Consider the following 115,343-nt stretch of genomic DNA (forward strand, 5'->3'; position numbering starts at 1 on the left):
CGCGCGCCTGACTGACCGGTTAATCTTTTTTGATGCGGACGCCGTCCGACTTTTTCCTGCCTCACTGGCGGTGGCGGGGCTTTTCAGGCTCTGAAAGGTTTTTGTGCAGGTTCTGCCCTGCGGTTAAGCTCATCCAGCGTGGCTTTAGCCTGCTGAACGTCGTGCTCTAGCGCCACCGCGCGGTCTGCAACTGAGCCACCGCCTGGCTGTTGGTGTTTTCGTTATCACGGAGCTGATTGATCGCGCTCTTCAGGCTGTCCTGCTGTTCACGGGTTGACTGAACTGCGCCAGGCAGGTCAGCAAGCGCGGCGGCCTGCTGTTCAAGCGTTTTAAGCCGATTTTCCATTGCCGAAACATTTGAGGTCAGCTGGCCAATCTGTCCGCTGCGAAAGCGGCATCGAGCGTGTTAAAACGAATGGTGAGGTCAGATACCTGACTGCCCATAACAACCAGCGCAATGAGTGATCCGGCCAGACTGACAGTCAGTAAAATTGCACTGCCGGTCAGGAGAATTTTTCGGGGGCTAAACGGCAGTCGCTGACGCGGCTTGACTGCAGCAGAGGGCTGCACCTCTGGCCCACAGAGCTGAGACTCAGGCGCATCCGGAAGTAGTTCCTCGGGTGAGGCATGACTGGGTGACATACAGGGTTTCCTTATGGCTGCACAGCAGAACGGCCATAAGGTGCAAAAATGCGCGAAGAATAACGATGATTAACTCATTAGCCGTTTGTAAAAATTTCAGGAAGACGCCAGCAAGTGGATATCAATGAACTGAGTACGGGTATGGAAGATCTGCTCTGCAGATACCTGGAGGAGCAGTGCAGTAAAACTCAACACATAAGGTGTAATGGATAAAAAAAACCGCATACCAATAAATGGCATGCGGTATCAATATGTCATTAGAGGTTTGCTTTCGTTGGTACTACTTAATTTTCATAAAAAATCATTTCGGCAGTCAATCTGCGGAAAACTGAATTCCTTAGTTACAAAAGGGTTTATCAGGACCCTTCCGGGGTCACGGACGTTAATTTCCCCAGGAGGCGGGAGTCTCTTGCCCGCTCGCGCGGCGATCGCCTGAATGCGCAGGAGACTTGACGCTGCTAAGAAGACTGCCTCTTCACGCGTTGCTGCTGTTATGACCGTATGATCGAGATCTGTGAAGCGGCAGAAGGTATTGCCCTTCTTTTTCCTCAATCTCTGCCGGATAAGGTATGAAAATAGTCGCCAGTTTTTGCGCCTGACGACGCCGCGCATCCAGCTTGCTCACCAGTTGTGTCGCGCGCAGATGGGTATATCGCTTTAGCATATTCATACTCTTATGACCGGAAATAGCCGCAACCTCCATGACATTCAGAGTGCCCAGCTCAAACAGCCGGCTGACCGCCTCGTGGCGAAGGTCATGAAAGTGAAGGTCCTTAATTCCTGTTTCACACAGAAGGGCACGCCAGGCGCTCTTGAATCCATTTGATGTGTAGCTGAAAACGGGCCCTGAAACCGCACCTGCGAACTCTTTCAGCACCTGCCGCGCCTTCCAGGACAAAGGTACGTCCCGGGCTGTACCATTTTTTGTTAAAGGCAGATGCGCCACTCCCATATGAAGATCGACGTACTCCCACCTCAGAGACAGGATTTCGCCCTGACGCATGGCTGTTTCTAACGCCAGTTGAAAAATAGCAAGGAGCTGCGGATTTTTACTTTGAAGAGCACGTTTAATGCGGCGTTCTTCAACTGAAGTGAGACGACGGGTCCGCCCCGGAGACGCAGCAGGTTTACGTACGTGTTCAACCGGATTATGAGAGCAGGTTCCCCATTCAATGCGTGCAAGGTTATAAAGTGCGGAAAGTAATGCCAGTTTCCAGCCTGACAGTATTTGCACTGACATTGTGACCTGTACGGGTACTAATTGTGCTGAGCCTTGAATCCCGATAATCAGCGATATCCACGGATGAAATCTCATCCATAAATTTGCCAGCCAGTGCCGATCGTTTTAACACATTTATTCGGTAAAACTCCTGCAGGTGGCCGCGCTTATGCACAGAGACACTACTAAAATATTTATCCAGCGCCTTAACCAGCGTCATTTTTTTTATGCGATTCCGCAGTGCCATCCTATTCCCCTGAAAAATCAGGAAAGATAACACAATCTTGAATGACATAACTGTCAATCCGGTGTGTGAGTGAGAAGTCTGGAATAGACACATGCGGAGCATTATTCAGTTATGGTGGCAGCTCACTTCACTACCACTGGATGTGAAGCTCAGCTAGATGGCTAAGCATTGTGCACCTGGATGGAACAGTAATGGTTGGTCTGCTGCAATCAGGGCGGAGACATTGACCTTGTATAGTCAGTCTCGGCTGTAGCTAACACCTGGCGACATGAGTGCCTTACTGCATAGGTATAGCAGCTCTGCATCCGGTAACAATAATCCTGGTGAGCACCCTTGGACTATGCAGCGGGTTTGAATCGATGCTGAATAGCCGGTATTGGTCAGGCACGCTGCAATGAAATCGTCCCGGCTGATTTACCCAGGCTGGATATACCTTGTCGATGCAGACCGCTGGCTCACTACGCGCACCTGCAGAAGCACTCAGCGCCAGGTGTTAGTACAGCCCTGACCATCACCGAGATCCTTGTACAGCGATTGCAATGTCCGCCTACTGGCATACACCAGTCGATCAGGGCAATTAGCTGAGTATCATCCGTTCACATCATGGTAGGAAGCTGTCCAACCTACTGGTATATACGTCCAGCTGTCGATCCAGCCTTCCACACACCGGATTGACAGGCTAGTAAACAAAACATTTTTTCTTAACCAGTCCCTCAAATACTCAAGCAGTTACAAAGTACAAAAATGAGTCTCGAAAAAAGTATCCCAAGCTTTATAAAGATTGGACTGCCCAGTCATATAAGCTGTATCTAAGGTGCCCGCCGGGCAGTTACATCCTCCAGTTGCTGGATTTGGCTGACAAAGTAATTGGTTTTCTGGCACCAATTCACCACTTGGCCAATATTTTCGAAAGAACATATTGCCCCCCCTTTGATGAAGGGTTTTTCCACACACCGGATTGACAGGAAAGTATGGCGCCAGCACCGTCGCGGCTTACCAGCCCGTTTGGCGAGCAACCTGCGCCGGCCGAGTTGACACCATCAAGCTGTAAAACCTCTCCCGTAGACAGGCGCCCGTCTGCCCGAACGCTTCCGCCGCGAACCTGACCGCCGGTGTAAATATTTTTGTTATTGATGGCACGCACCCAGTCGTTATCAGACATATAAAAACCGCCGCCATACGTCTCATTCAGCCAGCCCTTGCTCCCACGCGTTATAAACCAGCCATTATTTGAACGGATATCATTATTTGCCGTCATGGCATTACCCGCGGTCACATTCGAGCCGGCTGTCACATTCTGCCCGGTCACAGTTCCACTGGCGGTGATATTACCGCCCGCAGTGACATTACTGGTGAAGGCACCGTTTGCTGCGTTGACGGTGGCCGTGTTATTGAGATTGTTTCCTCCCATGTCAATGCTGGTATGCATCGTATTAAGGTCGGGCTTGCCGGTAACGGAAAAACGATACAGGCGATCACTTTCACCGCGCGCAACGCCCAGTTCATCTGTTGTCAGCAGCACGGCAATATGCCCCTGCGTGGTACTGACACCAAATTGTGACAACGGTAAGCTCCAGCTGCTCATCGCACCGGTGGCGATGCCTGACGTCCAGATATACCCACCCATGCCTGACGTGATATCCATGGATATCTGACGCAGCGCCAGAAAAGGAAGCGCGGAGCCGTTCTGCGTGTACACCAGAGCCTGCAGCTGATCGGTATTCGTCCCATTGCGGACCAGCGCAGCACGATATCCCTGACCATCTATCGTATTTTCACTGAACCCCTGCTCCAGAAAACCGGTATTTTTTAACATGACCGGGGTCACGATGACCGGGGCCGTTGTTGTGGCACTCGAGAGCAATGTGTCGTAATAACGCCCCGTGTAACTCTTCACGGCCTGGGTAAAGCGTGATACCTGTGCGGACGTGTTCATCCAGGTGCGCTTTTGCATCCATTCACTGATCAGTGAATAGCCCCATACGCTGACCAGCAGAAGGATAATCAGTGCAGCGCCGGTGCTGAGGATGGCCCATCCCCGGTCCATTGAGTTGTTTTGATTTCACGGGCTTCACCATGTAATGAGTGGTTGATAAAGTCGGGTTAAAGTGACAAGAATCGCGCCAGTGCACAGCCAGGGCCCCATCGGTCCCCCTTCACTGACTCGGCGAACCAGCAACTGCCAGATCACAAAAAATATGACGCCGGCAAGCAAAGCAGAAAGTCCTTCAGGTCCGCCCAGCCAGGCAGACACGGCGCCCGCCAGCCAGACATCCCCCAGACCCAGACATTCTCGGCCATGCATTCTGAACGTGGCATATCGCCATACGGCAAATACAGCCAGCGCGGTCACAGCTGAGAAGAAGTGTTCCCAGAAAGCGGGAAAGGCAAGAGCAGAGACCAGTCCGGCGATTAGACAGCTAACCGTCATTTCCCGGGGAAGAAAGCCGGTAATGGCATCACTCAGCGTCATTTTGAAGAGAAAAAGGCTGAATAATACCGCCAGTAGTCGTTCCAGGGCGGGCGCCGGAGACATAATCATAAAGGCTGTTGCGGCTGCGAAAAGCCAGGTGATACCTGCCGGTGCGGGTGTGGAAAAGACCTTTACCCACTCCCGACCATCATTCGAGGTCATCAGATAAAGGCGCACAAGGCTCGCCATTGCACTGAAGATGCAGATGCACAGTGGGAAAATAATGATAAGCGTGGGCCACGGCATGCTCAGGGTCAGCAGGGTCACAGTTTAACTCCCCGTTCTTTCTGCAAAAGCTGGCGGTAAATGGCATAAATCCGGTTGGCGTAGGACTCACGGGTTTCATGACGATCTTTTCTGAAGCCGGCGTTATAAGAGCCCAGGCAGTTCCAACTGATGCCACAGACCTGAAAATGCTTCGCCAGTATCCAGGTGCCGATTTGCACGTTCAGACAAGGGCGCGTCAGGAGTTCCTGAGGGCTGTGGATAACGCCCTGAGCCATCAACGAAGGAATGTGTGTTGAGTTGACCTGCATAAGTCCGTAGTCGGTGCTCAGCGCCCGACCCGTAGTTTTATCGCGGGTTGATACTGGTAATCCCCGGACGGAGGCTGCTTTCGCCCGTTGCTATGGCTTTTAGCAACAGTGGGTCAATGTGATATTTCGCGCCCGCCGCATCAAAGCAGAAGGCCCCCGCACGGGGGCACAGCATGATCAGAAGCAGAAACGTGAAAATACGCAGCATGTCATCAGCCATTGTGCGTGAAGACGAGGGTATTGTTACCGGTCATACCGCTGTCAGCAGAGCAGGATTTTCCCGCCTCTTCTGCACTCACAACACCATCGCTGTAGTCCGTACTGTTGATGGTAATAGCGCTGAACGCACCACCGGAGCCCAGTTGGGTAGCGAGAGAGATGCAGTCTGCCTGCGGTACTTTCTGAGTCGTCACGGAAAATCCGTTGTTAAACCCGTTAGTCGCCACCGGCGCCATCACGACCTGCCCGCCGTAACTGTTCCACATGGTGGCGGAGCCTGAGCTCGCCGTCCCCTGAATGGTCCAGCCGGCTTTCGGTGCGCCCCCCTGCTGAATGAGCGTACCGGTCATCGTGGTGCCACTAGTGAAGTTATATCCCCCCTGTGTCTGCTTGAGCTGCTGAGCATTGGTCACGATGGTCTGGAGATTTGACACCTCCACGCCAACGGACTTTTTCCCCCACAGGCTCCATACCCATGCACCAACAATACAGATAACAATGACGGTACCCAGCGCAATGGCACCGTGTTCCAGAATGCCCCCAGCCGCGGTCGGGATGGCGCTGATGCTGCGGGAAAGCCTTTGATGACATGATTTTTCCTTAATGATTGCTGAACGTGTTCATGTCCTGAATCTGCATCACCATCAGCAGAATGAGTAAGAAGAAACTCATAATCAGAACGAGAGAAAAGAGTTTGGTGACGTTCGCGCGCCGGGCAACGCGCGCCAGGGCCTGCTCCAGCCAGCGGTCGCATACCGGGTAATCAGCGACGCAGCGCTGCTGCCTTTATCCAGCAGCGAGAGGTAGTTCACCGCCTCACGGCTGGGGAAGTCATAACCGCTGTTGCGCATTGCACGGCCCAGAGAATCCCCTTCGCTCATGCACTCCATCGCCCCCTCAATCCGCTCCTGCAGCCAGGGCGGTGCAAATCCGTTCAGGATCTGCAGAGATTTGAGTTCCTGCACGCCGGCACCGAGCAGCGCCCCAATATTCATCAGAAAAACGGCGCCCTGCAGGTCTTTGTAAACCGACCAGGGCATGAGGTAATCAGCGAAACGACGCAGTCGCCCCCGCCACCGCGGCAGAGACCAGAATGCAAGAACCACCAGACCGGCGGCTACAGCCGCCGCGGTCAGCCCCCACTGGCCTGTCCAGAGTGCGACGCCGTTCATCAGGCCGAGTGCCCCGGTCCAGCCCGCAGGATCGGACATTTTGCTCATCGTTGGCACCAGCGCCAGATTGTTGGCCAGCAGCAGTCCTGTTCCCAGCAAGACCAACACGACAGGGAACACCGAGGCGAAAAGAACCTGACCGAGGATGCGCCGGCGGGCGAGAATGAGCTTGTCGGCCTGCATCAGGGCGCCAGGAATATTGCCGGTTTCCATCCCGGCGCTGATCAGCGCGGCCTCCTCATAGGGTGCCCAGACGGCGAGGACATCCTGCAGTGCGCGCCCGGGGCGGTTATCGTTTACCCCTTCAAGGCAGTCCTGGACCAGCTCATGGTAGGGATGCCAGCGCTGGCCAAAATCGGTATGCACTTCACCGATCATGATCAGCGCCTCTTTAAGTTGTTTGCGGTTCTCCAGCAGAAAGCGCAGCGTCTCGTAAAAGGGCTGGCGATACTGGCCGGTAAAGGTCGCTCTGACAAGGCGATAGCGCAGTTTTTCTGCGACCGACATGTCCCTGTCTGGCGTAAAGCGATTAACGGATGCCATCGGGGACCTCACAATGCATGACCTCATCTTCATCCAGTGGACAGATAAGGTCGCCTTCAAGCGGGTCGACACGCCCCTCTGCCAGATATCGCATCAGGTGCATACGCCGGGTGATCCCCCGTTGTTCACCCAGTACTGGCGGGCCACCGCTGGCCCGTGTGACAGCCAGAGCTGCATCTGGCGCGCATCCGTCCTGACCACCTCGGCCACGGCTGTTCGCCCCGTCACCCCACGGCTGATAATGCGCCCCGTCAGCGGCACCGTTTTCTGACAGTGCGGGCAACCTTCGTGATTGCGGAAGTAAAGTTTGCTGGTATCGCAGAGCCCCTCAATGGTGCAGTACTGTTCTAGACGGGCACGCGTATCGGCGTCCAGATCAGGGGATTTAACCTTCCAGGGGACACGGCAGCGTTCGCACAGCAGTGGCACCAGACGCTGGCCTATCAGGCCGGTGATGAGTGCCGCATCCGCCAGAAGATGACGGTCCACACCAAAGTGCTCCATACGGCGAAGTGCGCCAATTGCACTTTGTGTGTGTGTGGTAGAAAGAAGAAGATGACCCGTTTCACTGGCATAAATGGCCGCAATCAGTGAATGAAGGTCCCTCATCTCACCGTTCAGGATGGCATCCGGATCAAGGCGCAGCGCGGAGGCGTTGGCATTATCCCATGCACGGCTGACAGCCTCCGGGGAGTTATCGGCGGGCATAACGGGTGTCTGAATCGCGCCCGGAATACGACCCTCGGGTGGATTTTCCAGCGTCAGCAGGCGCTTTTTCCCACCGGTAAGTTTCAGCCAGATATCGCTGAAGACGCGCAGCGTGGCGCTTTTACCTGACCCCGTTGGTCCGGTCAGCAGCACCATCCCTTCCGGTAGCTTCAGGATCTGCATGATAAGCTTTATCTGCTCCGGCAAAAAACCCAGCTGCGGCAGCGTCGGAACCCTGTCGCCGTCGTCCGGGATAAGACGCATGACCACAATCAGCCCGTCAGGTGTGGGGCGATGCTCGTAGCGTGCGCCATAGAGACCGGCCCGGCGGGCAAACTTTGCGTCGACGCGCCCGGACTGCTCACGGCCGGCAAAGAAGGACTGCTCACGGACATCGCACATAGAGAGGTAGGAAGTCGATGCCAGCGTCATGCCCTCCACATCTTTCACCTCATCAACCACTTCGAGCTCGCCATGGATCCGCAGCTGTACGATCGTCAGTTTACGGTCTGCACTGATTTCAAAATGGATGTCAGAAGCACTGAACTCATGGCCCAGCTTCATGTAACTGATGACCTTGTCCTGCGAGACGCTGACGTCCCGTTTATCCATGTCAGCTTCGCTGATCCCCTGATTCAGTCCCATTCCCTGACGGTCAGCCACTTCCCGACGACGGTTCAGCTCGCTCAGGGTCACAAACTCGGTTGTCGCGGCCGGATAATGGCGTGTAACGTCCATTACCCAGCGCTGAATCGCCGCTTCTTTTCGCCGGTTACCATCAATCAGCAGCGTCACGCCACCGGCTGGCTGCCGTTCAGCGTATACAAAATCCATAATCTCTTTATCAGGTGTCATCATGGCCTCAGAAGGAGAGTTCAGAATCGTCGTTGAGGCGCACAAGCGTGGACGTCACCTCAGTGACACGCTTTGTGGTGCCCGGGATTTGATCCCCTTTCACCACCTCTGTCACACCCCCGTCGGGGAGCACAATACGGGCACGTAGCTGATTACCACGTCCGTAAATCTCCTGAAGCCGCACGCTGCCGGCGCGCTTCTCCGCGCCAGCTGACACGGTCTGCTGTGAGGGGGCAGGCTGCGCCATCAGTGGCATGGCAGGCTGAGCGGCAGTGGCCAGATAATTCCTGTCGGTACTCTGCCCGGACTGGCTTTCACGCAGCTGCTGCTCGAGACGGGCTGTCTGAACTTTCTGCTCAAGGATGAGGTTTCGCGCCTGTGCAGCTTCAAGCTCACCCAGCGTGACGTTGGGCGGCAGTGAGTCGCTGGCCAGGGCCGGCAGTGTCGTTCCGCAGAGCAGAACGGCCAGCAGCAAGTTCATGCCGGCGGGATTAATTCTGCGCATAAACGCTCCCCTTCATCGTGTAGTCAAACTGCCCCTGCGGGCTCATGGTGATGGACAGGCTGGTCAGGCGGAGCCCTGTGGCATCAAAATCCTGGAGCAGCCGCTCAGGCTGCAGCCGAGAGCTGACGGAGAACGAGAATTCCCGCCAGTCCTGCGGGGGCGTGTTTTTTTCCTGACCCGGCGTGACAGCCGGCGGCTTCACCTCGGTAAACTTCACGTCGAGATTCCGTCGCTGCAGATGGGAAATAAATCGCATGAGCTGAGCGTCAGCACCGGGGAGCGCTTCGTCCGTGAGTCCGGCGGGTGAGGTGCGTTTGAAGGGAATGAAAACGTCGCCGCTTTTGCCGCCCTCCTGCAGGTTGAAGACGGCTGAGTGACCCAGCAGCTCGCGTGCGCGGCGGGAAAAGTCCTCCACGGTTGCGCCGGGGGTGGCAATAAACCGCAAACGCAGCCCTTCCGGCACGCATTCGCCATCCGTAAATCGCCAGCCGGCCACGGAGGCAAAAACAGGTTCACGGGTGAGCCAGCAGTTGCTGAGCAGCACAGAAACGGGAAGCTGCGAAGCCCACGGATGTGGTGCGCGTGCGGGCACGGCCGGTTTTTCAGGCTTAAGGGCCATGCGGGCGCGAAACGCCGCCATCGCAGCCGCCTGTTCGGCTTTCTCAGAGGCGGTCTCGTACCAGTAAATCCCCGAGGCCACTGCAAGGGTGACGAGGGCCGCCGGCAGGATAACTGACATCGCATTGACGCGCTTACGCAGCCGGCAGCGCTTAAGCTGAGTGCGGCTGAGTCTGTCAGTCAGCGTACTGGCGTGGCGATCGTCGTCCACCGTCGCGGCACACCTTAATCCTGGCGCATCGGCGTCGTTGAACCGCAGGAAATTTTTTGCAGCCAGTTCAATGGTGGCGCGCGAGCCGGTCACGTCGCCCATCACCGAGAGCTGCCCGCCGATGGCGGCAAAGAACACCCACATATCCTCTTCGTGACTCAGACGGTAGATCCCCCAGGCTTTCCCGCCCTCGGTGAGCAGAAACGCCACGGCAAGGGAATGAATATGACGGCGCGCGCGGCCCGGAGAAACCAGCCCCTGCATCGATGCATTCCCGCGCCCGGCAGCAACAAAGTGCGTATCGGGAGAGGACTGGCTGCGAAACCGGGTGGCCAAAGCGTTTCGCTGCGGCTCCCAGTGCATTCCGGCCATCCAGTCGCGACGCTGATGCATAATCCGGACGCCGGTACGAAGGCTCAATTTTTTCATTGCTGGCATGTTTACCTCAGCAGAACAGGAGTGATCATGATGACAAGCGTGGTACGGCCGCGGGAGCCGGTCTGACCGCCGCCCAGAATGAAGTTACCTGGCGTAAAGGTGCCCTGTTTGTCTGCGGAGACGTTCTGTTGTTCCGAACCGGTCAGCACCAGCGTCTGCCCGGAACGGAGGTTCACCTTGCGTGCCAGGCCTTCGGTAGAGGTTGTAGGCAGGTCATTACGGGTATTGCCGTCGGCGCTGATAAACTTCTCAATCTGCGGCGGGCTGGTATAGCTGAAAGCAAACTGCAGCTGCACGTCACCGTTTTCCTGAATAAACGGCAGCATGGTCATGAACAGCCCGGTGGTAATGGTCGTCGTAGTCATTGATGAGGTGACGCCAACGTTCGCCGTGGCCGTCGAGCTGGAACTGGACAGGATGCCTTTCTGGCTGGAAAGCTGGTAGGCCACCGGAGTCAGGTTGGCGGTCGGGTCAGTCTGATTCAGCGCCATGCTGACGTTACCCTGCTCAGACAACGCTTTGATAAGCAGGCTGGAGCCGGAGAATTTCGCAGCGTTACCTGAGGCGGTATCGAGAATTGAAATGCCCGCGCTGGCAGCAGATGTGGATGCATTGGCCATGGAGCCGGTCAGACTGGCGCCAAAGTTATTGAGGGATTTATAAATCAGCCCCCAGTCCAGTCCCAGCTGCTCATTACGCGTCTGGCTGACGCTGACTATCTGAATATTTAGCTGAACCTGACGACTCAGGACTTTGTTCTGGTATTCGATGTATCGTCCGATACGGTCAAGCACATCCGGCGTGTCCGTCACGCTGAGCGTACCCGTGGCGGCAGACAGCCAGAATCTGCCTGATTTTGGTGTCAGCATTTGATCGATTGTTTTACGGATATCATCATACAGGTCACTGTTCATACCGTAATCGGTCTTCTGGTTCGAGCTGATGTCACCGGTCGTGCCACCGGTAGTTCCCCCTCCGCTGCCCAGCTGATTACCGGAGCCAGAGTTGATTGAGGCGCTACTGTTGACTTTGGTATTGAGAATGACGAGCTGGAATGTGCGGGTATCCTGCTGGTAGAAATACACGCCGCTGCGGTCACTACGCCAGGACAGACCGTATCCGCTGGCTTCAACATCCAGCAGATCCCGTACATCGCCCTGGAATTTGATACCGCGGACAAGGGCAGTGCTTTGCTGAACAGGTGCAGCCTGCCCTGATGCGGAGCCGATCTGTGATAGTGGTACGCGACCATTATCATCAGGCGCAGGGAGCTGACCATTCATCTGCGAGGTTGTCACGCTACCGGTTGAAACGTTGCTGAGTGCCGCAAAGGCATCCGGCGTGATGGAAACCCTGATGCCGCAAAGCGCGGTAATGCGTTGTCCAAGCTCAGGCAGTGATATACCGTCTGGACGGTTTATCGTTATCTGGCAGGCAGGCAGATTTTTTTCGTCCGGCGTGGATACGACGGGCGCAACCGGCTGCAGGTTAACCCAGGGTTTGTCGGACCAGACGACGGTAGGTTGGGTCATTGCCTGTCGGCTCTGCAACACCCGCTGAGCAGTGTCAGCCTGTCCTGAAGCTTCTTTATCCATTTTGCTGATTTCTGTCAGCGAACAGGATGACAGCACGAACGCGGTGGCCAGCGCTGTCAGGCAGAAAGGTATACGCGGCATCCGCAGCTCCCTGAGGTGGTTAATTGAGGTAAACAATGCTGCCCTCCGTTATTCCGGAGGGCAGGGAAAGATTCATATCGGTACCGTCAGCCATGCGCAGGCGACCGCCGCTGACGGTCAGCGCTAGCGCTGAGGTCACTGACTGGCTTCGCAGGGCGGCAAAAACGCCATCGGTAGCAGGGACCCATATCCAGAGCCGGTTGCTCAGAATGACGGAGTGAATACGGCTGTCAGGTGCAGGGATGATGCCTGTCTGAGCGGGGGTAACGGGACCATCAGCGACCGCCCGACCATGGCGCCAGTTATTGACCGCATCGGCTGTGCGCAGCATGTCTGCGGCCAGCTGGTCCGGCAGCGTTTGCTGGACAGCCGCACGGACGTGCTCTGACGAATGACGCTGCGCATCACCCGCCATCAATGCAATGACCAGACAAAACACCAGGACCGGCAGCGCGAATCCCATCTCAGTGCCCCCCGCCCGCAGGGGTGTCGCTGACGGAAATCAGGCATTGAATGCGGTTTGCCTCAGCAAACAGCGGTTTTTCGGCCTTGCGATAGAGGTCAAATACCTGAACCATCACCGACTCAAAGTTGCCGTGGAAAATGAGAGGGGCATCAATGCGGTAATCAAGCGATACCGGCCAGATAACGACCCAGTTACCGCCGTTACTGCACGGCGCCTTCGAAGCCCAGCCGGTGAGTGTCTCTTTCAGGGTTGAACCCGGTTCTGCCCGCCATGTCTGACCCACCGGGGCGACGGTAACAGGTGTGCCCGGAATGGGAGAGGCTGCCGTCTGGCTGCTCACAGGCGGCGCGGGAGGGAGCGTTGTGACAGGACGCACAGAGGACGCTTTCGGTGTGGCATTCACTGTAGTCTGTGTGACTACCGGCGGACGAACTGCCACAGCCTGAGAACCGGTCTGCTGAGCCACTTTAGCAACCGGTGCCTTAGCTAATAGCGGCGGATTGTTAACCGGAGGGTTGTTCGCTGATTTCTGCGCTTTCCGGGGGCCACTGGTTGTCAGCACGGGTGACGGCACGGCCAGATTCTGTGGAGTCAACGCTGTTTTTTGGACGGCAGCCGGCAGGGTTTCACCAGTGAAAGGGTTACGGGGTAAAGCATTTTCAGGAACGGCTGGGCCCGCTGACTGAAAGGGTTTCGGCTGAACCGGGTTAATTGCCGACAGGCTTTTTGCCGGGGGGAGCGTTGCAGCCGCTGCGTCAAACTGGCGATACTGATCACGCAGCGCAAAACAAATTTCACGGTTAACTTCATCCACTTTCAGCCGCCAGGCGGGGCCGGCAAGAATTTGCAGCGCCTCGCTCAGCTTAACCGGGCCAATATCGCGCTGAACAGCGGGAAGCGGACGGCTGAGAAGTTCCGAAAATGCAGAAGTCGTGGCTGAGCACAGTGAATAACCTGATTCCAGCAGGAGATAGCGAAATCCTTCTCCTACTGTGTTAACCAGCTGTGCAGGCATCGTGATATCAATAATCTGATTGAGCGGATCGCGCTGTGCATCATCCGGGCGCGTACTGACGAGCGTATAGCGATCGTAGCGCACCACTTCGGGGGCACGATTGCGGTAAATGTCATCGAAACGTGCAGGCTGCTGATAACGCCCATGAGTTAATAGCGCAGGGTCAGAAGCCGGGTTGCTGCAGCTGGCTAACATGACAGAGCAGGCGAGCAGGCCGGCTCCCGTTGCCGCGCGTCTTGAAGGTACTGCCATCAGGATTCACCCCAGGGATAGTCTTAGTCAGGAGTGCTATTCTGGCGGTGATGAAAAAGCGGGCAATGCGAAACTCTTACTGTCTACTGAAGGAAAAAAATCCACAGCCGATAGTTAATTCAGGTGTGGCAATGGCAGATATGCATGGAATACTGGAAAAGTACTTACGACATCAGTGAGGTGTCTTCAATATTTGGTGGAATGCTGACTCTGCTCAGTAGCCTTCTCCTTCTGTGGGTGCTAATCAGTTACGTCTGGTATAAGTTTAAAAACAAACCCTCTGAAAAAGCAGTTTACCATTTCACCTCCGCAGCGAATCTCGGGAAAATCGAGGCAGCACAATCATTGCGAGCCGCAAGAGATGGGATTATATACGCAACCCGAAATCCAAAGCTTTCACGCGTCGGCTCATCCAAAACAAAAAAGTCATCGAGCACTCCCCCTGTTGTGGTATTTCGCGGCGAAGCGTTAAAGATTTTCAGTAATAAAAACCATTTCCTCAAAGCCCTTGTTCATGGCCACCATTTTTATGGCGTCATCTTTTGTGAGGCTATAACTAATGAAAAGGGCGATGTTCTTATCCTGAAAAGTCACAGGTTGCTCAACGCTCTTATCATTGATAAAGCCGTAGTTAAAATGCCTTCTGGTCGACGGGGTAACATAATTCGCTACCTTTCATGGGTGACGGGCTTTCATAAGTTCTTACTTCCTGCTGTACACCTGGGTTCGCTTACCTGGATTGTCAGCGTGGCAGTGAACGAGCCTGTACCGATAGCCTGGAGTGGGCTGTATTTAATCCTCCTGGTTACCATGCTGGTATTGATCCTTGTATGTTCTCCGCTGATCATGAGATCCCTTAAAAAAAGAGATGAAAAAGCGGAAGCAAGGTCACTATGAGATACCCCAACGCAACCACAATACCGACATCGTCATTTTTAAAGACGCGAGAGATAATTTGGTTCAGCGTGTAAACCCCAAGGTTAACGGCAATAATTGCAGGCCAGCCAACATGCGGTTTTAGCATCAGGTATGAGCTTCCCGCAGCCAGCATGTAAACAAGCAGGTAGATGACCAGAGCGTCAGCGGTGCCAAAGTAAAGCAGGTCGAGCACAGTGTAGAAAGCTCTCTTCTTTTCGTTCAACTTCGGTCTACTCACTATATCCCTCCTGATTTAAGGGCACTGCGTCTTTAAAAGGATTACTTCTGTCATGCAGAAAGAGTGAACAGTCGGTTATACCAACCTTCGCAATCGTGTTGTCTGGAGGAAATACCATCAGGATTCACCACAGATATGGCCTAATCAGGAGAGCTATTCTGGCGGTGATGAAAAAGCGGGCAATGTGAAACTCTGAGTTCAGATTGAAGAATAAAGTACTGACGGCCGATAGAAGAAAAGTGACAGTTCGTCACGTTAAGGATTACTCATCAAGAGGGTGTTATGAAAAGAAAATTATCAGCCATCTGTTTCGCCGCAGTTTTCATTACCAGCTCAGCAGCTTTGGCCGCGACCAGCAACAAAGTTGCGGTAAGTGACCTGCACTTCCAGAAAACGCAAAACGGTCTGCAGAACATTCAAGGGCTGGGACAAAATACCAGTGGTAAAACGCTCGGCAATATTATCGTTAAATTTAATTTGCTGAAAAATGACGTCGTCATCGGGCAGGCTGTAGATATGGCCAGTAATATCGAACCTGGTCAGAAGTTTACTATTAACGCTATTTACAACAGTATCCAGCTGCAGCCCGATTCGTTCAAACTGACCGAAGTGCTGGCAACTGAAAAATAACTCCCCTTCGGGGCAACCCGTCCACGCCATAAAAGCAAGTTTCATGTCATGGACGGGTTTCCGATAACTGACTAAATACCAGGGAATTCAGGACAAAAAAAAGCGCCACAATGGCGCTTAATCTTAATACAGGCTGACAAAATTAATTCGGGTAGTATTCCTGAGACAAGATCTGTCCCATTTCCCAGATGCAATCTTCAGGAAAAACATCAAGCTGTGTCTCCTGAGCTGCAGAAGAGACTGCATCTGCCCATACTGCAGCAATCCAGTCACTATCGGTAAGAGCCGTTTTTAAGCTCGGAGTGCCTTTTATATGTAATGCCAGTGCTTTTCTTTGCTCTTTGATGGTTCGCTGCCAGCTTGACCCACGACGGCCTGGCTGAAACTTCCATTTGAGAAGATGCGCCAGCAGAACGGCCATACGACTGGCCAGCTCCCGCTTTTCGCTTTTACCCACGTCTTCGATCTCCTCGGCGATATTAGCAATATCAATCTCAGAGAACCGACCGGCACGGAGTAAAGCTGCCTGCTCCTGAGCCCAGGCAACAACGTCAGCTTCGTAGCGTGTGTTCATGGTAGATCTCCAGTGACATTCCTGATTAATGAACATCATTATAGAAGAAAAAAGCGCCAGACTGAACTGGCGCATAAGAGGGTATATTTATCTGAATCCATTATGAAATTGCGTAAATGGCTTTTTTACAGATGCCATAACCGTGTCCGAGGAACGGTATGTCATCATCAAAATCCATCGGTGGCTCATTCTGTGGATTTCTTGGCGCTGACGGAGTCTGCTGTGGCTGCTGAGGTTGACCCCAGCCACCCTGCTGACCTGACTGCGCATTGTTTCCACTGGTACTGGAGCTGTTATTGCGACCCCCGCCCAGCATCTGCATCGTTCCGTTAACACCCACAACGACTTCAGTTGTCCAGCGATCGGTACCGTTGTTATCAGTCCATTTGCGGGTGCGTAACTGGCCTTCAATGTACACCTGTGAACCCTTTCGCAGGTATTCACCGGCAACCTCAGCCAGCTTGCCAAACAGCACGACACGATGCCATTCGGTATTTTCACGGTTTTCACCGGTCTGTTTATCACGCCAGTTTTCTGAAGTCGCCAGGTTTAAACCGGTTACTGCATTGCCATTTGGCATGTAACGTACTTCAGGATCCTGGCCGAGATGACCAACCAGTATGACTTTGTTGACGCCGCGTGCGGACATAATGATTTCCTCTTATGAATTGGGTTGAGAGGAGCACATCCACCGGGATGTGTTCCGGTGGTGTGTCCGTGACGCTTAGAATGAGTTCGGATCGTACTCTTTCGGAGCAGATGAACCGGATTCCGGCGTCTGGGAAGCATTGGGTGCTTGGTAAACCACGTCCTGGCCTTTCTTGATGAACTCCACCTTTATCAGGCGGGCCTTCAGAGAAGGGCGACTTTCACCAGCGTGATCACCCGACTGGAGGGTAAACACATCGGCTTTCAGTCCGCTCAGTACAAATCCGAGCAGCACCTTTTCTTCTTCATCAACGGCTTTCTGGCAGCGATTGATCAGTTTGGTTGCTTCCGGGCCCGCGATGGTGACATCAAATCGGGTATAGGAAGCATTGTCAGTCGGACCGGTCAGAGCGTTAATAACAGCGCAGGTGAACTCACCGTTAGGGCCCTGAAGGCGACGTATCGAGTTCAGATAACCGATGCCGCTGACATTAAGGTTGAAAAACTCTTTTTTCTGATTTCCAGAAGCAGAGCCATTTGAAGCAGGGGTTTGATTAGTTGCAGTCATGATGTTTTCTCCGGAGTAAAACTGAACAGGTAGCGGAGAAACATTTGTCCCGTACGGGAAATGTTTCCCGCAGGGAGGTCAGCATAATTTGCCGACTGGCTGAATTGGTGAAGTGGACCTTTACCTGACTAACAGGTCCCTGTTTGCAAAGGTTAACAGGTTTAGAACCGCCCGAAAGCGCCATCTCTCAGGTTGTGATGGCATTGGCATGTGATTACCCGAAGGCGTCCCTCTCAAATCACCGGAACATTGGCAGTTGTCGGGAAGACAACGATAAGCCCCTTAATCATTCATTCAGTCGCAACGGTTGTCAACGTTGAACCGCGCAAAAAATCATCACTGCCTGAAAATAAAAAAGCGGCGCCATGTGGCACCGCCTTCTGAGGTCTGCACCTTCGACCAAAGGTTAAGCTGCATATTGCAGTGGCTCCGGGGCTGAAAGGGCCCGACACGGTTTTCACGGAGTTTTCGTGCCTTACCGGCTCCCGTTCAGGTGTGGACGAGGCCGGTCAGACTGTATTCCGTCAGCACATGCATTAGATGATGACGGAACCCGCAGTCACGGGGTGCGGCTTCAGAGCCGGTGTCACAATAGCAAAGCCCCTGATGGCCCGCAATCGGAGACAACGGATTAATTCTTCTTTGATTCAGGAGACTTAGCCTTACGGGAACGTTTATTTTTACTGCCGCTGACATTAATGACGCCCTTACATACCGGATAGCGCTGACAGCTCCAGAATTCACCTTTTTCTCCCTTTCGCAGTCGGGTTTTACTTCCGCACAGTGGGCAGGGAGGGGAGGGAGGCACGCGAATATTCACCCGCTGCTGCGCGCCCTGACTGACCAGATTGCGCGTCCAGCCAGCCTGCCGTTGCAGAAAGTCGTCAAGTGACATGCGACCTGCAGCGACCTCATCCAGCGCCTGCTCCCAGAGCGCGGTCATGCCGGGTTCAGTCAGTTGTGGGGGAAGAGCATCAATGACGTCACTACCCAGTTCTGTGGCCATCAGCTTACTGCCTTTACGCACAATAAATCGGCGGTTCAGCAACTGTTCAATTATACCTGCACGGGTAGCCTCAGTGCCCAGACCCGTATTGTCTTTCAGTACCTTACGCAGCGCGATATCGGTAACGAAAGCGGAGGCGTTCATCATCGCACCAATCAGGGTGGCAAAGGTGTAGTGCGCCGGCGGCCGGGTCATCAGCTGCGCTACCTCAGCACCTGTCACGGCGCAGGGGGCATTCTGAGAGAGCGGTGGCAGCGCCATCGCTGCATCGTCATCCGCCTGCGCATCTTCATCTCCGGCTTTGTCAAAGAGAGCCTTCCAGCCCTTTACTGCCTCGGTGCGCCCCGTGGTACGGAACAGCTGCCCGCCGATGTCGAACTGGAGCCGGGTGATATCGGATTCATACAGGGGCAGGAACTGGGCGAGGTAATTGCGACGGATAAGAAGATAAACCTTACGCTCAGACTCCGTCAGGGCCGAGAGCTGAAAGGCGGTTCGGGTGGGAATAATGCCATGGTGTGCCGTAATTTTCCTGTCATTCCAGATGCGAGACACAAATGTCCGGTCAAGACGAGTCAGTAATGGCACACATTCCGGATCAGTACGGCCGATGGCATCGAGGACATCGGAGATCTCTTCCTGCATGGATTCAGGCAGATAACCGCAGTCGGTCCGGGGATAGCTTGTCGCCTTATGCTTTTCATACAGGCTTTGAGCGGTATCCAGCACCTGCTGGGGAGACATATCCCAGAGTCTGCCGCAGGCCTGTTGAAGGGAACCAAGCGAAAACGCCAGAGGGGCCGCAACTTTTTCACGCTTCGTCTCACACCCGGTGACGACAGCACGTCCTGTCTGCCGGCAGAGTTGCGCCACCTGCTGCGCGATATTCTGGTGGATACAGCGCTTTTCATCGTCAGTATAGATTTTCGCCGGCACCCACTGCGCGGGGAAGGTAAGGCCGCCAGCCGAAAGAAGCGCTTTGACCTGCCAGTAGGGTTTTGGCACAAAAGACGCGACTTCGCGGTCCCGGCGGACAACCAGCGCCAGCGTGGGGGTCTGCACTCGCCCGACGGAGATCACGCCGTCAAAGCCCGCTTCGGCGGCTCGCAGGGTGTAAAGCCGCGAGAGATTCATCCCTATCAGCCAGTCAGCACGGGCACGTCCCAGCCCGGCATGATACATACCCAGCGTGGCCTGACCGGGGCGGAGGTCCTGAAGTGCCGCACGGATGCTGGGTTCATCCAGCGCAGAGAGCCAGAGACGCTGCACCGGGCCTTCCCACCGACAGTAGTCCAGCAGCTCTCGCGCAATAACTTCACCCTCACGGTCAGCATCGGTGGCAATCACCACCTCATCAACCTGGCGAAGCAACCGCTCAATGACCTTGAACTGATCCTGCGTGTCCTTTTTAACAACGACCTGCCAGGGAGCTGGCAGGATCGGCAGCGCTGAAAGCGACCAGGGTTTACCGTACTGCTGACCGTAGGCTTCAGGAGAAGCCGTTTCAAGGAGGTGACCCACCGCCCATGTCACGGTCACACCGCTGCCCGACAGAAATCCTTCACCGCGACGCGTTGCACCCAGCACGCCAGCAAGATCTCGCCCCTGAGAGGGCTTTTCACAAATATAAAGCCGCATGGCTGCCCCCGGCGTTTCAGACAGCCTGATAACGCAGGCGAAGGAGGTTCACGCTTGCTTCATTAACCGGTGGAGAGAAGGCAGAACGCTTCTGTCCCAGCAGGACGGCACGATCAGGCTCACCGACTTCTTCACAGGCTCTCTGCCAGATATCATTGTTTTCAACGGCATCAAAACGTGTTGCACCTGTTTTACGATAGCGCATGACACAGCCATAAATTTCACGTAACAGCCGGCTGCCATCACCCAGTAACTCATAACGCTGCTTGCGCGATACAACGCCATAATGCGCAGCCTGCAGAACTTTTTTGGCAAACTGATCAAATCCCATCAACAGGAAAACACAGCGATAGCCAAGCGGTGTGCCACTGAATACCGTCAGGTCGAGTGTTTCGGCGGCATGGGCATCACTTATCGTGACGCCTGCGGGGACAAAGCTCATTTGCTTTTCCAGGGTTTCAATCAAAGTGTTCATTTCTTTACTGGCGTATTCAATTTTCTCTTCCAGTTCCAGCATTGCTGCATCCGCCCAGGGGTCGTTCATTAATGAATCTCTGTTAATCAGAGTTGCACGATGAAGGAACTGAGGCATCCCCATAATAGGTTGTTTGCCTTTTTTACCATCTTCAGGCTTTTCTCTCTTACGCCCCTCCCATAATCCGATTGCATAATTTGTATGGAGCTCAATATGGAGTTCGGACTGAAGCGCTCCTGCCCGCTTTTGTTTCTCTGCCATCGTTGTCGCCACCTGTATTCAGTTAAGATGAGCAGGCATAGTCGTGAAACCTGAGCACTTACAACATGTGAAATTCATAATTAAGAGAAGTAAATTGTTCGTCGCATGCTTATTGGTGTTTAACGACGAGCAAAGGCACTCACCTTTCATCCTTTTTAGAATTACGTTCACTTTTTAACCGCTGTTGCGCCCCGCAACACTGCTCACTTTTTGACCGCTGTTGCGCCCCGCAACACTGATCACTTTTTAATCTTTTTTTTTTCAGGTAATTATTTTGTTTCGTATGGCACTGATCATTGCCCGTACATCCTCCGGTGACGGGCGACTGGTTGGCATCACTGGCAGATTCGCTGGCGGGACTTTTCGCGTCTCCGTCATACGCAAAGGCTCACCAGCGGCATCGCGCTTCGTCGTCTCTTCGGACAGTTTCAGTTCACCGTTTCGCGCCCGGCGCAGCATGGAAAACAGCCAGCCAGCAGGGTTGGCCAGTTTGCCCCGGTTAAGTTGTTCCTGCAGCATGCCAGCAAGGGCCTTTGCGACAACCTCAGGCAGCGAGGCCATCTGCGAGGTCAGCATGTGACGGTCTTCGCTGTTCAGCCCGTTCAGAAAATCGTCAGGCAGATAGTGATTTTCACAGGGTACGTACGTTTTTTTATTCACACTCTGTGTGAAAGAACGTACGTTACAGTCCGGATTTCGGACTCCGGTATAACATGTTGATTTATCACTGAGTCCTGAATCAGGACCCGGTATTTTATCTGTTGGAGGTGTACTGAGTCCGTTTTCCGGACTCAGTGAATTCTGGCTGTTTTTTATGCTATTTTTACTGAGTCCGTTTTTCGGACTCAGCTGTTCAGTGTGCCGCTGATGGACCATCTGAGCAGGCGTTTCCGGTGCGCTCAGTCGACTCTCAATCAGCGCAAGGCGGCTGTGGCGATGCCGCATCCCCTTATCCTGGAGGATGTCATTTACTACGGCCAGCGCCGTCATCCGGACGGCTTTGTTCCGGCTGAGGCAGCTGTCTTCGACCAGCTTCAGCCAGCCCGGGTCAAAGGTTTCTGCATCACGGTAACCCAGCGGCTCATCATGCTGTGCATAAATGTTCCCCCTTACCCGGCCGCGGTCATCGCGTACGCGTTTGCACAGGCTGAGCCAGCCGGTGAGGCGCAGCATCAGCAGAACGCGACTGACCGTGTCCCTGGATGCCTTATCTGAATGGGCTGATGCGAGCTGAGCCTGTAGTTCATCATAGGTAGGAAAAATGGCACCCTCATTCTGCTGCGCATAAAGCCGGATCATCACCCAGGCGGTTTTATCGAGCGGTGAAAGGCGCGTGTCCAGGAACAGCCTGCGCGGAAAAGCGTCGTGCACATTGCCCATAAACAGCAGGCCGCTGCGCTCCTGGCTGACATCGCCGATATCTGACCGCCGCTCAAGATTTTTCTGCATTCTGGACAGCGTGTGAGCCACAATGCTATCGGCTGGAATGGTCATTTAATCATCTCCTCTTCTGCCTGAGACAGCACAGTGCCGGGCTAGACCCGGCACTGTGTGGTCATCAGCGGTCGTCCTTTACCGGCGAATTTCACGGTTGTAGGTCTCATGATCCATCAGCCACCACTGCCGTCCGCCATCTTTACTCAGGATGCGCCAGAACGGACCCACATCTATCTTGAGATAACCGTTCATGGTCAGCCGGCGAAACACCTTGTGTCCGCAGCATGCCGCCCGGAACAGCGTCTGTGCGCGGCGCCTGACAGCCGGCGACACCTGCTGACGGGGAGAGAAATCACCCAGCTGCATCACGCCTCCTTACGTACGGTAGATTCAGACCGGCGTGCTGCAGCACCTGCCTCGCGGCACCACTGACTGACCCGGCTCCACACGGCAGTCAGTGACAGACCGTGTTGTTCAGAAGCCAGCATCATTGCCTCCAGCGCCTGATGAGAGTCGGGAGAGGACAGTCCGGCCGCTTTCCACTCGGTCCAGAGCGCCGCATCCTGCGGTTCCGTCAGGGACTGTGTACGTCCCTGCCGCGACTCAATTCCCATCAGTCGGCGACGGGCGCTTACCTCAGCTGGAGAAAGGCCAAAGTACTTGTCAATCAGCTCCATGGACCCGCCAAGCTCAAGTGCACGATCAATCATCAGCATGCGCTTAAGTTCGTTGCGAGCCTGGTTCAGCATCAGCCAGAAATTTTCATGATTCAGGCTGATATCCAGAACGGAAACGTGCGACTGGCTGAGATAATGCAACTCATCAAGACTCAACTGACTGAGTGCCCTTATCTCCTCAACTGACATCCCCAGCGACTCACATCGGCGGATGTTACCGCTCTTAACGTCCATAAGAAGTGAAGAGAGAATGGCCGTGGTGGCCTGAGAAAGATTATGCTGGCTCACAGGCCACCTCCTGAAATTGTCTGGTCAGCGACGAGCAGAACATCAAAAAACCAGCCTGACAGGCAGGCAATCCATAAAAGAAAGTCAGTCATGTACATTCTCCTGCGCTGTAATCTGTCGCGGAGCCTGAGCGCCGCCGATTCCCTGATGTAATTCCGTTTCACGGCCGGTCAGAAAACCCTTTTCCCGGGCCAGTCTGTCACCGCGGCACCTTCCGGCATTACGCACGTTGAGTTCCCGCAGCGTTTCACCGGAATGACGCTGGCCAAGCCAGCGTTTGAGGACGACATTTTCACCGTCTGTCGGGGCGAACGACTGCAGCACCTGCCAGACGCCGGCGACCCAGCCCTCCCTGAACTGGTCGGCCCGACGCCTCAGCGTACCGATGAGGATGCGGCGCTTGCGATACCCTGCCATGTGCGCGTCTGTAGCAACCTTAAGCTGCCGCTGCAGAACGGCGAAGATGTAGTTCGCCACCTCGGGACGCTCATTAAAACCGTAAAAGTGAAGTGCCCTGCGCACGCTGTTCACACCCTGAAGGCTGGTATGGATATACCAGCCAAACCAACAACGACTGCCCGTGGCCATGCAGACGACGGTCGCCAGCGAGCTCAGCCAAGCCGGGACTTTGTCGGCATTACTGCTAAGCCCCTGACACACGGACTCGCTGACCTCACTGAGTGAAAGCATGTCTGCTGTCAGGCCGTGGCGCTGCATCAGCCGCTGAGCCAGCCTGACTGCCCGTGCGGCTTCGTGGGGATTACTATTGCGGGTTCCCAGCGCCATCAGGCGCCGTATGCGTTCGAGAACTTTTGCCTGCTCAGACATACCCGTTCCCTCTGCCGCCAGCCGAACGATGACGCATCTGCTTTTCCTTCACGTCCTTACAGCCGGCACAGAACTCCACACCCGGAACGGCACGTTGCCGTTCAGGGGGAATATCGGCACCGCAGCATTCGCAGATTTCTTTTGAGGGCCGCAGACACTGCACCTTTGCACGGATTGCATCAATACCGCGCTGAGTAAAAAGGGCAGTGCTGGCCTGCGCCATTTCATCATTGAGATCGTCAGACATTGTCCCCTCCCTGAGCAGCCAGGCGTTGCAGTTCACGCAGGCGACGGATAACCCGGATAAGGCGCATTGTTTTCACTACCGTAATATCATCAAAAACGGCCGTATCCGAAGGAACCTGCGATCCGAAGAAATTCAGGCAAAACATAAACATATTGAACTGAGAATTGGGAACTGAACCGGAAAGACCCGCCAGAAACAGCGTAAACTCGCGGGTGCTGTCGGATACGGCAAAGCCGGCAGACAAAGGATTTTTATCTTCCCGCACACAGTCCGCGCAGCCCATGGCCTCAGCAATCTCAAACACAAGGCGATATGCCATATCCTGCAGATGTTCCGTATCATCCTGCAGCGCGGAGATGTGCCAGATATCGCTGACCGGTTCCAGCCCGGTTTCCGCAAAAGCAACAGAACTGATTACCTCATCAGAGGAGGCCTCTTCAGGATCTGTGAACGCCGAGACAAGCGAGCCGGCACTGAACTCAGGCGAGGATAAGGACGCATTCTCATCCGTGATAATTTCACTTTCGCCGCTGATGACAGGACACCCGCCAAACAAATCGTTCTGCACCTCGCGACGCGGTTCACTGCCGGCAGTGACTGACGCTGCGTCAGGCAGTGACGTGTTCAAAGTCAGGTCCGGCGCTGGTTCAGGGCGGCCGGTAGACGTTAACGTACCGCTCCGGAGACCCGTAGGCTGGAGGGCTGATGAAGTATCCGACGGCAGAATGGTCACACCCGGCTCAGCGCGTTCACGACCAGCAGACCGCCCGGGCGGCGGCGTGAGCGAGGGTAGCGGTGGCGGCTCACCAAACTGCTCACGGCGTTTTTGTTCGCGCGGGTCCAGTTCAATCAGCCAGCGATCGTAATTGAGGCTCGGGTGAGGCAGCGCCTTTACTAACTGTCCTATCAGTTCGTCTCGCAGGTGATCAAACGAGTAACTGTCAGGATCATTGAAACTCTGGCATACGCCTCCAAACACCTGCTGGAACGCCTCAGCCGAATTTTCGGAAATGTCATATTTCAACCATACCTTTTCTGCAAGCGACCTGACATTCAGTAGTGGAAGGATTTGGCCTCTGCTCAAGCCCTCCTCAAGAAGAGAAGGCATATACGGGTGAAGGTATTTGAGAGTGTCTTCCATACGGCTGATGCTTGAAGAATGTATTGGGTAGCCTTCAAGATTAAGCAGGTCAGATAACTCACGTAGAGAAACCGGCCTTCCCACAAGTTCCTCCTGAATTGACCTTGCATTGTGGATGCCGAAAGCTTTGTCTAAATAAGTTAAATCACCCCTCACCTCATTCTCAGCCAGATGTCCTACGAGGCATTTGAGCCTGCCCGGCCAGGGCTTGAAAATGGTGTGAACACGATAAAACCGTTCATCACCGGTCTCCTGCCAGAGCTCACAGAGGATCTGATATCGCGTGTTTCCCCCGTCACTGAAGATGTAAACATCTTCACCATCAGGGTCACGCGTGACCTTAGGTATGGAATCCAGACCGCGTGCACGCACCGAAGATTTGATCTCTTCATAGCGTGGGTTACGGCCTTTACGAGGGTTATCGGGGTTGGGGCGCAACTGATCAAGGGTCAGTACCATCGCCATCTCACTGACCGGCAGTGGAGTTGTATCAGTACCGGCATTAACCTTAGCGGGCGATCTGCCCCGCTGTAACATCGCTGAGCCCAGGTTCAGTTTGCTGACGTTGCTCATTCTGACCTCCCCGCCGGGCTGTTTAGGGCATTAAAGCGGGTAAACCGGCCTTCATACTGCAGGCGGATGGTCCCTGTGGGTCCCTGACGCTGTTTACTGATGATGATTTCAGCAACACCTTTATCTTCGGTATTCTCGTGATAGACCTCATCACGGTAGATGAAGACGATAACGTCAGCATCCTGTTCCAGCGCGCCAGAATCACGCAGGTCACCATTGTTTGGCCGTTTATCTGCTCGGCTTTCCAGCTGTCGGTTGAGTTGAGAAAGTGCAACAACTGGACACCCCATCTCTTTGGCCAGCGCTTTCAGGGAACGGGATATCTCGGCGATTTCCTGCGTGCGGTTCTCCTGATCCGGACAGCCCATTAGCTGCAGATAATCAAGCCCGATAATTGACGGATGACCATAACGGCGCGCATTTCGGCGAGCGCGGATACGCAGCATCGCCGGCGTGAGTGAGCCCGTATCATCAATAATGAGGCGATCGTTGAAATCTTCTGTCATCATAGAATAGGCACCGGATACCTTGGCCCAGTCTTCGTCATCCATCAGCCCGCTTTTGAGGTGCGTAAGATCAACACTGCCAAGAGAAGCAACCATGCGCATCAGAATTTGTTCAACAGGTTGCTCAAGACTGTAAAACTGCCCCACTGAACCGGCTTTTTTAAGCAGTGAATTGAGCAGCAGATTGATTAGAAAAGCCGTTTTCCCCATTGATGGGCGGGCCGCGATGAGCACCAGATCACCGGATTGCAGGCCGCTGGTCATAGCGTCAAAATCATCAAATCCTGTAGGCGTGCCGGTAATACCATCAGGCACATTGCATCGACGCTCCAGCTCCGTCAGTAGCTTTTCCATGCCATCAATCAGCGTCACGGCCTGTTCAGGCTCAGCACGTTCCGCCAGGCGTGTTATTTTGTGCTCGGCGGTTTCCATGAGCTTTTCAATATTCGTGCCGGGCATTTTGACTGATTCGGTGATCTCAGCACCAATGGCCGCCAGCTGCCGCCCACGGCTGTTTCTGGCAACAATTTCACTGTAAGCGACGATGTTTGCTGCACTTGGCGTATTTTTAGCCAGCTCGGCCAGGTAAGCGAATCCCCCCAGTTGCTCAAGAGCGTCTTTACCGCGACGTTCAATGCTTTCAGAAAGCGTAATCAGATCTAGTGGTTTACCGGCTGATACCAGCCGGGACATTTCCTGAAAGATGGCCTTATGCACCTTGAGAAAGAAATCATCAGCGCTCAGATGGAGAGCAACGTCATCCCAGCGATCGTTATCCAGCATCAGGCCACCGATAACAGACTGCTCGGCATCAGGTGAATAAATACCTGGAATATTTCTGCGGTTGTCAGACATACGCGCCTCCCTTGAGAGAGGCCATTGCCGAGGGCCGCTTGATAACACCTATACTCAGCTGCCGTCCGGCATTGATTTTATTAACTGTCATGGTGAGGGCTGCTGAAAAAACAGGGGAAAGGATCATTTTGATCCCCCTTCTTCCGCAAGCACGTCGAACTTATGCTTCCATTCAGGGAACAGTTCGCAGGCAAGTTTGTGCATTGAGTCGAATGCTGAATCGCTCTTACGGGACGTTTTTTTCTCCAGGCGGTGAACAGGCTGACCGGCCGCATGCCCCTGCTTATAAACATCAAGATCATAAATGCGCGTCTGTAGCATGTTGATGACGATCTTGTCTGAATGCTGACTGTAATCGCCACCCAGTATGATGCTCTCGGCCTGTTCAACCGTGGTTTTCGCAAGCAGCGTATAGTCCATGCAGTTAACCAGCATGCGTATACTCGGAAGACTGATCCCAAAAGCCATGTAAGGGAGCAGTTCTTCCATCAGAGCAACTGTGCCGCGCATAAATTCACGCACATCAGGCAGCACAGGCTTGACCATTCCAATCATCTCGCCAGTTGCGGCCAGAATAATCAGTTCTGACATCACTGAACGTGACCCCTGCGAATCAATCAGGATGACGTCATACTGGCTAAATACCGAGTTTGACAATGCATTGCGCAGACGCACGCGCCCATCTGCAACATTGAGCATGTAGGTAGGTAAAAGATTGCGCGGATCGTTTGAGACAATGACATCAAGGTTCGTGAACGCGGTGCGGGAAATGATGTTTTCGGCCTGGGATAGGTCGACGGTTTGCATAAGCAACTCGTAGAGGCCGCAAGGTGCTTCATATTCTAAGGGATAGATACTGCTGGCAGTAGGCTGGGCGTGGTCGCCGTCAATAATGAGGGTTTTTATGCCTGCATCGGCAAGGAATCCCCCCAGATTAGCGGCTTGAGTTGATTTCCCCTCTCCACCTTTGGTAGAAACTACGGGGATAACTTTCGTTTTTGAATGCATTTCGTCACCTGAATAATATTTTTCAGATGAGAACGACAGCTCACTTCACTGCTTTCCAAAAACACGGGGATTGAAAATCCCCGTGTCCGTGGTTCGATTCCGCGTCCGGGCACCAACATTCTGAAAACCCAGCTTATGGCTGGGTTTTTGCTTTTCTGCGTTTGTCATTTCTAAACCGGATCCAATTTTCAAATCCCCCTCTCGACTTGATTATGTCCCATTTTATGGACTTAAATCCCCTTAGAGTCACATAAAGTGCAATATAAGGGACTTTATAAAGCATCCGCTTGTCATGACAATAATCCGATAGAGTTCTATAATTAGGACATTAAACGCTTAACAGACGATAAAGTGTCTTTATTGGGACTTTAAAGATATGACTACTCCTTCCGCATCCGCTCTGGCAGAGGACATCGGCCAGAGACTCAAGCAGGCCCGTCTTAATCGTGACTTAACGCAAACTGAGGTTGCTGAGCGCGCAGGTATTGCACGAAAGTCTGTGCTCAATGCTGAAAAAGGAAAAGCGCAGTTCGATGTCTTTATCGCCATCATGATAGCGTTGGAGCTCACAGAAAAGCTGGAGCTGTTTCTGCCACGTCAGGAAATATCCCCGATTCAACTTGCAAAGTTGCAGGGTAAACAAAGGCGTAGAGCTTCAGGGCAACGTAAAGATAAACCGCTCAGGGAGGGAACGTCAGAATGGTAATGGAAGTTATCAATGTTACCTATGCACAACAAGAGGTGGGCGCAGTTAGTTTCGATTTAGAAAAAGGATCGGGGGCATTTGAATATGCACCCAACTTTATCAAACAAGGAATAGAACTTTCTCCTCTCAAAATGCCGCTGGCAACACAAATCTACAGTTTCCCTGAGCTTGCGTTTACGACCTTTAAAGGACTACCCGGTTTGATTGCCGACTCATTACCAGATGATTTTGGTAACGCAGTGCTCAATGCCTGGGTAGCGGGCCAGGGTAAACAACCTGGCGACATTACACCATTGCAACGGCTGCAATACACGGGCAAGCGCGGTATGGGTGCGTTGGAGTACACCCCAGCGACAAAACTTCGCAGTCTCAATGCCTCAAACCCGATTGAAATAGCCTCCCTTATCGTTATCGCACAGGAAATCCTTGATGCCCGAGGAGCCTTCTCAGCAACGCTTCATCGAGACGGAGAGGAGGATCGTGAAGCCATGCTTTCGCTGTTATCAGTGGGCATGAGTGCGGGTGGAGCAAGGCCTAAAGCTGTTCTCGCATTTAATAAAGATTTCACCCAAGTGCGGTCTGGTCAGGCCATGGTCCCGGATGATTACACACACTACTTGATGAAATTTGATGGCGTGAGTGAACATAATCGCAGTCAGGAAACCTTTGGTGATCCATTGGGATTTGGGGCCATGGAGTACGTTTATTATCAAATGGCAACAGCCTGTGGTATCGAGATGATGCATTCGCAATTATTGTCGGAAGGTCATCGGCGCCATTTCATAACTCAGCGCTTTGACCGTATTGGAAATCACAAAATCCATGTACAGACTCTGAATGGACTGGCCCATGTCGATTATAAAAAGCCCGGCTCATTTTCTTATGCAGAGCTGTTCAGCGTAGCGCGACAGCTCAAGCTTCCCGCGCGTGATGCAGAACAGCTAATAAAAAGGATGGTCTTTAATATTGTGGCACGCAACCATGACGATCATGCCAAGAACTTTGCTTTCATGCTGAAGGACAACAAATGGCAATTGGCTCCAGCTTACGATCTGGCCTACAGCTATAAACCCGGTAGTAAGTGGGTTAACAGCCATTGGATGACATTGAATGGTAAACGCGATGATTTCACCCGCAATGACTTCTACGCATTAGAAAAAATAAGCCCACTCTTCAACAAACGCAATCTGGATCGGGTCATTGATGAAACAGTCGAAACTGTGGCGCAGTGGCCTCTTCTCGCTCGTGATCAGGAAGTGCCCAATTCATTGATTGCCGAGGTCAGCAATAACCTGCGTTTGTCACTCTGAGTCATCGGCTGTTTCAGCTTAATGATTAAACAGCATTGTACCGGGATTGATAACCCATGAGCAGCATTCATAAGCTCATGCCAATTGCCCCTACAGTCATCAGAGGCCTTCCCCGCTATGCTTGCCGCATCACTCATTACTCAAGGCGGGAGACACAATGAAAGAGATGATGGTGGTTATCGGGGCAGGTGCGATTGGACAAGCTATCGCGCGTCGCGTGAGCCAGGGTAAAACCGTGCTGCTGGCAGACCTCAACACGGAAAACTGCGCAGCCGCCGCACAAACCTTACGTGATGCAGGCTTTACAGTAGAAACCAGCCAGGTCGATGTCAGTTCGCGTCAATCGATTCAACATCTGGTGCAGCAGGCCACTGCACTGGGCGCCATCAAAGGTGTGATTCATTCGGCGGGTGTCTCGCCTTCTCAGGCTAGTCCCGCCACCATTTTGCAGGTCGATCTCTACGGTACGGCCGTGGTGCTGGAAGAGTTCGGTCCGCACATCGCGTCAGGCGGTTGCGGAATCGTGATTGCTTCGCAATCCGGGCATCGACTGCCTGCGCTCACGGTAGAACAAAACGAAGCGTTAGCCATCACGCCAACTGAGGATTTGCTCAGCCTGCCATTTTTGCAGAACACCGCATTCAGCGATCCTTTGCTGGCCTATCAATATGCCAAACGCGGCAACGCTCTGCGTGTGATGGCCGAAGCGGCGAAATGGGGCCAGCGTGGCGCGCGCGTCAACAGCATCAGCCCCGGCATCATCTTTACGCCCCTGGCGAATGATGAACTGAATGGCCCACGCGGTGCGGGCTATCGCAATATGCTGGCAAAATCACCGGTCGGCCGAGGCGGAACCGCCGACGAAGTTGCCGCGCTGGCCGCCCTCATCATGGGGCCTGAAGGCGGCTATATCAGCGGCAGTGATTTTCTGATGGATGGTGGCGTGACGGCATCTTATTGGTACGGTGATTTGAAACCCTGATTCACTTCCCCGCCGAATATCTTCTTCGGCGGGCTAAATAAATAATATGCAATACGCTCAGCCATACTTTAAAAGTATTTAGCCATAACAATATCCAATAAAATTATTAATCAGCGATTTAAATAAGGTGGGAATATTATTTCGTGATCCTGATTTTATTCGCTGTAACACCGTATTCGTAACACACCGTTAATCCCTTACACTCTCCTGAATTCAGTGAATTATCCATTCCCTGATCATCTGAAAATAAAACTCAGTTTATTAGCCGGCAAGATTCGCTGGTCATCATTTATCGATTACAAGTTAATAACCCTGACAGGAGAAATAAAATGACCGCAGGAAATCGTATTTATTTACGCCGCCCTTCCGATGCCGAGCCCTTACTGGAAGCGTTCCGCCGTTTACCCGCTGCGGTAGTGGCAGACTGCATGAGTCGCTTGCCTGCACTATCCGCAGAGATCAGCCTGAAAACTGCGCCTAAAGCCCCCATCATGTGCGGCCTGGCAGTTACCGTGAAGGCACGCTCTGGCGATAACCTGATGTTGCATAAAGCGCTGGATATGGCCGGGCCGAACGATGTGATTATCCTGTCGAATGAGGGTGACCGCAGCCAATCATTGATGGGTGAAGTGATGGCCACTTACGCCAGACAGCGCGGTATGGCAGGCATCGTTCTGGATGGTCCGGTGCGCGATATTGAGGGCTTATCCCGCATGGATTTTCCGATTTATGCCGCCGGACACACGCCTGGTGGCCCTTTCAAAGATGGTCCAGGCGAAATCAATGTGCCGATTGCCTGCGGTAAAATTCACGTTTCACCGGGTGATATCGTTTTGGGCGATGCCGATGGGGTGATCGTCATTCCACGCCAGGATGCCGCGCGCATTCTCGAAGCGGCACAAGCTTACTTGATCGTCGATGAACATAACTTTGAGCTGGCGAAAACCGGTTCTCTGGAACGCGGTTGGCTGGCGGAAGCACTGCAAAACAAGCAGGTGGAAATTATCGATGATGTCTATCGGTAACGTGCCAACATGACAGCGAAGAATTGCAAAGGTCATCATCCATGGTGGCCTGTCTTTCGCTGAGCGCGCAGCTAAACAACCCGCAATTGCACCGCATCACGGCGTACTGCTCACCATCGCCAACTTGCGCTGACGGTTTTCCCGCCATACCGCAAAGATTCCTGCCAGTGCCACAATCGATGCGCCGAAGAGGGTTGTCGTGCCTGGCAGGCTATTGAGGAACAGATAGCCAATCAGCATCGACCACACCAGCGTAGTGTAATCAAACGGTGCCAGCAGCGAGGCATCAGCATAGCGCAGGCTGAGCGTCACCAGAATCTGGGCCAGACCGCCAAATAAACCACAGCCCACCAACAGCAGCCACTGCAAGCCGGTGGGTTTTGCCCAGCCAAAGAAAGCCGTTGCCAAGCCAATAAGGGTGGTCATCAATGAGAAATAAAACACAATCGCACCCGGCTTTTCGATACCGTTCAGAAAGCGGATTTGTACATTAGATGTCGCAGAACAGAGCGCGGCAATCAATGCAAACGCCACGCCGAGACTGGCCGTAGCACTGCTGGCACTGCCAGCAAGTACGCCACCGCTGGATGCAAGACTGGAAGAGAGCATAATCAGAATGCCCGAGAGTCCCACCACGACTGCCACCCAGCGGGACACGCGCACGCGCTCCTTTAACAGCATTGCCGCCATTATCACCGTGAATAAAGGGGCGGCGTAACTGAGTGCGGTGGCATCTGCCAGAGAGATATACACCAGCGCCAGATAGTTGAAATACATGCCGCCAGTACCCGAAAATCCCCGAATGAAATGGCCGAACAGATTGCGTGTTTTGAGGTTGTCCAACACGTTCCCCTGTATTTTAAGCCAGATTAACAGAGGAAACAGGGCGACAAAGCTGCGGAAAAAAATCACTTCGCCAGTGGGGATTGCACCGTTAAGCCCTTTTACACAGGCCAGCATTAATGTGGCGCAGAGTGCGGCAAAGATTTTCAGCAATACGCCTAATCGGGGGTTCATACTTTCTCTTCTCTCTACTTCGAGCAATCAGGAAATTGCCAGAGGACAATGCGAAAGACACTAGGGAGAAAAATGTGCGCTGGATAACACTTTTTCGCTCTGCCTGAATAGAAATAACTTATCGCCATCGGTCATATCATTTCCCTATTGCATAACACGCTTTCCCTCTTTTTCGCCGCAAAACAAAGCCGATATAGTCCAGAAAAGCGAGATTTTGCGCTCCTAAGCAGTATCCACCCTTGAGGGAATGCACATGACCATGAAAAAACTGACCACCCTTGGCCTGGCAATGCTGCCGTTGCTGGCTGTTTCGGCGGCGCAGGCAGATATGATGGCGAACATTAAATCGAGCGGTGAACTGAAATGCGCCGTTTACTCCGACGTACCGCCCTTCTCTTCGCCAGATCCACAAACGCGTCAGCTGGCAGGCATGGATATCGACCTGTGCAACGCTCTGGCCAGGCAGATGAACGTCAAACTGACTTTGGTGCCGACCTCTGTGGAAGCGCGTATCGCGGTGATCGCCACCGGCCGTGCCGATGTGTTGATTGCTAACCTGGCCTACACCAAAACGCGTGGCAATCAGATCCAGTTCAGCGATCCTTACTACGTGGCGAAAGAGATGCTGCTGGTGAAAGCGCCGCTGGCAGATAAACCACTGGACTATTTCAAAGGCAAACGCATCAGCGCCACCAAGGGCACCACGTCCGAGCAATCGATCCACATCAAAGGCGGTAAAGCCGTCACCTTCCAGGATTCTGCCTCCGCCTTCCTGGCGCTGGAGCAGAACAAATCCGTGGGCTTTGTCACTAACACCATGACCGGGATGAAAACCATCGCCCAGGCGAAAAAAGACGGCATCAATCTGGCGATGGTGAAAGAGCCGATGGCGCTGGAACCGATTGGTGTCGGCATGAAAAAGGATGAACCTGCCCTGCTGGCCAGCGTTAACAGCAGCCTGAAAGCGATGGACGACGATGGCACCATCGACAAAATCTGGAACACCTGGATTGGGCCAAATACCGAATACAAAATGGTGCGCGAAGAGCGCGTACAGCCGCTCTCCAGCCTGAAATTTGAACCACTGGAATAATCATGCCCGTGATGTCGCAACCGGATATCCAGCCCGCCAGCGCCTCTGCGCTGGCTTGTTCCTCTTCGATTACGCTCTCCACCATCGGTGCCCGCGCGTGGCTGGTGGAAGCACCGGGCGGATTCGATCTCTCCGCTCAACGCCGCATCTGGTCACTGGCACGTTTGCTGCAGGCGGATGAGGCGGTTGAAGCCTTGATCCCCGGCGTCACCAATCTGCTGGTGCTGTTCCGACACATCCCCCAGGACGAAGCGGCCATACGTGCCTCGCTGCATGCCGCCTGGGATCAAGCGCAGGCGATCAGTCCGCAGGGTAAACTGATTGAAATCCCGGTCTATTACGGCGGCGAGCACGCCACCGATTTGGATGCGGTTTGTCGTCACACCGGATTCAGCGCACGCGAAGTGGTGCGCCGTCACCATCAGAGCGAATATATCGTGTTTGCTCTCGGCAGCGCGCCGGGCTTTGGTTACTTGCATGGACTCGATCCGCAATTAGCCACGCCACGCAAGAAAGTCCCATCGCTCAGCATGTTGAAAGGCACCGTCACCATTGGCGGCGCCCAGGCGGGTGTCTCTGCACTGACTGGCCCCAACGGCTGGAACGCCATCGGCTTTGCCGAGCTGGAAGTGTTTGATCCTCTGGCTGAGTCCCCCGCGCTGATGGCACCGGGCGATCGTATCCGTTTTCTGCCGCAGAGGATTGAACTGTGATCGAAATTGAACAGAGCGGCGCCCTGAACACCGTTCAGGATCTGGGGCGTTTCAACTTCCGCCATATGGGTGTCTCGGTCAGCGGCGTAATGGACCCGCTGGCACTGCGCGCCGGAAATCTGCTGCTCGGCAATGAAGAAAATGCCGCCGCCATTGAAGTTCAGTTGTTCCCATTCCGTGTGCGTTTTTTGCAGGACAGCAGCATCGCGGTAACAGGTGCGGATTGTCGCGCCACTTTAGACGGTGCGCCGTTGCTGCCCTGGTGGGGCTGCGGCGTGCGTGCCGGACAGGTGCTGGAAATGCGTTACCCGCGCAGTGGCGCACGCGGTTATCTCTGTATAGCAGGCGGCATTGATGTGCCAATGGTGCTGGGATCGCGCAGCACGGCACTGCGCGGCGGCTTTGGTGGTTTGGAAGGCCGCCCACTGCAGCGTGGCGACCGCCTGGCGCTGGGTGAAACACAGGCTTCCCCATTGCCCACCAGCGGTATCGGCATTGAGCCGCCCGACAGCGCCCTGCGTGCACATTTCCCGCGTAACAGCGCAGGTGAGATTCAGTTGCGCGCCATTCCATCCGGCGAATATCCCTTGTTTGCTGCCGATGCCGGTCGCTTCTGGCAGCAATCATGGCAGGTCTCCAATCAAAGCAATCGCACCGGATATCGACTGGCGGGCGATCCGATTTTCCCGTCACAAACCATTGAGATGCGTTCTTACGGGCTCATACCTGGCATTGTGCAGGTGCCGCCCGGCGGCGAGCCGATCATTCAGCTCAGCGATGCTAACACTGCGGGCGGTTATCCCAAGATCGCCGGGGTGATCGAGCAGGATCTGTGGCGTTTAGGACAGGTATTACCCGGCCAATCGATCCAGCTGATCCAGAGCGATACGCGTGAGGCCATCGCCATCGAGCAACAGGTCGCAGGCTGGCTGAGCCGCTTACGTGTGAGCTGCCCACCGCTGCGTAAAGCGTTAACCGCATAATTTTCCGAAGGAACCCAAACCATGAAGATTGATGTGAACTCCGATATGGGCGAAGGCTTCGGCGTTTATCAACTGTGCGATGACGCCGCGCTGATGAAAGTGGTCTCCTCAGCCAATATCGCCTGTGGATTCCACGCCGGCGATCCGGCGATCATGACCCGAATGGTGCGACTGGCGAAAGAGAATGGTGTCGGCATTGGTGCGCATCCTGGCTTGCCCGATCGTCAGGGCTTTGGGCGTCGCGAGCTGCCGTTCAGTGTCGAAGAGATCTGCCAGCAGGTCGCTTATCAACTCGGCGCGCTGACAGCGATTGCTCACGCAGAAGGCACGAAGGTGTCGCACTTTAGCTTCCACGCTGCGATGGGCAATATCGTCAATCGCGACGAGGCATTAGCGCAGCAGGTCATGACGCTCGTTGCCCGTATCAATGCGGATCTGATTGTGTTCGCACAACCCGATACCATTATTGAGCGAGCGGCACAGGCAGCGGGCTTGAAAACCCTGACGCTGTTTCTCGCCGACCGCGCCTACGATGCTCAAGGGCGCTTAGTGCCGCGCGGCATTGCTGGCTCGGTGATCAAAGAGGAAACGGCGCTGCGTGCCCGCGTGCGGCAGTTCCTGCAGCATGGCACTGTCACCACCTTCGAAGGGGAAGTGATAGCTGTCCGCGCGCGTTCGATCCTGGTGCACAGCGATACGCCGGGTTCATTGGCCCTCGCCAGCATCGTACGCAGTGAAATCGAAGCCAGCGGCCATCAGGTGGCACCGGCGGCAGAAGTGCTTGCTCAGTAACGTTTTTTCATCGCCCAAATAAAAATGGCTGCCCTTCGGCAGCCATTTTCTCGTTTTCCGCTTAACGGCAGCCAGCGCAGAACGCCGCGATGCGATCGCAGCCGGTCTCTAAGCGTTCCATGCTGGTGGCATAGGACAAACGGAAGTACGGGCTCATACCATAAGCCGCACCCTGTACGGTGACGACGTGCTGCTCTTCAATCAGCGCCAGCACAAAATCGGCATCGTTGCTGATGAAGCGCCCCCCCGCACTGGTCTTGCCGATCAATCCTTCAATATTCACAAACAGATAAAACGCGCCTTCTGGCTTATGGCAGCGCAGACCATCAATCGAGGTCAGACGCTCCAGCACGTAATCACGGCGTTCACGGTAAATGCGTGCACGCTCCTGCAACAGATCCTGTGGGCCTTCCAGCACCGCTACCGCCGCCGCCTGCGTCAGGGTACAGACGCCACCGCTGTTCTGGGTGTTCACGTTGCTCATGGCTTTAATCAGCGGTGCAGGACCGCCGCAGAAGCCCAAACGCCAGCCGGTCATCGAATAAGCTTTCGACACACCGTTCACCGTCAGCACGCGGTCATACAAGCGTGGCTCAACCTGCGCGAGGGTATAAAAACGCACATCGTCGTAGATCAGATGCTCATAGATATCATCCGTCATAATCCACACCTGCGGATGACGCAACAGCACATCGCCCAGCGCCAGTAGCTCGGCTTTGCTGGCCACTGAACCGGTTGGGTTGCTCGGATAGTTCATCAGCAGCCATTTGGTTTTGTCAGTGATCGCCGCATCCAGATCCGCTGGCAGCGGTTTAAAGCCGTTCTCCTGCGCACACGGCAGCGGTACTGGAACGCCACCAGCAAATTTCACGATATCGGCATAGCTGATCCATGACGGCGTGGGGATCACCACTTCGTCGCCCGGATTGATGGTCGCCATGATGGCGTTAAAGATGATCTGCTTCGCGCCACCCGCCGTGAGAATCTGGCTCACGTCATACTCCAGCTGGTTGTCCCGCTTGAATTTCAGCTGGATGGCTTTGCGCAGCGCAGGCGTACCGTCGGTCGGTGGATAGCGCGTATCGCCCGCGCGTGCAGCAGCGTAGGCGGCTTCAATCGCATGTTCCGGCGTGGGGAAATCCGGTTCGCCGGTAGAAAGTGCTACCACATCAACGCCCTGCGCCGCGAGATCGCGCGCTTTTTGGGTCATGGCAACGGAGGCGGAAACGGTCACATTCTTTAATCGATCGGCTATCTCGGGCATGGTCAATCCTGGGTTCGGGGGGTGTCAGTTTTCCCTGAGCATAGGATTAGGGCCGAAGCCACGGATAATAGTGCTTTGTTGTGGTGATATAACACAAAGCGATGACTGGACCGACTGCACACTTCTGCCATAAAGGCAGCAGATTGACTCAGAATTGCGCGACAGGTCACGCCCGCACGCCTGACGGGATGTTAATAAAGTGTTACTTTCTTTCCCGAGTCACATCTCGAACCCACGATTTTCCTTGCCCGTCATTGGCAATGCTGATGGGTCAACTGCACTCATTCGGTGCAGCGCTGCATTTTTCAACACCCGCCATGCCGGCGGCTCACTAGCTCAGCACCAGCCTCAGGAGGCCCGGTAGCCGTAACCTCCTGTCTGAGTTCAATAACGAAAGCTTATCCTGGCATCAACTTTGCTTGAGGAGGATATGCGTTCTGTTTGAGGGAAGTGCCCATGAATCTTCGTCGCCTGAAGTACTTTGTTAAAATTGTTGACGTCGGTAGCCTGACGCAAGCTGCCGATATCCTGCATATTGCCCAACCTGCGTTAAGCCAACAGCTGGCCACGCTGGAAGGTGAAGTGAATCAACAACTGTTGATTCGCACCAAACGCGGCGTCACGCCCACCGAAGCCGGGAAAACACTCTATTCCCATGCACAGTCCATTTTGCGCCAGTGCGAACAGGCGCAAAGTGCGATTGATCTGGTTGGTGCAGCGCTAAGCGGCAGCGTCTCGGTCGGGCTGGCACCGGGCACTGCGGCGCAAAACCTGGCGCTGCCGCTGATGATGGAAGTGCAGCAACAACATCCTGGCATCGTGCTCTATTTTAACGAAAACTTCGGCACCACCCTGAGCGAGCTGATCATGAACGGCCGCATGGATATGGCGGTGATTTACGATCATCGCACCATCCATGGCCTGCGCTTCATGCCGCTGATGAAAGAGGATTTGTGCTTCGTTTGCCCGTTCAGCCTGGCGAAACCAGTGAAAGAGATCCCACTGTCGCAGGTCGCGCAATATGATCTTTTCCTGCCACGTATCTACAACATCATGCGCAAAGTGCTGGATGACGCCTTCGTGCAGAACAATCTGCAGTACCGCGTGAAGTGCGAAATTGAGTCGCAAACCACCCTGAATGCGGCACTGAGTGCCGGCCTGGGTACCACCATCATGCCGGAATCTGCCGCACGCGCGATGCTGAAAAATGGCGATACCTGGATGGCGAAGATCATCGAGCCGGATGTGCAGGCCTCACTGTCGTTCTGCATGTCAGATCATCTGCCGCTGTCCCAGCCTGCTGAAGCAGTGAAATCGATTCTGCTGTCGCTGATGTCGCGCCGCAACGTGGAGAATCATCCACTGACCCTCGTGGGATAAGACCCGCTTATCACCGCAAAGCGAAACCCTCTTACTGCCCGTCTGACGAACGCGCTAGATTGATTCGGTCTGTTGCCCGCTGCGGCGGGCGTGTTTCGCTTTGACGGGAACCCCATGGAAAAAACTGCGATACCGCTGCCGACGCTGCGTGCGTTGGCGCGCAAGATGCAACGATCCGGCCTCAATAGTCTGGTGTTAGAGGGCAAACAGTGGTCGGTGCGTCTGACGTTTGCCCCGCCCTCTTTCACATCCCCCACGATGATCCCTACGGAGGCGTGTCCGCCCGTGACGCATCGCATTGGCGCGCCGCTACCCGGCACGTTGCTGCGTCGCCATCCACACAGCCAGCAAGATTTTGTCCAGCCGGGGCAGCAAGTTGAACCTCAGGATCTGCTGGCGATGGTGCAGGTTGGCCCACTGTACGTGCCGGTGCTCAGCCCCTGCAAAGGGCGGGTGCAGCCATTATCTCCTGAAACACGTTCCGTGGTTGAATACGACGAAGAAATCCTTATTATTCAATCGGATAATTAATTATCGATCCGGTTATAAGGGGCTCTTATCGCCTCAAAGTTTTTATGTCTTATGCCCTTGCGGCATAACTGCATAAAGTCAAAAAAGACCCAATACGCCGGAGACACCCCTGGCGAAACGAGGAAACACAAATGCCATTTTCAGATTACAAAACCGCGCTGGTGACCGGCGCATCAGCTGGCATGGGCGAAGCGATTGTTGAGCGCCTGTGCAAAGAAGGGATCACCGTGCACGCGGTGGCGCGTCGCAAGGAACAGCTGGCCGCGCTGGCCGATCGCACCGGCTGCATCCCGCATGCCGTGGATGTCAGCGACGTTAATGCGCTGACTGCGCTGTGCAAAGATCTGGAGATCGATATCCTGGTCAACAATGCAGGTCTCTCTCATCCTGGTTCGATTCTTGAGGCAGACGAAAACGTGGTGGAGACACAAGTGGATGTCAACCTGCGTGCTGTGCTGCACCTGTGCCGCTTGCTGGTACCGGGCATGATGGCGCGTGATCGTGGCCACGTATTCAACATCACCTCGATTGCCGCCATCTACAACTTCAACGGCAACTCGGTGTATCACGCCACCAAAGCCGGGGTACATGCCCTGTCACGCCAGCTGCGCGTGGACTGCTATGGCAAACGTGTGCGCATCACCGAAATCTGCCCAGGTCGTGTGGCCACCGACATCTTTGGCAACGTTTCAGGCGATCACGAGGACGCACGCCGCCGCTTTATCGATGGCTTCGAACTGCCGCAGGCCAAAGATATTGCAGACTGCGTGGCCTTTGCGCTGTCGGCTCCGGTCGCCGTCAACATCGGTAACATCGAAATTACCCCGACGCTGCAGGTGCCGGGCGGTCTTTCCACTATGCGACCGGGCGACCGCACCGCGTAATACCGTACGATGAGGTAACTGTATGGCACTTGATTTCAGCAGTGTGATAACCGGCCATTACGGCCAGATGATCGTTGACGGAACGGTGGTCACCCTTGAACTGGCGTTGGGTGCCTGGCTGCTGGCGATGGTTCTCGCCCTGCTATTGGTGGTGGTGCGCCTGACGGAGAATCGACTTGCCGTTGGGCTGGTCAAGGCGTACGTCTCCTATCACCGCAATGTGCCAACACTGATTCAGTTGATGATGTGGTACTTCGCGATCCCCACACTGCTGCCGGAATCGCTGCAGATGATGATCGTTGACTACAACGCCGAGTTTTTATTTTCTCTTATCGCGCTCGGGCTGTGTCAGGCCGCCTACTTCTCTGAAGATATCCGCAGCGGCCTGCGCGCTATTCCCGATGGGCAAAACGAAGCCGCCCGCGCGCTTGGCATGAGCTATGTACGCGCCATGCGCTCGGTGATATTGCCGCAGGGTGTGCGCAATGCGCTGCCATCTGTGGTCAATCACACCGTGCTGCTGTTCAAAAACACCAGTCTGGCGATGGTGATTGGCGTGGCAGACCTCACCTATGTGACGCGTGATATCGAGAACCAAACCTTCCGTACCTTCGAATCCTACTTAGTGGCTACCGTGGGTTACCTGTTCTTCTCCCTGCTGCTGATGGGCTTGGGCGCGCTGCTGGCCCGCCGCTTCCAGCGCGTTTACGCGAGGTAATGGCGATGTTAGAGATCTTCACCATTTTGCATGACAACGGCATGCTGCTGTTAATGGGCCAGTACCCTAACGGTCCGCTGGGCGGCGTCCTCTGTACGCTTTTGATCTCCGTGCTGGCCGTGTTGCTGGCTTTCCCCATCGGCGTGTTGCTTGGGCTGGCACGTTTGTCGCCGTGGCGCTGGCTGAGCTGGCCCGCCACCTGTTGGGTGTATCTGCTGCGCGGCATTCCGCTGATGATGGTGGTGTTCTGGACCTACTTCTGCGTCCCGTTGCTGATTGGCCACAACATCAGCGGCTTCGCCACCATGCTGTGTACGCTGGTGATTTATGAGAGCGCCTACATCGCTGAGATCGTGCGTGGCGGCATTCAGGCGCTGCCGCACGGCCAGTATGAAGCGTCACGTGCGCTGGGGATGAGCCACCTGAAAACCCTGCGTTTAGTGATTCTGCCGCAGGCGCTGTTCAACACCTTGCCGAGCCTGGTGAGCCAGTTGGTTTCCATCATCAAAGACTCCACGCTGGGCTACGTGATCAACGTGCCGGAGCTGACCTTTGCCGCTAATCAGGTCAGCAATCAACTGCTGACCAAACCGTTCCAGGTGTTCGCTATTGTGGCGCTGAGTTACTACATCATCTGCTTCAGCCTCACCTGGCTCGCTAACAAACTTGAAGCGCATATTGCGCAGAAACGTCGCCAACCGCCGCAGGCTAATCCCAGCGTTGCACCCGCGGTGATGCTGACTAAAACCTCTTCGCAATAAGGAACCACAATGACCCCGATGATCATGTTTAACCAGGTCAACAAATGGTACGGCGCGTATCAGGCACTGACCGACCTGAGTGCCGAAATCAATACCGGCGAAGTGGTGGTGGTGTGCGGTCCGTCTGGATCGGGAAAATCCACTTTGATCCGCACCGTTAATCGTCTGGAACCCATTGATAATGGCCAGATCGTATTTGATGGCACCGACATTCATGGCAGCAGTACACGCCTCAACCATCTACGTACTCGCATTGGGTTCGTGTTTCAGAGCTTCAACCTGTTCCCCCACGTCTCGGTGGCAGAGAACATCATGATGTCACCGATGAAAGTATTGGGCGTGAAGCGTGCCGAAGCGCGTAAACAGGCGGGTGAGTTGCTGGAGCGCGTTGGCCTATCACACAAAGCGGACGCCTATCCGGCGCAGTTGTCTGGCGGCCAGCAGCAGCGCGTGGCGATTGCCCGTGCGCTGGCAATGAAGCCGCCGGTGATGCTGTTTGATGAACCGACCTCGGCACTCGATCCTGAAATGGTCGGTGAAGTATTATCGGTGATGCGCAGCCTGGCGCAGGAAGGGATGACGATGATGTGCGTGACGCACGAGATGAATTTCGCGCGTGAAGTGGCGGACACCATCTGGTTTATGGATCAGGGGCAAATTCTGGAGAAATCGACGCCAGAGAAGTTCTTCACCCAACCACAGCACCCGCGCGCCCAGCGCTTCCTGAGCGATTTACGCTCGCATTGATATCAAAGGGCAGGATACCCGAGGCGGCGCAATGTCATGCGCCGCCGTCAGCATCGAGGTCGTTTCAGGTTAGCAATCCACCCACACCGCACCGGCATCCGCTGACTTCACGCACTGCTCAACCCAACGCACGCCCATCAATCCGGCATGCACATCGGGATACCAGAAGTCGGCGAGAAATGCCTCATCACCGCGATCGGTGGCATCCATCGCCAGCGCAAAACGACGATAGAGATTTGACCAGGCTTCAAACAGCCCTTCCGGGTGACCACCGCCAATACGGTCATCGGCCAGCGCACTTTTATGCAGATAGCCCATACCGCGTTCCAGAATCTGCACCGGCTCGCCCTGCACTTCATAACGCAACTGGTTCGGCTGCTCGTCCCACCACTCCAGACTGGCCTTTTCACCAATCACCCGTACTTTTTGGCCGTGCATCGAGCCGCAGTTTACCGCCGAGGCCCACATGGTCCCGACGGCGCCGTTGTCGTACTCCATCATCACAAAAGCATTATCTTCCAGCGGCGCACGGGTTTTCACGAAACTCTGGCGGCTGCACAGCAGACGTTTCACCTGCAGTTTCGGCACCATGGTTTCCGCGATAAACAATGGATGGGTCGCCAGATCGCCCAGTACATAGCTGGGGCCGACAAAGCGTGGATCGACGCGCCACTTGGTGCTTTCGTTCTGCAACTCCACCGCTTCGTTATGGAAGCCGTGCGCGAACTGCATATTGATAATGCGAATCTCGCCAAGCAACCCCTCCGCGATCATCTCGCGCGCCTGATGAATCAGCTGATGGCCGGCATAACCGTAAGTCACGCCGATGATCTTCTTCTTCTCGACACAGAGTTTTTCCAGCTCGTCCGCTTCTTCGGTGGTGAAGCACAGTGGCTTCTCACACACCACATGCAGACCGGCATTCAGCGCCGCACGACAGATGGTGAAGTGGGTATTGTTCGGTGTGGCGATGGAAACGGCTTCGATGCCGTCTGCACGCGCCGCTTCCGCCGCAAACATCGTTTCGTAATCCGGATAGCAGCGATCCGCATCGACGCCCAGCGATACGCCAAACGCACGACCTCGTTCAGCGTTAAGATCAAATGCGCCCGCCTGCAACACGAAATTGCCATCACGCAGTGCCGCAGAACGATGGATATAGCCAATCTGGCTGGTACCGCCGCCGCCCACCATGCCCCAGCGCAGTGAACGATCCAGAGCTTTAATGCCGTTAATCATGATGTTCTCCTCAGAATCCGACCGATTGCAGGTAGTGAAGGCTGGCGGTAACGTCGCGCAGGCTGGTGTCGGCGTTGCGCGGATCGCGCTCCTGCTCGATAGTGATCCAGCCCTGATAATTGCGCTCAGCGAGGAACGCCCGCACCGCCGGATAATCAATCGCGCCTTTGCCAATCGGGCACATTACCCCTTCGGCACAGGCAGCAAAGAAGTCCACGCCACGCGCAATCACATCGCGCCAGACCGCGTCATTCACATCTTTGAAGTGCAGGTAATCGATGCGATCCCAGTAACGGCTCAGATAGGGGATCGGATCCATACCGGAGTAGTAGAGATGCCCGGTGTCGAGGCACAAACCGGCCACCCCGTGCGGAATGTCCTGCACTAACTGCTCCAGTTCGTCGGCAAACTCAATGCAGCCGCCCGCATGCGGGTGGATCACCGCACGCACGCCATATTCATCGCGAGCAATCTGGCTCAGCGTGGTGATGTGCTGCATCATGCGCTGCCACTCTTCGCCAGAGAGTCGCGGCGCTTTGTCAGACTGCCCGGCAAATCTGGCACGCTCAGGATTACCGAAATCAATGATCACCAGGTAAGGCGCGGGAAAATTGTCCGCGTGGGTTTTCTCTGCGGTAGGGACCTGCGACAGGTTGCGACAGATGTTGTGTGTCAGTTCTACCATCGCCGGGAAGTTGGCCTCACTGACCAGATCGTCAAAGATCGTGCCCGCCACTAGCGAAAGCTGATGTGCTTCCAGCTGATGGCGCAATTCGGCCGCGTTGGTTGGAAGATAAGTCCATGGACCCAGCTCAATACTTTTGTAGCCCGCCTGAGCCGCTTCCGACAGGACTTTCTGCCAGGGTGGCAGGAAAGGGTTTTTAGGATCGTCGACACCCCAGCTGCAGGGCGCATTAGCAATGTGAATCGTCATGATCGTTCCTTGCGGTGTTGGATAGCGCAAGTATCAAATAAACATTTCACTCACAGCAATCATGAAACATTCATTTTTTGATAGCGATCATGTTATTTTTCATCATTAAAATGATAGATAATTTATCAAAACCATAACTGGCGCCACTTTCAGGCCAACCACTTAAGTGCTGCCGACGTATTGCCGGTCAGCCAGCCCGAGAGCGAATCAGTCTGCCGCTTCTCATCGCGTCGCCAGATTTCGGTGCTTTGAGGCTAAAGATTCTCACGCGTGATGATCTCAAACGGCAGCGTGACCTGAGAGAAATGCGCACCTGATTCGACAGTTTGTTGAGTCGTGCGGACAAATTGCCGCACCATTTCCTCAATTTCATGGCGAATCATCACGGTGATCGTGCCGTCAATCAGTGCCAGCTCGCCCTCTTTCACCGGACCGTGGCAAATTAACGCCACCTTGCGCTGCGGCTGCTGGCGTAAGGCATGAATCACGCCTTCAATACCGCCGCAGGGCGCGTAGATTAAGGCGAGATCGGCATGCTCTTCCAGCAACTGACGTGTCGCGTGATAGCCGCCATCAATCGACTCATGAGTTTTCAGCGGCTCTAATACGCGTCGAGTGCTGTCCTGCTCGCGCAGATAGGAGCGGAAGCTGATTTCGCAACTCTCCTGACAGGTAAAACGATGGTCGCCCACCAGCACGCCCACCGATCCCGGCTGATGCAACAGATGCGAGGCCACCCAGCCAGCAGTGCGTCCGGCCTTCTGATTATCCAGCCCGAAATAGCCCGCATGTCCACAGGGCGAGAAGTTGGAGAACAGTGCATAAACCCGCACGCCCTGGCGTGAGATCTGTTCGATGGCGTGGCGGATCAGTGGGTGATCCAGCGCGACTAAGCCAATCACGTCCACCTCTTGCGCCAGCTTATGCAGCGAGGCCACCACAGCCGCAACATCATCAATGTCATGCCAGTAAAACCGTGGTTCACTGCCTGCGGGATGCAACGGCTGTGTCTGTTGCCGCAGGGCATCCGTCAGCGAGTGATAGAACGAATACGATTTTGATAGCAGCACAAACCCCATGCGAAGCGCCACGCGCGCGGAGTGCGCCTCAGCACTGAACGGGGCAACCGGCGCCATGCGATAACCCAGTCGGTTGGCGGCTTCCAATACTTTCTGCTCGGTGGCCGCACGCACCGGTGCCCGGCGATTCAATACCCGATCCACCGTGGCGACACCGACGCCAGCCGCATCCGCGATGGCGTTCATGGTGATTTTGCTCATCAACACATTCCAGTTTGATAGTTAGTTATCAAAAATAATGCCCGAATCAGAATGGAAATGCGAAATCATTGCGGAAGAAATCGTCATCAAATCGCAAGGCCTGATAGAGAATCTCTCAGTAATTTGATCGCCCTCGCAAAAATGAAATGATCCATTTCATTAAATTACCTGGCGGAATAAATGTTTGATATTTTTCTGTTCGATGACTGAGGTGAAGAGTGATGGATTTGCATCAGTAAATAAATAGAGGCGGCGGTCGCGCCTTTCTATAGTGAAAGCGATCTGCCTTATCGGCTCCCGGCACATGAACGACTCAATAATAACGGAGATGATATGTTCCCTCAGACCCTACCTGCACCTCGCCGTCACCCTGAAAACCAGATTCCCGCGCTGCGCTGGGGCATTGTTGGACCCGGTTGGATCGCCGACCACTTTGCCAACGCGCTGCGTCATCACACTCAGCAGCAGTTGGTCGCCGTGTCGTCACGCAGCCTGGAGAAAGCGCAAGCCTTTGCCAGCAAATGGGATATCCCGCACGCCGTTGAAGGCCTCGACGCCCTGCTCAGCCGCCAGGACATTGATGTGGTGTATATCGCCACACCGCACAATCATCACTTTCCCGACGGGCTGCGCACGCTGCAAGCGGGCAAGCATGTGTTGATTGAAAAACCGTTAGCGCTCAATGCACAGCAGGCGTTGCAGCTACAGCAGGAAGCGCACAAACAACAACGTTTGTGCGTAGAGGCGATGTGGTGCGATTTTGCGCCGAAGTACGATGTGATCCGTCAATTGCTGGCCGATGGCGCATTAGGTGAGGTTCATACTCTCATCGCCGATCATGGCGAATACTTCACGCAGGATCACCGCATTTTCAATCTGGATCTGGCGGGTGGTCCGATGCTGGATCTTGGCAGCTATTTGATCGGCTTCAGCGTGTTGGTCGGCGGTGCGCCAGGCAGCATTGTGGCGAAAGGCCAGCCGGCACCGGTCGGCGTGAATGGGCAAACGTCGATGCTGCTCACTCACGGCAACGGCATGCACTCGGTGCTCAACACCACGCTGTTCAGCAACACACCGGGCACCGCCGTCATCGCCGGCAGTGATGCCACGCTCTATCTCGACGGCCAGTTCTACGCGCCGGGCAATTTCCGTCTTACCTCCAGCGATGGCCGCCATACGCTGCGCTGGGAAGAACCGAACAACCGCTATATTCAGCTCTGTCATGAAATCGAACATACCGCCTGGTGTATTCATCAGGGGCTGTCTGACTCACCTGTCCGTCCGCTGGCCACCTCACTGGCCACGCTGCAAGCCATGGATGAAGTCAGAAAGCAGATCGGTGTGGTGTTTAATGAAGAGCGCACCGCTTAACGATCAGGAGAACAATATGAAAATCGCTTTTGATGTGGATGTCATCAGAGATATGGGCATCACGCGCATGGTGCATCAGGTGGCGGAATGGGGCTACAAGTACATCGAACAATCGCCCCATCCACAGATCAATCCGTTCTATAAACACCCGAAGGCCAGCCGGGAAATCATGCGTGAGTACAAAAATGCGCTGAATGCGACGGGCGTAGAAATCTCTTCGTTTATCACGGTTTATCGCTGGTCTGGCCCGGACGAGTTGCGTCGCCAGGCGGCGGTAAAGAACTGGAAACGCATGATTGAAATCGCTGTTGAGATGGGGGTGCAGGTGATCAATACCGAACTCTCAGGCAATCCTAACGAGCCGGAAATCTGTGAAGAGATGTTCTATCGCTCAATGGATGAGTTATTACCGATTATCGAACGTGAAGGCATCCGCGTCGAAATTCAGGCACATCCCTGGGATTTCTGCGAACAAAGCAACGAAACGGCGGATATCGTGAAATCGTTCCGCAGCGATAACGTTAAATACATCTATAGCGCGCCGCACACCTTCTATTACGACAAAGGCGTGGGCGATGTGAAAAACATGCTGCATTACGCGGGCGACGATCTGTCGCATATGTTGATTGCCGATACCATGAACCACACCAAGCACTGCCGCTATATCGTCAACCCACCGGGTGTCGATGCGACCATTCATCAGCACGTTGCCGTGGGTGAAGGTGAAGTGAACTTCGATGCGCTGTTTGAAGCGCTGCGTGAGATGGATTTCGCCAACCGCACCTACAAAGTCGGCGGTGAGTCGATTATCTCGGCGGCGCTGTTTGGCTATCCGGAAAAGATGAAGTATCAGGCAGTGGAAACGCGTGAATTGATTGAGCGTGAACTGCTGAAATAGACCCGCCCCACGGCTCCTTCCCCCTCTCTCATCGCGAGAGGGGGAATAAATCGTGCCCGCGCTCAACCCATGAGCTGAATGGAAGACTCTCTCCACCGACAAGCACTCCCGCCTGCGGGAGTGCGTTGGGGTAGCGGCATTAGATTGCCACTTTCTCCACTTCTGTAAATTCACCCCGCGTCAGCGATAACTGTGCCGCCTCGGCAATCGCCTGCGCGCGCAGACCGTCGATCAATCCCGGCAGCCCTTCGATCTTTTCTCCGCCGATATGGCGCACAAATGCATCCAGATGGGTGTAGTACGTCTCTTTGACCCGGCTAAACCAGTCGGGATACAAGCCGGGCTGAGTGATCCCTTTCCCCTGATACAGCGTGGCACCGCGCGCTGACTGGCTCTCTGAAGCCAGCATCCCTTCACTGCCCATCACGCTGATGCGTTCGTCGTAGCCGTAAGCCGTGCGGCGCGTGTTATCCAATTGCGCCAGCGCGCCCTGCTGCATGCGCATGATCAGCACCGAAGTATCGACATCAAAATCACGGATCTCCGGCATCGCCAGTGCGGCACCAAGTGCGCCAACAGTGCTGACTTCATCTTCTGTCAGCCAGCGCAACAGGTCGAAAAAGTGGATCGCCTGATCGCGCATCTGACCGCCGGAAGCTTGCAGATAGCTGATCGGTGGCAATTCTGACGCGCGGCAGACCATCTGAATCAGTTCAGTGCGGCCAATCAGCCCTTGTTTGAGCTGTGATTTAAGTTGCTGATGGCTCAGATCAAAACGGCGGTTAAAGCCAACGGTAACAGGAACCTGCACCGGAGAGATCTTCTCCACCACCTCACGCGCACGCTGCAACGACAAATCAATCGGTTTCTCGCAATACACCGCTTTGCCCGCCAGCACCGCCTGCTCCAGCAGTTCAGCATGGGTTGGTGTGGCGCTGGCGATCAGCACCGCGTCGATGGCATCACTGTTTAACGCTTGCTGCACGCTGGCCGCTTTTGCGCCATAGCGCTGTGCCACCGCTTCGGCACGAGCCGCATCAATGTCACACACCAGCGCCAACTCCACACCAGGATGCGCCGCCAGGTTTGCGGCGTGCACCTGGCCGATAAATCCATTGCCAATCAAGGCAAAACGTTGCGGGGTCCGCATTTTAACGCTCCTTTTGTTCACACTTCGGAATTGCCGATGTTGTCAAAATAGCGCTTTCTGGCAGGCTAGCTGAACGCGGTTTTTGATGGAATTACCTCAGATGAAAGCACTGACGCTGGCGGAGTTGGCGAAGCAAGTAGGCGTGGGCGTGGCCACGGTTGATCGGGTATTAAACGATCGCGGTGGTGTGTCCCCGGCGATGACTAAAAAAATCCTGCAGGCGGCGCGGGATGCGGGTTTGAAGCGTATTTTGCCAGAGGAGCATCGCCATAGCTGGCAGATTGAAGTCCTGCTTAGCGGCAACGGTTCGTTCTTCTTTCAGCAACTGGCACAGGACTTCGCCCGACTGGCTGATGAACTGGGCTATCGTCGCCTGCGCCTGCATCGCACGCTGATCCCGGAAAACGCCCCCGAGAAGTTGGCCGCGCACATTGCTGCCAGCAGTAAAAAGATGGATGCACTCATTGTTTTCGCCCACGAAAATCCGCTGATTTATGATGCCTTAGCGGCGTGTCAGGCGCGCGGCGTACCGGTGATCACTATGGTGACGGACCTGCCCAATGCGGCACGCCTGTGTCATGTCGGTATCGATCAATATAAAGCCGGACGCACCGCTGGATTGATGCTCGGCAGCATGATCAATGCACCGGGCGATGTGGTGCTGGTGAGTGGCCGCGCCGATTACTCAGCGCATCGTCAGCGCATTGAAGGTTTTCAAGCCGTGCTGGCGGAGCGTTTTCCGCAGCTGCGTCTGCGGGAAATTCTTGCCGGGCAGGATGAACGCGATCGCATCAGCCGTCTGCTGGAGAAAACCCTGGCCGGATCGCAAAACATCGTCGGACTCTACAACACCGGGCTCGGCAACACGCAGATCCACGAAGCGCTGGCGCGCCATCGGCTCGGCGGCAAAGTGGTGTACGTCACTCACGAGCTGTATGCCACCACCCGCCAGCTTTTCGAGAAGCGCGTGCTGACGCTGACACTCGATCAAAACACCCTGCGCCATGCTCAGTTGGCGTTGACCTTGTTGCTAAAACATCTTGAAGAGGGTGAACAGCCTGACACCTACCAGTCCGGCAAAGTGGACTTTATGCTGTTTACGCAAGAGAACTTCTCATAATCACACTTTGCATCTCACCGCCAGCGCGGTTAAATCGCCTTCATCTGTCGCTGCTACACTCAGTAGCAGCAAAAAACGCAATCACAACAAGGCGAAATCACTATGTCGGAAAATCAGTATCAGCCCGCGAAAGTCTGGACCTGGGACCCGGAAGCCAAAGGTAACGGCGCGAAAACTAACCGTCCGTTCGCCGGGCCGACGCATGAGAAGACCCTGCCGGTGGGCAAACATCCGCTGCAGCTCTATTCCCTCGGTACACCAAACGGCCAGAAGGTCACCATCCTGCTGGAAGAATTGCTGGCCGTCGGGGCTAAAGAAGCCGAATACGATGCCTGGCTGATTCGCATCGGTGATGGCGATCAGTTCTCCAGCGGTTTCGTTGACGTTAACCCGAACTCCAAGATTCCGGCACTGAGTGACCACTCAGTGACGCCACCGCTGCGCGTGTTCGAATCAGGCAACATCCTGCTGTATCTGGCCGAGAAATTTGGTCACTTCATCCCGGCGGATATCGCAGGCCGTACCGAGACCCTGAACTGGCTGTTCTGGCTGCAGGGTTCTGCGCCTTATCTTGGCGGCGGCTACGGTCACTTCTATTTCTACGCGCCAGAAAAAATCGAGTACGCCGTCAACCGCTTCACGCTGGAAGCCAAGCGTCAGCTGGATGTGCTGGATCGCCAGCTCGCCAACAACCGCTTCCTCGCCGGTGAGGAGTACACCATCGCCGATATCGCGACCTGGCCGTGGTACGGCAATCTGGTGCTGAACAACATCTATGGCGGCGGCGAGTTCCTTGATGTGCAGTCGTACAAAAACGTGGTGCGCTGGGCTAAAGAGATCGCTGAGCGTCCAGCGGTGATCCGTGGCCGTAAAGTGAATAAAGCCTTTGGTGCTGAACCGCAGGATCAACTGCTGGAGCGCCACGATGCTTCTGATTTCGATACCAACACCGAAGACAAGCGTCAGGCGCGAGGAGAGCAGTAATGGCCGCTTATGTGGTGATGATTAAAGACGAAACGCTGGATAAAGATGAGCTGGCAACCTACGCGCAGAAAGCCGGTGAAGCACGCGGCGATCATCAGATTACGCCGCTGGCGTTTTATGGCGATCTCGACGTGCTGGAAGGCCGTGATGCGGAAGGCGTAGTGGTGCTGGAATTTGCGGATATTGATGCAGCAAAAGCCTGGTATCACAGCCCGGCGTATCAGGAAGCAAAAGCCCACCGGGTTAAAGGCGCGAACTATCGCGTGTTGCTGGTTAAGGGTGTTGCCTGATCGGCTAAAAGGGACGCACCTCGGTGCGCCCTATCAGCCAGAGTGGTCGTGATCTGCACGTTGCCTCTCGCCGATTTTCAATCCAATTTGAATAGCGCAATTGCCTGCTGTAATCGGTTAGCCTGCTGTTGCTGCTGATGCGCCACCTGCAAGGTTTCCGCCACGTGCTGAACGTTGTGATGCACGCTGTGATCGATGCTATTAATGCTTTGCTGAATCTGCTCGATGCTCAAATTCTGCTGTTCGCTCATCTCTGATAACTCGGTCACCAGCTGTGCCAGCCCGCTGATGCTGCTGTGAATCTCGCGCATGGTTTGTGCCGCGTGCTCAATCTGCACCGTGCCATGCTCGATGCTCAACGTGCTGGCATCCATCAGTTGGCGAATTTCGCGGGCAGCATTCTCGCTGCGCATCGCCAGGTTGCGCACTTCACTTGCCACCACGGCAAAACCACGCCCCTGACTGCCAGCGCGCGCCGCTTCGACTGAGGCGTTCAGTGACAGAATATTGGTCTGGAAAGCGATGCCGTCGATCAATTCCAAAATCACTTTCACCCGCTGCGACTCTGCACTGATTTTCGCCATTGAGCCCTTCGCCGACTGGATATTTTCCTCTCCATGCGTGGCCACCGCCCGTGCATCCCGCGCTAACTCGCTTGCACTCTGTGCTTTGTCACGCGTTAAGCTGGCAGCAATGCTGATTTCTGTCATCGCACTGGCCGCCACTTCCAGTGCCTGCGCCTGTTCATCGGTGCGGGTCGACAGTTCAGCGTTGCGTTGCAATATGCTTTCAGACTCCGTCAACAAGGCGCTCACGCCGAGGCTCACCTGATGAAGCGTGCCATGCATGGTGCCCAACGTGGTACTGAAAGTGCGGGCGAACGGGCTTTCACTCTGCTGGCTATCCGCATTCAGCGTCAGATACCCGGCCTGTTGGTTGATCTGTGAGGCCAGTTCCGCGACTTCACTCGCGGAACGTGCATCGGCGGCCATCTGACGCGCAATCACCAGTAAGATGGCGGTCTGCGCCACAACAAAAAGTGCATGAAACACCACCATGTCCCAGCCCGGATGATGGAACACCACCACGCCGAACAGGTCGTTTTCCTGCAGATAATTAAACAGGATGTGATGCGTGGCCGCGGCTGCTGCCCCCATGATCAGTGGGCGGATATCGCGCCACGCCAGTAGCACCGACATCAATACAAATACCGAGAAGTGATATTCGGTTTCACCGTCGCCGAGTTGAATCAGTAAACCTGCCCAGCCGATCAGCAAGGCTGAGAGCACCAGCCTTGAAGTCAGCGTTCCGCGCAGGACGGTGCCAAAGAAGGTCGACAGCAGTGCTAACGCCAGACCGGCCATCAACGCCACGGATAAGCCGTCATTCATCCATCCTACGCCAAGCGCAATCGGCCACAATCCCCAGTTAAGGATCACCGCAAGGCTGTCTGCGCGCTGTGCAATACGTCGCAGCGAAACCATCTCCACCGGCGCGGCGTCCGGGCCTGACAAGGGCGTTGCGATCATGACAATTTTCCACACCAGAGGTTGATTAAGATGCCCAACAATGAAGGGCCAAACGATCAGACTGAGTGGTGAAATTATCGGCGTGTTAATGGGAAAGTTTAGGACCGTTAATAATTGAAAGGAAAGGATGTGAGCAGGTTCACTTGAATGCGATGATTCCTCGGGAAGCACAGGCGCAACGTCGTGCGCCTGTGCCGTATCGCTCAACTCACTTCGCAGCAAACTGCGCGTAGTTCTCCGGAGTAATGGTCTGATACGGTATCCAGTTGTATTCCTTCACTTTCTGTTTATCCAGCAGTGCCTTCGTCACCTGCACCGCGCCGGTTGCCTGGCCTTTAGCATCCTGGAAAATGGTCAGCGTCATCTTGCCGTTTTTAACAAACTGCTGGCCATCGGGCGTGCCATCAATTCCCGCCACCAGAATCTTTTCATTTTTCGCCTGGCTGAGCGCCATGATGGCACCAATCGCCATTTCGTCATTATTAGCGGCAATCGCATCGATCGGGCGCTGATTCAACAGCCAGCTCGACACCACATCCACCGCCTCGTTGCGCTGCCACTTGGCGGTCTGCTTCTCAATCACCTTCATGTCTTTGTATTTGGCGATCACCGCTTCGACCGCACGGGTGCGCTCGCGCGCCTCTTCATTGGACAGGGCGCCCATCAGAATCGCCACATTGCCTTTGTAATTCATTTTCTTCGCTAACGCTTCCATCTGCATCTCACCGCCTAATGCGGAGTCAGAACCGACATAGGCCATGTCACCCGGCAGTTTCACTTCTGGCTTACGGTTGACGAAAATCAGCGGGATATTGGCGTTCTTCGCTGCGTTGATCATCGGCAACACACCCTGGGTATCCACCGGATTAAGAATGATGGCATCCACGCCCTGGTTGATGAAATCATCCACCTGCTGCACTTGCAGTGCCACATCCCCTTTGGCATCCACAAACTGGCCGTCAAGCTGATTGGCTTTTAACTCTACCTGCATCTGCGTACGCAGAATCGAGACAAAGTTAAGGTCGAAGTTAGCCAGCGCAACGCCGACGGTGAAGGTTTTCGCACTGACGCTTAAACTCAGCAGCAGCGAGCACAGACAAAGCACGATGTTTCGGATGTTCATGAGGTGATTCCTGTAGGTTGAGGTTTTATTGTTATGACGCCGGGCAACAGGCAAATACCCGGCGGTAAAACGCTTAGATCGTGAAGTGATCGCGGAACTGCTCAAGCGCGGCCGTACTGTCACCACTGGCCCAGCCCTCCATCGCCACCGTGCCGCTGTAACCCACTTCCTGCAGCGCACGTGCGATCGCGCGATAGTTGATTTCACCCGTTCCCGGCTGCTGGCGACCCGGTACGTCCGCCACCTGAACTTCGCCAATGGCGGAACCGCTACGGCGAATCAGCTCAATCAAATTGCCCTCGCCAATCTGCGCATGGTAAAGGTCGAGATTCATCTTCAGCGCCGGGCTGTTGACCGCTTCCACCAGCGCCAGGGTATCGGCGGCCAGCGCGAACGGGGTGCCAGGATGATCGACCGGTAGATTGAGGTTTTCGAGGGTGAACACCCGCCCGGCGCGCTCGCCAAGTTGCGCCACTTTACGCAGCGTATCGACCGCTTTCAGCCACATCGCACCGGTGACCACTTCCACGGGTTTGACCGGCAAGCCTTTGTCATCCAGCCCGGTACCGTGCAGATTTAGCCCTGGGCAGTTAAGCCGTTCAGCCACCGCCAGCGAGGCTTCGGCACTCTGCAGCAGCTGTTGGATCTCATCGTCGTCGGTGAGATTGCCGGTGAGATAACCGGTCATGGAGGTGAATCGCGCACCTGTCGCGACCAGCGCATCAATGTCTTTATTGGCCCATCCCCAGATTTCGACCCCAAACCCCAGCGCGTGAATGCGTTTCACACGCTCAACGAAAGGCAGATCGAGGAACACCATTTCGGCACAAACCGAGAGTTGATAAGCAGCCATTAGCGTGCTCCCACTTTGACAGGCAGGTTGAGGGTGACCGATTCAATGCAGGCCAGCGCAATTTCCAACGCATTGCGTGCATCTTCGCCGGTGGCGCGCGGTGTTTCGCCAGTGCGGATGCAGCGGGCAAACTCGATCATCTCCGCCACATAGGCTTCGCGCAGCAGATCGGAATCCATACGCGAAGTCTCCATGCTGATACCACTCGCGCTGTAGCGCACGCAGTTGGAAGAGGTGATGTGGCCCGCCTGCAGCATCCCTTTACTGCCAAACACCTCGCCGCGCACGTCGTAGCCGTACACCGCCTGGAAGTTGGCCTCTGCGATGGCAATCGCTCCGTTATCAAAACGAATCGTCACCACCGAGGTATCCAGCAAGCCTTTATCTTTGAAGTCCGGACGCACCAGCGCATCGGCGATGGCATACACTTCCACCGGCTTCGCCCCATGATTGAAGTGCAGCAGGGTGTCGAAATCGTGGATCAGCGTTTCGAGATAAATGGTCCACTGCGGGATGCGTGACGGATCGTGCAGCGCCGGATCGCGTGTCACAGAACGACTTAACTGCGTAATGCCGTTCTCGCCTGCCTTCACTGCCGCTATCGCCGCGGCAAAACCCGCATCGAAACGGCGATTGAAGCCCACCTGCAACACCACTCCCGCGCTTATGGCGGCCGCAATCGCCCGGTCAGCTTCCTCCAGCGTGACCGCCATTGGCTTCTCACAAAATACGTGCTTACCGGCATTCGCTGCGGCAATCACCCACTCGGCATGGGTGCGAGCGGGTGCCGCAATCGCAATCGCATCAATCTCCGGATCCCGCAACAGTGCGTGCAAATCGCTGTAGGCTTTCGCGACACCGAGCTTGCTGGCAAGTTTTTCTGCAGCACCGGGCTGCGGATCGGCGACTGCCGCCAACGTGGCACCGGGTACGCGATACGCCAGATTTTCGGCGTGGAAGCTGCCCATTCGTCCTGCGCCAATCAAACCCACACGAACCGGTTGAAGATGAAATGTCATAATCATTCCTTACTGTTTTGGATATGTCCGTTCGGGACAGAGGAGATAGGCATTTCATTGCAATTCAGATGCCAACTGAAAAACGGGGAATTGTGTGAGGCACTACACAGCCTTGCGCCTTAGATTGCACATAAACTTTACATGTCAACTTCACATGTTAATAAAATGGACATTCCAGATTAGTCAGGAGCCGCTGATGCGCACCAGCGAACGTCTACCGTTTAAAGATGAAAGCGATCCCATCTTCAGCCTGCCGGAAGGGTCTGAAGCGGGCGAGTGGGATACCCTGCTCTGGCAGGGCTGGCACAGCTTTGTCAGGGGTGAACAACCGGGCTGGATGCGCCGCAGTATTTTGCAGTCATGGCAACGTTCGCAGCAGCGTGCCATCGATCCCCACACCTTCGTCTACACTTCGCCACCGGCGGATGAGCTGGCGGCCATCCTTGCGCACAATGCTGAGCTGATTGTGGTGGCGCGTAACGTGATGGAAAATCTGCTGGCCTACAACCCGGATGGCCATATCAACCTCACCGACGCGCAAGGTGTCACGCTGCATTTTTGCGGCGCTGATTTGACGCCGATCGGTAGCATCCTGAGCGAAGAGGTGCTCGGCACCAACTGCACAGCTCGTTGCCTGATTGAGCAACGGCTGGTGTATGTGTTGAGCGGGGAAAACTGGAAGATCGATCTGCGTAAGCGCCACTACCAGTGCGCCGCCGCGCCGATTCGGGATGCCAGCGGCCAACTGCTCGGCGTGCTCACACTCACCGCCACACCGGATAACTTCAATGCGCACACGCTGGGCACGGTGCAGGCCGCTGCGGAAGCGGTGGGACAACAATTAATGTTGCGCAGTTTGCTGGCGGAACAGCAGTCGATCCTGGAAACCCTGAATGAGGGCGTGATCGTCTGCGATCGCCACGGACGGATCAAAACGTTAAACCGCTATGCGCGGCAGATCTTCAGTGGTCTCGATCCTCAGGCCGGGCCGATTGATGTGTTACTGCAACCCCAGGGAGGAGCGCTGCTGACCATGCCATTCTGTAATGACCGTGAGTTGCAGTTTATCCCGGATGGCGTGCAGCCCCTCTCCTGCCTGATTTCATTAATGCCCGCACCCGATGGTGGCCGCGTGCTGTCACTGCGCGAGAACCAGCGCATCCGCGCGATTACGCGGCAGGTAATGGGCGTCAGCGCCAGTTATACCTTTGAGATGATTCGCGGCCACGCGCCGCGCGTGCAGCAGGCCATTCAGAAGGCGCGTGCTAGCAGCCGCACCGATAGCACCGTGCTGTTAAGCGGTGAAAGCGGCACCGGCAAGGAGCTGTTCGCGCAGGCGATCCATAACGCCAGTCCACGGCATCAGGAGCCCTTTATCGCTCTCAACTGCGGCGCACTGCCGCGTGACCTGGTGCAAAGTGAGCTGTTTGGCTATGTCGATGGCGCATTCACCGGTTCCCGGCGCGGCGGCTCCGCAGGAAAATTCGAGCTGGCGGATGGCGGCACGCTGTTTTTGGATGAAATTGGCGAAATGCCGCTGGAGGCGCAAACCAGCCTGCTGCGCGTATTACAAGAGAGTGAAGTGGTGCGTATCGGCGCCGCGCATCCGCTCAAGGTCAATGTGCGCATCATTGCCGCCACGCACTGTAATCTGCTGGATGCCGTAGAGAAAGGCGCCTTTCGCCGCGACCTGTATTACCGTCTTAACGTGATTTCATTAGCCATTCCGCCGTTGCGAGAACGTCAGGAAGATATTCCAGGTCTGGTGAATACGTTTATTCAGGCGCTTTGTACCCGATTGAAACGCATCGCGCCGCAGGTGTCGTCTGAAGCCATGCACTGCTTACAGGCGTGGCACTGGCCGGGCAACGTACGTGAACTGGAGAACCTGGTTGAACGCATGGTGAATTTGTGTGAAGGGCTGGAGATTGGCAAACCGGATTTGCCGGAAGAGATGACGCAGCGCGTCCCGCCACCACAATCCAGCGTTTTAACATCACTGCAGGAAAATGAGCGCCAGCATGTATTGCAGGTAGTGAGTGAGCAGAAAGGCAACCTGCGTCAGTCGGCACAGCAACTGGGGATTTCACGGACCGCGCTGTATAACAAACTGAATATCTGGCAGGTGGATGTCATGGCATTGCGAGGGAAATAGGTTAAAACAGTGCATGTGCTTCCCTTAACCCACCCGCTCTCGTGCCAACACTCCCTGAATCCTGGGCGGGATTCAGGGAAGACAGATGAGGGGGCAGCATATTGCCCGCTCGCTACAATGACGCTCCACCGCAAGTCACTCACTCTTGCCCGGTTATCGCATCAGCTGCGGGTAACAGTACAAAACCGCCATCTACAACGACGCTCCACCGCAGATCACCAATTCCTGCCCGGTTATTGCATCTGCAGCGGGTGACAGCACAAAACCTGCCAGCGCCGCCACTTCCTCCGGCTTGATGTAGCGTCCGATAGGGGGCAGCTTCGGGGGAGAACTGGCACGCCCGGGTTGCAGCAGCATGGGCGTCTCGGTGGCTCCGGGCGCGATCACATTCACAGTAATCCCCTGCGGCGCTAATTCAGCCGCCCAGCTTCGCGCCATACCGACCATCGCCGCTTTGGTGCTGACATACTGGCTGCGATGAGCGGCACCGCGTGAAGTGCGACTGCCGATCAGCAAAATGCGGTCGCCCTGCGTCATCTGCGGCTGCAGCGCGTTCGCCATGATCTGCGCCACCTGCACATGCAGATACCACAGGCGCGCACTCTGCTCCTCATCAAGATCGCCGAGTGGCGCAGCCGCCATCATGCCCGCAGCATGCACCAGCGCATCCACCTTGGGTAAAACAGCCAGCGCCTGCTTCAGCAATCGGGCATCAAACAGATCCACACTCACCGAGGTAAAGGCGGGATGATCTTTCTTTACCAGCGTGCGGCTAAATCCCGTCACCTGCCAGCCCTGCGCCAGCAGATGATCGGCAATCGCCGCGCCAATCCCGGAGCTAACCCCCGTCACCAGCGCGTGTCGGCTCATTGCTCTCCCCTCGCCCACGCTTCGTTAACGCGGACGTACTTAATCGCCTGACGGAAATAGGTGTAGGCGATATGCAGTGCGCCGTCCTCACTCTGCTTGATGCTGGGATACGAGAACTCGCGGTTGAGCTTCTGCTGCGAATTGTTGGTCATGCAGTAGCCGTCGCCTTCGTCGAGATGACGCTGCCACGGCCAGCTTTGGCCGCCATCCGGGGAGATGGCCAGCGTCATCGGTGCACGCGGTGCCCCCCAGAACGCGGTACGTCCGGTGTGCACCACCGGCTCGGCCGCCACCGCCACATCGTCATCCTCATCTTCGATTTCGTCATACAGCGACAGGCGACGCTCGCTGGCATCTTTGGCACTCATGGCGTTGAACACCAGCGCCAGATGGCCGTTATTCAGTGTGGTCACCTGAATAGAGGAGTTGTTGTTTGGCAGTTCAGTCGCCACCGGCGCACTCCAGCTTTCACCGCCATCCGTCGAACGACTTTGATAGATAAAGTCCGCCCAACGGCTGCGATACAGCGCCAGTAAGCTGCCATCCTGCAATAAAGTAATGTTCATGTGCACACAGCCGAGGCTATCCGGCACCGCCACATCGCGCCAGCTTTTGCCTTTATCACTGGAGATTTTTACCGCGCTAATGTCGTCATTACCGACCCATTTTACGCCCGGCTGAGTGCGGCAATAGAACACCGGTAACAGCCAGTTGCCATTCGGTAACACGGTAATTGGCTGGCGAATAAAGGTGCCGGGCTGATCGAGCAGCGTGTCGATGGCGCTCCAGTTGCGGCCGAAATCGCGCGACTGGCGATAGCGCACAATGGCCGTGTCCTGATTACCGGACTTTTGCGCTGTCCATAACAGCCACAATACCTGGTCAGGATCGAGGAACAGCACCGGGTTCTGCTCAGAGCGCGTCGAATCATCCGAGAGTTTTTGCGCTTCGCTCCACTGGCTGCTGCCTTGTTCCAGGCGTGAGCACCACACAGAGATATCGGCAATTCCTTCCTGCGTGCCACCAAACCAGACACACAGCAGGTCGCCGTTGGGCAGCGGCAGCAAATTAGCGGCGTGATTCTGCGGACAGACCGAAGGCAGCATCGCCGTGAGCTGCTGCGCATCCTGCGCGTGCGGATGAAGGTTACCGTTACGTTCGACGGTAATCGTTGAATCGGTCATATCAGGCTCCACTGTTTTGCATTGAAGATTTTGGTGCTTTTTTGTCGTGCGTTTGTGCCGAAGGGATCAGGCGATCAATCACCATGATCACCGCTGGCGTAATCAACGCCACATACATATTGTTGATGCCGAGCGGATCGCCGAGCAGATACCAGACGGTGGTGACCACGCAGGCCCCAATCAGACCGGCATTCGCCCCGCGCGTACTTTTATAGAACGGCAGGTAGAAGGCAATAATCGCCACCACCGAGATCGACAGACGAATCGCGCGGGTGAAGAAGGAGAGCTTCAGCACTTCGGGGACGAACAGCACCAGGATTAACGGCAGGAAACCAATCAGCAGCGACAGCCAGCGCGTCATACGGAATTCACGTTCTGGCGTCGGGTTGCGATACGGCACGTAGAAATCTTTGACCACCAGCGAGGCAATCGCCAGCGCCACTGTGCTGACACTGACGAAGATGGAGGCCACCAGCGAGGTGGTCACAATCCCGGCCAGCCATGGGCTCATATCCTGCAGGAACACCGGCAGTGCATACAGGCTTTTGATATCCGGATGCAGGTACTTCGCCGCCACGCCAATTAACGCAATGGCAATCGCAATCGGCATGCAGAAGAAGAAGGCAACCCAGGTAGCACGCTTGGCGGATGCGGCACTTTTGGTGGAAGCGATGGCCTGAATCACAAACTGGGTGCAGAAAATTGAACCGATGGTGCCAATCATCCAGGCAAATATGGTGCTGGCCCCAATGTTACCGTCCCACGTCCAGTAGAAATGCGGCATCTCTTTGATCATCGGGCTAACGCCGCCGGTCATATGCAGTGCGACGCCGAGAATGATCAAGATACCGATATATTTCAGTCCGCTGTGCAGCAGCGTTACCCAGGCAATGCCCTTCATGCCACCGAACATAAAGTAGAAGGTACTGACAATTGCGGTGATTACGGCCGCCGTGGTGAGATCGAGATTCAACACGGTCGAGATCGCCGCTGCGCCGCTCACATAGTTCCCCACATTCACCAGCAGCAGCGCATAGATCATGATGAGGGAAATGATGTTCTTGGTTGAGTTGCCGTAACGCTCAGCAATCGCACCCGAAATGGTGATTTTTCCGGTGTTGTAGATACGCTTAACCAGCAGGAGTCCGAACAGCGGGAAGCCAATCGCGGCACCAATCACCGACCAGGAAGCGGCAAACCCGCCTTCAAACGCCGCCTGGGCGGTACCAATGGTCGATTTCGCGCCGATGTACTCAGACATTAACATCACACCCACGACAAAAGCCGGCATCACGTTGGATCCCGCCATAAAGTCGCCGCTGTTTTTGCTGCGCAGACGCCAGGTCAGCCAGGTGGTAAACAGAATATACGCGATGACGATCCCGACAATAATCATCATCCCTTCTGCAGAAAACTGTTTCATTTTAGCCTCATTGATAACGTAGGGTCGTGGCCTGCGCTGGGCTTCACGCATGCCGTTAATGAGGTTGCCTGTTTTGTTATTTTAGTGTCTATGCACAAAGGCAACCCTGGTTATGCTCATTGATTTATTTCACTCACATTAGAATGAATTCACGCACAAGCAGGGCAATTTATAGGCTAAACAGCAAATGATTTGTTTGATCATGCTCACAAACAGTCAATGATGATTACAAATAATCAAATATTACTTAATAGTTACAAGGCGGACTGCAAAAAATCGACAAAGGCGCTAATGCGGGCGGGTAACTGACGCTGCGGCCGCCACACGGCAAAAATATCCCCGTCCACGCTGCTCCATGCTGGCAACACATGCAGCAGATCGCCGCGTTCAATCATGTGCTGGGCATCCCACCAGGAACGCAGCAAAATGCCGTGCCCATCCATCGCTAACTGCATCGCCACTTCGCCATCGTTGGTGATCAAACTCCCCTGCACCTTTTGCGTCACCTGCTGCTGGCCATCACTCAATCGCCACAGTGCGAAATCACTCTCGTACTGCCTTAGCAGAATACAGTTGTGCTGCGACAGCGCCGCAATACTGTCAGGCAGGCCGTGACGCTCCGCATAAATTGGGGCGCAGCATAGCACGCGCGGATTAGTGCGTAACTTACGCGCGATGAGCCGCGCATCGGGCGGTTCGCCAATGCGGATATCAATGTCGATGTGCGAATCGATGAAATTCAATGGCTGGCTGCTGAGTTGTAATGATAACGAGACTTCAGGATGCAGCGCAGCAAAACGGGAAACGCAGGGGGCAACATGGCGGCGACCAAATCCAAATGAGGCGTTAATGTTCAGGCTGCCACGCAGCACCGCCGCCTGGCTGCTCACCGACTCCTCTAGCTCTGCCAGTTGATCCAGCAACGGGCGAGCCCCTTCCAGATAGCGTTTTCCTTCAGCGGTGAGCTCCAGTCGCCGCGTGGTGCGTTTCAGCAGTTGCACCCCCAGACGCTGTTCAAGGTGGCTGAGACGTTTGCTGACGGCGGGCAGTGATAGCCCGAGTTCACGCGCCGCAGCGGTTAAACTCTCCAGCGCTGCGACGCGCACAAAGAAGGCCAGATCGTCGGTGGAGGTACGCGATTCTCTACTTTTATTCAACATTGGCTTGCCGCTCAGGCTAATTATTTCCCGGTGATGCATGGTTATACTGCGTTCAGAACATCAACAGCAACCTGCGAGAACCCTATGAGCGGCAAAACCTACAAAATCGCCGTCATCCCTGGCGATGGCATTGGTAAAGAAGTGATGCCAGAAGGCATCCGCGTGATGGATGCAGCGGCAAAGAAATTCAATATTTCTCTGGAATGGCAATGGTTTGACTTTGCCAGCGCCGAGTACTGGCAGCAGCATGGCAAGATGTTGCCGGATGACTGGTTCGCCACTCTGAGCCAGTTTGATGCCATCTATTTTGGCGCGGTGGGCTGGCCAGATGTGGTACCGGATCACGTGTCGCTGTGGGGATCGCTGCTGCAGTTCCGCCGCGAATTTGATCAGTACGTCAACCTGCGTCCGGTTCGCCTGATGCCGGGCGTCAAAGCGCCGCTGGCCAATCGTCAGCCCGGCGATATCGATTTCTACGTGGTGCGTGAAAATACCGAGGGCGAGTACTCGTCGGTGGGCGGCACCATGTTCCCTGGAACCGACCGCGAGGTGGTGATTCAGGAGACGGTGATGACGCGTACGGGCGTCGATCGCATCCTGAAGTTTGCCTATGAGTTAGCGCAGAAGCGTCCGAAAAAACACCTGACGTCTGCCACCAAATCCAACGGCATTGCTATCACCATGCCATATTGGGACAGCCGCGTAGAAGCCATGGCGCCGAGTTACCCGGAAGTGAAAGTCGATAAGTATCATATCGATATTTTGACGGCGAACTTCGTGCTGCACCCGGACTGGTTTGATGTGGTGGTGGCCAGCAACCTGTTTGGCGACATCCTGTCAGATCTCGGCCCGGCCTGTACCGGCACCATCGGTATTGCGCCTTCCGCCAACATTAACCCGGAAGGGAAATTCCCTAGCCTGTTTGAACCGGTACACGGCTCAGCGCCGGATATCGCGGGCAAAGGCGTAGCAAACCCGATTGGACAGATCTGGTGTGGTGCGATGATGCTGGAGCACCTCGGTTACGCTGAAGCGGGTGCCGCCGTGCTGGACGCGATTGAACGCACGCTGGCTGCCGGCAATAGCCTGACGCGCGACCTCGGCGGCAGCGCTTCAACAGAAGAGTTGGGTGTGGCAATCGCGGCAGCGTTGTAAACCGATTTGACGGGCACGTCCGCTAACAACGCGGGCGGCCCAATGGCTGCGCCCTGTGATATTGAACGTTGCAAGTTTTCGTCAAACGTATCCTACTTCACCGCCCCTTCCGTCACACCACTGATAAACTTACGCTGGAACACCAGGAACACCGCCACCAGCGGCAGAATCACGATCATCGCGCCCGCCATCAGCACCGGTATATCAATCGTGTTTTTGTTCTGGAAGAACATCATGCCGATTGGCAAGGTGCGCAGTTCATCCTTGTTGACCAGAATCAGCGGAATCAGGAACTCATTCCACGTCCAGATAAACAGCAGCAGTGCCAGCGTCGAGAGCGTGGGCCAAATGGCAGGCACCAGAATGCCCCACAATATCTTGCGCCTTGAAGCGCCATCCATCACCGAGGCTTCCACCAGTTCGCGCGGCACCTGTTGCAGTGCAGTGGCAATCATCAGCGTGGTAAACGGCAGCGATAAGGCAATTTGCGGCAGGATCAGCGCCAGATAAGTATTCGTCAGCCCCATCCAACGCAGTTCGTGGTAAAGCGGAATAATAAAAGCCTCGCTCGGCAGCACCATGCCTAAGCCCAGCATCGCTGCTATCAGCTTCTTACCGGGGATTTTCAGCCAGGCAAAACCAAATCCTGCCAGAATCCCTAACAAAATACTGCTGAGCACCACCGGAATCACCACCAGCACCGAGTTCATAAAGTAGACGTTAAAATGTCCCTGTTGCCAGGCGGTGACGTAGTTTTTGAAATTCAGCGACGCAGGCAGTGTGAACACGCCCTGAAACAGCTCCATCTGGGTTTTGAATGAGGTCATCAGCGCCATTAAAAACGGCAGGATAGTCATTAACGCGACAATCCAGATGAGCGCGCGAGAAACAAAAGGCGTACCGCGCATCAGTGACGCTCCCGGATAGCAAAATGAATACAGGCGTTGATCATCAGCACAATCAACATACTGAACACGGCTACCGCTGACGCGTAGCCAAAGTAGTGCAAATCAAAGCCCTGCTTATACATAAAGATATTGGTCACCATGGTCGAAGTGCCCGGCCCGCCTTGCGTCATCACATACACCAGGTCAAAGGCCTTCAGGCTGGCAATCACCGTCAGCAGCAGCGCAATGCGCAATTCCGGACGCAGCGAAGGCAGCGTAATACGCATAAACTTCTGGCGACGCGAAGAACCATCCAAATCGGCGGCTTCCAGCAGTGAAGGATCCATGCGCTGCAAACCGGCCATAAACAGCACCAGACAGAATCCGAAGAAATACCAGGTGGCAACAAAACCCACAGCCGGTAACGCCCAGGTGAAATCCCCCAGCCACGACAACGCCAACTGCGGTAAACCGATGGCGCGCAGGAACTGATCGATAGGACCAAACGCCGGGTTATATAACCAACGCCACACCACGCCCAAAACCGCCATCGGCATGATATATGGCAGGAAAAATAGAATACGCAGCACGCTGCGCTCTTTGCCGTTACGCGTTTCATACAGGAAGCTGCACAGCAGTAAACCGACACCAATCGGCAGCAAGGTATAAAACAACATCAGCAGCGCATTGTTGCCGAGCGCCACCCAGAACACCGGATCCTGGAACATACGCACGTAGTTGCTGATACCGGTGAAAATCGGCAGGGAAGTACCATCCCACTCGGTGAAGCTGATGCCGAGTGAGGCCAGCAGCGGCAGGAGTAGAAACACCGCATAGACCAGTACGGCGGGCAGAAGATAGAGCGCGTTGCGCCAGGCAGATTTGTTCAGCATAACCTTACTCGCTTGCAGGCTAATTCACGGCCCGGCATCGTCGCCGGGCCGGACGTCATCAGTGCTTCAGGGTTTTCAGGTAGCGTTGATAGTTGTTGTCGAAATTAGTGACCATCTGCTCCGGCGTCTGTCGTCCTGCCAGTAACAGCTGCACGTTCTGATTCAGCTCAGCATTCATGGTCGGCGTGGCCCAATCCAGATAATGGCCGAGGCCATCATGCTCGTTGAGGGTCACCCATACCTGATACGCCTCCGCCAGCAACGGGTTATCCGCTGGGATTTGTGCATTCTTGCTGGTGCCCGCCGGCAGGAAGCCGACTTTCAACCAGCGGTTCGCCATCTCGTCGGAAACGATGTAGTCGATAAATTTAGCCGCCGCATCCTGCTGCTCTTTGGTTTTTGCCGTGTTGGTGATCGAGAACGCCAGATCGGTGCCACCCACCATCAAAGCATGCTGCACGCCCTCACCCATCGGCATCGCTGTAAAGTGCACATCTTTATTATCTTTGAACTGGCCGAGATACCAGGTGCCACTCACCAGGAACGCGGCCTGCCCATTCTGGAACAGGGTGGCCGCATCATCATGACCAATGCCTTCAAAGCCGGGGAAGAAGTAGCCTTTGTCTTTCCAGCTCTTCATCATGCTCGCCGCTTTCACCAGCTTGTCGTCTTTGAAGGTGCCACCCACGTCGTAAATCAGATCATCGAGGGCTTTGCGATCTTTGCTCTCAATCTGTGCTTCCCATACGGTACTCAGCAGCTGTTGGCCCATATTTCCGTCCAGCAGGCCGAGCATCATCGGTGGCGTACCCGCCGCTTTCAGCTTCTCCATTGCCGCTTCGAGTTCAGGCAGGGTTTTCGGTACGGCAACACCCGCCTTGTCCAGCAAAGCCTTGTTGTAATACAGCCCCACCATTTCACCGAGGCTGGCGACACCGTAAAGCTGACCGCTGCCAAAGTCCTGCTTATCTGACCAGCGGTTACGCTTGAGGATCGAGTCCGGGAAGCGCGTGGTCCAGCCATAGGTTTTGGCGTAGTCGTCCAGCGGCCACAGCAGTTTGTCTTTCACCAGCGAACCCATATCGCCACCGCCCTGATTGACCTGGGCGATTTGCGGGCCATCACCGGCGGTCAGCGCCAGCTTCAGTGGAATACGCGTATCTTCAAAAGAGTGCACCGAGCGCTGAATGGTAATGCCCGGATTCTTTTGCTGGAACGCTTTCACCGCTTCATCCACCGCCTCGGTCTGCTGTGGATAGTTATAAATATCCCATTCGTTCAGCGTCACCGCTTGCGCCGTCGCCAGGGTTGCACCGAGCAAGATCCCGGCTGAAACCAGACGCGATACCACGCGCAGTGAGCTTTTCATACGGGACGGACGTTTGGTTGAATCACACATCATGCTCGGTTTCTCCAACAGATGACTGGCATCCCTTCATTGCGACACCTGCAAGTCCTGGCAGGTTGATTCAGCAGCAATAACGACGTTAATTCATACTTACTTTATGAACAAAAGAAAGTCAAACACCCTCACTGCGGAATTTTTGCTCTGTGATACAGTGCAAATTGTGAGAAGAAAAGCGGACTACACAGCAGAGAATCCTGTCTGTCAGACGCAAAAGCGTACACCTGAAGATGACTCACGCCTGCTGACAGCACAATTCACTCACGCTAACCGCCAGCATTAACCTACTGACAGACCATATGAAAATTCTATAGTTAATGTGATGTTCGACAGGCTGCGACGGTTAAATCAGCGCTGAACGCAGGCGGCATAGGCTCTGCGTCGCTATAGGCGGACATCTGCGTGATAGCCCACGACCAGGATTTACTTCCGCGTTGTGCGGTCGCGCAATTATTACACCTTGAAAACTAAGTCAGCTTTATTTACCGTAAAATCTGTTCATCTCATGACCACAGAGGCTCCACCATGACGGCTAAAGGTGTTATTCGCCGAACCCACGAGAGCGATTTTCCAGCCCTGTCGCGCATCTGCTTAGAAACGGCCAATGCGGGAACTGACGCCACCGCGCTCTATTCTGACCCGGCGCTGCCAGGCCTGCGCTTTGTCATTCCATACGCACGCTTTGCACCCGAATTTTCCTATGCACTTGAAATGAATGGGGAAGTGATGGGCTATGCGGTGGCGGTGGCAGATACACGCGCCTTCGAAGCAGAACTGAATGCGCAGTGGTGGCCGCCACTGCAACAGCAATATCGCGATTACACGCCGCGCGCGCCACTCGACAGTAAAGTCCTGGATGCCATCCTTCAGCCGGATGCCGCTGCAGAGCAACTGGTGGCGCAATGGCCCGCGCATCTGCATATCAATCTGCTGCCACCAGCGCAACAGGGCGGCTGGGGCAGAAAACTGATTGAGCAGCTGTTGCAGGATCTGCGCGCCGCTGGCGTGCCGGGTGTTTATCTGGGCGTGAGTCTGCAAAACGAGAAGGTGTGCGGCTTTTATCAACGTCTCGGTTTCACGCCGATTATGCGCAGCAACGCCATCTACATGGGTCAACTACTCTGATTGAGGCCTCACCATGACCAGCCTGCACCTGCAAAGCGTTAAAAAGTCCTACGACCATGTGAATGTGATCCACGGTATCGATCTCACTATTAACAGCGGCGAATTTGTGGTGTTTGTCGGCCCTTCCGGCTGCGGTAAATCGACGCTGCTGCGCATGATTGCCGGGCTGGAGGAGATCAGTGGCGGCAAGCTACTGATCGAGGGCGCAGACATGACGCATCAGCCCGCCACCGAGCGCGGCATTGCCATGGTATTCCAGTCTTATGCGCTCTATCCGAATATGACGGTGCGCGGCAATCTGGCTTACCCGCTGGAAGTGATGAAGAAATCCAAAGCAGAAATCGAGAAAGCGATTAATCAGACGGCCGCGCGCCTGCATCTGACAGAACTGCTGGATCGCCTGCCACGTGCGCTCTCCGGCGGCCAGCGTCAGCGTGTGGCCATCGGCCGCGCCATTATCCGCCATCCACGCATTTTCCTGTTTGATGAACCGCTCTCCAATCTGGATGCTGAGCTGCGGCTACAGATGCGCATTGAGATCGCTCGCCTGCATGCCTCTCTGGGCAATACCATGATTTATGTCACGCACGACCAGCTGGAAGCGATGACGCTGGCCGACCGCATCGTGGTACTTCGTCAGGGCAAAATTGAGCAGGTGGGTGCACCGATGGCGCTGTATCACGATCCCGACAATCTGTTTGTCGCTGGGTTTATCGGTTCACCGAAGATGAACTTCCTGCAGGCGGAAATTGCCACGGTCGCGCCAGGTGCCGTGCAGCTGCGCGTGCCTGCCTTAGGCATTCACACGCTGACCATGAAGATAGAGGCAGCCTGCCATGAAGGACAAAAAGTCACGCTGGGGATTCGACCTGAACATTTCTCTCCGGCGCAGCAGGAAACCGACACGCTGAGCTTCAGCGCCGATTTGTCATTCAGTGAGATGCTGGGGCACACCAACTATCTTTATCTGGATATCGGTGAGGAGAAGTTGCTGGTGATTGAGGAACGCAACGCGGCAGAGCATGAGATTGGCGACCGCGTCAGTTATCAGATCAATGCTGAACGCGGGATGTTGTTTGATGAGCAGGGATTGCGTCTGCGTTAAGCGCCTCAACGAAGCAAGCGCCGTGGTTTTGCTTCCGCGCCCTCTCTGAACACACGGTTAGCTTCGATTCCGTGCGCGCCAAGACTCAGATTGCCGTTTTAAGGCACCGTCTCTTCATCGGCCTGCGCCGCCAGCAAATCTAACAGCTTATTCACCGCAAAGCCTGCCGCCCCTTGTGCCCACATACGATTCGACTCGGTGAGGAACTGCAGCGGCGTCATCTGCGGCGTGATCTTCAGCCGGTAGGTCTGGAAACTCTGCGTGATGTGGTCGAGCAATATGCGCGATGCCATCTGCGGCTCCATCGCCAGATACACCACGTCAGGATCATAAGCCACCGACAGATTCGCCAGCGACATGCCCAGGTGCTGTCCGGCTTCCGCCAGTGCACTGAGCACTTCAGGCGTGGGCTGGCTATCCAGATCGCGTAATGTCTGCGGCAGCGCCTCTTTCAGGGAAACCGCCACGCGCTGCAAAATTGCCTGTGACGAGGCCACATCTTCCAGCAATCGCTCAGAACCATCACCGAGCAATGACACACCAATCTCTCCGGCTTTACCATGACGGCCACGATAGAGCTGGCGGTCCAGCAGAATTCCCGCCCCAATACCTTTGCCAAAAGTGGCGATCACCGCGGATTGCGCATGGCCCAGTTGACCAAACACCAGTGCGGCCATGGCTAACGCATTGGCATCATTTTCGATAAAGACCGGCAGCGAAAAACGCTCTTCCAGCAGGCGCGCAATCGGCACGTTGTTCCAGCCCAGCGCGCGTGACAATACGCAAACGCCGTTGCTGGCATCCACCAGACCTGAAAGCGCCAGCCCAATGGCACCGACTTTCTTTCCTTCCACGCCACGCAAAAACTTCGCCAGCGCGTCACCCAGTTGTTTAGGGGTCATCGCGCCGGACGGGATCTGCTGCTCGCCGATGATGTTGCCGCTCAGGTCGGTTAAGACAATCAGGTTGCGTTCGGCATTAAGTTGAATGCCGACCACGCTGGCGTGATCCGGATTGAGGCCGAGCAGTGTTTTCGGTCGTCCCATTGAGACGCGACGCAGCCCCAGCTCCTGCACAATACCGCCGGACAGCAAACGATTAGTGGCCTGCGATACCGTAGACATGCTCAGGCCGCTACGAACTTTAAGATCAGACTGGCTGATTGGCGCATTTTCGACAATCAGGCGCAAAATGCGTGCAGTTACGTTGGGAGCGCTCATGGATCTCTTTTTTAAGTTGGAAGAGGCTAAGCCGGTTGCTGGCTGAACTGGCTGGCAAGGCACAATGCACCGCTTAAGGCATCCCCCTGCGGCGGGACAAGCTGCGCGGCAATGTCAGCGGGTAACCAGGGCTGAATCGGCACCGCGAGTCCCCCCATCAGGGCCAATTTGCCGTGACTGCGCGCCAGCAAGGGCTGCACCATCTGCACGATATCGGCAGCGGCCTGCTGCACCAGCGCAATACCATGAGGATCGCCCTGCTGCGCGGCGGTAAAGACCTCAGGCACCACACTGCCCCATTCGGCGGGTGTTGCCTGCTGTGACCAGAGTAACATCTGTTCCGGACTGTGTTGATGCAGCGCCATGATGCGTTCAGTCAGCGCCGAAGCAGGCACGATAGCTTCGTGCGCCAGCAGCGCTAAGCGGCGTGCCCGGCGCCCAAGGATGGCGCCTGAACCGGCATCTGACAGGGCAAAACCCCAGCCGCCCAGCAGGGTAAACTGCGCGCCGTCCCAGGCTGCGCCCTGACTGCCCGTCCCGACAATCAACACCGCGCCGGGTGCACCATCGTGCGCACCCGCACAGGCGATTTCGACATCGGTAAACAGATAACGCGCCTGACAACGAGGCTGCCAGCTTTGCAGCCGGGAATGCACCGATGCCACATTGGCACCCGCTAAACCCGCCACCAGCAGGGTGCGGTCACGCGCATCAGCAGCAAGCCCCGCTTGTTGAAATAGCGTGTCGATGACCGATTCAATGGCGTTGATGGCGGCATCATACTGCGACCAGACATTGGCGGGCCCGCCCGTCGCTTCTGCCAGCACGTGGCCAGCGTGATCCGTCAGGCGCCCGCGACAGTGCGTACCACCGCCATCAATACCCAGCAAAAGTGATTGCACGCGCTTCCTCCTGCCTGCCACCAACGGCATGATGCTTATAGATGTGCGAAAGATAGGGGAAAAAAACTTAAATCGCAATCACAAATAAATACGCATTCCGTATAGTTAATTAATATTCATTTAAAACATAAAGATAATAAAAAATTCCAATTTGGGATCGGCGTTACGGATTGACATTAGTTTTTCTGCCGTAATAAGTTAACGGTCAGATTATCAGCAGCCTGATGGGTCGGGCAGCTAACCAGCAACGGGCTTCAGGGGTACAACATGAAAGTGGGCATTATTGGTCTGGGCTTTCGTCTTTCTCATGTCGTGAAAGAGTTCAACAAAGCTGACGCAGAGTTCTCCGTGGTGGGTTACGTCGATCCGGCTCCCGCTGGCTTGCCGAATCTCCACACCTTCAGCATTGATGCCGGGAAGGCGTTCGACAACGTGGATGCGCTACTCCAGCACGGTGGGTTCGATCTGCTGCTGGTCGGGTCACCCAACTTTATGCACCTTGAGCATATTCGCCAGGGGCTGGCCGCCGGTTACACCGTGTTCACCGAGAAACCGGTGGTGATCAATGAAGAACAGACGATGGCGATGGCACAACTGGTGCAGCAATATGGGCATGAGCGTATTCTGGTCGGCTTAGTTTTACGCTACTCACCGCTGTATCACGATCTCTTAAACGCGCGTGACGAACATCGCCTGGGCGAGATCACCTCAATCGAAGCCACGGAACACATCAAGCCTTACCATGGGGCCTTCTTCCAGCGCGACTGGCGACGTCTGGAAAAATACGCCGGACCTTACATTCTGGAAAAATGCTGCCACGATATCGATCTCTATCAAGGATTAGTCGGTGAACGCCCGGTGCGCGTCGCCAGCTTTGGTGGGCGTAAAAACTTCACGCCGCAACATGCACCCACCGGGGCTGTCACACCGCAATCTGAGGTGTATCACGTTAAACCCAGCGGCTGGTCAAGCACGGATGCGGTGTTTGATGGCGATGCCGACATCGTCGACTACCAGACGGCGCTGATCGAATACGCCAATGGCGCAACGCTCGCCTTCCACGCCAACCTTAACGTGCCGGATGAATTTCGGCGTTTCTGCGTGATGGGCACCGATGGCATGGCTGAGGGTGACTTTGTGCGTAACTACTTCCGCGTGCACAACGCCCGCACCGGCGAGCGCGAAGTCGATACCACTTACAGCGGCAATGCCTATGACGGTCACTATGGTGCCGATGCGTTGATGGCTGAAGAGATCGTCAAACACATTAAACAGGGAACGCCACTGAAAGTCTCCGTGGTGGATGCACTGGAAGCGGGCCTGACCGCGATTAAAATCGATGAAGCACGAAAATCGAAAACCGTGGTGGATATGACAGACAGCTGGAAACAATTTGATGCCAGCCTGGGGAAAACCGCGACCGTTTAAGGTCAACCTCCCCGCGCAGGTCCCCCTTTGCGCGGGGCTTTTCATGGCAGTGCAGAGTGGTGACATCATTAACCGGCTCGCGAGCCGGTTTTTGTTGGCGCTTATCCTGCGTGTTCGTTCTCCAGCTTCTGCCGTTTGCGCAGATGCGGGAAAATCGTCATCCAGACCGCCACCACCACCAGCGTGCCGATACCGCCAAGCGCTGCGGCAGGCACCGCCCCCATCCACGCTGCCAGCATGCCTGACTCAAACTCACCAAGCTGATTTGAGGTGTTAATAAAGATGGCGTTGACCGCATTCACGCGACCGCGCATGTCATCCGGCGTATCCAGCTGCACCAGCGCGCCGCGAATCACCATGCTCACCATATCGAACCCGCCCAGCGCGGCCAGCGCCAGCAGAGACAGCCATAATTGCGTGGAGAGCGCGAACACCAGCGTAGCCACACCAAAGCCCGCGACAGAACCAAACATAATCATGCCGACGTGCTTTTCCAGCTTGTGGCGACTCAGCCACACGCCAACAATGAGCGCCCCCACAGAAGGCGCTCCACGCAGCATGCCTAATCCCCAGGGGCCGGTATGCAGAATATCCTGCGCGAAGATCGGCAACAGCGCGGTGGCGCCCCCCAGTAGCACGGCGAACAGATCGAGAGAGATCACACCCAGCACATCTTTGCGCTCACGAATAAAACGCACGCCCGCAAACATGGTCGTAAGATTCATCGGCATACGCGTTTGAGGTGGACGTTCATAGCGGAGGCGGCTGACCAACACCAGCGAGAAGAGATAAAACAGGGCTGAAACGCCGTAAACCACCTCGGGGCCAGCCACATACAGCAGACCCCCTAAGGTTGGGCCGACAATCACCGCAGCCTGACCGCCTACTGAACTCGCCGCCATGGCACGCGCGAGAATCGGTGGAGGAACCAGCGCAGGGAGCATAGAGGTGATCGACGGCCACTCCAGCGCTTTAGCAACCGAGATCAGAAACACCAGTCCCCAAATTTCAATTTTATCCGCCCAGTGCATCAGCGTCAGTGCCACCAGGCCAAGCAGGGCTAGCCATTCAATCAATTGCCCGACCAGCACAATGCGGCGGCGATCAAACTGGTCGGCGAGATGGCCGGCCGGCAGAGCCAGTAACACCGAAGGCAGGAACTGCATCAGGCCAATCATCCCTAACGCCATCGCGCTGTGGGTAAGGGCGTAGATTTGCCAGCTCACCGCCACGGAGAACATCTGGAAACCAAACGATGAACAGGTGCGTGCCAACCAGAAGGCGACAAACGACCTGTGCCGCAACAGAGAGTCTTCTGCTGCGGATAACGGTGAAGCCATATTTTATCCCATCCTAAATCATCATCCGGCCAGCATCATTGCACCAGCCTGGTGAAAAGCCGTTTACCGACTCTCATTATCATTTTGCGGTCACAGAGTGCGACATCTGACGCTGGCAAGCAATGGCTAGCCGTGCGCTTTAAAAACAGTTGCTTATCTAAAATTTAACTAAGCATAGAGTTCTGAATATTAGCAGACTGATTGTTTTCAACTGAAAATATCTGAATCATTCCAGAAATTCCAATAACTCAATATTAAATACATCTTTTAACCGCCATATCTCTCTATCAGAGACAGCTAAAAAAGGTGACCTTAACAAACAATTCGATCTATATTGGAAGCGTAAAGATCACAGCAACCTTGCCGTCCTTATAATAATTAAGACGTTCCAGTTAATTAATTTATTCATAGAGATAAATGGAAAACAGTTCATACAATCCTTATGTTACTGAGCGTATCCGTCGCCTCGACGGCGCACTGATGGGCGCGTGTTATTCAGCCCCCTTTATGCATTGTGAACAGGAAAGCACAGCGTTACTTAACGGAAGCAACATAATTTCACTGCACAATCAGTTGCCCGATACGCCCGAGCGAATAATTATCCCTTTAGTGGGAAATAGTCTTGCGCGCTTTTTACAGGCGCCGGAAAATTATCCCAGCCTGCAATTGAAAAATGTGTCCCTTGCCATCAATTATGCCAGTTTAGTTAAGGATGAAGCGGCATTGCGAGAGGCCGCTCAGCATCACGCATTCTGGCTTTATGATTTGGCTCCGCCAGGAACATGCTGGAAGAATATTGCGTCTTTCCCCTTTAGGGGAATTGTTCTGAACGATAATTTCTTCAATGATAATTATCTCAAGTTCAGCTTTCCCTTTTTGCTCGGCTCTTGTCGGGAAAGAGAAGCAGAGGTGATATTACGTACTCCGCAATTAGCTCTGCCGTTGTCTGTCTATGAAGACCTGCAACTTTCTGGCTGGCAGGAACAACGCACCAGCAGCACCCTGTTTGAAGTGTAAACGCTTACACAAAGTTCCGTCCCTTGCCGTTATGTCCCGATCTCTTCGGGCATAACGCTAGAATATCCTCATAAAATGTCGCACTACTACCATTCCACAAGCGCAAAGCACTAAAAAAATCAAACCCGTTAACGTTTTTAAGATAAAATTTAACGCAAAGGGATCATCTGGCGTAACGGAAGCGCTGCGATCGAACATGTTAAGTCACTTCGTACTCTATGTCGGGAAACAACCCAATGCGTTGTTTCCTTTTAAGTTTATGGCAAAGAAAGAGGTTAATATTATGGGGAAAGCTTCCTCATCTTTTGGCGTGATTCGCTTTTTGACAGTGCTGTTCGCACTGCTCACGGGCGCATTTATGCTGGTAGGCGGTGTATGGCTAGCCGCAATTGGTGGTTCCTGGTACTACGTTATTGGCGGTGTGATTATGTTGATCACCGCTATCCTGCTGTGGCGTCGTAGCGGCGCAGCGATCATGCTGTATGCACTGTTGCTGTTGGCAACGCTGGTGTGGGGTGTTTGGGAAGTCGGTTTCGACTTCTGGGCGCTGGCACCACGTACCGATGTGCTGGTGATCTTCGGCATCTGGTTGATTCTGCCGTTTGTATATCGCGGTCTGAATCACGCAGGTAAAGGCGCACTGGGTCTGATGGCCGTTGCGCTGATTGCCAGCGTGCTGGTGCTGGCGTGGGCAGTGTTCCACGATCCACAAGAGCTGAACGGTGAAATTCCTGCTGCGGCAGATAATGCCCCGCAAGCGCAGCCGCTAAGCAACATCAAGGATGCTGACTGGCCTGCTTATGCCCGCGATCAGCAAGGCACGCGCTTCTCTCCACTGAAGCAAATCAACACCGGTAATGTGAAAGAGTTGCAGGTTGCCTGGCAGTTCCAGACGGGCGATCTGAAAACCCCGAACGACCCAGGTGAAATCACCGACGAAGTGACGCCGATTAAAATCCGCGACACCTTGTATCTCTGCTCGCCGCACCAGATTCTGTTTGCGCTGGATGCGAAAACCGGCAAGCAGAAGTGGAAGTTTGATCCGGGCCTCAAACCGAATCCAACCTTCCAGCACGTGACATGCCGTGGTGTTTCGTATCATGAAATGCCTGCTGCTGCCGATGCATCTAATACCCAACCTGCGCTGTGCTCGCGCCGTATTTACCTGCCGGTAAACGATGGTCGCCTGTTCGCGCTGGATGCGGAAACGGGTGAACGTTGTGCCGCGTTTGGTAACAACGGTGAGCTGGATCTGCAGCACAAACAGCCCGTACTGACCCCAGGCCAGTATGAGCCGACTTCACCACCGATCATCACGGATACCACTATCGTGATCGCGGGTGCCGTCACCGATAACTACTCAACCCGTGAACCGTCTGGCGCCATTCGTGGCTTTGACGTCAACACCGGTAAACTGCTGTGGGTGTTCGATCCGGGCGCGAAAGATCCTAACGCGATTCCAGATGATGAACACACCTTCACCATGAACTCGCCGAACTCCTGGGCACCGGCGGTCTACGATCCAAAACTGGATACCGTATTCCTGCCAATGGGCGTGACCACACCAGACATCTGGGGCGGTAACCGCACGCCTGACCAGGAACGTTTCGCAAGCAGCGTGCTGGCCCTGAACGCCACCACCGGTAAGCTGGTGTGGTCGTATCAGACCGTGCATCACGATCTGTGGGATATGGACCTGCCGTCACAACCGACGCTGGCCGATATCACTGACAAAGATGGCAACACCGTTCCGGTGATTTATGCCCCGGCCAAAACCGGTAACATCTTTGTATTGGATCGCCGTACTGGTAAGCCAGTTGTCCCCGCGCCGGAAACCCCAGTGCCTCAGGGCGCTGCGAAAGGTGATCACGTATCCCCTACTCAGCCGTACTCCGAACTGACCTTCCGTCCGAAGAACAACCTGACGGACAAGGACATGTGGGGCGCAACCATGTTCGACCAGCTGGTGTGCCGCGTGATCTTCAAGCGTCTGCGCTACGAAGGTCCGTTCACCCCGCCGTCTGAGCAAGGTACGCTGGTGTTCCCTGGTAACCTCGGTATGTTCGAATGGGGCGGTATCGCGGTAGATCCACATCGTCAGATCGCGATTGCTAACCCAATGGCGCTGCCGTTTGTCTCTAAACTGGTGCCACGCGGTCCGGGTAACCCGATCGAGCCACCAGCCGATGACAAAGGTGGTTCAGGTACCGAAACCGGTATCCAGCCGCAGTACGGTGTTCCGTACGGCGTGGAACTGAATCCGTTCCTGTCTCCGTTGGGTCTGCCATGTAAACAACCGGCATGGGGCTATGTCTCAGCGGTTGACCTGAAAACCAACGAAACCGTGTGGAAAAAACGTATCGGTACCGTTCGCGACAGCGCGCCGGTTCCGGTACCGTTCAAAATGGGTATGCCAATGCTGGGCGGCCCAATTACCACTGCTGGTAACGTGTTCTTCATTGGTGCGACGGCGGATAACTACCTGCGCGCATTCGACACCAACACCGGGGAAATGCTGTGGCAGGCACGTCTGCCAGCCGGTGGCCAGGCAACACCGATGACCTATGAAGTGGATGGCAAGCAGTACGTTGTCATTGCTGCGGGTGGTCATGGTTCGTTTGGCACCAAGCTGGGCGACTACGTCATTGCCTACGCACTGCCAGATGCTAAATAAGTTTCTGGTTTGATGTGATAAAGGCGGGCTGCAAAGCCCGCCTTTTTATTGTCTTACGGCCTGCATCTCCAGCCGCAACCCAGCCTAAGGCGTGTCCAGAAAGACGTTTTATAAGCTGTTCAAAACGCAGTGCCTTGCGCCGCTACCGCTTTTTTAACACTCGCGCATTTAACAGCGCGCACAGCGCCATGATCACACAGGTCGCCAGAAATACCGGGCGCATACCGAAAGCACCGCCGACAAACCCGCCAAATAAGGGACCTGAGACCTGGCCGACGTATTGTGCCGAGGTCGAATAACCCAGCATTTTCCCCACCTGCCCCTGCGGCACATTGTGGCGAATCAGCGCCGTCACGCACGGCATCAAACCACCCAGCGCCATGCCCATCAGAAAACGCAGCACCACCAGTTGCCAGGCTTGGGTGATAAATGCCTGTGGGATCAACAACAGGGCACAAACAACCAGGCCGTAAACCAGCACACGCCCATGCCCTACCCGATCCGCCAGGCGTCCTAAACGCGGGGCCGAGAGAATACTGCCCAGCGCAGCCGCCGCCATCACCACGCCAGCCGTCACCGTGATCGCATGATCGCCCTGCACGAATTGACCGATATACAGCGTGATAATCGGTTCAATCGACATATTAGCGAAAATCAGCAACATACCGGACAGCCACATCAATCGCACCAGCGGCAGATTGACCGGTGTTTCGCTCTCATTGTGGGTTTGCGCCACTTTTTTACCCGGCTTACGCGGTGCTTCTTTTAATAAAAAAGTCGTAGCAAGGAAGGCGAGGAAAATCACGGCACCAGTCAGCCAGAAAGTGTGGCGAATCCCTATCAGCGGTGGCAATACCCCGCCCAGCAGTGGCCCCACCACGTTGCCCGCCATAATGCCGGAGGACAACACACCCAGCGCCCAACCCGTCTGCTCTTTTGGTGTTTGCGCCGCGACCATGATAGTTGAACCTGATGCGTAGCCCCCCAACAATCCCGCCAGCAAACGCAAAGCAACCAGTTGCCACGGCGCCGTCGCCATACCAATCAGCGACATGGCAATCGCCATCCCGAGGCTGGCACGGATCAACATCAGTTTGCGGCCATAGCGATCCGCCAGTTTGCCCCACAACGGCGCGGTTAACGCGGCGCTGAGGAAAGTGGCGCCATACGCAGCACCCGACCAGCGCGCAATCGCGGCAGGTTCCTGCACGCCAAGTTGCTGCACATAAAGTGGCAGAAATGGCAGCAGCAACGTCATCGCCACAATGGTGCTGAACGAACCCAGCACGCAGACAAACAAATTACGCTTCCAGTGTTGCTGCTCAGGCGCTAACACGGTTGATGATTGCGACATAGTGATTCCCTGTTTTTTGTTTTTTTAGCAGGCTAACAGGGGATCACCACATAAAACAGAGCGAGAGGGATATTTGCCAACCAGCGCAGTATTGTTGCCAGTAAACAACAATCAGTTGCCGCTGAGTGCCGTGATCAATGCATCACACAGTAGCGTCACGGGGGATGAGGGTTGCGGCTGCTCTTTAAGCAGCAAATAACTGTGTAAGCGGTCCATTTGCCATTCGGGCAGTACCTGTTGGATTTCACCCCGCCGCAGGGCGTCCTGCGTCATATACGCAGGCAGATAAGCAATGCCGGTGCCCGCCAGCGCCGCATTTAGCAGCGCCATACTGTTGTTGGCACGAAAACGGCTGTGCACATCCAGCGCCAGCCGCTGTTTTTCACGACGAAACGGCAGTGCGGCCGTGTGCGCGGGGCCGTGAAACAGCAACAAATCATGCCGCGTCAGGCGTTCAGGATGGTCGATAGCAGGATGCGCCGCCAGATAATCCGGTGTGGCATAGAGTCCCCATTCGATGGTGCTCAGCTCGCGATAATTGGCCACTTCCGGCGCACGCGCGCGAATCACTATCGCCACATCTGCGCTGGGCTGCGGATCGTCGCTGGTGGTCAATTCGAGATCGACGTTGATATGAATGTGGCGGCGGATAAAGTCATTCAGAGTGGGAACGACGCACTGACAGCCAAAGGTAATCGGTGCCTGCAAGCGCACATTACCCGCGGGCAGTTGATGAACCTGCTGCACAAACGCATCGGCGCGGTGCATCTCTTCCAGCATGCGGGTACAAAACGGATAGTAAGCCTGACCCAACTCGGTCAATGCGACTTTACGCGTGGTGCGCTGCAACAATTTGATGCCGAGCCGCACTTCCAGCCGCGCGATTTCGCGACTGACATGCGATTTAGAGACGCCTAAGGTGCGCGCGGCTTCGCTAAAGCTTTGCCGCTCAACGACGCGCGCAAACAGCATCATGGCGGTGAGATTATCGCTGTTGTCCATGTTCTCTGGTGGGTAACAAACGGAGAACAGCAGCTTAAAAGTAAAAGCCGCAATAAGCACCGAATTTAATCAGCGAACGTGGTGGAGCGGCGTAATTTATCGCGTAATCCCTTTGCGATTTACTGCGCAATAAATTGCGCCGCTACGTCTTCTGTACAGATCAATCTCAGCGTCATCAATCAACTGGCCACCGCCAGCGGGAACAACAGACGTTCCTGTTCAACGCGGCGCTGACGACGCAATTGACCCGGCGTGACGCTGAAGTAGTTCTTAAAGGTGCGGGTATACGCCTGCTGCGTATCAAATCCGTAGCTCATCGCCACTTGCAAAATCGCTTCGTCGCTGTTGATCAGCGTGAGCGCTGACTCAGTTAACCGACGCTGACGGATGTACTCTGCCAGAGAAAAACCGGTGTGCTGACGGAATAGACGCTGCAGATGCCAGCGGGAGTATCCCGAGCGGCGTGCTACTTCATCCAGATGCAAATCGTGACCTAAGTTGTCTTCAATCCAGTCCAGCAAACTACGGATAAATTCGCGCTGATTCATGGGAACCTCCTGCTTCGACAAAATGTCCAGTGCAGTCACTGTAGCGCGTTAAATTTATCCCTTAATTAGCAGAAAATTAGCGCAGAATTAGCAAGGGGGAAAACGCGTACTCCGTCTAAATCATTCCAGCGGCAGAAAGGCAGTAAGAGTGGGAATCCTCAGGAGCTTGCCTGAGTCAGTGTCGGGATAAGCGCTCACAGATCACACATCTGCAGCGGGAAGTATGACGGAGGGTAATTCTGGCCTAATTATCTGGCGTTACACTGCGTCCATCAGTTTGGGAGAACACTATGCGTGTGCTGCTGGTAGAAGATGATGAAATGATTGGCGCCAACTTGCAGCAGGCGTTAGAAGCGGCAGGTTGGTCAGTGGACTGGGTGCGTGATGGCGTCTATGCCTCCAATGCCTGGGCCGACGGCGGCTACACCTGCGTGCTGCTCGATCTCGGCTTACCGCGTGAAGACGGTATTCACGTGCTGAAGCGCGCACGCACGCGTGGCGACATGACGCCCGTGCTGGTGCTGACTGCGCGTGACACGGTACAACAACGTATTCAGGGTCTCGACAGCGGCGCCGATGACTATTTGCTTAAACCCTATGATCTGCAAGAGGTACTGGCGCGCATGCGTGCAATCACCCGACGTCGTCACGGAGCGGCGGATTCCCTGTTAGGCAGTGGCGATGTGCAGCTGGATATGATGACGCGCGAAGTGCTGTACAAAGGCCAACGCGAACAGTTAACCGCCCGCGAATATGCCCTGCTCTACGCCCTGCTGGAGCGACCGGGCGCGATTCTGTCACGCGAACAATTAGAGAACCGCATTTATGGCTGGGGTGAAGAAGTCACCAGTAACGCTGTTGATGTGCTGATCCACGGTATGCGCCGCAAGCTCGATAACGAAGTGATTCGCAACGTGCGCGGTTTAGGCTGGCGGGTACCGGCAATATGAAACCTTTCACCTTTATGCGATCCCTGCGTAACAAACTGCTCGCCACGCTGGTGCTGCTGCATCTGGCGATGATCGGCGGCGTGACCTGGTATTTCTACCACTGTTATGGCGACATGATGGGCACCATGAAGGACGATCAGCTCGCCAAGATCGCCGATGCCTGGTCCTCCAGTCAGCGTATGCCCGCGTTAATGCCCATGGTGATGCAGCAAGAGAAGCTGAAAAGCACTTATATCGTTCAGCTGTGGGACACCAACAACCATCTGCGTGCCAGCTCATGGCCTGCCTTACAGGCGCCGCTGCAGGCGAAAAAAGGCTGGTCCGATTTAAAAGTTGGCGACTGTGGCGATGATTGTGACTGGCGCGTGTATACCCGCCCCGGCGAACTGGGCAGTGAAATCGGAAACATTCAGGTACTGCACAACATCGGTTACATGAAAAGTCTGATGGTGAAACGCGTGTTGTCCGCCATCATTCCATTGATACTGATGATGCCGCTGTCACTGCTGGTGATCTGGTTGGTGGTCCGCGCCATCACGCGGGATTTACGCGTCGCCTCGCGGCAAATTGCCGCGCAAGAGACGATGCATCCGCACTCGGTGTCGCCGGATGGCTTACCGGATGAAGTACTGCCGCTGGTGGCGGCCTACAACTCATTGCTGGATAAACTGCGTGCGGCATGGTCATCACAGCGCCAGTTCCTTGAAGATGCCGCCCATGAACTGCGCACACCGGTCACCGCGGTCACCTTACAGCTGGAAAATCTGCGTCAGCACATTCAGCCGGGTGAAGCCAGCCGTCAGTTTGATCAGCTGGAATCGGGCGTCACGCGAACGCGCCATCTGGTGACGCAGTTGCTGAATATCTCGCGCCAGGAAGATCAGTCGGTGGTGGCCACGGTGGAAACCATCCAGCTCGATGATCTGCTGAAAGAGAGCATTGAGCAGTTGATGGTCGTCGCCGATAAACGCGGTATTGATATCGGATTTAATGGCACCACGCACTATCGCCTGCAGGCCAGCCGTTCCGATTTGCGTAGCCTGTTTGATAACCTGATCGGCAACGCGATGTTGCACACCCCGGAAGGCAGCCTGGTGGATGTGCTGCTGCATCGCGTGGGTAATCACACGGTGGTGGATATCGTTGATAACGGGCCGGGCATGCCGGAATCCTTTATCGAACGCGCCTTTGATCGCTTCACTCGTTCGCCAGATGTGCAGGCGCAAGGCAGCGGTTTAGGCTTGTCGATTGTGCGCAGCGTGGCGCAGAAGCATCAGATGCAGGTCGCGCTGTCTAACTGCCATAACGCCCAGGGGCAGATTTCCGGCCTGCAGGTACGCGTTACCTTGCCATGACCAACGTGTCGCTACCGCCTTGAATATCAGGCGCGGTAGCGGCTATTGAGCATTGAGCATTGGGCTTTGAGCTTTGGGCTTTGGGCTTTGGGCTTTGGACTTTGGGCCTTGAGCCTTGAGCTTTGAGCCTTGAGCCTTGAGCCTTGAGCCTTGAGCCTTGAGCCTTGAGCCTTGAGCCTTGAGCCTTGAGCCTTGAGCCTTGAGCCTTGAGCCTTGAGCCTTGAGCCTTGAGCCTTGAGCCTTGAGCCTTGAGCCTTGAGCCTTGAGCCTTGAGCCTTGGGTCATTTTCCACATCCTAAAACTCCCTCGGCACGCGATAAATCACACATTTTTCCACTATTAAATCCCAAAAACACACGATGTATCGTGCCGCCCTATCCTCTATCCGCATCTGACCTCTTTGCCACCGTACGCGACAACGTAAACGGTTGCGGGGTTCCGTTCGCCACACAGCATTTATGTGATCATAGTCACATATTCAGTGAATCAAAATGCAACACATTTTGACAAACGTGATCAAAATCTATTTCCTATCGCTCTGTTACAGGCACATTACGCACATTTGAAAATTCGGCGATTCAGACCGGATAAAAACAACACACGGCCCATCCCCTGGGATCGATTTCACTCGATTGCGGCGCAACCGCAGCAATCACTAGCATGTGGTTAATAAAATAATGAAATTTAAAGCATTGATAGCAGGGGCCTTACTGGCCAGCAGCTGGACCGGCGCGGCACAAGCGGCAGACAGCGATCCGCAGTATCTTTCAGACTGGTGGCACCAGAGCGTTAATGTGGTGGGTAGCACCCACACCCGCTTCGGACCGCAGTTCAACAATGACGTGTATCTCGAATACGAAGCCTTTGCTAAAAAAGACTGGTTCGATTTCTACGGCTATGCGGATTTGACCAACTTCTTTGGCGTGGGTAACAGCAACGCTAACGGCATTTTCGACCACGGTTCGCCGCTGTTCATGGAAATTGAGCCACGTTTCTCAATTGATAAACTGACCGGCACCAGCCTGGCATTTGGTCCGTTTAAAGAGTGGTACTTCGCGAACAACTATATCTATGACATGGGTCGCAACGCTTCACAGCGTCAGAACACCTGGTACATGGGTCTGGGTACCGACATCGATACCCATAGCGATATCGGCCTGTCTCTGAACGTTTATGCTAAATACCAGTGGCAGAACTACGGTGCAGCGAACGAAAATAGCTGGGATGGATATCGCTTCAAAGTGAAATACTTTGTGCCGATTACCGATCTGTGGGGCGGCAAGCTGAGCTACATCGGCTTCACCAATTTCGACTGGGGTTCAGACCTGCGCGATGAGACCGGTCCATCACGTACCAGCAACTCGATCGCGTCCAGCCACATTTTGTCGCTGAACTACGATCACTGGCACGTTTCTACCGTGGCACGTTATTTCCACAATGGCGGCCAGTGGGCAGATGGACAGGAGCTGAACTTCGGCAACGGTCCGTTTGAAGTGAAATCGACGGGCTGGGGTTACTACCTGGTCGTGGGTTACAACTTCTAATACGCTGATGCTATAGCGGCGCAATTTTCGCGTGTTTCTGAAGCCTTAATATCGCTTCAGAAATGCATTAAATTGCGCCGCAACGTTGCTGACGGGCTGTAAAAAACCGGGCCGTCAAATTTGCGGTTTATAAGCATTCACCATCCAGGGCACCCCGAATTTATCGGTAAACATGCCAAAACCGTGCGCCCAAAACGTCGGTTCCCACTTTTTCGTCACTTCCCCACCCGCTGACAACGCGTCAAACCAGCGTTTACCCTGCGCTTCATCTGGCGTGGATAGGCTCACGGAAAATCCGGCGTAGTCTGTTTGTTGTGCACCATCGCTCATCATCAATTCACCCTGTCCGATACGCAAATGGGCATGCATGATTTGTTCTGGCGAGAAGGTCGCGCCAGAGGGGCAGCCTTCATCCTCAACAGGGGTTTCATCCGGCATGTCACCGAAGGTCATTTTAAACAGCAATTCGCCGTCAGTGGCCGCGAGATAAAAGGCAATCGCCTCTTCACAGCGGCCGTTGTAAAACACATAAGGTGTAATTTGCATGGTCAGTTCTCCACAATTGGAACGTCCAGTGCAAGTGTAGTGGGCAATAAGTAATCAGCTGCGAGCCAGGCCGCACTCTTACCTTTGTTGACAATAGCGGCGGAACAGTTGAGCCATGTATGCACTCATTGGCGTCAGCGCGGTGTCTTTCCGCTGGATCAAATAGAAAGTCGCTTTCGGCAGCGGATCGTCAAGATCGAGGGCAATGAGCTGGCCACCGTGCGTCGGATCTTCGATGACATCACGCGAGATAATGCTGACAAAGTCACTTTTCGCGACCAGGCTGGTGCAGGCCATAAAGGTTTCGCAGGTCACTACGATCTTTGGTGCCATACCGCGTTCGCCAAAAAGATCGTGCAGCAAGCGGTAATAACTCCCTTGCGGCGTCGGCATGGTCCAGTCGCAGTGCTGTAATTCCGCTAACGAGCGGGCGTGCGCCATCGGGTGCCCTTTGCGCATCACCACCTGATAGTCGCGCTGCATCAGTCTTTCAAAGATCAGCTCCTGATCAAGGTGATGCTGATCGTAAGTATTAATGGTGAAATCCAGCGCGCCCTGCCGCAATTCATGCACCATCGACACCAGTTGCCCCTCAACAATGCGCACCTTCACCAGCGGATATTCACGATGAAACTGAGTGATCACCTGCGGCATGATGGTACGCGCAATGCTGCCGCCCACGCCGATATTCACTCTTCCACCCGCCAATCCCAATCGCTGCTGAATATCTTCCTGCGCCACACGTAGCTCTTCCAGCACCAGACTGGCGTGGCGGAAAAAGTTATCACCGATATCCGTCAGCGTGACGCCCTGCTGACGACGTTCGAACAAGCGCGCACCGAGTGCCAATTCCAGTTCCTGAATCGCTTTGGTCAGCGCAGGCTGTGAAAGTCCCGATAAGCGGCTGGCAGCACGAATACTGCCCTGGCGGGCCACATCGACAAAGGCGCGCAGCTGATGAAGTTTAAGGTTGGCAGGCATAATTTTTGTGATAACCGTTGTTTATCAGTGACAAGATATTCGCATCTTATGCGCACCAATACCATTGTGTAGATTCGGGATAATGCATAAAAAACCAACACAAAGGATATGCCGATGAAAACCCTCTCCGACCTCGTCAACGCGCGGATTCCACAGATGCAAAGCTGGCGTCGCGATCTGCACCATTTTGCCGAATCGGGCTGGCTGGAGTTCCGTACCGCAACGATAGTGGCAGAAGAGCTGCATCGTCTTGGTTATCAGCTTAAGCTGGGCCGTGAAGTGATCGATGCCGATGCGCGCATGGGACTGCCTTCTGATGAAGTGCTGGCGCAGCAGGAAGATCGTGCACTGGAGCAAGGCGCCCTGCCACAGTGGATTTCACACTTCTCGGGCGGTTTCTGCGGCGTGGTCGCCACGCTGGAGACCGGCCGTCCCGGCCCGGTGATGGGTTTTCGTGTCGATATGGATGCGCTGGACCAGAACGAAAGCCGCGATGCTGACCACATCCCCACTCGCGAAGGTTTTGCCTCCTGCAATTCCGGCATGATGCACGCCTGCGGCCACGACGGCCATACCACTATCGGCCTGGCGCTGGCGGGCGTGTTGATGGAGATGAAAGATCAGCTCAGCGGCACGATTAAAATTATCTTTCAGCCAGCGGAAGAAGGTGTGCGCGGTGCAAAAGCCATGGTCGCTGCGGGCGTGGTGGATGATGTGGATCTGTTTACCGCTATCCATCTCGGCACAGGCGTGCCCGCAGGCGAAATCGTTTGCGGCAGCGATAGCTTCCTGGCCACCACCAAACTGGATGTCAATTTCACCGGCGTAGGTGCCCATGCGGGCGGTAAACCAGAAGAGGGTCGTAACGCCTTGCTGGCCGCCGCGCAAGCCACACTGGCGTTACACAACCTGCCACAACACAGCGGCGGTGTAGCACGCGTCAACGTGGGTGTGTTGCAGGCGGGATCCGGACGCAACGTGGTACCCGATTATGCCCTGATGAAAGTGGAGACCCGTGGCGTCAGCAATCAGGTCAATGACGACATCTATCAGCAGGCCCTGCGCGTGATTTCCGGTGCGGCAGCGATGTATGGCGTTGAGTACGACATCAAACTGATGGGCGGCGCGCGCAGCTGCACCCCTAGTCAGCCGTGGGTCGACTTTATTCATCAGCAGGCCGATGCCATGGGGATTTTCAGCTCGGTGGTGGATACCAAAAAGCAGGCGGCGGGTTCGGAAGATGCCACTTACATGCTGGAGCGCGTACAGCAGCGCGGCGGCCAGTCATCGTATGTGATCTTCGGCTGCGACCTGGCAGCGGGCCACCACAACGCGAAGTTCGATTTTGACGAAGCGATCATGGCCACCGCAGTGCAAACGCTCGCCACCTTAGCGCTGAATCAGGCGCAGTTTGGAGGCCAGCGATGAGCCATCACGACTTTATCGATCATTACATCAACGAAAACCAGCCGCGCTTTACTGCCCTCAGCGATGCGATCTGGGATGTACCCGAAACGCGCTTTGAAGAGACGCAATCCGCGGCGATTCTGGCCGATGCGCTGGAGCAGGAAGGCTTTACCGTTGAACGTGGTGTGGGCAACATCGACACCGCCTTTATCGCCAGCATCGGCAGCGGTAAGCCGGTGATTGCCATCCTTGGTGAGTTTGATGCGTTGGCCGGTTTGAGCCAGCAATCGGGCTGTGCCACACCGCAAGCGCTGGTGGAAAACGGCAATGGGCACGGCTGCGGCCATAATCTGCTGGGCACCGCCGGACTGGCCGCTGCCTTTGCCATCAAGGCATGGTGGGCCGAAAACGGCCAACGCGGCACACTGCGCTTTTACGGCTGTCCGGGCGAGGAAGGCGGTTCCGGCAAAACCTTTATGGTGCGCGAAGGCCTGTTTGATGATGTCGACGCGGCAGTGACCTGGCATCCCGAAGGTTTCAGCGGCATGTTCAATCTCAGCACTCTCGCTAATATCCAGGCCGCTTTTCACTTCAAAGGAGTGGCTGCACACGCGGCTAACTCACCGCATCTGGGACGCAGTGCGCTGGATGCCGTGACGCTGATGAACACCGGTGCCAACTTCCTGCGCGAGCACATTGTGCAGGAAGCGCGCGTGCACTACGCCGTGACCAATACCGGCGGCGTCTCCCCCAATGTAGTGCAAGCCGATGCTGAAGTGCTGTATCTGATTCGCGCGCCAGAACTCGATCAGGCACAGGATATCTATCAGCGGGTAATCAACATCGCCAAAGGCGCGGCCCTGATGACCGACACCACCATGACGGTACGCTTCGACAAAGCCTGCTCCAACTATGTGCCGAATCGTGCGCTGGAAGCGGTGATGGAGCGCAACTTGCATCAGTTTGGCTTGCCCGAGTACAGCGCGGAGGAGCAGCAGTTCGCCGCCGAGATTCGTGCCACGCTAACAAAGGACGATCTGCGCAATGCGCGTTTGAACGCAGCGCGCACTGGCGGTGAAGCCGGTATCGCCTGGACCGAGGCGCTGGGCGACAAAATTTTGATGGACGAAGTGGCACCCTACGCCGTGACGCGTGAGTTGCTGTATGGCTCAACCGATGTCGGCGATGTGAGTTGGGTGACGCCAACCGCGCAGTGCTTTGCGCCCTGCTTCGCCTTTGGTACGCCGTTGCACACCTGGCAACTGGTGGCGCAGGGCCGCACCTCGCTGGGCCACAAAGGCATGTGCCTGGCTGCCAAAGTCATGGCCGCCACCGCGCTGACCTTGTTACAGGATGAAGAAGCACTGGCACGCTGCACAGAAGAGTTCCGTCGCGTACGCAGCGAACAGCCTTACAGCTGCCCAATTCCGGCGGATGTGACGCCATCGAAGTTGTCATCCTGAGATAAACGCGGTGCTCAGATTCAGTGCGCAGAAATGCGCACACTGCGGGACTTGGGCGCAGTTGTAAGGTTTACCGAAGTTGGAAGGTTTACCGCAGTTGTAGTGGGCGCATTTTTGCGCCCAGAAATAGCCAAAACACTATAAAAAATACAGCCCCAACGCGGGCATGCAAATACAACAGACATGACGAGGAAATACCGATGGAAGTGACCACGGAGAACCGCAGCCCAGGGAAGCTGTTTAGCTGGATTGAGCGGGTCGGCAATAAAGTGCCCAACCCGTTCTTACTGTTTGTCTATTTGATCGTGGTATTGATGGTCGCCACCGCGATCATCAGCTATTTCGATCTGGCAGTGAAAAATCCCACCAATGGCGAATTGGTGCGGGTCAACAATCTGCTGAGCGTGGCAGGGATTCAATGGATTCTTCCTAACATCATCAAAAACTTCAGCGGCTTTACCCCACTGGGCTCGATTCTGGCGCTGGTGATTGGTGCGGGCCTGGCGGAGAAAGTCGGCCTGCTGCAATCGCTGATGGTGAAGATGGCCTCACGCGTGAGCCGCCGCTACGCCAGCTATATGGTGCTGTTTATCGCCTTCTTCAGCCATATCTCATCCGATGCCGCGCTGGTGGTGATGCCACCGCTGGGCGCGCTGATCTTCCTTGCCGTGGGTCGTCATCCGGTGGCGGGTTTACTGGCGGCTATCGCGGGCGTGGCTTCCGGCTTTACCGCCAACCTGCTGATCGTTACCACCGACGTGCTGCTCTCCGGCATCAGTACCGAAGCGGCGAAAGCGGTGAGCGATACCGTGCACGTGAGTGTGATCGATAACTGGTTCTTTATGGCCAGCTCGGTGATTGTGCTAACGATTGCCGGTGCCATCCTTACTGATAAATTCGTCGAGCCACGCCTGCCCGCATGGAATGGCGGCAACAACGATCGCCTGCCGCCGCTGACCGCACTGGAGAACCGTGGCCTGAAAGCCGCAGGGATTGCCGCACTGGTATTTATCGCGCTGATGGCTCTGCTGGTGGTGCCGGAACATGCACCGCTGCGTAACCCAAAAACTGGCGGTATCATCCCTTCGCCGTTTATTCAGGGCATTGTGCCGATCATCATCCTGTTCTTCTTTGTGGTGGCGATTGCTTACGGCGCGGTGACAAAGCAGATTCGACGGGCTGATGACATTCCACAGCTGCTGGTGGATCCGATGAAGAGCATGGCAGGCTTTATTGTGATGGTGTTCCCGCTGTCACAGTTTGTCGCCTTCTTTAACTGGAGCAACATGGGCAAATTCATGGCGATCGGTCTGACCGATATGCTGGAAAGTGCCGGCATCAGTGGTGCGCCCGCGTTCCTCGGTTTGATGTTCCTGTCGGCATTTCTGTGCATGTTTATCGCCAGCGGCTCGGCCATCTGGTCGATTCTGGCGCCGGTATTCGTGCCGATGTTTATGCTGCTCGGCTTCCATCCGGCATTTGCCCAGATGATTTTCCGCATCGCGGATTCTGCCGTATTGCCACTGGCGCCAATGTCGCCGTTCCTGCCACTGTTCCTTGGATTCCTGCAGCGATACCAAAAAGATGCGCAACTTGGTACCTATTATGTGCTGATCTTCCCGTATCCTGTGGTGTTCTTTATCAGCTGGATCGTGCTGCTGCTGGCATGGTACGCACTGGGTTTACCGATTGGTCCAGGCGTCTACCCGAGCCTGCACTAAATGCATCGCCATGGACGGCGATCACACTTCTGTGAACTGCAACGTAGATTGCGAAAATGTCACCGTTGCCCCTCTCGGCAACCCGCGATGAATTGATTATCCTGCTATTCCTTCGCTTGCTAACGGTTAATTATTTTTAAAACCCATAAAACCGTGCGAGTTCTGCAAACACCGAGGTTTATCCAATAATGACAACAATCACTTCGACAGGGATGGCGAACGATCACATCGCAGCGGATCGCCGCACCTTAGCCGGGCGCATCGATGCGCTGCCCTCATCCGCAGGCTTATGGCGTTTTATTACGCTGCTGGCACTGGGTGGTTTTTTTGAACTCTACGATCTGTTTGAAACCGGCTATATCAGCTCTGGTCTACTGGCTGCTGGCGTGTTTCATACCGGCTCGGAAGGGGTCTTCGGCATTGCTGACCAGGCTGCCTTTGCTTCTGCCACTTTCCTCGGCCTGTTCGTCGGTGCCAGCCTGTTAGCACCCTATGCCGACCGCTTTGGTCGTCGTCTAACCTTTATGTGCGCACTGGCATGGTACGGCGTGTTCTCGCTGTTGATGGCGTTCCAGCAGAGCGCTGAAATGATCATCCTGTTCCGCTTCCTGGTCGGTATTGGCCTCGGCGTTGAGCTGGTGACCATCGATACCTATCTGTCTGAATGGGTGCCTGCTCATCTCCGCAGCCGCGCTTTTGCCTACTCTTTCTTTATCCAGTTCCTGTCCGTACCCGCGGTGGCGCTGATGTCATGGTGGCTGGTGCCACAAACCATCCTGAGCCTTGAAGGCTGGCGCTGGGTGGTGATCGCTGGCGCTGTCTGTTCACTGGTAATCTGGCTGATTCGTAAAAACCTGCCGGAATCGGCACGCTGGCTGGCACAGCAGGGCCGTCATCAGGAAGCGCATAAGGTGCTGAGTGAAATGGAGAAACGCTGCGGTATTGCGCCGGTCGCAGATTTCTCTGACAGCGATGCCTCCGCAGCGTTGCCGAAAAAAGGTCGCTTCAGCGAGATTTGGTCACCGGCTTACCGCAAGCGTACGCTGATGCTGGTGGTGATGAATTTCTTCCAGGCGATTGGCTTCTTCGGCTTCGGTAACTGGCTGCCTGCGTTGCTGTCCGGTAAAGGTGCGACCGTGACGCACAGCTTGCTGTATGCCTTTTTCATTACTCTCGCCTATCCGCTGGGCTCACTGATTTGCAGCCGCTACGCCGATAAACTCGAGAACAAATGGCAAATCGTTTTCTCCTCCCTGATGACGGTGGTGTTCGGTACGCTGTTTGCGCTGGCAACCAATCCGGTGCTGATGATCATCTGTGGCTTCCTGATCACCTATAGCAACGCGTGGCTGACCTTTAGCTATCACGCTTACCAGACCGAGATTTTCCCTACGCATATTCGCGCTCGCGCGGTGGGTTTCTGCTACTCGTTCAGCCGCCTGTCGACGGTGTTCAGCAGTATTTTGATTGGCCTTATTTTGCAGTACGCCGGCAGTCAGGGCGTGATCGCCTTTATCGTGCTGAGCATGCTGATGGTCATGCTGTCAGTGGGGATTTACGGTCCGAAGACGCGTGGGCTGGATTTGGAGAATATTTAACAAGACGGAAGGTGTCTTGATATCCAGCGGTAGGTAACGGGTGATAACGCAGTCCGGAGCCGCTTAGGTCTGACGTCCTCGCGACGCAGAAGTGCATCAGCCCGCGCTCACGCACATAATAAAAGGCCGCCAATGATGATAATGGCGGCCTTATCGGGTTAAAGCGGTATGCAAACTTGCACCCCGCTTTATGTTACTTTACTGCCCTTCCAGCACCTTAATATCCGCACTGCCTTGCTTCGACTCGACCGCTTCATCCTTACGCAGCTTCGCCACATCCTTCGCCGTTACCGTCGACTTCGCGCCGTTACCCCAGCTGCCGCGGATGAAGTTCACTACATCAGCGACCTGGTTGTCGTTCAGACGCCAGCCGAACGCCGGCATGGTGATGGCTGACGGTGCACCCTGCACGCCAGGCAAGGTGCCGCCCACCAGCACGATATGGATCAGCGAGGTGGGATCCTCGGCCATCACCACCGGATTGCCACGCAGCGCCGGGTAGAAGCGCTGATAGCCGCTGCCGTCGGTTTTATGACAGGCCGCACAGCTATCGACATACACTGATGCGCCTGGCTGGCTGTCATCGCCCTTCCACAATGCTTTGGCAACGGCATCGTCCTGCGTAAACACTGTCTGGCTGGCATCCTTCGCACCCAGCGATTTCAGATACTTAGCAATGGCGCTGATATCTTCGTCGTTCAAATACTGCAGGCTGTGCTGTACCACGTCGGTCATGCCACCAAACACAGCGGTGTGATCGTTGCGGCCATAGCGCAGGAACTGTTTCAGGTCACCTTCGCTCCAGCGGCCTAAACCATCACGGTTGTCACCACGCAGATTGCTGGCGGTCCAGCCGTCAATCGGTGCGCTGCTGCCTGACAGGTAATCATTGCCTTCACCGTTGGTCAGCGCTTTTTCCTGCATGGTGATGCTGCGTGGCGTATGGCAGGCACCGCAGTGACCCAATCCTTCCACCAGATAACGACCACGCGCCAGCGCCGGATCTTCCTGCGCGGCTGGCTGGAACGCTTTCACGTCTGGTGCAAACATGCCGCGCCAGATGGAGAGCGGCCAGCGCATCGACAGCGGCCAGGGAATATCGCTGTCTTTGTTAGCCTGCGACACCGGCTGTACGCCATGCATAAAGTAGGCATACAACGCCTGCATGTCGTCATCGCTGACCACCGCGTAAGACGGATAAGGCATCGCTGGATAGAGCGTATCGCCATTTTTCGCCACGCCGTGACGCACCGCTTTCTGGAAATCGTCGTAGCTGTAGTCACCGATACCGGTGGTTTTATCCGGCGTGATGTTGGTGGAGTAAATGGTGCCAATGGGCGTCGCCATCGGTAAGCCACCTGCAAACGGCTTGCCGCCTGCAGTGCTGTGACAGGCCACGCAGTCGCCCGCGCGCGCCAGATACTCACCGCGCTTTACCAGTGCGTCCGAACCTGCTTCGTCCGCCACTGCGGCGAACGTCATCGTGCCCAGAAACAGGGCCAAAATGCTTTTGATCATCGCCGTGTTCCTTATGCCTGAACCAGTGGGCCGGGGTTTTTCAGATACTGCTCGCGGATAGCTTTGGCTGACCAGTAGCTCAGCGCCGCCACCATGCCGGTTGGGTTGTAGCCGAGGCCCTGCGGGAACGCAGACGCACCAGGGACAAACACGTTTGGCACATCCCAGCTCTGCAGATAGCGGTTTACCGCACTGGTTTTCGGATCTTCACCCATGATCGCACCGCCGCTCATGTGCGTGGTCTGGTACACGGTAGTATCGAAGTGCGTGCCTGGTCCTTTGGCGCCGCCGATGATCATTTTTGGGTTCATCGCTTCGGTGATTTTGCGCATCTTGCCGACCATAAACTGCGCCATCTTGATGTCGTTATCCTGCCAGTCAAAAGTCATGCGCAGCAGCGGCTGACCATAGACATCTTTGTAGTTCGGATCGAGATCGAGATAGTTAGCGCGATACGACTGGTGCGCACCGTGCGCATCCATCGAAATGTGATGGTTGTAAGTATCGGCGACAGCAGCTTTCCACTGGCTGCCCCAGTTTGGCGTGCCTTTTGGCGTTGGCAGACCGGAGATCGGCTTGGTACCCGCCTGATTCACCCAGAACGGTGAGCCGCCGACAAAACCGTGTGGACCGTGGTCGAAGTTATCCGCGTTGAAGTCATCCACCGCGACGCCCGCACCGCCTGCCCCGATAAACGGGTTGGTGGTGGTGTTCTTGTCGAACAGCGCTTTCAGGGTCGAGATGTTCTGATAGGCAAAGTTACGGCCTACTACACCTTCGTTGCTGATCGGGTTATACGGTTTGCCGATGCCTGACAGCAACATCAGATGCACGTTATGGAACTGGAACGCCGACAGAATAACCAGATCTGCAGGCTGCACCACTTCACGGCCCTGGCCATCCAGATAGGTCACGCCAGTGGCACGCTTCTTGTCATCCGTCAGATTCACACGCAACACGTAGGAGTTGTTACGCAGTTCGAACTTCGGCTCCTGACGTAGTGCAGGCAGGATATTTACGTTCGGCGACGCTTTGGAGTACATGTAGCAGGCATAACCGCTGCAGTAACCGCAGAAGTTACACGGCCCCATCTGTGCGCCGTAGGTGTTGGTGTACGGGCCTGAGGTGTTTGCCGACGGCATATCGTAAGGGTGATAACCCACTGATTCAGCGGCCTGTGCAAACAACTGTGCAGAATAAGTGCGTTTCTGTGCAGGCAGTGGGAAAGCACTGGAACGATCCGGCGCGTAAGGGTTACCGCCTTTCTCTTTGCCCTGCAGCTGGCCTTTGATCGACCAGGCGCTGCCGGACGTACCAAATACTTTTTCAGCCTGATCAAAGAACGGCTCCAGCTCATCATAGCTGACGCCAAAGTCCTGAATCGTCATACCTTCCGGGATGAAGTTTTTACCGTAGCGTTGCTCGTAGTGGCTGCGCAGGTTCAGCTCCACCGGATCGACACGAAAATGTACGCCGGACCAGTGCAGACCCGCACCGCCGGTGCCGGTGCCCGGCAAAAATGCCGCCAGCTGGCGATAAGGCACCGCCGTTTGTGAAGCATCGTGACGGATAGTGACGGTGCTTTTTGACAGATCCTGGAACAGCTTTTTGCGGATGTTATACGTCAGTTCATCAATCGACTGCGGGTAAGAACCATCAGGATAGGTATCACGATGCGGACCGCGCTCCAGTGCGACCACCGTCAGACCGGCCTCGGTGAGTTCTTTCGCCATGATCGCGCCAGCCCAGCCGAAACCCACGACCACTGCATCTACTTTTTTCAATTCATTTGCCACGGTTACGCCCTCTCCCCGCGAATATCCACTGACGGGAACGGATAACGTTCACCGCGCTCTACCCAATCCATAAAGTCGGCGCGTGCGCCTGGGAAGCCAATCAGCTTCCAGCCCACCATGCCCTGGTTTCCACCATGGATTGGATCGCTGAAGTAACCCTCGCGGGTGTTCTGCAGCAGGAAGGAGAAGAAGGTCTTAGCTGCCAGCTGCGGAAATTCCGCCTGGCCGCTTTCAAACGCAGTGAGCAGTGCGTCTTGCTGTTCACCGGTTAACTCGGCAAACACTTTGCCATGCTGTTTTTTGCTCCAGCCATCCGCATCAGCGAGGCCGAGGCGATAAATTTGCTGCGGCACCAGCGGAGACTGATAGCCCAGCTCTTTGGGCAAATCGGGATTGAAAGGTCCCTGCATGTACCAGTTGCTGCCGGTGGCGTAAGGCGTGTTCATTTGACGATCGATAAACTCCGGCACGCCAGCTTCCAGTGCGCCAGGGCCGCGTTCGTCATTGGGGATCAGGCGCGCCACTGCCGCAGTGATAAAGGCAAACTCTTCCGCCGTAAACCAGGTGGGCTGATAAGCGCGTGCTTGCTGAGGTGCGACGGGTTGCTCTGCTGCTCCTGCGGCCATTGGTACCACCAACGCGCCCATCGCCGAACCGCCAACGGCCATGGCTGGCGCCAGGGTGATGGTTCTCAGCAGAAAATCCCTGCGACTGTGGCCATTTTTTTGTTCTGACATGACATTGCCTCATTACCACATGAATGCGGTATGAAAGTTAACTCGTTGCGTTGTATTGTTTTTTTAGTTGTGGCTTAAGGGATACAGCGTCACTGTTACCGGTAACAGTGCGCATAGTGTAACACTACAAACAGTATTAATTTAGTTTCTAGAAACAAATGCGCACAAATTACTTAACAACTCGCAGCACTGCTTTACATAACTGCGCCGATGCTGTCATCGTCAGATACAACCCACAACAGACAAAACACTGTCTGACGCGGTATAAAAGAGTACACACAACAGCGGAGTGCCTATGTTTAAGTCCTATTTTCCGCGGCCAGCGCTGTTTTTCAGCTCGGCCGCGATTTGGAGTTTGATTGCGATTTTCGCCTGGTTCGGCTTTGCCAATGATTTGCCTGCCCTGTGGCCTTCGCTGCATGCGGCGATGCAACAGCCGCTGCCCACCAATGCCAGCCGTTTTATTCACGCCAGCCAGTTATGGTTCTATGCCTATTACTGGATTGTTGCGGCGATTTTCGCCCTTGCCTGGAAGGTGATTGATAACCATCCGTGGCAGCGCTGGTCAGTGTGGGGCGCAGCCTTAATCATCTTTGTCACCTGGTTTGGTGTGCAGGTCGGCGTAGCGGTCAATGCCTGGTATGGTCCATTCTATGATTTGATTCAAAAGGCCTTAACCAAATCTGGATCGGTGCAGATTGCTGAATTTTACCAGCAGGTTCTCGCCTTTTTAGGTATCGCATTGATTGCGGTAGTGATTGGCGTGATGAACTCATTCTTTATCAGCCACTGGGTGTTCCGCTGGCGCACCGCGATGAACAACTATTACATGCATAACTGGCAGCGCCTGCGCCATGTTGAAGGTGCCGCACAGCGTGTTCAGGAAGACACCATGCGCTTTGCCAGCACGCTGGAAGATTGGGGCGTGAGCTTTATTCAGGCGATTATGACGCTGGTGGCGTTCCTGCCGGTGCTGATCACCCTGTCACACCACGTCAAAGATATCCCGCTGCTAGGCAACATTCCGTATGCGCTGGTGATTGCGGCGGTGCTATGGTCGGTGTTTGGTACCGGACTGCTGGCGATAGTCGGGATTAAATTACCGGGGCTGGAGTTCCGCAATCAGCGAGTTGAAGCTGCCTATCGTAAAGAGTTGGTGTATGGCGAAGACAACGCCGATCGCGCGTCACCGCCGACGGTGAATGAGCTGTTTAGCCGCGTGCGCTTTAACTATTTCCGTCTCTATTTCCACTATCTCTATTTCAACATCACCCGCATTCTCTATCTACAGGTCGATAACGTGTTCGGGCTGTTCCTGCTGTTCCCGTCGATTGTGGCCGGGACCATTACGCTCGGTTTGCTCAACCAGATAACCAATGTGTTTGATCAGGTACGATCGTCGTTCCAGTATCTGATCTCGTCGTGGTCAACGCTGGTAGAACTGATGTCGATCTACAAACGTCTGCGCAGCTTCGAGCAAATTCTGGCGGATATCCCGCATCAAGAGATGATGCGCGAGTCGGCTGAGTAAGGTTGCGTTTTAGCGGCGTAATTGATGAAGTGAACCCCGAAAGTTGGGCACCACTCCAACGAGTAGGGGAACGACAATGAACAGTCGTAAGCAGTAACATCGCTTCAGGTGCGCGTGATACATCGCGCCGCTACCATTATGCGTAGGGGGAGCCTTTAGGCTGCCCCCTAAAATGCATAAAGTTGAATGCTATTAGAACAGCAACAATCAACCAGCCAGCACCGTAAACACCTTCTCAACGGCGTAAGCACCCGGATCTTTCACCCCATCCAGACTCTGCTGATTCAGATACGCTGAACGTCCCGCTTTGGCACTCTGCATTTTTGCCGTGGCATCCGCGCCTAGCTGAGCGGCTTTCGCCGCAGCGGCCAGTGACTCACCCGCCACTAACGCCTCCAGCGCAGGTTGCAGCGCATCCACTAACGTACGATGTCCCGGCTGCGCGCCACCGTAATGCTTCATACGTTCCAGACCGTGCATCAACGCCTGCGGCAAAGCGCTGCCCTCTTCAAGCTGTTGACCGGCGCTGGTGAACAGAATCGACATCAGCACACCACTCGATCCGCCCATCACCGTGGCCAGTTGTTCACCGATCAGCGCCATCAGGGTTGGCAGCTCATCCAGTGGCAACTGCTTGTCACGCAGACCGCGCTGAATCTTCTTCGCACCTGCCGCAAAGGTTGAGCCGGTATCACCGTCGCCGACTTTGGCATCCAGCGCGTTGAGTTCGCTTTCCAGATCGATCAACGTCTGCGTCACGCGGTCCACCAACTCAGCCACCTGAGCATTCTCGGACGGATCGAAATCCAGCACGCTGCCAACCTTTTCAGCACTCTGCAAACTGATCGGGGCGAAGTCATAGACCGGCACCCAACCCAGCACTTGCACTGGCGCATTCAGCGCCTCCAGGAACGGTTCCTCCAGCGCCAGCAATGACAGTGAGAACCCTTTCATATCCAACGCGCTGACCAGGGTTGCCGGGCCGATCAGATGGGTGACCCGCGCCGCCAGTGGCGACTGCAACACTTCACGCGTCAATACCGCCAACTCCAGTTGTGAAAATCCGCCGAGGTTGTTGATCAGCAGCAGGGCCTGCTTGCCGTCGGGCAGCGCCTGCGCCAGCTTATCCGTCATAATGCTGCTAATTTTACGGCTGTTTTGCGTGTCCAGCGTGATGACACCGGGTTCACCGTGGATGCCCATGCCCAGCTCGCTATGGCCCGCTTCGACACGTTCATCACGCTTTTCGCCGGGAATATGGCAGGTGGCAAAGGCCAGCCCAATCGATGACGTGGCGTCGATGGCACGTTGCGCCAGCGCTTTAACATCTTCCAGCGATTGCCCCTGCTCGGCAGCAAAACCAGCGATCTTGTGCACCAGCACGGTTCCAGCGATACCGCGTGGCTGTGGATTTTCCGGTAGCGCAATATCGTCCTGCAGCATCACCAACTCGACGTTGTAGCCGAGGTTTTTCGCTTTCTCCGCCGCCAGCCCGAAGTTCAGGCGATCGCCGGTGTAGTTCTTCACAATCAACAGGCAACCGGCATCGCCAGTGACATTGATGATGGCATTGAGCACCGCATCGACGCTCGGTGAGGCAAAAATGTCTCCGCACACCGCCGCCGTGAGCATGCCTTTGCCGACAAAACCGGCATGCGCCGGTTCATGCCCCGATCCGCCGCCGGAGATCAGCGCCACTTTGCTCTTATCCCAATCCGTACGCACCACCACGCGGATCTCATCACCGAGATCGAGACGGCTCAGGTTATGCCATGGCGTGCTCAGCAAAACCCCTTCGATGGCTTCGTTCACCAGATCGTTTTTCTCATGCATAAAAAACTGGCTCATTGCTTCCTCTCCATTGGTGTTGTCGAGGTAAAGGTAGCGTATATCGCGGGGGGATCGGGAAAGGAAAGTGCGGAAATGCAAAGGGCGGCACGCGCCGCCCTTTAATTCGGAAAACTACGATCAGAGATCGATTTTCAAAACGCTATCCGGATTTTTTGGCGGCTCTTTACGCGTGCCCGGCTGCTTGATGCTGACAAACAGCGCTTTACCGTCTGCTGACAGCGCCAGGCTGTTCGGCAGGCCAGGTGCTTTCACCGTGCGTTTCACTTTATAGCTGCTCGCGTCGATGATACTGATCTCACCCGCTTTGCGATGCGTGACGTACAGCTCGTTGCGATCGGCATTGAACAGTACCGCCAGAGATTCTGGCACATCAATCTTGTGAATCACCTGCTGAGTGCGGGAATCCAGCACCAGCACCTGAGGCTGTTTCGAGTCGCTCAGGAAGATGCGATGGCCCTGGGTATCCAGCGCGATATTCAGGAAGAAGTGATCTTTATCACCATCTATTTTCTGGCGTTTTTCAATCGCGTTGAGGCGCGTGTTGATGGTCACCAGTTCGCCATCGGCGTTGGTCACATACAATTTCTGCGCCGCAGAATCGATAGCCAAACCGGTGCCCATCTTACCGGTGTTTGGGACGGTGCTGACCAGCTTCAGGGTTTTGCCATCCACCACCCACACCACGCTCTGCTCACCGAGACCAGTGACATACACGCGGTCAGTTGCCGCATCGGCGACCACTTCACGCGGCTGCAGTGGACGGACATTTTCGCTGCGTTGACGCGCATCCAGCACCAGCGAGTTCAGCACTTTACCACTGCTGGCATCCACCGAGGTCAGCGCCGCGTCACGCGTGTTACCAAAGAACAGCGTGTTGGTTTTCTGGTTGATGGCAGCGCCAAAGGTGGGCAGATCGGTGCTGATGGTCTGCTTCACCGACAGATCCTGCGGGTCGAGACGGTAGACGGTGCCACCTTTGCCGCTGGCGTTTTGCGCCGTGGCGAGGAACAGCGCGTTATCGCTGTTGCTGAACGCCAGTTCGTAGGCCCCTTTGGAAATCACCTGGTTCAGCGGCTGAGACTCCGCAGCCAGCACCGCAGAGGAAGATAACAGCGCCGTTGCCAGCAGCAATGGACGCAGCGCCCATGTTGTTTTAATCGCTTTCATAACTTCTCCATAGCAAATCCACCGCCTCATGGCAGTGAAGTGAAAGCTCGACAGTGCAACCAATTTCAAAAAGACAGCCCGAGGCGAGCTGACGAAGGATGATTATTTTTTTTGAGAATAGTAATCATTTAGAGAGGAAAGCGACAGGTTTTTATCAGGTTACCAACGCCGCCAGGGCGCCCTAAGGCACCCTGTCAGCACAGAACGTTAACGCAAACTTATTTGGTCAGTTCGGCAGTCATGTGCACGCCGTTATTGAAGTTGGCTTCAGTCACTTTATAGGAAGCACCAGCTTTATGCGCCTGAGCAGCGATTTGCGCTTCGGCACCATCGATGGTGGTATCCGTTGCGGTGATGCTTTGCGCAAAGCTAGCGAATGGCAGAACAGTCAGGGCAACAACAGCAGCAAAAGTTTTGATAGATTTCATGGTCAATTCCTCAGTGAATGTTTTATCAGTTAAGGCGTCATCGCCTTGTTGAGATAAATAATAGGCGTGAAATTGATCACAAAAAAGCGGAGAGATTTGGCAATGTCATTCTATTAATTTGAACAACAAAAGCACGTTTGGATTAACATCTGTACAAAGGGTTAAAAATCCATGTTTTGATTGAAAGGCAGGATTTATGGCTGTGATAGAGAGAATAAAAAAAGGTCACCCTAAGGGTGACCTTCCGGTCCAGTGCATCTTCGCTTGAGCAGCATTGATACCGCCCAAGCCTTAACCGTGATGCCTGACGCGCGTGAAAATAGTGATCGCCGCCAGCAGCATCAGCACGCCACTGGCGAGGAACACACCGCCCGCACCGTTAAGATCAAACATCCAGCCACCTGCCGCGGCACCCGCAGTGATGGCCAGCTGAATGGTTGCCACCAGCAAACCACCGCCGGATTCGGCATCATCCGGCACCGCACGGGAGATCCAGGTTGACCAGCCCGTTGGCATCGAACCAAACGCCAGTCCCCACATGGCGACGCCCGCACCGACCAGCCACGGCAGATTGCCAAAACTCACCAGCACCACCGCCGTCACGCTCATCACCAGCGCCATGCCGGTCAGCGTCAGAGAGACGCTACGCGTCACCAGGAAGCCCGCCAGCGAAGTACCGAAGAAATTCGCCACACCAAACGCCAGCAGCACCAGCGACAGCTGATTGATGTTGAGCTGTGCGCTATTTTCCAGGAACGGACGCAGATAGGTAAAGAAGGCAAAGTGTCCGGTGAACATCATGATCACCGCCAGCATGCCCCAGCGCATCAGGCTGTTGCGCAGCAGATCCAGTACGCCGCCGCTGCGCGCTTTATTCTCTGGCGGCATCGCAGGCAGCGTGAAGAACTGCCAGAACAGCGCCAGCACACCCAATACACCGGTCAGCAGGAAAATGTTACGCCAGCCAATCAGGCCCCCCAGATAGCTTCCCAACGGGGCGGCAATAATGGTCGCCAGTGAAATACCGCTGAACACTATCGAGAGCGCCTTCGGCACCTGATCGCTCGGTACCAGCCGCATGGTAATCGCGGTCGAGAGCGTCCAGAAGCCACCAATCGCCATGCCGAGCAGCACGCGCGCCAGCAGGATCATCGGCAGGTTCTCTGCAAATGCCACCAGCAGCGCCGAGGCAATCAGCAGCAGCGTGAAGGCCAGCATCACGAGGCGACGGTCAAGGCGGCGCGTAATGTTACCGATCACCAGACTGGTGAGCAGCGCCACCAGCGCAGTCACGGTCACCGTTTGTCCCGCTTGCCCTTCACTCACTTGCAGCGAGTCGGCAATCGGTGTCAGCAAGCTCACCGGCAGAAATTCGGCAGTTATCAGACCGAACACGCCAAAAGCCATGGCAAACACCGCGCCCCATGCGGGTTTATCCACCGCTATACTTGTTTCGAGTACTTCAGTATCCAGACTCATCTGCGATCCCCATCACAAAAATTCAGGTTGTAAGCATAGTGAGACGACGCAAGACGATCTATGATACAAAAACTTTGTTTTTTGATAATTCGTCTGGATTCGTATGAGCCGCTATGAAGATCTGACCAGTGAACTGCTGATGGGCATGCGCCTGTATGGCGTGAAATATCAGCGTATCGCCTTACATACCCCTTTTGGTTTGCAATACGATGACGCACCGGGCAAGGCACAGCTGCACTTTGTTGGCCGTGGATCGTTAATGATCCGCTCAGCGTCTGGCGTGATCTATCCGTTGCAGGCGGGTGATGCGCTGCTGATCCCGCATGGCAAAGCGCACGCGCTGATCTCCAGCGAGGATGCCATCTGTGAACCGATCGACACCTTCAACAGCAAACCGATCTGTGACAGCGTCTGTGACATTGGTGACAGCAGCGAAGGCTGCCCGGACGACAGCGATGTGATTCTGTTTAGCGCCTGCATGGCGTTTGAACTCGGCGGTATGCAGCCGCTGGTACACACCATGCCGGATGTCATGCTGGTGAGTACCTTGCTGGCGCAGTACCCTGAAATCCAGCCGATTCTTGATGCGATGGAGCGCGAAACCCGCGACCGCAAAGCCGGTTTCGCTGGCATTCTTTCCCGTCTGGCAGATGTGGTGGCAGCGCAGATTGTGCGCGGCTGGGTTGAGAACGGCTGCGGTAAGGGCAGCGGATTAGTGCAGGCGCTGCGAGACCCGCGTCTGAGCCAGGCGATGGCGGCCATGCATCGTGCGCCGGGCGAGAACTGGACGGTGGAACGTCTGGCGAGAGAATCGGGCAGTTCACGCTCGGTGTTTGCTGCCCGCTTTCAAACGGCCACCGGCATGACGCCGTTACGCTATCTCACCGAGTTGCGCATGCGGTTGGCGGTAGAGCGGATCGTCAATGAGGGCGAAGCGGTAGAAAGCGTCGCCTTCCACCTCGGTTATGGCTCGCTGGCGGCATTTAGCCGGGCGTTTAAACGCATTGTCGGCTCACCACCCGGCGCATTACGGGCAGCGCGCGAGACGCTTTAACGAAACACGCCGATCGCTTCCAGCACGCGCTTCGGCGTATTTCGCGCAGCGTGCGAGACCTTTTAACGAAACACGCTGATCGCTTCCACCAGGCGATTAGCCTGCCGCTTCGGCGTATTCCTCACAGCGTGCGAAACCTCTTAACGAAACACGCCGATCGCTTCCAGCACGCGATTCGGCTGACGCTTCGGCGCGTTTCGCGCAGCGTGCGAGTTCCTTTAACGGAATACGCTAATCGCTTCCACCAGGCGATTCGCCTGACGCGTCATACGCCCGGACGCTTCGGCACTTTCTGCCACGCGAGCGGCATTCTGGTGCGTGATATCGTCGAGATCTTCCACTGCAGTACTCACTTCACTTAACGCGATGGACTGTTCCGCCGTGGCAGAACTGATCTGGGCAATCAATGCCGTGACGTTTTGCACCTGGTCGACAATATCCTGCATGGTGCGCCCGGCCGCATCAGCGTGATGACTACCCGACTGCACGCGACCCGCGCTGGTTTCCACCAGCGTTTTGATTTCACTGGCGGCTTTGGCGCTACGCTGCGCCAGGCTGCGCACCTCACCCGCGACCACTGCAAACCCTTTGCCCTGCTCACCAGCACGCGCCGCTTCCACCGCGGCGTTTAACGCCAGAATGTTGGTCTGGAAAGCGATACCGTCAATCACGCTGGTAATATTGGCGATGCGTTTCGAGCTGTCGGCGATATCCGCCATCATCCCCACCATCTCCTGCATCACTTCACCGCCTTTCAGCGCGGCGTGGCTGGTATTTTCTGACAGCTTATTCACTTCATTCGCCGTATCGGTGTTGCTTTTCACCGTGGCGGTCATTTCATTCATGGTGGCGGCGGTCTGCTGCACGTTGGCCGCTGCCTGCTCAGTGCGACGGCTCAATTCGTCGTTACTGCGCGCTATCGCACCGCTGGCACTGAGTACATTGATCGCCTGGCCGCTGACATCATCCACCAGCCAGCGGAACATCAGGCCGAGCTGTCCGATCGCACGCAGCGTGATCCCGATTTCATCCACACGATCTAACTGATCCACCTTATGACTGGCGCCAGTCGCGACGCTCAATGCCTGGCGGCAGATACGCTCCATTGGACGGGAAATCTGCTGCTCCAGCCACAGACTCGCCAACAGCAACAAACCGGCCATGCCAGCGGCAAAACCGCCCAGCGCCATCGGTGCGACTCCCAGCAGCCAGACGCCGATCACGGACAACGGCAGCACGGCGATCAAGGTGGATCGAATCCGCCAGCGCAGCGGCAGGGTTTTCAGCAGTGAGCCGAGACGACGCCAGCCGGTGCCGACCAGCAGCCCTTTATGGAAACGACGGCCTTTAGCACGCCCTTCACGGAAATCACGGTACAGCGCTTCGGTCTGACGGATCTCTTCGGCGGAAGGTTTGGTGCGCACCGACATGAAGCCCTGCACCTTTCCTTCGCGCACCACCGGAATCGCATTGGCTCGCACCCAATAGTGATCACCGTTCTTACGACGATTTTTCACCAGCGCAGTCCAGGGTTCGCCCTGTTTCAGGGTGGCCCACATGTCGGCAAACGCTTCCGGCGGCATATCCGGGTGACGCACCATGTTATGCGGTTGCCCATTGACCTCCTCCGGCTCGAAACCGCTGACCTCAATAAAGGCGTCGTTGGCATAGGTGATATGGCTGTTAAGGTCGGTGGTCGACATCAGCGTGGCGTCATCGTCAAAAATGAATTCACGCTGAGTGATAGGCTGGTTGTTCCGCATGTGTGTTGTCCTTGCAAGATGCAGGCTAAAGGAAAAAATCAATTACACTTTTTTACCTTTTCGGCAGCGCAAGGAGCGGTCTTTAGCGATGAGAATTAATTTTTATCCTGAATTAAAGCCACAGTGAATAATATCCCTGTTTTTTATGGCAGAAATCGATCGATAAAATTTTATTTAGAGTATATGAAATCAAGGTTTGCCGGGGCGCAAGATGAGCAAGGTGCACATCAATGTGTACCTAAGCCCATCCCACAATTGATGGCGACAAGGCTGAACACCGCATCCGCTTATTGACGCCATTTATCGCGACTTGTCCAAATACCGCAGTCCATTGACGACGGTATTTAAGGCGACTCTTGCAATGTCTTCACTTAAAACTGCCACCTTACGCCCACGTTATAGCGCCACCCTTTGGCACCGTTGCCGCTGATCTCTTTGCGATAATCCGCCTCCGCATACAGTGAAACATCTTTCTGCAACGTGGCGGTTCCGCCTGCGCCCACTTCCCACATCTGCCCAAAGTGGCCGCTGGTGAAAGTGGCGCTCAATGCAGGGTTTTCCACCGAAGAGACGTTGGTGTCCACCGTGCCGCCCCAACCTTTGTAGTAATTGGCGCGCAGGTAAGGGGTGTACTGGCGGTTGCTGTCATCCGTCCAGGTGCGATCCAGCCTTGCGCCTAAACGTCCGATGGTCTGGTTGTAGTCGCCGTAGCGCACCTTGTTACCGTCTTCATCGGTAAAGTCGTTCATGTTCAGCTTCATGTACATCAACTGCGCCTGCGGCTCCAGTTTGTAGCCATCGCCAAGATCAAATGGATAACCGCTCTCCATTGAGGCCGTCCAGCCATGACCTTTTAGCTTCGCCTCTTGTTTTTGCCGTGCGATATCGGTTTCACCACGATGCCAGTCGAACGACAGCACGCCATCCAGATAGAACCCGTTTTGACGCTGCCAGGTGCCGTAAAAGGCCAGGCTGTCGCTGTCGAAGGTGGTGCTGCTGTAGCCGTCGGCGGCATCCGGTCGAATCCGCGTATTACCGCGCGTGTAGGCTAAGCCACCGCGCAGGCTGTCTTTGTCACCGTCGAGGCGCAGAACGTTGCCACCCAGCTGCACCGCGCTGTAATCCAGATCGAAGTCGTAACCGTAATCACGGAAGCTCTGGTCACTTTTGTACTTCAGGTTGGAGCCGATGTAGCGCAGGAACATCTCGCCGCCCTCACCTTCCGGCCGTGTCTGCTCATGACGCAATTCGCCGAGACGCTTATGCAAATCGTCGATAATCGCGGAGGTGTAATACGCCAGCCCAACCGGTGCGGAGATGTAGGAGGGTACCTGCGGCACCACTGCGGGACGCGTATTGTAGGAGTGCTCAGAACCAAATGCATCGGTGATAATGGTCGATGGGCAACTGGCGCCATCTTCACACACGTAATAATTCGCCAGCCGGTAATCCCAATAATTGTCGCCACTGCCGCTAACCAAACGCTGGCTGGGATCGGTACTGCCCGGTGCGAAAGTGTAGAGGCGGTATTGCCACGGCCCCGCAGCGAGATAGCCGTCTTTCAGGGCAAAACTATCAGGGCCAGCGTTACCCGCGACCTGTGCCAGTGAAATCCCCTCGTTACCCTCAATGCCGCCATTGCGATTTAAGTCCGTTAATCCGCCGGTGCTGCTGTCGGTCAGTTTGACGTTGATCAGCGTGGTGCCGGTGGCATTACCCGTGACATTGAGATGGTCGGTGAACTGGTTGCTCAGCGCGCCACCTGCGTTAAGGTCAGTGATCAGATTAAGCTGACCGCCGCTGGAAGCCAGCGAACCATTGATATTCAAGGTGTTGCCCGGCGATCCCGCGCCGTTAGTCAGGTCGAGAATACCGGCGTTGTTCACCGTGAGTGAATTCGCCGTGCCGCCCGCTAACGTCGGATGCACATTGTTGCCCGCATACAGCGTTGAATTTTCATCGATATTAATGGTGCTGTGCGCCAGTTTGAGGTTATCCGTGAGCGTCCATTGGGTATCGGCAAAGTTGATGGTGCTCCAACCGCTGCCCAGGTTTACCCCTTTATTGAGATCGTCAGCGCCCAGGCTGCCACCACGAGAATCGATCTGATTAAACGTCAGCGTATTTCCAGTTCCGCTGCCGCTGGTGAGGTGATAGGTGGTGCCGAGATCCACTTTACTGACCTCCGCGTTATTGTTATTGTCATTGCCCATGGTCAGGCTGCCGTTAAGCGATCCGCCCGTCCAGCGGAACACATCGGACCCGCCGCCGGGGTTGATATCGCCGCGCACCTCCCCTTCGGTCAGCAGGATTTCATCATTAGCATTGCTGCCTGCCACCGCCACGGTTTGTGGATTGACGGTGATGATGTTGCCGAAGTTTTCGAAGAGGGTTTTGCCGCCGCGCAGATCCACCACCGGCGCGGTCAGACTGTTGGAGGTGAACGTCCCGGTGTTGACGATAGTGCCCGCCGTGCTGGAGATCAGTGCCGATCCGCCCGCCGGATTATCGATCGTGACATCTGCGGCGGTGGTGACATTGCCGGTGGTGTTGGCGCGAATACCTGTGCCACCCGCGCCGGTGACATTAAATTGATAGCCCGAGCCCAGCGTTAAATCGCCACGGGTAGTCGATCCATCCGCATTGGCGATGTTCAAGCCGGTGCCGCTGCCTGACACATTGGTGGTCACCGTTGAGTCAGGATCAAACGGCACTGCGGTGCGGATACCGTTGCCATTCGCCACATTAAGCGTGAGGTTGCTCAAGCTAACATTTCTGAGTTCGGCGCGGTTTTCGATGCCGTTGCCGCTCCCCAGGACATTCACTGTGGCATCGCTGGCGCTGAGCGCGCTGGCACCGTCATCGACCAGGATGCCGTGCGCACTGCCACGCGTGGTGATCACGGTATCGCTGCCGGTTAATGCCAGCTGTGCGCCGTCACTGATGCGCACGCCTGCCACACCATTATCGACATTGATCACGCCGCCTTTGGCCAGCGTGCTGCCGCTGCCAGACACATCCAACCCGGTGCCGTTCGCCACATTGACCGTGCCGTTATTGGTCAGTGTGCTGCCCGCGCGCGAGCGGATACCGATATTGTTGCTGCCGGTGAGGTCTACCGTGCCGTTGTTGACTACCGTGGCACCGTTGGTGACATCAAAGCCGATGGCATTACTGCCTGCACCACTGAGATTGGCATTGCTGGTAACGATAGTGGCTGCTGACGTGCCATCCAGCGCGTTGCTCAGATCGGTGCGCAGATTATTGACCAGCACACCGACGGCACGATTGCCGCTCAGGTTAATGCTGCTGCCGCTATCAAGTGTGGTCGCGCCGCCGCCTTCGGTACGGATCGCGGTGCTGCCCTGGCCGCTGGCGGTAAGATTGACATTCGCCGTGTTCAGCGTGCTGCCACGGCCAGAGACGATCACGCCGGTGCTGTTGGCAGCGCTGGCGGTGAGCGTCGCTGGGTTGCTGAAGCTCAGCCCTGCACCATCATCAATACGGTATCCGCTGGAATTCAGCGTATTCACGTCCAGCGCGTTGGCGGCAGAGTTGATACGTGAACCACTGCCCGCCGCGTGATAAGCAATCTGATCGCTGCTGTTGAAGTTAGGCGCCGAGCCAGCCGCGATATTCACCAATGCGCCGTTGAGTGCTTCCGCGCCTATCGCACCAGTACCGTTAAGATTCAAGTTGCCACTGTTGAGGTTAGCAATCGCCCGGTTACCGCTGGCGCTTACGCCCCTGCTGCGGTTGGTGGCACTGCCGCCGTTGACATTGATATTGCCGCTGTTGTTAGCCGTGGTATTGGCCGTGCTGCCGCTGCTGTTGAGCGCAATGCCGGTTCCGCCGTCATTAATATTGATGTTACCGCTGTTGGTGCCAGTCGCACCGCTCTCCACGCGTATGCCGGTGGCATTCGCGCCGCTGAAAGTAATGTCGCCGGTGTTATTGAGCTGGGCCCGATTGCGTGCCAGATAGCCGATCAACCCGCTTTGCGACGAATTGAGTGCCGCTGCAGAACTCAACGTGGTGCTGGCCACGGGCGCCCCGCTGTTGCTGCCCGCCAGCGTATGTTTCTGCCCATCGACAATCGCGCCAATGGCGTTATTGCCGGTGAGGTTGATAGTGGTGTCATTGTCGATGGTGCCTGTTGCGCCGCCTTCGATGTTGACGCCGGTCGCCCCCGCACCACTGACGTTCAGCGTGGCATTGCGGGTGTTCACTTCGGTACCGCCTGTGCCGCTGCCGTTTACCGCCACAGAACCCGCACCTGATGCCGTGAGCGACAGATCCGTGCCATCAAAATCTGCGCCCTGCTCAACGCGGAACAGTGTCGAATTGGAAGTCGTGACATTGAAGGGATTATTGCCCGCCACGTTGATGCGCGCATTCGGGCCATAGGCAAAGAAAGCGATTTGATTGCTGCCGTTGCTGAACGTCGGTATCGCGTTGGCATCAACTTCCACTGTGGCATTGCCGCGCGCGTGCACGCCAATCGCGCCCGTGCCGCTTAGATTCACCGGACCGTTGACGTCCGCGCTCGCCTGCCCGGAGCCCTGACCTTCCACCCACACCCCAAAGTTACGCGTGCCGCTGGCCGGATCGGCCCCCCCGGCCACGTTGATGGCCCCCGTTGAGCTGGCAGACGCGGTATTGCCATTGGTGGCAACCACCTTCACACCCGTACCGTTGACGCCGTTAAGGTTGATGGTGCCACTGTTATCGATGGTGCCGCTGCTGTTCGTCACCAGCATCCCCACGTTCTCACGCGGCACGCTCGCGGCAGCACCATTCACATCAATAGTGCCGTTATTGACCATGGTGACGCCGCTGGCTCCCGTTGCAGACATGCCTGCCGCGTTCTGCACCTTTGAGCCAATCACGATATTGCCGTTGTTGATCGCTCTGCCGTGGGCCACCAGCGCAATCCCGCTGGTGAGTCCACTTTGATTCATCGCGGTATCCGCTACGCTGTCGGTCAGACTATTTTGCGGGCCACGGCCAATATAAATTTGCCCATCGGCATTGTTGGTGAAGAGGGAGGTCGGTGCTGTCAGCAGCACACCAGAGGCGGTGCCGCGTGCGCTGGAACCATTTACGCCAACGTTGATATTGCCGCTGTTGCTGGATGTCGCCTCATCTTCCAGCCGAATCCCCGCCACGCCATACTGCGAGTTACTGCCGATGGTAGCGAGATTCACGATGCCGTTGTTGTTAAACGCGCTGCCGCTCTGCACCAGCACACCGTTGGCACCATAACCGGTGGAGCCGATGCCGGTGCCATCCTGACGATTGAGGAACCCGCCATTAATGACGCCAGTGGTGCTGGTGCTGCCACTGCTCTGGTCAGAGAGCACCAGTGCCGTGCCGTTATTGGCGAGGGTGCCGCGGCTGGCGAGCTTGCCATCAATCACCGCCTGCGCGCCGTTGGAGGCTTTAATCGCCCCGCCTGTCGAACCCACGACTTCCAGTGTGTTGCCCGCCGCGAGATTGACACGAGCGTCTGGGCCATCGGCATTGACCACGATGCGGTTGCCAATCGGCTGCGTGACCTCATCCGGCGGCGTGGCGCTGACGTCGTACACAATATTGCCATTGGTGACGGTAACCGCTTTGTTGAACTCGGTCAGGTAGTTGGCTTTATCCAGATTGCCCGTCTGCAACTGACCAATCAGCCAGTTATTGTAAGTCTGCAATTCGCTGGCGCTGGTGACGGTGAAGGTGTGTGTGACGCCATCCAGCGTTTGCACATTCACGCTGCCGTTGTAGGTCGCAAGGTTCTGCACCTGAAAGGATTGCGTGGCGCCTGCACCATCCGGTGTCGCGGCAGTGCCGAAGAAGCTGATGCGATTGTTGGAATTCCAGTTCAGCGTGCTGTTGCTGCCCACCTGAAACAGCGTGGTTTGCTTCGCTGCCATGCTCCAGCTGTTGGTGCTGGCGCTGCTGGCGGCATTCGCTTGCCCAATATTCACATCAAGCAGGCCACCGTTGGAAACATCCGCGATGCGCGTGTTGATGTATTGATCGCCGTTAACGTTGACCACGTCCGGCACGGCGGTATCGGAAGTCACTGGCGTTTGTGCCACCAGGCTGGCGGAGTTGTAGACCTGGAAGGTGGTGTTACCGCCCGTGGTCGGATCGGGTACGGTGATGGCGAAGTTCTGCGGACCGGGATCAAGACGCGTCTGATTCAGAAACTGCGCACCCGATGTAATATTCACCTGCCCCAGGCTCGAACTCACTGAACCATCCGTTCCCGGGGCAAAATCTGGATTGCCGGTTAGCGTTTCATTGCTGCCGTTGACGTTAATATTCTGCTCGCCAAAAAGGTTGTCATTCACCTGCGGTGAATAGCTTCCCAACGTAATGGCTTGCGCGCTTATTGCCGGATAAAACAGCGCTTGCGCGGCTAATATTCCGAACGCAATCGGATTTAATGTGAACTTCATACTTCCTCCAGTGGGCGTGCAGCGTCCACGCTGTTATTGCAACAGCGTTAAATTCATCGCGAGGGGATAAAGCGGCAGGAATAACACCAACCCCGATGTGCAATTCATTTCAGAGAACCACTGTGTGAAGAAAGTCTGGTGCAGCGAATAAAGAGTTAATTCTGTTTTTATAGATTAATTGGTTTTAGGTATAGACTTTTCTGCCATCGGACGCAAAAGGTAATTCGGGATAACCCGTTGTCATCATGGCGAAATATTTGTGAGGCGGGAAATACTTTGGGCGATAATTGAGTCCAGAAGTCTACAATCATTAGCTTGCTATCTTATTAATAATTTCTTTATTTTTCCTTAGCAGTTTACTTACGAATGGCACGGCATTATTGGCAGCATTAGCACCAGGCTAAGCGATACGGTGAAATGCAAAAAACGTGACAAAGATCACATTTTCGAGCGCACGATATCGAGGGGGACACCGGCTTTTCCCCACTGCTGCGGGCGATATCAGACTCACTTTCCGGTCCACCGCAGCGACACAATACGTTGCGCCACTACGGTGAACAGCGACGATGTCAGCTTAAATCGACGCCTTTGGTCCCGCCCCACCAGGTGAAGGCAAATCCGCCGACCCACGCGACAATTAACCCCGCGAGATAGACTGCCATACCGGCAAAGATCCCCTGTGAAGAGGTCATCAGCGGCAGCGTAACCAATCCGGAAGGCCCAAACACCGTATTCATCCCCACCGGCAGACCGAGCCAGGCCACCAAGCCAATGAAGAATCCACCCAACGCACCGCCACAACAGGCAGTAATAAATGGCTTCAGGCGCGGCAGCGTAACGCCATAAATTAAAGGTTCGCCCACGCCCAACAGGCCCGGCACGATTGCGCCTTTGATTTGCGTACGCAGCAGAGAATGCTTTTCGGCCTTGCACCACAGCGCCAATGACGCGCCCACCTGGCCTGCGCCCGCCATCGCCAGAATCGGGAATAGCGAGTTGAATCCCTGAGTTTCCATCAACGCGAAATAGACCGGGATAAAGCCCTGATGAATCCCGAACATCACCGCAATCAAAAACAGACCGGCCAAAATAGCGCAGCCAAAGGGATTGTTATTGAGATGAATAAACAACCACGACATGCCTTTAAATAACTCACCGCCAATCGGCATAATCACCATAAAGGTAATGGCACCGGTAATTAATAACGTGAGTAACGATGTCAAAATCATGTCGAGATTATCGGGGATAATTTTACGCAGTTGTTTCTCAATCCACGCACCGAATATCGCCGCCAATAATACGCCGATAATATTGCCGCGCGGGTCAATCGCCATGCCAAAGAAATCTGACATTCCGCTGTAATAACCCACCGTGGCTTTTGGCATATAACCCAGCACAAACAGCGAGGCGATAATGGCACCGTTCACTCCAGTGCCACCAAAGGCTTTCTGCGCGTTATAGCCAATCAGGATACTGAGGAAGGTAAACAGCCCCTTGCCGAACACTTTCATGTAGGCCACGGTATCCAGCAGCCACTGCGCATGTTCGCCGGGCTGGTTGAGGTGGAAAATCTGCTCAATCAGCGTGGCAAATCCCAGCAGCAAACCGGCACCGATAAAACCGGGGATCAAGGGTGTGAAGATGGTGGCAAAACAGGAAAGAAAACGGTGCAGTGCGCTGGTTTGCTTCGCTTTCATCTGCTGCTTTTGAGCGGCGGCAAGGGTGCTGAGATCCTGCGGCTTTTCCGTTTCATCGTTATTCAGTAATCCCTGCATTTTCTCTGCGGCAGTTTGCGCTTTGCCGGGACCAAGAACGATTTGCAGTTGCGCATCGCTGTCGATCACCCCCAGTACGCCGGGCAGCGTTTTCAACCTTGCGTGATCCACCAGAGCGGCATCCGCGAGCGTGAGGCGCAGGCGCGTCATGCAGTTACCGCACTGCACGATGTTATGCGCGCCTCCTACCGCTTGCAGGATATCGCGCAGCAGTCCTTCGGTGATGGCGGCCATTATTGCGCTCCTGCGTCACGCAATGCGTTACGGATAAAGCCGCTGTTTTGCTTCAGCAGCGCTTTGGCTTCGTTGGCATCCAATCCTGCCAGCACCATCACAATGGCGGTTTTGCAGTGCCCATGACACGCGTTCA

Annotated in this window: 97 protein-coding genes and 5 pseudogenes (1 of these 102 running past the window's edge); 37 read left to right on the forward strand and 65 right to left on the reverse strand. The window is 55.2% G+C overall.

Going from position 1 to position 115,343, the window contains the following annotated elements; translation table 11 throughout:
- Window positions 1-166: 166 nt before the first annotated feature.
- The 14 genes and pseudogenes from LH22_RS19915 to LH22_RS00065 all read right to left on the reverse strand — a co-directional run bounded on the left by LH22_RS19915 (window position 167) and on the right by LH22_RS00065 (window position 13,795).
- Window positions 167-346, reverse strand: coding sequence for a hypothetical protein (locus tag LH22_RS19915; protein WP_052059318.1), 180 nt, complete (start codon window positions 344-346; stop codon window positions 167-169).
- Window positions 347-363: 17 nt separating this feature from the next.
- Window positions 364-642, reverse strand: coding sequence for a hypothetical protein (locus LH22_RS19920; protein WP_052059320.1), 279 nt, complete (start codon window positions 640-642; stop codon window positions 364-366).
- A 291-nt stretch (window positions 643-933) separates the two neighbouring features.
- Window positions 934-2,108: pseudogene (locus tag LH22_RS00010) on the reverse strand (site-specific integrase).
- 886 nt (window positions 2,109-2,994) lie between these two features.
- The gene (pilV, locus tag LH22_RS00015; protein WP_052059322.1) at window positions 2,995-4,155 is read right to left on the reverse strand and encodes a shufflon system plasmid conjugative transfer pilus tip adhesin PilV; all 1,161 of its coding nucleotides are present in this window, start codon (window positions 4,153-4,155) and stop codon (window positions 2,995-2,997) included.
- A gap of 24 nt (window positions 4,156-4,179) precedes the next feature.
- Window positions 4,180-4,848, reverse strand: coding sequence for a prepilin peptidase (locus tag LH22_RS00020; protein ID WP_038643480.1), 669 nt, complete (start codon window positions 4,846-4,848; stop codon window positions 4,180-4,182).
- A pseudogene (locus tag LH22_RS00025) lies at window positions 4,845-5,325 on the reverse strand (lytic transglycosylase domain-containing protein). The gene LH22_RS00020 and the pseudogene LH22_RS00025 overlap by 4 nt, the downstream one beginning before the upstream one ends.
- A 4-nt stretch (window positions 5,326-5,329) precedes the next feature.
- Window positions 5,330-5,927, reverse strand: a pseudogene (locus LH22_RS00030) (type 4 pilus major pilin).
- 9 nt (window positions 5,928-5,936) lie between these two features.
- Window positions 5,937-7,051 (reverse strand): annotated as a pseudogene (locus tag LH22_RS00035) (type II secretion system F family protein).
- Window positions 7,038-8,614, reverse strand: a pseudogene (locus tag LH22_RS00040) (GspE/PulE family protein). The pseudogenes LH22_RS00035 and LH22_RS00040 overlap by 14 nt, the downstream one beginning before the upstream one ends.
- A 7-nt stretch (window positions 8,615-8,621) precedes the next feature.
- Window positions 8,622-9,119 carry a type IV pilus biogenesis protein PilP gene (gene pilP / locus LH22_RS00045; protein WP_038643481.1) on the reverse strand — a complete coding sequence of 166 codons (498 nt, stop codon included), beginning with the start codon at window positions 9,117-9,119 and terminating at the stop codon, window positions 8,622-8,624.
- Window positions 9,106-10,386, reverse strand: coding sequence for a type 4b pilus protein PilO2 (gene pilO2 / locus LH22_RS00050; RefSeq protein ID WP_240474681.1), 1,281 nt, complete (start codon window positions 10,384-10,386; stop codon window positions 9,106-9,108). Before pilO2 ends, pilP begins: the two co-directional genes overlap by 14 nt.
- A gap of 2 nt (window positions 10,387-10,388) precedes the next feature.
- Window positions 10,389-12,062 carry a PilN family type IVB pilus formation outer membrane protein gene (locus LH22_RS00055; protein ID WP_038643483.1) on the reverse strand — a complete coding sequence of 558 codons (1,674 nt, stop codon included), beginning with the start codon at window positions 12,060-12,062 and terminating at the stop codon, window positions 10,389-10,391.
- A 19-nt stretch (window positions 12,063-12,081) separates the two neighbouring features.
- Entirely contained in the window at window positions 12,082-12,525 is a 444-nt protein-coding gene (gene pilM, locus LH22_RS00060) for a type IV pilus biogenesis protein PilM (protein ID WP_038643484.1), read from the reverse strand.
- Between the two features lies 1 nt (window position 12,526).
- The gene (locus LH22_RS00065; protein ID WP_038643486.1) at window positions 12,527-13,795 is read right to left on the reverse strand and encodes a TcpQ domain-containing protein; all 1,269 of its coding nucleotides are present in this window, start codon (window positions 13,793-13,795) and stop codon (window positions 12,527-12,529) included.
- A gap of 144 nt (window positions 13,796-13,939) precedes the next feature.
- Between LH22_RS00065 and LH22_RS00070 the strand changes: the two genes are divergently transcribed.
- Window positions 13,940-14,692, forward strand: coding sequence for a hypothetical protein (locus tag LH22_RS00070; RefSeq protein WP_038643487.1), 753 nt, complete (start codon window positions 13,940-13,942; stop codon window positions 14,690-14,692).
- Here the strand turns inward: LH22_RS00070 and LH22_RS00075 are convergent.
- Complete coding sequence (locus LH22_RS00075; RefSeq protein WP_038643489.1) at window positions 14,652-14,951, reverse strand: hypothetical protein; 300 nt, start codon at window positions 14,949-14,951, stop codon at window positions 14,652-14,654. The two genes, LH22_RS00070 and LH22_RS00075, sit on opposite strands and share 41 nt — an antisense overlap.
- A gap of 282 nt (window positions 14,952-15,233) precedes the next feature.
- Here LH22_RS00075 and LH22_RS20820 point away from each other — a divergent pair, with 282 nt between their 5' ends.
- Complete coding sequence (locus LH22_RS20820; RefSeq protein ID WP_038643490.1) at window positions 15,234-15,581, forward strand: FxLYD domain-containing protein; 348 nt, start codon at window positions 15,234-15,236, stop codon at window positions 15,579-15,581.
- A 142-nt stretch (window positions 15,582-15,723) separates the two neighbouring features.
- Here the strand turns inward: LH22_RS20820 and LH22_RS00085 are convergent, their stop codons facing one another.
- The 13 genes from LH22_RS00085 to LH22_RS00145 all read right to left on the reverse strand — a co-directional run bounded on the left by LH22_RS00085 (window position 15,724) and on the right by LH22_RS00145 (window position 28,311).
- Window positions 15,724-16,155 carry a DUF29 domain-containing protein gene (locus tag LH22_RS00085; protein ID WP_038643491.1) on the reverse strand — a complete coding sequence of 144 codons (432 nt, stop codon included), beginning with the start codon at window positions 16,153-16,155 and terminating at the stop codon, window positions 15,724-15,726.
- A gap of 100 nt (window positions 16,156-16,255) precedes the next feature.
- Window positions 16,256-16,804, reverse strand: coding sequence for a single-stranded DNA-binding protein (locus LH22_RS00090; RefSeq protein ID WP_038643493.1), 549 nt, complete (start codon window positions 16,802-16,804; stop codon window positions 16,256-16,258).
- 75 nt (window positions 16,805-16,879) lie between these two features.
- Complete coding sequence (locus tag LH22_RS00095) at window positions 16,880-17,371, reverse strand: STY4534 family ICE replication protein (RefSeq protein WP_038643495.1); 492 nt, start codon at window positions 17,369-17,371, stop codon at window positions 16,880-16,882.
- A gap of 631 nt (window positions 17,372-18,002) precedes the next feature.
- Window positions 18,003-20,015 carry a DNA topoisomerase III gene (locus LH22_RS00100; RefSeq protein ID WP_038643496.1) on the reverse strand — a complete coding sequence of 671 codons (2,013 nt, stop codon included), beginning with the start codon at window positions 20,013-20,015 and terminating at the stop codon, window positions 18,003-18,005.
- A gap of 16 nt (window positions 20,016-20,031) precedes the next feature.
- A complete protein-coding gene (locus LH22_RS00105; RefSeq protein ID WP_038643498.1) occupies window positions 20,032-20,751 on the reverse strand; it encodes a PFL_4669 family integrating conjugative element protein in 720 nt (239 codons plus the stop codon).
- 261 nt (window positions 20,752-21,012) lie between these two features.
- Complete coding sequence (locus LH22_RS00110) at window positions 21,013-22,245, reverse strand: STY4528 family pathogenicity island replication protein (RefSeq protein ID WP_038643499.1); 1,233 nt, start codon at window positions 22,243-22,245, stop codon at window positions 21,013-21,015.
- A 78-nt stretch (window positions 22,246-22,323) separates the two neighbouring features.
- The gene (locus LH22_RS00115; RefSeq protein ID WP_038643500.1) at window positions 22,324-22,554 is read right to left on the reverse strand and encodes a hypothetical protein; all 231 of its coding nucleotides are present in this window, start codon (window positions 22,552-22,554) and stop codon (window positions 22,324-22,326) included.
- Entirely contained in the window at window positions 22,554-23,153 is a 600-nt protein-coding gene (locus LH22_RS00120) for a DUF2857 domain-containing protein (RefSeq protein WP_038643502.1), read from the reverse strand. The genes LH22_RS00115 and LH22_RS00120 overlap by 1 nt, the downstream gene beginning before the upstream one ends.
- An 84-nt stretch (window positions 23,154-23,237) precedes the next feature.
- Window positions 23,238-23,981 (reverse strand): DUF2786 domain-containing protein, encoded by a 744-nt coding sequence (locus LH22_RS00125; RefSeq protein WP_038643504.1) that lies wholly within the window; start codon window positions 23,979-23,981, stop codon window positions 23,238-23,240.
- Window positions 23,974-24,228: a TraR/DksA C4-type zinc finger protein gene (locus LH22_RS00130; protein WP_038643505.1), complete on the reverse strand. Its 255-nt coding sequence runs from the start codon at window positions 24,226-24,228 to the stop codon at window positions 23,974-23,976. Before LH22_RS00130 ends, LH22_RS00125 begins: the two co-directional genes overlap by 8 nt.
- A complete protein-coding gene (locus LH22_RS00135) occupies window positions 24,221-25,942 on the reverse strand; it encodes a ParB family protein (protein WP_038643506.1) in 1,722 nt (573 codons plus the stop codon). The genes LH22_RS00130 and LH22_RS00135 overlap by 8 nt, the downstream gene beginning before the upstream one ends.
- Entirely contained in the window at window positions 25,939-27,303 is a 1,365-nt protein-coding gene (dnaB-PI, locus tag LH22_RS00140; RefSeq protein ID WP_038643507.1) for an SPI-7-type island replicative DNA helicase, read from the reverse strand. Before dnaB-PI ends, LH22_RS00135 begins: the two co-directional genes overlap by 4 nt.
- A gap of 123 nt (window positions 27,304-27,426) precedes the next feature.
- Complete coding sequence (locus LH22_RS00145; RefSeq protein ID WP_038643508.1) at window positions 27,427-28,311, reverse strand: ParA family protein; 885 nt, start codon at window positions 28,309-28,311, stop codon at window positions 27,427-27,429.
- 376 nt (window positions 28,312-28,687) lie between these two features.
- Between LH22_RS00145 and LH22_RS00150 the strand changes: the two genes are divergently transcribed.
- From LH22_RS00150 to LH22_RS00165, 4 genes are all read left to right on the forward strand, one after another.
- A complete protein-coding gene (locus tag LH22_RS00150) occupies window positions 28,688-29,017 on the forward strand; it encodes a helix-turn-helix transcriptional regulator (protein WP_038643509.1) in 330 nt (109 codons plus the stop codon).
- Window positions 29,011-30,327: a type II toxin-antitoxin system HipA family toxin gene (locus LH22_RS00155; protein WP_038643510.1), complete on the forward strand. Its 1,317-nt coding sequence runs from the start codon at window positions 29,011-29,013 to the stop codon at window positions 30,325-30,327. Before LH22_RS00150 ends, LH22_RS00155 begins: the two co-directional genes overlap by 7 nt.
- Before the next feature lie 157 nt (window positions 30,328-30,484).
- The gene (locus LH22_RS00160; RefSeq protein WP_038643512.1) at window positions 30,485-31,309 is read left to right on the forward strand and encodes an SDR family oxidoreductase; all 825 of its coding nucleotides are present in this window, start codon (window positions 30,485-30,487) and stop codon (window positions 31,307-31,309) included.
- 329 nt (window positions 31,310-31,638) lie between these two features.
- Window positions 31,639-32,334 (forward strand): RraA family protein, encoded by a 696-nt coding sequence (locus LH22_RS00165; RefSeq protein ID WP_038643513.1) that lies wholly within the window; start codon window positions 31,639-31,641, stop codon window positions 32,332-32,334.
- Between the two features lie 96 nt (window positions 32,335-32,430).
- Here LH22_RS00165 and LH22_RS00170 read toward each other — a convergent pair whose 3' ends face one another.
- Window positions 32,431-33,351 carry a DMT family transporter gene (locus LH22_RS00170; protein ID WP_038643514.1) on the reverse strand — a complete coding sequence of 307 codons (921 nt, stop codon included), beginning with the start codon at window positions 33,349-33,351 and terminating at the stop codon, window positions 32,431-32,433.
- Window positions 33,352-33,604: 253 nt separating this feature from the next.
- Between LH22_RS00170 and LH22_RS00175 the strand changes: the two genes are divergently transcribed.
- From LH22_RS00175 to LH22_RS00190, 4 genes are read left to right on the forward strand one after another with little or no spacing between them, the layout of a single operon-like run.
- A complete protein-coding gene (locus LH22_RS00175) occupies window positions 33,605-34,444 on the forward strand; it encodes a transporter substrate-binding domain-containing protein (RefSeq protein ID WP_038643515.1) in 840 nt (279 codons plus the stop codon).
- 11 nt (window positions 34,445-34,455) lie between these two features.
- Entirely contained in the window at window positions 34,456-35,157 is a 702-nt protein-coding gene (gene pxpB / locus LH22_RS00180) for a 5-oxoprolinase subunit PxpB (protein ID WP_430905176.1), read from the forward strand.
- Entirely contained in the window at window positions 35,154-36,140 is a 987-nt protein-coding gene (locus LH22_RS00185) for a biotin-dependent carboxyltransferase family protein (RefSeq protein WP_038643518.1), read from the forward strand. The genes pxpB and LH22_RS00185 overlap by 4 nt, the downstream gene beginning before the upstream one ends.
- A gap of 21 nt (window positions 36,141-36,161) precedes the next feature.
- The gene (locus LH22_RS00190) at window positions 36,162-36,932 is read left to right on the forward strand and encodes a 5-oxoprolinase subunit PxpA (protein WP_038643519.1); all 771 of its coding nucleotides are present in this window, start codon (window positions 36,162-36,164) and stop codon (window positions 36,930-36,932) included.
- 61 nt (window positions 36,933-36,993) lie between these two features.
- Here LH22_RS00190 and LH22_RS00195 read toward each other — a convergent pair whose 3' ends face one another.
- A complete protein-coding gene (locus LH22_RS00195; RefSeq protein WP_038643520.1) occupies window positions 36,994-38,196 on the reverse strand; it encodes a pyridoxal phosphate-dependent aminotransferase in 1,203 nt (400 codons plus the stop codon).
- 456 nt (window positions 38,197-38,652) lie between these two features.
- Here LH22_RS00195 and nac point away from each other — a divergent pair, with 456 nt between their 5' ends.
- From nac to LH22_RS00225, 6 genes are all read left to right on the forward strand, one after another.
- Window positions 38,653-39,576, forward strand: a complete 924-nt coding sequence (gene nac, locus LH22_RS00200; RefSeq protein ID WP_034826712.1) for a nitrogen assimilation transcriptional regulator NAC — start codon at window positions 38,653-38,655, stop codon at window positions 39,574-39,576.
- A 114-nt stretch (window positions 39,577-39,690) separates the two neighbouring features.
- Window positions 39,691-40,107, forward strand: a complete 417-nt coding sequence (locus LH22_RS00205; protein ID WP_038643521.1) for an acetyl-CoA carboxylase biotin carboxyl carrier protein — start codon at window positions 39,691-39,693, stop codon at window positions 40,105-40,107.
- Window positions 40,108-40,238: 131 nt separating this feature from the next.
- Complete coding sequence (locus LH22_RS00210) at window positions 40,239-40,991, forward strand: SDR family oxidoreductase (protein ID WP_038643522.1); 753 nt, start codon at window positions 40,239-40,241, stop codon at window positions 40,989-40,991.
- 22 nt (window positions 40,992-41,013) lie between these two features.
- On the forward strand, window positions 41,014-41,709 hold the full coding sequence (locus tag LH22_RS00215; protein WP_038643523.1) for an amino acid ABC transporter permease: 696 nt from the start codon (window positions 41,014-41,016) through the stop codon (window positions 41,707-41,709).
- 5 nt (window positions 41,710-41,714) lie between these two features.
- Window positions 41,715-42,470 carry an amino acid ABC transporter permease gene (locus tag LH22_RS00220; RefSeq protein ID WP_038643525.1) on the forward strand — a complete coding sequence of 252 codons (756 nt, stop codon included), beginning with the start codon at window positions 41,715-41,717 and terminating at the stop codon, window positions 42,468-42,470.
- A 9-nt stretch (window positions 42,471-42,479) separates the two neighbouring features.
- A complete protein-coding gene (locus LH22_RS00225) occupies window positions 42,480-43,217 on the forward strand; it encodes an amino acid ABC transporter ATP-binding protein (RefSeq protein ID WP_038643526.1) in 738 nt (245 codons plus the stop codon).
- Between the two features lie 69 nt (window positions 43,218-43,286).
- Here LH22_RS00225 and LH22_RS00230 read toward each other — a convergent pair whose 3' ends face one another.
- The 3 genes from LH22_RS00230 to LH22_RS00240 form a co-directional block, all read right to left on the reverse strand.
- Window positions 43,287-44,456 carry a Gfo/Idh/MocA family protein gene (locus LH22_RS00230; RefSeq protein WP_038643527.1) on the reverse strand — a complete coding sequence of 390 codons (1,170 nt, stop codon included), beginning with the start codon at window positions 44,454-44,456 and terminating at the stop codon, window positions 43,287-43,289.
- A gap of 10 nt (window positions 44,457-44,466) precedes the next feature.
- Window positions 44,467-45,390: a TIM barrel protein gene (locus tag LH22_RS00235; RefSeq protein WP_038643529.1), complete on the reverse strand. Its 924-nt coding sequence runs from the start codon at window positions 45,388-45,390 to the stop codon at window positions 44,467-44,469.
- Window positions 45,391-45,644: 254 nt separating this feature from the next.
- Entirely contained in the window at window positions 45,645-46,670 is a 1,026-nt protein-coding gene (locus LH22_RS00240; RefSeq protein ID WP_038643531.1) for a LacI family DNA-binding transcriptional regulator, read from the reverse strand.
- Between the two features lie 333 nt (window positions 46,671-47,003).
- Here LH22_RS00240 and LH22_RS00245 point away from each other — a divergent pair, with 333 nt between their 5' ends.
- Window positions 47,004-48,041, forward strand: coding sequence for a Gfo/Idh/MocA family protein (locus LH22_RS00245; protein ID WP_038643532.1), 1,038 nt, complete (start codon window positions 47,004-47,006; stop codon window positions 48,039-48,041).
- Between the two features lie 16 nt (window positions 48,042-48,057).
- The gene (locus tag LH22_RS00250) at window positions 48,058-48,939 is read left to right on the forward strand and encodes a sugar phosphate isomerase/epimerase family protein (protein WP_038643533.1); all 882 of its coding nucleotides are present in this window, start codon (window positions 48,058-48,060) and stop codon (window positions 48,937-48,939) included.
- Between the two features lie 139 nt (window positions 48,940-49,078).
- Here the strand turns inward: LH22_RS00250 and LH22_RS00255 are convergent, their stop codons facing one another.
- Complete coding sequence (locus tag LH22_RS00255; protein WP_038643535.1) at window positions 49,079-50,089, reverse strand: Gfo/Idh/MocA family oxidoreductase; 1,011 nt, start codon at window positions 50,087-50,089, stop codon at window positions 49,079-49,081.
- A 100-nt stretch (window positions 50,090-50,189) separates the two neighbouring features.
- On the opposite strand from LH22_RS00255, the gene LH22_RS00260 reads away from it, so the two are divergent.
- The 3 genes from LH22_RS00260 to LH22_RS00270 all read left to right on the forward strand — a co-directional run bounded on the left by LH22_RS00260 (window position 50,190) and on the right by LH22_RS00270 (window position 52,483).
- The gene (locus LH22_RS00260) at window positions 50,190-51,209 is read left to right on the forward strand and encodes a LacI family DNA-binding transcriptional regulator (RefSeq protein WP_038643537.1); all 1,020 of its coding nucleotides are present in this window, start codon (window positions 50,190-50,192) and stop codon (window positions 51,207-51,209) included.
- A gap of 102 nt (window positions 51,210-51,311) precedes the next feature.
- On the forward strand, window positions 51,312-52,193 hold the full coding sequence (gene yghU / locus LH22_RS00265; protein ID WP_038643540.1) for a glutathione-dependent disulfide-bond oxidoreductase: 882 nt from the start codon (window positions 51,312-51,314) through the stop codon (window positions 52,191-52,193).
- On the forward strand, window positions 52,193-52,483 hold the full coding sequence (locus tag LH22_RS00270; protein WP_038643541.1) for a DUF1330 domain-containing protein: 291 nt from the start codon (window positions 52,193-52,195) through the stop codon (window positions 52,481-52,483). The genes yghU and LH22_RS00270 overlap by 1 nt, the downstream gene beginning before the upstream one ends.
- A gap of 77 nt (window positions 52,484-52,560) precedes the next feature.
- Here the strand turns inward: LH22_RS00270 and LH22_RS00275 are convergent, their stop codons facing one another.
- From LH22_RS00275 to LH22_RS00290, 4 genes are all read right to left on the reverse strand, one after another.
- A complete protein-coding gene (locus LH22_RS00275; RefSeq protein ID WP_038643542.1) occupies window positions 52,561-54,012 on the reverse strand; it encodes a methyl-accepting chemotaxis protein in 1,452 nt (483 codons plus the stop codon).
- A gap of 208 nt (window positions 54,013-54,220) precedes the next feature.
- Window positions 54,221-55,135 carry a substrate-binding domain-containing protein gene (locus LH22_RS00280; RefSeq protein WP_038643543.1) on the reverse strand — a complete coding sequence of 305 codons (915 nt, stop codon included), beginning with the start codon at window positions 55,133-55,135 and terminating at the stop codon, window positions 54,221-54,223.
- Between the two features lie 73 nt (window positions 55,136-55,208).
- Window positions 55,209-55,988 carry a TIM barrel protein gene (locus LH22_RS00285; protein ID WP_034826749.1) on the reverse strand — a complete coding sequence of 260 codons (780 nt, stop codon included), beginning with the start codon at window positions 55,986-55,988 and terminating at the stop codon, window positions 55,209-55,211.
- Window positions 55,988-57,007 (reverse strand): Gfo/Idh/MocA family oxidoreductase, encoded by a 1,020-nt coding sequence (locus LH22_RS00290; protein WP_038643545.1) that lies wholly within the window; start codon window positions 57,005-57,007, stop codon window positions 55,988-55,990. The genes LH22_RS00285 and LH22_RS00290 overlap by 1 nt, the downstream gene beginning before the upstream one ends.
- 196 nt (window positions 57,008-57,203) lie before the next feature.
- Between LH22_RS00290 and LH22_RS00295 the strand changes: the two genes are divergently transcribed.
- Window positions 57,204-59,162 carry a sigma-54-dependent Fis family transcriptional regulator gene (locus LH22_RS00295; protein WP_038643549.1) on the forward strand — a complete coding sequence of 653 codons (1,959 nt, stop codon included), beginning with the start codon at window positions 57,204-57,206 and terminating at the stop codon, window positions 59,160-59,162.
- A gap of 192 nt (window positions 59,163-59,354) precedes the next feature.
- Here LH22_RS00295 and LH22_RS00300 read toward each other — a convergent pair whose 3' ends face one another.
- The 4 genes from LH22_RS00300 to LH22_RS00315 all read right to left on the reverse strand — a co-directional run bounded on the left by LH22_RS00300 (window position 59,355) and on the right by LH22_RS00315 (window position 63,799).
- Entirely contained in the window at window positions 59,355-60,032 is a 678-nt protein-coding gene (locus LH22_RS00300; RefSeq protein ID WP_038643550.1) for an SDR family NAD(P)-dependent oxidoreductase, read from the reverse strand.
- Entirely contained in the window at window positions 60,029-61,216 is a 1,188-nt protein-coding gene (locus LH22_RS00305) for a sialidase family protein (protein WP_038643551.1), read from the reverse strand. The genes LH22_RS00300 and LH22_RS00305 overlap by 4 nt, the downstream gene beginning before the upstream one ends.
- Window position 61,217: 1 nt before the next feature.
- A complete protein-coding gene (locus LH22_RS00310; RefSeq protein ID WP_038643553.1) occupies window positions 61,218-62,639 on the reverse strand; it encodes a sodium:solute symporter family protein in 1,422 nt (473 codons plus the stop codon).
- 254 nt (window positions 62,640-62,893) lie between these two features.
- Window positions 62,894-63,799 carry a LysR family transcriptional regulator gene (locus LH22_RS00315; protein WP_038643555.1) on the reverse strand — a complete coding sequence of 302 codons (906 nt, stop codon included), beginning with the start codon at window positions 63,797-63,799 and terminating at the stop codon, window positions 62,894-62,896.
- A gap of 84 nt (window positions 63,800-63,883) precedes the next feature.
- On the opposite strand from LH22_RS00315, the gene LH22_RS00320 reads away from it, so the two are divergent.
- Complete coding sequence (locus LH22_RS00320) at window positions 63,884-64,954, forward strand: tartrate dehydrogenase (RefSeq protein WP_038643556.1); 1,071 nt, start codon at window positions 63,884-63,886, stop codon at window positions 64,952-64,954.
- A gap of 92 nt (window positions 64,955-65,046) precedes the next feature.
- On the opposite strand, the gene LH22_RS00325 is transcribed toward LH22_RS00320, so the two are convergent.
- From LH22_RS00325 to LH22_RS00335, 3 genes are read right to left on the reverse strand one after another with little or no spacing between them, the layout of a single operon-like run.
- Window positions 65,047-65,862 carry a carbohydrate ABC transporter permease gene (locus LH22_RS00325; RefSeq protein ID WP_038643558.1) on the reverse strand — a complete coding sequence of 272 codons (816 nt, stop codon included), beginning with the start codon at window positions 65,860-65,862 and terminating at the stop codon, window positions 65,047-65,049.
- Complete coding sequence (locus LH22_RS00330; protein WP_038643559.1) at window positions 65,862-66,734, reverse strand: carbohydrate ABC transporter permease; 873 nt, start codon at window positions 66,732-66,734, stop codon at window positions 65,862-65,864. Before LH22_RS00330 ends, LH22_RS00325 begins: the two co-directional genes overlap by 1 nt.
- Before the next feature lie 58 nt (window positions 66,735-66,792).
- Complete coding sequence (locus LH22_RS00335; protein WP_156102769.1) at window positions 66,793-68,136, reverse strand: extracellular solute-binding protein; 1,344 nt, start codon at window positions 68,134-68,136, stop codon at window positions 66,793-66,795.
- A gap of 528 nt (window positions 68,137-68,664) precedes the next feature.
- Here LH22_RS00335 and LH22_RS00340 point away from each other — a divergent pair.
- Both LH22_RS00340 and LH22_RS00345 read left to right on the forward strand, forming a co-directional pair.
- A complete protein-coding gene (locus tag LH22_RS00340) occupies window positions 68,665-69,264 on the forward strand; it encodes a GNAT family N-acetyltransferase (protein WP_038643560.1) in 600 nt (199 codons plus the stop codon).
- 13 nt (window positions 69,265-69,277) lie between these two features.
- Window positions 69,278-70,369 (forward strand): ABC transporter ATP-binding protein, encoded by a 1,092-nt coding sequence (locus LH22_RS00345; protein ID WP_038643561.1) that lies wholly within the window; start codon window positions 69,278-69,280, stop codon window positions 70,367-70,369.
- 98 nt (window positions 70,370-70,467) lie between these two features.
- On the opposite strand, the gene LH22_RS00350 is transcribed toward LH22_RS00345, so the two are convergent.
- Together LH22_RS00350 and LH22_RS00355 are read right to left on the reverse strand one after the other, a co-directional pair.
- A complete protein-coding gene (locus LH22_RS00350; protein WP_038643563.1) occupies window positions 70,468-71,589 on the reverse strand; it encodes an ROK family transcriptional regulator in 1,122 nt (373 codons plus the stop codon).
- A 26-nt stretch (window positions 71,590-71,615) separates the two neighbouring features.
- Entirely contained in the window at window positions 71,616-72,491 is an 876-nt protein-coding gene (locus tag LH22_RS00355) for a BadF/BadG/BcrA/BcrD ATPase family protein (protein WP_038643564.1), read from the reverse strand.
- A 267-nt stretch (window positions 72,492-72,758) separates the two neighbouring features.
- On the opposite strand from LH22_RS00355, the gene LH22_RS00360 reads away from it, so the two are divergent.
- Window positions 72,759-73,919 (forward strand): Gfo/Idh/MocA family protein, encoded by a 1,161-nt coding sequence (locus LH22_RS00360; protein WP_038643565.1) that lies wholly within the window; start codon window positions 72,759-72,761, stop codon window positions 73,917-73,919.
- Between the two features lie 101 nt (window positions 73,920-74,020).
- On the opposite strand, the gene LH22_RS00365 is transcribed toward LH22_RS00360, so the two are convergent.
- A complete protein-coding gene (locus tag LH22_RS00365) occupies window positions 74,021-75,259 on the reverse strand; it encodes an MFS transporter (RefSeq protein ID WP_038643566.1) in 1,239 nt (412 codons plus the stop codon).
- 417 nt (window positions 75,260-75,676) lie between these two features.
- Here LH22_RS00365 and LH22_RS00370 point away from each other — a divergent pair, with 417 nt between their 5' ends.
- Both LH22_RS00370 and LH22_RS00375 read left to right on the forward strand, forming a co-directional pair.
- Entirely contained in the window at window positions 75,677-76,276 is a 600-nt protein-coding gene (locus LH22_RS00370; protein WP_038643567.1) for a hypothetical protein, read from the forward strand.
- A gap of 283 nt (window positions 76,277-76,559) precedes the next feature.
- Entirely contained in the window at window positions 76,560-78,950 is a 2,391-nt protein-coding gene (locus LH22_RS00375) for a glucose/quinate/shikimate family membrane-bound PQQ-dependent dehydrogenase (RefSeq protein WP_038649714.1), read from the forward strand.
- A gap of 142 nt (window positions 78,951-79,092) precedes the next feature.
- Here LH22_RS00375 and LH22_RS00380 read toward each other — a convergent pair whose 3' ends face one another.
- The 3 genes from LH22_RS00380 to LH22_RS00390 all read right to left on the reverse strand — a co-directional run bounded on the left by LH22_RS00380 (window position 79,093) and on the right by LH22_RS00390 (window position 81,854).
- On the reverse strand, window positions 79,093-80,304 hold the full coding sequence (locus tag LH22_RS00380; RefSeq protein WP_038643569.1) for an MFS transporter: 1,212 nt from the start codon (window positions 80,302-80,304) through the stop codon (window positions 79,093-79,095).
- Between the two features lie 111 nt (window positions 80,305-80,415).
- Complete coding sequence (locus LH22_RS00385; protein ID WP_038643570.1) at window positions 80,416-81,306, reverse strand: LysR family transcriptional regulator; 891 nt, start codon at window positions 81,304-81,306, stop codon at window positions 80,416-80,418.
- A gap of 179 nt (window positions 81,307-81,485) precedes the next feature.
- On the reverse strand, window positions 81,486-81,854 hold the full coding sequence (locus LH22_RS00390; RefSeq protein WP_034826803.1) for a helix-turn-helix domain-containing protein: 369 nt from the start codon (window positions 81,852-81,854) through the stop codon (window positions 81,486-81,488).
- A gap of 290 nt (window positions 81,855-82,144) precedes the next feature.
- Here LH22_RS00390 and LH22_RS00395 point away from each other — a divergent pair, with 290 nt between their 5' ends.
- Window positions 82,145-82,804: a response regulator gene (locus LH22_RS00395; RefSeq protein WP_038643572.1), complete on the forward strand. Its 660-nt coding sequence runs from the start codon at window positions 82,145-82,147 to the stop codon at window positions 82,802-82,804.
- Entirely contained in the window at window positions 82,801-84,159 is a 1,359-nt protein-coding gene (locus LH22_RS00400; protein ID WP_038643573.1) for a sensor histidine kinase, read from the forward strand. Before LH22_RS00395 ends, LH22_RS00400 begins: the two co-directional genes overlap by 4 nt.
- 42 nt (window positions 84,160-84,201) lie before the next feature.
- On the opposite strand, the gene LH22_RS00405 is transcribed toward LH22_RS00400, so the two are convergent.
- Window positions 84,202-84,453, reverse strand: coding sequence for a hypothetical protein (locus LH22_RS00405; RefSeq protein ID WP_081946704.1), 252 nt, complete (start codon window positions 84,451-84,453; stop codon window positions 84,202-84,204).
- Window positions 84,454-84,836: 383 nt separating this feature from the next.
- On the opposite strand from LH22_RS00405, the gene LH22_RS00410 reads away from it, so the two are divergent.
- Window positions 84,837-85,703, forward strand: coding sequence for a nucleoside-specific channel-forming protein Tsx (locus LH22_RS00410; protein ID WP_034826809.1), 867 nt, complete (start codon window positions 84,837-84,839; stop codon window positions 85,701-85,703).
- Between the two features lie 114 nt (window positions 85,704-85,817).
- Here LH22_RS00410 and yjdN read toward each other — a convergent pair whose 3' ends face one another.
- Both yjdN and LH22_RS00420 read right to left on the reverse strand, forming a co-directional pair.
- Window positions 85,818-86,249, reverse strand: a complete 432-nt coding sequence (gene yjdN, locus LH22_RS00415) for a VOC family metalloprotein YjdN (RefSeq protein ID WP_038643575.1) — start codon at window positions 86,247-86,249, stop codon at window positions 85,818-85,820.
- Window positions 86,250-86,327: 78 nt separating this feature from the next.
- Window positions 86,328-87,230: a LysR family transcriptional regulator gene (locus LH22_RS00420; protein WP_038643576.1), complete on the reverse strand. Its 903-nt coding sequence runs from the start codon at window positions 87,228-87,230 to the stop codon at window positions 86,328-86,330.
- Window positions 87,231-87,344: 114 nt separating this feature from the next.
- Here LH22_RS00420 and LH22_RS00425 point away from each other — a divergent pair, with 114 nt between their 5' ends.
- The 4 genes from LH22_RS00425 (at window position 87,345) to LH22_RS00440 (ending at window position 93,419) form a co-directional block, all read left to right on the forward strand.
- Window positions 87,345-88,658, forward strand: coding sequence for an amidohydrolase (locus LH22_RS00425; RefSeq protein ID WP_038643577.1), 1,314 nt, complete (start codon window positions 87,345-87,347; stop codon window positions 88,656-88,658).
- Complete coding sequence (locus LH22_RS00430) at window positions 88,655-90,100, forward strand: M20 family metallopeptidase (protein WP_038643579.1); 1,446 nt, start codon at window positions 88,655-88,657, stop codon at window positions 90,098-90,100. The genes LH22_RS00425 and LH22_RS00430 overlap by 4 nt, the downstream gene beginning before the upstream one ends.
- Window positions 90,101-90,300: 200 nt before the next feature.
- On the forward strand, window positions 90,301-91,821 hold the full coding sequence (gene abgT / locus LH22_RS00435) for a p-aminobenzoyl-glutamate transporter (RefSeq protein WP_038643580.1): 1,521 nt from the start codon (window positions 90,301-90,303) through the stop codon (window positions 91,819-91,821).
- A 188-nt stretch (window positions 91,822-92,009) separates the two neighbouring features.
- Entirely contained in the window at window positions 92,010-93,419 is a 1,410-nt protein-coding gene (locus tag LH22_RS00440) for an MFS transporter (RefSeq protein ID WP_038643581.1), read from the forward strand.
- 198 nt (window positions 93,420-93,617) lie between these two features.
- Here the strand turns inward: LH22_RS00440 and LH22_RS00445 are convergent, their stop codons facing one another.
- The 3 genes from LH22_RS00445 to LH22_RS00455 are packed head-to-tail and all read right to left on the reverse strand — an operon-like array spanning window position 93,618 to window position 97,470.
- Window positions 93,618-94,937: a c-type cytochrome gene (locus LH22_RS00445; RefSeq protein ID WP_038643583.1), complete on the reverse strand. Its 1,320-nt coding sequence runs from the start codon at window positions 94,935-94,937 to the stop codon at window positions 93,618-93,620.
- Window positions 94,938-94,948: 11 nt separating this feature from the next.
- On the reverse strand, window positions 94,949-96,733 hold the full coding sequence (locus tag LH22_RS00450; RefSeq protein ID WP_038643584.1) for a GMC family oxidoreductase: 1,785 nt from the start codon (window positions 96,731-96,733) through the stop codon (window positions 94,949-94,951).
- A gap of 2 nt (window positions 96,734-96,735) precedes the next feature.
- Window positions 96,736-97,470: a gluconate 2-dehydrogenase subunit 3 family protein gene (locus LH22_RS00455; protein ID WP_038643585.1), complete on the reverse strand. Its 735-nt coding sequence runs from the start codon at window positions 97,468-97,470 to the stop codon at window positions 96,736-96,738.
- A 295-nt stretch (window positions 97,471-97,765) separates the two neighbouring features.
- Here LH22_RS00455 and sbmA point away from each other — a divergent pair, with 295 nt between their 5' ends.
- Window positions 97,766-99,001 carry a peptide antibiotic transporter SbmA gene (gene sbmA / locus LH22_RS00460; protein ID WP_038643586.1) on the forward strand — a complete coding sequence of 412 codons (1,236 nt, stop codon included), beginning with the start codon at window positions 97,766-97,768 and terminating at the stop codon, window positions 98,999-99,001.
- A gap of 207 nt (window positions 99,002-99,208) precedes the next feature.
- Here sbmA and LH22_RS00465 read toward each other — a convergent pair whose 3' ends face one another.
- The 4 genes from LH22_RS00465 to LH22_RS00480 form a co-directional block, all read right to left on the reverse strand.
- Window positions 99,209-100,849 carry a dihydroxyacetone kinase subunit DhaK gene (locus LH22_RS00465; RefSeq protein WP_038643588.1) on the reverse strand — a complete coding sequence of 547 codons (1,641 nt, stop codon included), beginning with the start codon at window positions 100,847-100,849 and terminating at the stop codon, window positions 99,209-99,211.
- Between the two features lie 120 nt (window positions 100,850-100,969).
- On the reverse strand, window positions 100,970-102,019 hold the full coding sequence (locus tag LH22_RS00470) for a YncE family protein (RefSeq protein WP_038643589.1): 1,050 nt from the start codon (window positions 102,017-102,019) through the stop codon (window positions 100,970-100,972).
- A 218-nt stretch (window positions 102,020-102,237) separates the two neighbouring features.
- Entirely contained in the window at window positions 102,238-102,447 is a 210-nt protein-coding gene (locus LH22_RS00475) for a DUF1471 domain-containing protein (RefSeq protein WP_038643590.1), read from the reverse strand.
- Between the two features lie 291 nt (window positions 102,448-102,738).
- Entirely contained in the window at window positions 102,739-103,926 is a 1,188-nt protein-coding gene (locus tag LH22_RS00480; protein WP_038643592.1) for an MFS transporter, read from the reverse strand.
- A 103-nt stretch (window positions 103,927-104,029) separates the two neighbouring features.
- Here LH22_RS00480 and LH22_RS00485 point away from each other — a divergent pair, with 103 nt between their 5' ends.
- The gene (locus LH22_RS00485; protein WP_038643594.1) at window positions 104,030-104,980 is read left to right on the forward strand and encodes an AraC family transcriptional regulator; all 951 of its coding nucleotides are present in this window, start codon (window positions 104,030-104,032) and stop codon (window positions 104,978-104,980) included.
- 218 nt (window positions 104,981-105,198) lie between these two features.
- Here LH22_RS00485 and LH22_RS00490 read toward each other — a convergent pair whose 3' ends face one another.
- The 4 genes from LH22_RS00490 to murQ all read right to left on the reverse strand — a co-directional run.
- Window positions 105,199-106,743, reverse strand: a complete 1,545-nt coding sequence (locus tag LH22_RS00490; RefSeq protein ID WP_038643596.1) for a methyl-accepting chemotaxis protein — start codon at window positions 106,741-106,743, stop codon at window positions 105,199-105,201.
- Between the two features lie 371 nt (window positions 106,744-107,114).
- Window positions 107,115-113,198, reverse strand: coding sequence for an autotransporter outer membrane beta-barrel domain-containing protein (locus tag LH22_RS00495; protein ID WP_038643597.1), 6,084 nt, complete (start codon window positions 113,196-113,198; stop codon window positions 107,115-107,117).
- A gap of 569 nt (window positions 113,199-113,767) precedes the next feature.
- Complete coding sequence (murP, locus tag LH22_RS00500; RefSeq protein WP_038643598.1) at window positions 113,768-115,207, reverse strand: PTS N-acetylmuramic acid transporter subunit IIBC; 1,440 nt, start codon at window positions 115,205-115,207, stop codon at window positions 113,768-113,770.
- On the reverse strand, window positions 115,207-115,343 hold the end of the coding sequence (gene murQ / locus LH22_RS00505) for an N-acetylmuramic acid 6-phosphate etherase (RefSeq protein WP_038643599.1). Its footprint extends 775 nt past the window's final position; 137 of the gene's 912 nt are visible here — the last part of the coding sequence; the start codon falls outside the window, past its right edge; the stop codon is at window positions 115,207-115,209. The genes murP and murQ overlap by 1 nt, the downstream gene beginning before the upstream one ends.

Source organism: Pantoea rwandensis, from assembly GCF_000759475.1.
GTDB lineage: Bacteria > Pseudomonadota > Gammaproteobacteria > Enterobacterales > Enterobacteriaceae > Pantoea > Pantoea rwandensis_B.

Bases quoted from the DNA above. Each gene is read 5' to 3' on its own strand.
- LH22_RS19915 (WP_052059318.1), bottom strand. From the start codon at position 346: ATGGAAAATCGGCTTAAAACGCTTGAACAGCAGGCCGCCGCGCTTGCT.
- LH22_RS19920 (WP_052059320.1), bottom strand. From the start codon at position 642: ATGTCACCCAGTCATGCCTCACCCGAGGAACTACTTCCGGATGCGCCT.
- pilV (WP_052059322.1), bottom strand. From the start codon at position 4,155: ATGGACCGGGGATGGGCCATCCTCAGCACCGGCGCTGCACTGATTATC.
- pilP (WP_038643481.1), bottom strand. From the start codon at position 9,119: ATGCGCAGAATTAATCCCGCCGGCATGAACTTGCTGCTGGCCGTTCTG.
- pilO2 (WP_240474681.1), bottom strand. From the start codon at position 10,386: ATGCCAGCAATGAAAAAATTGAGCCTTCGTACCGGCGTCCGGATTATG.
- LH22_RS00055 (WP_038643483.1), bottom strand. From the start codon at position 12,062: ATGCCGCGTATACCTTTCTGCCTGACAGCGCTGGCCACCGCGTTCGTG.
- pilM (WP_038643484.1), bottom strand. From the start codon at position 12,525: ATGGGATTCGCGCTGCCGGTCCTGGTGTTTTGTCTGGTCATTGCATTG.
- LH22_RS00065 (WP_038643486.1), bottom strand. From the start codon at position 13,795: ATGGCAGTACCTTCAAGACGCGCGGCAACGGGAGCCGGCCTGCTCGCC.
- LH22_RS00070 (WP_038643487.1), top strand. From the start codon at position 13,940: ATGGAATACTGGAAAAGTACTTACGACATCAGTGAGGTGTCTTCAATA.
- LH22_RS20820 (WP_038643490.1), top strand. From the start codon at position 15,234: ATGAAAAGAAAATTATCAGCCATCTGTTTCGCCGCAGTTTTCATTACC.
- LH22_RS00085 (WP_038643491.1), bottom strand. From the start codon at position 16,155: ATGAACACACGCTACGAAGCTGACGTTGTTGCCTGGGCTCAGGAGCAG.
- LH22_RS00090 (WP_038643493.1), bottom strand. From the start codon at position 16,804: ATGTCCGCACGCGGCGTCAACAAAGTCATACTGGTTGGTCATCTCGGC.
- LH22_RS00095 (WP_038643495.1), bottom strand. From the start codon at position 17,371: ATGACTGCAACTAATCAAACCCCTGCTTCAAATGGCTCTGCTTCTGGA.
- LH22_RS00100 (WP_038643496.1), bottom strand. From the start codon at position 20,015: ATGCGGCTTTATATTTGTGAAAAGCCCTCTCAGGGGCGAGATCTTGCT.
- LH22_RS00105 (WP_038643498.1), bottom strand. From the start codon at position 20,751: ATGGCAGAGAAACAAAAGCGGGCAGGAGCGCTTCAGTCCGAACTCCAT.
- LH22_RS00110 (WP_038643499.1), bottom strand. From the start codon at position 22,245: ATGACCATTCCAGCCGATAGCATTGTGGCTCACACGCTGTCCAGAATG.
- LH22_RS00115 (WP_038643500.1), bottom strand. From the start codon at position 22,554: ATGCAGCTGGGTGATTTCTCTCCCCGTCAGCAGGTGTCGCCGGCTGTC.
- LH22_RS00125 (WP_038643504.1), bottom strand. From the start codon at position 23,981: ATGTCTGAGCAGGCAAAAGTTCTCGAACGCATACGGCGCCTGATGGCG.
- LH22_RS00130 (WP_038643505.1), bottom strand. From the start codon at position 24,228: ATGTCTGACGATCTCAATGATGAAATGGCGCAGGCCAGCACTGCCCTT.
- LH22_RS00135 (WP_038643506.1), bottom strand. From the start codon at position 25,942: ATGAGCAACGTCAGCAAACTGAACCTGGGCTCAGCGATGTTACAGCGG.
- dnaB-PI (WP_038643507.1), bottom strand. From the start codon at position 27,303: ATGTCTGACAACCGCAGAAATATTCCAGGTATTTATTCACCTGATGCC.
- LH22_RS00145 (WP_038643508.1), bottom strand. From the start codon at position 28,311: ATGCATTCAAAAACGAAAGTTATCCCCGTAGTTTCTACCAAAGGTGGA.
- LH22_RS00150 (WP_038643509.1), top strand. From the start codon at position 28,688: ATGACTACTCCTTCCGCATCCGCTCTGGCAGAGGACATCGGCCAGAGA.
- LH22_RS00155 (WP_038643510.1), top strand. From the start codon at position 29,011: ATGGTAATGGAAGTTATCAATGTTACCTATGCACAACAAGAGGTGGGC.
- LH22_RS00160 (WP_038643512.1), top strand. From the start codon at position 30,485: ATGAAAGAGATGATGGTGGTTATCGGGGCAGGTGCGATTGGACAAGCT.
- LH22_RS00165 (WP_038643513.1), top strand. From the start codon at position 31,639: ATGACCGCAGGAAATCGTATTTATTTACGCCGCCCTTCCGATGCCGAG.
- LH22_RS00170 (WP_038643514.1), bottom strand. From the start codon at position 33,351: ATGAACCCCCGATTAGGCGTATTGCTGAAAATCTTTGCCGCACTCTGC.
- LH22_RS00175 (WP_038643515.1), top strand. From the start codon at position 33,605: ATGACCATGAAAAAACTGACCACCCTTGGCCTGGCAATGCTGCCGTTG.
- pxpB (WP_430905176.1), top strand. From the start codon at position 34,456: ATGTCGCAACCGGATATCCAGCCCGCCAGCGCCTCTGCGCTGGCTTGT.
- LH22_RS00190 (WP_038643519.1), top strand. From the start codon at position 36,162: ATGAAGATTGATGTGAACTCCGATATGGGCGAAGGCTTCGGCGTTTAT.
- LH22_RS00195 (WP_038643520.1), bottom strand. From the start codon at position 38,196: ATGCCCGAGATAGCCGATCGATTAAAGAATGTGACCGTTTCCGCCTCC.
- nac (WP_034826712.1), top strand. From the start codon at position 38,653: ATGAATCTTCGTCGCCTGAAGTACTTTGTTAAAATTGTTGACGTCGGT.
- LH22_RS00205 (WP_038643521.1), top strand. From the start codon at position 39,691: ATGGAAAAAACTGCGATACCGCTGCCGACGCTGCGTGCGTTGGCGCGC.
- LH22_RS00210 (WP_038643522.1), top strand. From the start codon at position 40,239: ATGCCATTTTCAGATTACAAAACCGCGCTGGTGACCGGCGCATCAGCT.
- LH22_RS00215 (WP_038643523.1), top strand. From the start codon at position 41,014: ATGGCACTTGATTTCAGCAGTGTGATAACCGGCCATTACGGCCAGATG.
- LH22_RS00220 (WP_038643525.1), top strand. From the start codon at position 41,715: ATGTTAGAGATCTTCACCATTTTGCATGACAACGGCATGCTGCTGTTA.
- LH22_RS00225 (WP_038643526.1), top strand. From the start codon at position 42,480: ATGACCCCGATGATCATGTTTAACCAGGTCAACAAATGGTACGGCGCG.
- LH22_RS00230 (WP_038643527.1), bottom strand. From the start codon at position 44,456: ATGATTAACGGCATTAAAGCTCTGGATCGTTCACTGCGCTGGGGCATG.
- LH22_RS00235 (WP_038643529.1), bottom strand. From the start codon at position 45,390: ATGACGATTCACATTGCTAATGCGCCCTGCAGCTGGGGTGTCGACGAT.
- LH22_RS00240 (WP_038643531.1), bottom strand. From the start codon at position 46,670: ATGAGCAAAATCACCATGAACGCCATCGCGGATGCGGCTGGCGTCGGT.
- LH22_RS00245 (WP_038643532.1), top strand. From the start codon at position 47,004: ATGTTCCCTCAGACCCTACCTGCACCTCGCCGTCACCCTGAAAACCAG.
- LH22_RS00250 (WP_038643533.1), top strand. From the start codon at position 48,058: ATGAAAATCGCTTTTGATGTGGATGTCATCAGAGATATGGGCATCACG.
- LH22_RS00255 (WP_038643535.1), bottom strand. From the start codon at position 50,089: ATGCGGACCCCGCAACGTTTTGCCTTGATTGGCAATGGATTTATCGGC.
- LH22_RS00260 (WP_038643537.1), top strand. From the start codon at position 50,190: ATGAAAGCACTGACGCTGGCGGAGTTGGCGAAGCAAGTAGGCGTGGGC.
- yghU (WP_038643540.1), top strand. From the start codon at position 51,312: ATGTCGGAAAATCAGTATCAGCCCGCGAAAGTCTGGACCTGGGACCCG.
- LH22_RS00270 (WP_038643541.1), top strand. From the start codon at position 52,193: ATGGCCGCTTATGTGGTGATGATTAAAGACGAAACGCTGGATAAAGAT.
- LH22_RS00275 (WP_038643542.1), bottom strand. From the start codon at position 54,012: ATGATCGCAACGCCCTTGTCAGGCCCGGACGCCGCGCCGGTGGAGATG.
- LH22_RS00280 (WP_038643543.1), bottom strand. From the start codon at position 55,135: ATGAACATCCGAAACATCGTGCTTTGTCTGTGCTCGCTGCTGCTGAGT.
- LH22_RS00285 (WP_034826749.1), bottom strand. From the start codon at position 55,988: ATGGCTGCTTATCAACTCTCGGTTTGTGCCGAAATGGTGTTCCTCGAT.
- LH22_RS00290 (WP_038643545.1), bottom strand. From the start codon at position 57,007: ATGACATTTCATCTTCAACCGGTTCGTGTGGGTTTGATTGGCGCAGGA.
- LH22_RS00295 (WP_038643549.1), top strand. From the start codon at position 57,204: ATGCGCACCAGCGAACGTCTACCGTTTAAAGATGAAAGCGATCCCATC.
- LH22_RS00300 (WP_038643550.1), bottom strand. From the start codon at position 60,032: ATGAGCCGACACGCGCTGGTGACGGGGGTTAGCTCCGGGATTGGCGCG.
- LH22_RS00305 (WP_038643551.1), bottom strand. From the start codon at position 61,216: ATGACCGATTCAACGATTACCGTCGAACGTAACGGTAACCTTCATCCG.
- LH22_RS00310 (WP_038643553.1), bottom strand. From the start codon at position 62,639: ATGAAACAGTTTTCTGCAGAAGGGATGATGATTATTGTCGGGATCGTC.
- LH22_RS00315 (WP_038643555.1), bottom strand. From the start codon at position 63,799: ATGTTGAATAAAAGTAGAGAATCGCGTACCTCCACCGACGATCTGGCC.
- LH22_RS00320 (WP_038643556.1), top strand. From the start codon at position 63,884: ATGAGCGGCAAAACCTACAAAATCGCCGTCATCCCTGGCGATGGCATT.
- LH22_RS00325 (WP_038643558.1), bottom strand. From the start codon at position 65,862: ATGCGCGGTACGCCTTTTGTTTCTCGCGCGCTCATCTGGATTGTCGCG.
- LH22_RS00330 (WP_038643559.1), bottom strand. From the start codon at position 66,734: ATGCTGAACAAATCTGCCTGGCGCAACGCGCTCTATCTTCTGCCCGCC.
- LH22_RS00335 (WP_156102769.1), bottom strand. From the start codon at position 68,136: ATGATGTGTGATTCAACCAAACGTCCGTCCCGTATGAAAAGCTCACTG.
- LH22_RS00340 (WP_038643560.1), top strand. From the start codon at position 68,665: ATGACGGCTAAAGGTGTTATTCGCCGAACCCACGAGAGCGATTTTCCA.
- LH22_RS00345 (WP_038643561.1), top strand. From the start codon at position 69,278: ATGACCAGCCTGCACCTGCAAAGCGTTAAAAAGTCCTACGACCATGTG.
- LH22_RS00350 (WP_038643563.1), bottom strand. From the start codon at position 71,589: ATGAGCGCTCCCAACGTAACTGCACGCATTTTGCGCCTGATTGTCGAA.
- LH22_RS00360 (WP_038643565.1), top strand. From the start codon at position 72,759: ATGAAAGTGGGCATTATTGGTCTGGGCTTTCGTCTTTCTCATGTCGTG.
- LH22_RS00365 (WP_038643566.1), bottom strand. From the start codon at position 75,259: ATGGCTTCACCGTTATCCGCAGCAGAAGACTCTCTGTTGCGGCACAGG.
- LH22_RS00370 (WP_038643567.1), top strand. From the start codon at position 75,677: ATGGAAAACAGTTCATACAATCCTTATGTTACTGAGCGTATCCGTCGC.
- LH22_RS00375 (WP_038649714.1), top strand. From the start codon at position 76,560: ATGGGGAAAGCTTCCTCATCTTTTGGCGTGATTCGCTTTTTGACAGTG.
- LH22_RS00380 (WP_038643569.1), bottom strand. From the start codon at position 80,304: ATGTCGCAATCATCAACCGTGTTAGCGCCTGAGCAGCAACACTGGAAG.
- LH22_RS00385 (WP_038643570.1), bottom strand. From the start codon at position 81,306: ATGGACAACAGCGATAATCTCACCGCCATGATGCTGTTTGCGCGCGTC.
- LH22_RS00390 (WP_034826803.1), bottom strand. From the start codon at position 81,854: ATGAATCAGCGCGAATTTATCCGTAGTTTGCTGGACTGGATTGAAGAC.
- LH22_RS00395 (WP_038643572.1), top strand. From the start codon at position 82,145: ATGCGTGTGCTGCTGGTAGAAGATGATGAAATGATTGGCGCCAACTTG.
- LH22_RS00400 (WP_038643573.1), top strand. From the start codon at position 82,801: ATGAAACCTTTCACCTTTATGCGATCCCTGCGTAACAAACTGCTCGCC.
- LH22_RS00405 (WP_081946704.1), bottom strand. From the start codon at position 84,453: ATGTGGAAAATGACCCAAGGCTCAAGGCTCAAGGCTCAAGGCTCAAGG.
- LH22_RS00410 (WP_034826809.1), top strand. From the start codon at position 84,837: ATGAAATTTAAAGCATTGATAGCAGGGGCCTTACTGGCCAGCAGCTGG.
- yjdN (WP_038643575.1), bottom strand. From the start codon at position 86,249: ATGCAAATTACACCTTATGTGTTTTACAACGGCCGCTGTGAAGAGGCG.
- LH22_RS00420 (WP_038643576.1), bottom strand. From the start codon at position 87,230: ATGCCTGCCAACCTTAAACTTCATCAGCTGCGCGCCTTTGTCGATGTG.
- LH22_RS00425 (WP_038643577.1), top strand. From the start codon at position 87,345: ATGAAAACCCTCTCCGACCTCGTCAACGCGCGGATTCCACAGATGCAA.
- LH22_RS00430 (WP_038643579.1), top strand. From the start codon at position 88,655: ATGAGCCATCACGACTTTATCGATCATTACATCAACGAAAACCAGCCG.
- abgT (WP_038643580.1), top strand. From the start codon at position 90,301: ATGGAAGTGACCACGGAGAACCGCAGCCCAGGGAAGCTGTTTAGCTGG.
- LH22_RS00440 (WP_038643581.1), top strand. From the start codon at position 92,010: ATGACAACAATCACTTCGACAGGGATGGCGAACGATCACATCGCAGCG.
- LH22_RS00445 (WP_038643583.1), bottom strand. From the start codon at position 94,937: ATGATCAAAAGCATTTTGGCCCTGTTTCTGGGCACGATGACGTTCGCC.
- LH22_RS00455 (WP_038643585.1), bottom strand. From the start codon at position 97,470: ATGTCAGAACAAAAAAATGGCCACAGTCGCAGGGATTTTCTGCTGAGA.
- sbmA (WP_038643586.1), top strand. From the start codon at position 97,766: ATGTTTAAGTCCTATTTTCCGCGGCCAGCGCTGTTTTTCAGCTCGGCC.
- LH22_RS00465 (WP_038643588.1), bottom strand. From the start codon at position 100,849: ATGAGCCAGTTTTTTATGCATGAGAAAAACGATCTGGTGAACGAAGCC.
- LH22_RS00470 (WP_038643589.1), bottom strand. From the start codon at position 102,019: ATGAAAGCGATTAAAACAACATGGGCGCTGCGTCCATTGCTGCTGGCA.
- LH22_RS00475 (WP_038643590.1), bottom strand. From the start codon at position 102,447: ATGAAATCTATCAAAACTTTTGCTGCTGTTGTTGCCCTGACTGTTCTG.
- LH22_RS00480 (WP_038643592.1), bottom strand. From the start codon at position 103,926: ATGAGTCTGGATACTGAAGTACTCGAAACAAGTATAGCGGTGGATAAA.
- LH22_RS00485 (WP_038643594.1), top strand. From the start codon at position 104,030: ATGAGCCGCTATGAAGATCTGACCAGTGAACTGCTGATGGGCATGCGC.
- LH22_RS00490 (WP_038643596.1), bottom strand. From the start codon at position 106,743: ATGCGGAACAACCAGCCTATCACTCAGCGTGAATTCATTTTTGACGAT.
- LH22_RS00495 (WP_038643597.1), bottom strand. From the start codon at position 113,198: ATGAAGTTCACATTAAATCCGATTGCGTTCGGAATATTAGCCGCGCAA.
- murP (WP_038643598.1), bottom strand. From the start codon at position 115,207: ATGGCCGCCATCACCGAAGGACTGCTGCGCGATATCCTGCAAGCGGTA.